The 113,781-nt window shown below is 67.8% G+C and carries 105 protein-coding genes, 4 tRNA genes and 1 pseudogene (2 of these 110 running past the window's edge); 58 read left to right on the forward strand and 52 right to left on the reverse strand.

The window, feature by feature from the left end; translation table 11 throughout:
• Window positions 1–334, reverse strand: partial view of an iron-dependent transcriptional repressor DtxR gene (locus ACOQFL_RS00485; RefSeq protein ID WP_435542085.1) — the 5' portion only. It extends 362 nt beyond the left edge of the window; only the first 334 of its 696 coding nucleotides appear in the window; the start codon lies at window positions 332–334; the stop codon falls past the left edge of the window.
• 344 nt (window positions 335–678) lie between these two features.
• Here ACOQFL_RS00485 and ACOQFL_RS00490 point away from each other — a divergent pair, with 344 nt between their 5' ends.
• From ACOQFL_RS00490 to ACOQFL_RS00510, 5 genes are all read left to right on the forward strand, one after another.
• Window positions 679–1,536, forward strand: coding sequence for a sulfurtransferase (locus ACOQFL_RS00490; RefSeq protein WP_435542086.1), 858 nt, complete (start codon window positions 679–681; stop codon window positions 1,534–1,536).
• Between the two features lie 44 nt (window positions 1,537–1,580).
• Window positions 1,581–2,756 carry an acetoin utilization protein AcuC gene (locus ACOQFL_RS00495; RefSeq protein ID WP_435542087.1) on the forward strand — a complete coding sequence of 392 codons (1,176 nt, stop codon included), beginning with the start codon at window positions 1,581–1,583 and terminating at the stop codon, window positions 2,754–2,756.
• Between the two features lie 132 nt (window positions 2,757–2,888).
• Entirely contained in the window at window positions 2,889–5,576 is a 2,688-nt protein-coding gene (locus ACOQFL_RS00500) for a bifunctional acetate--CoA ligase family protein/GNAT family N-acetyltransferase (RefSeq protein ID WP_435542088.1), read from the forward strand.
• Window positions 5,577–5,754: 178 nt separating this feature from the next.
• Entirely contained in the window at window positions 5,755–6,252 is a 498-nt protein-coding gene (locus ACOQFL_RS00505) for a hypothetical protein (RefSeq protein ID WP_435542089.1), read from the forward strand.
• A gap of 248 nt (window positions 6,253–6,500) precedes the next feature.
• Entirely contained in the window at window positions 6,501–7,229 is a 729-nt protein-coding gene (locus ACOQFL_RS00510; RefSeq protein ID WP_435542090.1) for a tyrosine-protein phosphatase, read from the forward strand.
• A gap of 139 nt (window positions 7,230–7,368) precedes the next feature.
• Here ACOQFL_RS00510 and ACOQFL_RS00515 read toward each other — a convergent pair whose 3' ends face one another.
• From ACOQFL_RS00515 to ACOQFL_RS00530, 4 genes are all read right to left on the reverse strand, one after another.
• Window positions 7,369–8,340: a sigma-70 family RNA polymerase sigma factor gene (locus ACOQFL_RS00515; protein WP_435542091.1), complete on the reverse strand. Its 972-nt coding sequence runs from the start codon at window positions 8,338–8,340 to the stop codon at window positions 7,369–7,371.
• Window positions 8,341–8,921: 581 nt separating this feature from the next.
• Entirely contained in the window at window positions 8,922–10,346 is a 1,425-nt protein-coding gene (rox, locus tag ACOQFL_RS00520) for a rifampin monooxygenase (RefSeq protein WP_435542092.1), read from the reverse strand.
• A gap of 346 nt (window positions 10,347–10,692) precedes the next feature.
• A complete protein-coding gene (gene dtd / locus ACOQFL_RS00525; protein ID WP_435542093.1) occupies window positions 10,693–11,118 on the reverse strand; it encodes a D-aminoacyl-tRNA deacylase in 426 nt (141 codons plus the stop codon).
• Entirely contained in the window at window positions 11,115–12,632 is a 1,518-nt protein-coding gene (locus tag ACOQFL_RS00530; RefSeq protein ID WP_435542094.1) for a DUF7782 domain-containing protein, read from the reverse strand. Before ACOQFL_RS00530 ends, dtd begins: the two co-directional genes overlap by 4 nt.
• Before the next feature lie 171 nt (window positions 12,633–12,803).
• Here ACOQFL_RS00530 and ACOQFL_RS00535 point away from each other — a divergent pair, with 171 nt between their 5' ends.
• Together ACOQFL_RS00535 and ACOQFL_RS00540 are read left to right on the forward strand one after the other, a co-directional pair.
• Complete coding sequence (locus ACOQFL_RS00535; protein WP_435542095.1) at window positions 12,804–13,130, forward strand: DUF3099 domain-containing protein; 327 nt, start codon at window positions 12,804–12,806, stop codon at window positions 13,128–13,130.
• An 85-nt stretch (window positions 13,131–13,215) separates the two neighbouring features.
• Window positions 13,216–13,470 carry a DUF3039 domain-containing protein gene (locus tag ACOQFL_RS00540; RefSeq protein ID WP_092628608.1) on the forward strand — a complete coding sequence of 85 codons (255 nt, stop codon included), beginning with the start codon at window positions 13,216–13,218 and terminating at the stop codon, window positions 13,468–13,470.
• A gap of 20 nt (window positions 13,471–13,490) precedes the next feature.
• Here the strand turns inward: ACOQFL_RS00540 and ACOQFL_RS00545 are convergent, their stop codons facing one another.
• Window positions 13,491–14,735, reverse strand: coding sequence for a YihY/virulence factor BrkB family protein (locus tag ACOQFL_RS00545; protein ID WP_435542096.1), 1,245 nt, complete (start codon window positions 14,733–14,735; stop codon window positions 13,491–13,493).
• Between the two features lie 221 nt (window positions 14,736–14,956).
• On the opposite strand from ACOQFL_RS00545, the gene ACOQFL_RS00550 reads away from it, so the two are divergent.
• Entirely contained in the window at window positions 14,957–16,771 is a 1,815-nt protein-coding gene (locus ACOQFL_RS00550; RefSeq protein WP_435542097.1) for a DEAD/DEAH box helicase, read from the forward strand.
• 281 nt (window positions 16,772–17,052) lie between these two features.
• Here ACOQFL_RS00550 and ACOQFL_RS00555 read toward each other — a convergent pair whose 3' ends face one another.
• The 3 genes from ACOQFL_RS00555 to ppgK all read right to left on the reverse strand — a co-directional run bounded on the left by ACOQFL_RS00555 (window position 17,053) and on the right by ppgK (window position 20,721).
• Window positions 17,053–17,247 (reverse strand): DUF7455 domain-containing protein, encoded by a 195-nt coding sequence (locus ACOQFL_RS00555; RefSeq protein WP_092628606.1) that lies wholly within the window; start codon window positions 17,245–17,247, stop codon window positions 17,053–17,055.
• Window positions 17,248–18,125: 878 nt separating this feature from the next.
• The gene (locus ACOQFL_RS00560) at window positions 18,126–19,634 is read right to left on the reverse strand and encodes an RNA polymerase sigma factor (protein ID WP_435542449.1); all 1,509 of its coding nucleotides are present in this window, start codon (window positions 19,632–19,634) and stop codon (window positions 18,126–18,128) included.
• 328 nt (window positions 19,635–19,962) lie between these two features.
• Window positions 19,963–20,721 carry a polyphosphate--glucose phosphotransferase gene (gene ppgK, locus ACOQFL_RS00565; RefSeq protein ID WP_435542098.1) on the reverse strand — a complete coding sequence of 253 codons (759 nt, stop codon included), beginning with the start codon at window positions 20,719–20,721 and terminating at the stop codon, window positions 19,963–19,965.
• Between the two features lie 63 nt (window positions 20,722–20,784).
• On the opposite strand from ppgK, the gene ACOQFL_RS00570 reads away from it, so the two are divergent.
• Window positions 20,785–21,615, forward strand: a complete 831-nt coding sequence (locus ACOQFL_RS00570; RefSeq protein ID WP_435542450.1) for an inositol monophosphatase family protein — start codon at window positions 20,785–20,787, stop codon at window positions 21,613–21,615.
• A gap of 118 nt (window positions 21,616–21,733) precedes the next feature.
• On the opposite strand, the gene cei is transcribed toward ACOQFL_RS00570, so the two are convergent.
• Window positions 21,734–22,447, reverse strand: coding sequence for an envelope integrity protein Cei (gene cei / locus ACOQFL_RS00575; protein ID WP_435542099.1), 714 nt, complete (start codon window positions 22,445–22,447; stop codon window positions 21,734–21,736).
• Between the two features lie 559 nt (window positions 22,448–23,006).
• On the opposite strand from cei, the gene ACOQFL_RS00580 reads away from it, so the two are divergent.
• On the forward strand, window positions 23,007–23,309 hold the full coding sequence (locus ACOQFL_RS00580) for a DUF4193 domain-containing protein (protein ID WP_092628599.1): 303 nt from the start codon (window positions 23,007–23,009) through the stop codon (window positions 23,307–23,309).
• 248 nt (window positions 23,310–23,557) lie between these two features.
• Here ACOQFL_RS00580 and ACOQFL_RS00585 read toward each other — a convergent pair whose 3' ends face one another.
• Window positions 23,558–24,097, reverse strand: a complete 540-nt coding sequence (locus ACOQFL_RS00585) for a DUF3093 domain-containing protein (protein ID WP_435542100.1) — start codon at window positions 24,095–24,097, stop codon at window positions 23,558–23,560.
• A 24-nt stretch (window positions 24,098–24,121) separates the two neighbouring features.
• Between ACOQFL_RS00585 and dut the strand changes: the two genes are divergently transcribed.
• The 4 genes from dut (at window position 24,122) to ACOQFL_RS00605 (ending at window position 26,620) form a co-directional block, all read left to right on the forward strand.
• The gene (gene dut / locus ACOQFL_RS00590) at window positions 24,122–24,628 is read left to right on the forward strand and encodes a dUTP diphosphatase (RefSeq protein ID WP_435542101.1); all 507 of its coding nucleotides are present in this window, start codon (window positions 24,122–24,124) and stop codon (window positions 24,626–24,628) included.
• 4 nt (window positions 24,629–24,632) lie between these two features.
• Window positions 24,633–25,268: a DUF3710 domain-containing protein gene (locus ACOQFL_RS00595; RefSeq protein WP_435542102.1), complete on the forward strand. Its 636-nt coding sequence runs from the start codon at window positions 24,633–24,635 to the stop codon at window positions 25,266–25,268.
• Window positions 25,269–25,418: 150 nt separating this feature from the next.
• A complete protein-coding gene (locus tag ACOQFL_RS00600) occupies window positions 25,419–25,796 on the forward strand; it encodes an OB-fold nucleic acid binding domain-containing protein (RefSeq protein ID WP_435542103.1) in 378 nt (125 codons plus the stop codon).
• A complete protein-coding gene (locus ACOQFL_RS00605) occupies window positions 25,793–26,620 on the forward strand; it encodes a DUF3159 domain-containing protein (RefSeq protein WP_435542104.1) in 828 nt (275 codons plus the stop codon). The genes ACOQFL_RS00600 and ACOQFL_RS00605 overlap by 4 nt, the downstream gene beginning before the upstream one ends.
• An 81-nt stretch (window positions 26,621–26,701) precedes the next feature.
• Here the strand turns inward: ACOQFL_RS00605 and ACOQFL_RS00610 are convergent, their stop codons facing one another.
• Window positions 26,702–27,373 carry a potassium channel family protein gene (locus tag ACOQFL_RS00610; protein ID WP_435542105.1) on the reverse strand — a complete coding sequence of 224 codons (672 nt, stop codon included), beginning with the start codon at window positions 27,371–27,373 and terminating at the stop codon, window positions 26,702–26,704.
• The gene (locus ACOQFL_RS00615) at window positions 27,373–28,038 is read right to left on the reverse strand and encodes a potassium channel family protein (RefSeq protein WP_435542106.1); all 666 of its coding nucleotides are present in this window, start codon (window positions 28,036–28,038) and stop codon (window positions 27,373–27,375) included. The genes ACOQFL_RS00610 and ACOQFL_RS00615 overlap by 1 nt, the downstream gene beginning before the upstream one ends.
• A 414-nt stretch (window positions 28,039–28,452) precedes the next feature.
• On the opposite strand from ACOQFL_RS00615, the gene ACOQFL_RS00620 reads away from it, so the two are divergent.
• From ACOQFL_RS00620 to ACOQFL_RS00640, 5 genes are all read left to right on the forward strand, one after another.
• Window positions 28,453–30,504 (forward strand): APC family permease, encoded by a 2,052-nt coding sequence (locus ACOQFL_RS00620; RefSeq protein ID WP_435542107.1) that lies wholly within the window; start codon window positions 28,453–28,455, stop codon window positions 30,502–30,504.
• A 170-nt stretch (window positions 30,505–30,674) separates the two neighbouring features.
• On the forward strand, window positions 30,675–31,934 hold the full coding sequence (locus ACOQFL_RS00625) for a class I SAM-dependent RNA methyltransferase (RefSeq protein ID WP_435542108.1): 1,260 nt from the start codon (window positions 30,675–30,677) through the stop codon (window positions 31,932–31,934).
• A 278-nt stretch (window positions 31,935–32,212) separates the two neighbouring features.
• Window positions 32,213–34,156: a 1-deoxy-D-xylulose-5-phosphate synthase gene (gene dxs / locus ACOQFL_RS00630; RefSeq protein WP_435542109.1), complete on the forward strand. Its 1,944-nt coding sequence runs from the start codon at window positions 32,213–32,215 to the stop codon at window positions 34,154–34,156.
• A gap of 51 nt (window positions 34,157–34,207) precedes the next feature.
• A complete protein-coding gene (locus ACOQFL_RS00635; RefSeq protein ID WP_435542110.1) occupies window positions 34,208–34,924 on the forward strand; it encodes a response regulator transcription factor in 717 nt (238 codons plus the stop codon).
• Window positions 34,924–36,096, forward strand: a complete 1,173-nt coding sequence (locus ACOQFL_RS00640; RefSeq protein ID WP_435542111.1) for a sensor histidine kinase — start codon at window positions 34,924–34,926, stop codon at window positions 36,094–36,096. Before ACOQFL_RS00635 ends, ACOQFL_RS00640 begins: the two co-directional genes overlap by 1 nt.
• Window positions 36,097–36,171: 75 nt before the next feature.
• On the opposite strand, the gene ACOQFL_RS00645 is transcribed toward ACOQFL_RS00640, so the two are convergent.
• The 6 genes from ACOQFL_RS00645 to ACOQFL_RS00670 all read right to left on the reverse strand — a co-directional run bounded on the left by ACOQFL_RS00645 (window position 36,172) and on the right by ACOQFL_RS00670 (window position 43,756).
• On the reverse strand, window positions 36,172–36,753 hold the full coding sequence (locus tag ACOQFL_RS00645; protein ID WP_435542112.1) for a Uma2 family endonuclease: 582 nt from the start codon (window positions 36,751–36,753) through the stop codon (window positions 36,172–36,174).
• A gap of 290 nt (window positions 36,754–37,043) precedes the next feature.
• Window positions 37,044–39,152: a 3-hydroxyacyl-CoA dehydrogenase NAD-binding domain-containing protein gene (locus ACOQFL_RS00650; protein WP_435542113.1), complete on the reverse strand. Its 2,109-nt coding sequence runs from the start codon at window positions 39,150–39,152 to the stop codon at window positions 37,044–37,046.
• Window positions 39,149–40,342 (reverse strand): thiolase family protein, encoded by a 1,194-nt coding sequence (locus tag ACOQFL_RS00655; protein ID WP_435542451.1) that lies wholly within the window; start codon window positions 40,340–40,342, stop codon window positions 39,149–39,151. Before ACOQFL_RS00655 ends, ACOQFL_RS00650 begins: the two co-directional genes overlap by 4 nt.
• A 298-nt stretch (window positions 40,343–40,640) precedes the next feature.
• Window positions 40,641–41,906, reverse strand: coding sequence for an HRDC domain-containing protein (locus ACOQFL_RS00660; RefSeq protein ID WP_435542114.1), 1,266 nt, complete (start codon window positions 41,904–41,906; stop codon window positions 40,641–40,643).
• A gap of 89 nt (window positions 41,907–41,995) precedes the next feature.
• Window positions 41,996–42,649: a response regulator gene (locus ACOQFL_RS00665; protein WP_017976119.1), complete on the reverse strand. Its 654-nt coding sequence runs from the start codon at window positions 42,647–42,649 to the stop codon at window positions 41,996–41,998.
• A gap of 528 nt (window positions 42,650–43,177) precedes the next feature.
• A complete protein-coding gene (locus ACOQFL_RS00670; RefSeq protein ID WP_435542115.1) occupies window positions 43,178–43,756 on the reverse strand; it encodes a DUF3000 domain-containing protein in 579 nt (192 codons plus the stop codon).
• A gap of 350 nt (window positions 43,757–44,106) precedes the next feature.
• Between ACOQFL_RS00670 and hemE the strand changes: the two genes are divergently transcribed.
• The 5 genes from hemE to ACOQFL_RS00695 are packed head-to-tail and all read left to right on the forward strand — an operon-like array spanning window position 44,107 to window position 48,055.
• Entirely contained in the window at window positions 44,107–45,186 is a 1,080-nt protein-coding gene (gene hemE / locus ACOQFL_RS00675; RefSeq protein WP_435542116.1) for a uroporphyrinogen decarboxylase, read from the forward strand.
• Between the two features lie 14 nt (window positions 45,187–45,200).
• Complete coding sequence (gene hemG, locus ACOQFL_RS00680) at window positions 45,201–46,610, forward strand: protoporphyrinogen oxidase (protein ID WP_435542117.1); 1,410 nt, start codon at window positions 45,201–45,203, stop codon at window positions 46,608–46,610.
• A gap of 59 nt (window positions 46,611–46,669) precedes the next feature.
• On the forward strand, window positions 46,670–47,368 hold the full coding sequence (gene hemQ / locus ACOQFL_RS00685; protein ID WP_435542118.1) for a hydrogen peroxide-dependent heme synthase: 699 nt from the start codon (window positions 46,670–46,672) through the stop codon (window positions 47,366–47,368).
• Between the two features lie 49 nt (window positions 47,369–47,417).
• Window positions 47,418–47,654: a FitA-like ribbon-helix-helix domain-containing protein gene (locus tag ACOQFL_RS00690; RefSeq protein ID WP_435542119.1), complete on the forward strand. Its 237-nt coding sequence runs from the start codon at window positions 47,418–47,420 to the stop codon at window positions 47,652–47,654.
• A complete protein-coding gene (locus tag ACOQFL_RS00695; RefSeq protein ID WP_435542120.1) occupies window positions 47,651–48,055 on the forward strand; it encodes a type II toxin-antitoxin system VapC family toxin in 405 nt (134 codons plus the stop codon). Before ACOQFL_RS00690 ends, ACOQFL_RS00695 begins: the two co-directional genes overlap by 4 nt.
• Window positions 48,056–48,215: 160 nt before the next feature.
• Here ACOQFL_RS00695 and msrB read toward each other — a convergent pair whose 3' ends face one another.
• The 3 genes from msrB to ACOQFL_RS00710 all read right to left on the reverse strand — a co-directional run bounded on the left by msrB (window position 48,216) and on the right by ACOQFL_RS00710 (window position 51,202).
• Entirely contained in the window at window positions 48,216–48,644 is a 429-nt protein-coding gene (gene msrB / locus ACOQFL_RS00700; RefSeq protein WP_435542121.1) for a peptide-methionine (R)-S-oxide reductase MsrB, read from the reverse strand.
• Window positions 48,645–48,759: 115 nt separating this feature from the next.
• On the reverse strand, window positions 48,760–49,068 hold the full coding sequence (locus tag ACOQFL_RS00705) for a hypothetical protein (RefSeq protein WP_092628576.1): 309 nt from the start codon (window positions 49,066–49,068) through the stop codon (window positions 48,760–48,762).
• A 586-nt stretch (window positions 49,069–49,654) separates the two neighbouring features.
• Window positions 49,655–51,202, reverse strand: coding sequence for an alpha/beta fold hydrolase (locus ACOQFL_RS00710; RefSeq protein ID WP_435542122.1), 1,548 nt, complete (start codon window positions 51,200–51,202; stop codon window positions 49,655–49,657).
• Between the two features lie 265 nt (window positions 51,203–51,467).
• On the opposite strand from ACOQFL_RS00710, the gene ACOQFL_RS00715 reads away from it, so the two are divergent.
• The gene (locus ACOQFL_RS00715; RefSeq protein WP_435542452.1) at window positions 51,468–52,364 is read left to right on the forward strand and encodes an EamA family transporter; all 897 of its coding nucleotides are present in this window, start codon (window positions 51,468–51,470) and stop codon (window positions 52,362–52,364) included.
• Window positions 52,365–52,377: 13 nt separating this feature from the next.
• Here the strand turns inward: ACOQFL_RS00715 and ACOQFL_RS00720 are convergent, their stop codons facing one another.
• From ACOQFL_RS00720 to ACOQFL_RS00760, 9 genes are all read right to left on the reverse strand, one after another.
• The gene (locus ACOQFL_RS00720; protein WP_435542123.1) at window positions 52,378–53,004 is read right to left on the reverse strand and encodes an alkaline shock response membrane anchor protein AmaP; all 627 of its coding nucleotides are present in this window, start codon (window positions 53,002–53,004) and stop codon (window positions 52,378–52,380) included.
• Window positions 53,005–53,028: 24 nt separating this feature from the next.
• On the reverse strand, window positions 53,029–53,562 hold the full coding sequence (locus ACOQFL_RS00725; protein ID WP_435542124.1) for a DUF6286 domain-containing protein: 534 nt from the start codon (window positions 53,560–53,562) through the stop codon (window positions 53,029–53,031).
• Between the two features lie 28 nt (window positions 53,563–53,590).
• A complete protein-coding gene (locus tag ACOQFL_RS00730; RefSeq protein WP_435542125.1) occupies window positions 53,591–54,001 on the reverse strand; it encodes an Asp23/Gls24 family envelope stress response protein in 411 nt (136 codons plus the stop codon).
• A complete protein-coding gene (locus ACOQFL_RS00735; RefSeq protein ID WP_092628570.1) occupies window positions 53,998–54,177 on the reverse strand; it encodes a DUF2273 domain-containing protein in 180 nt (59 codons plus the stop codon). Before ACOQFL_RS00735 ends, ACOQFL_RS00730 begins: the two co-directional genes overlap by 4 nt.
• Window positions 54,178–54,552: 375 nt before the next feature.
• Window positions 54,553–54,906 (reverse strand): hypothetical protein, encoded by a 354-nt coding sequence (locus tag ACOQFL_RS00740; protein WP_435542126.1) that lies wholly within the window; start codon window positions 54,904–54,906, stop codon window positions 54,553–54,555.
• 84 nt (window positions 54,907–54,990) lie between these two features.
• A complete protein-coding gene (locus ACOQFL_RS00745; protein ID WP_435542127.1) occupies window positions 54,991–55,527 on the reverse strand; it encodes an Asp23/Gls24 family envelope stress response protein in 537 nt (178 codons plus the stop codon).
• Between the two features lie 122 nt (window positions 55,528–55,649).
• Window positions 55,650–56,249, reverse strand: a complete 600-nt coding sequence (locus ACOQFL_RS00750; protein WP_435542128.1) for an anti-sigma factor family protein — start codon at window positions 56,247–56,249, stop codon at window positions 55,650–55,652.
• Window positions 56,246–56,764 carry an RNA polymerase sigma factor gene (locus tag ACOQFL_RS00755; protein WP_435542453.1) on the reverse strand — a complete coding sequence of 173 codons (519 nt, stop codon included), beginning with the start codon at window positions 56,762–56,764 and terminating at the stop codon, window positions 56,246–56,248. Before ACOQFL_RS00755 ends, ACOQFL_RS00750 begins: the two co-directional genes overlap by 4 nt.
• Before the next feature lie 62 nt (window positions 56,765–56,826).
• Window positions 56,827–57,597: a pyrimidine reductase family protein gene (locus ACOQFL_RS00760; protein ID WP_435542129.1), complete on the reverse strand. Its 771-nt coding sequence runs from the start codon at window positions 57,595–57,597 to the stop codon at window positions 56,827–56,829.
• Window positions 57,598–57,652: 55 nt separating this feature from the next.
• Between ACOQFL_RS00760 and zapE the strand changes: the two genes are divergently transcribed.
• A complete protein-coding gene (zapE, locus tag ACOQFL_RS00765) occupies window positions 57,653–58,690 on the forward strand; it encodes a cell division protein ZapE (RefSeq protein ID WP_435542130.1) in 1,038 nt (345 codons plus the stop codon).
• 48 nt (window positions 58,691–58,738) lie between these two features.
• On the opposite strand, the gene rocD is transcribed toward zapE, so the two are convergent.
• Window positions 58,739–59,980 (reverse strand): ornithine--oxo-acid transaminase, encoded by a 1,242-nt coding sequence (gene rocD / locus ACOQFL_RS00770; RefSeq protein ID WP_435542131.1) that lies wholly within the window; start codon window positions 59,978–59,980, stop codon window positions 58,739–58,741.
• A gap of 331 nt (window positions 59,981–60,311) precedes the next feature.
• On the opposite strand from rocD, the gene ACOQFL_RS00775 reads away from it, so the two are divergent.
• A complete protein-coding gene (locus ACOQFL_RS00775; RefSeq protein ID WP_435542132.1) occupies window positions 60,312–61,139 on the forward strand; it encodes an SGNH/GDSL hydrolase family protein in 828 nt (275 codons plus the stop codon).
• A gap of 44 nt (window positions 61,140–61,183) precedes the next feature.
• Here the strand turns inward: ACOQFL_RS00775 and ACOQFL_RS00780 are convergent, their stop codons facing one another.
• From ACOQFL_RS00780 to ACOQFL_RS00790, 3 genes are all read right to left on the reverse strand, one after another.
• Window positions 61,184–62,866, reverse strand: a complete 1,683-nt coding sequence (locus tag ACOQFL_RS00780) for a serine/threonine-protein kinase (RefSeq protein ID WP_435542133.1) — start codon at window positions 62,864–62,866, stop codon at window positions 61,184–61,186.
• A 156-nt stretch (window positions 62,867–63,022) separates the two neighbouring features.
• Window positions 63,023–64,219 carry an L-2-hydroxyglutarate dehydrogenase gene (lhgD, locus tag ACOQFL_RS00785; RefSeq protein WP_435542134.1) on the reverse strand — a complete coding sequence of 399 codons (1,197 nt, stop codon included), beginning with the start codon at window positions 64,217–64,219 and terminating at the stop codon, window positions 63,023–63,025.
• A 38-nt stretch (window positions 64,220–64,257) separates the two neighbouring features.
• Window positions 64,258–64,710: a peroxiredoxin gene (locus tag ACOQFL_RS00790; RefSeq protein WP_435542135.1), complete on the reverse strand. Its 453-nt coding sequence runs from the start codon at window positions 64,708–64,710 to the stop codon at window positions 64,258–64,260.
• A gap of 214 nt (window positions 64,711–64,924) precedes the next feature.
• Here ACOQFL_RS00790 and ACOQFL_RS00795 point away from each other — a divergent pair, with 214 nt between their 5' ends.
• Both ACOQFL_RS00795 and ACOQFL_RS00800 read left to right on the forward strand, forming a co-directional pair.
• Window positions 64,925–65,515, forward strand: coding sequence for a type 1 glutamine amidotransferase domain-containing protein (locus ACOQFL_RS00795; RefSeq protein ID WP_435542136.1), 591 nt, complete (start codon window positions 64,925–64,927; stop codon window positions 65,513–65,515).
• Window positions 65,516–65,735: 220 nt separating this feature from the next.
• Window positions 65,736–66,065: a DUF2795 domain-containing protein gene (locus ACOQFL_RS00800; protein ID WP_435542137.1), complete on the forward strand. Its 330-nt coding sequence runs from the start codon at window positions 65,736–65,738 to the stop codon at window positions 66,063–66,065.
• A 160-nt stretch (window positions 66,066–66,225) separates the two neighbouring features.
• Here the strand turns inward: ACOQFL_RS00800 and ACOQFL_RS00805 are convergent, their stop codons facing one another.
• Complete coding sequence (locus tag ACOQFL_RS00805; RefSeq protein WP_435542138.1) at window positions 66,226–67,458, reverse strand: serine hydrolase domain-containing protein; 1,233 nt, start codon at window positions 67,456–67,458, stop codon at window positions 66,226–66,228.
• Between the two features lie 278 nt (window positions 67,459–67,736).
• On the opposite strand from ACOQFL_RS00805, the gene ACOQFL_RS00810 reads away from it, so the two are divergent.
• From ACOQFL_RS00810 to ACOQFL_RS00820, 3 genes are all read left to right on the forward strand, one after another.
• On the forward strand, window positions 67,737–68,264 hold the full coding sequence (locus tag ACOQFL_RS00810) for a hypothetical protein (protein ID WP_435542139.1): 528 nt from the start codon (window positions 67,737–67,739) through the stop codon (window positions 68,262–68,264).
• Window positions 68,254–68,958 carry a dienelactone hydrolase family protein gene (locus tag ACOQFL_RS00815; RefSeq protein ID WP_435542140.1) on the forward strand — a complete coding sequence of 235 codons (705 nt, stop codon included), beginning with the start codon at window positions 68,254–68,256 and terminating at the stop codon, window positions 68,956–68,958. The genes ACOQFL_RS00810 and ACOQFL_RS00815 overlap by 11 nt, the downstream gene beginning before the upstream one ends.
• A 228-nt stretch (window positions 68,959–69,186) precedes the next feature.
• Window positions 69,187–70,044 (forward strand): 3-hydroxybutyryl-CoA dehydrogenase, encoded by an 858-nt coding sequence (locus ACOQFL_RS00820; protein WP_435542141.1) that lies wholly within the window; start codon window positions 69,187–69,189, stop codon window positions 70,042–70,044.
• Between the two features lie 42 nt (window positions 70,045–70,086).
• Here the strand turns inward: ACOQFL_RS00820 and ACOQFL_RS00825 are convergent, their stop codons facing one another.
• A complete protein-coding gene (locus tag ACOQFL_RS00825; RefSeq protein WP_435542142.1) occupies window positions 70,087–70,743 on the reverse strand; it encodes a GntR family transcriptional regulator in 657 nt (218 codons plus the stop codon).
• 311 nt (window positions 70,744–71,054) lie between these two features.
• Between ACOQFL_RS00825 and ACOQFL_RS00830 the strand changes: the two genes are divergently transcribed.
• The 3 genes from ACOQFL_RS00830 to ACOQFL_RS00840 all read left to right on the forward strand — a co-directional run bounded on the left by ACOQFL_RS00830 (window position 71,055) and on the right by ACOQFL_RS00840 (window position 75,072).
• Window positions 71,055–72,275 (forward strand): CaiB/BaiF CoA transferase family protein, encoded by a 1,221-nt coding sequence (locus ACOQFL_RS00830; RefSeq protein ID WP_435542143.1) that lies wholly within the window; start codon window positions 71,055–71,057, stop codon window positions 72,273–72,275.
• A 23-nt stretch (window positions 72,276–72,298) separates the two neighbouring features.
• Window positions 72,299–73,489 (forward strand): acyl-CoA dehydrogenase family protein, encoded by a 1,191-nt coding sequence (locus ACOQFL_RS00835; RefSeq protein WP_435542144.1) that lies wholly within the window; start codon window positions 72,299–72,301, stop codon window positions 73,487–73,489.
• Window positions 73,490–73,860: 371 nt separating this feature from the next.
• On the forward strand, window positions 73,861–75,072 hold the full coding sequence (locus ACOQFL_RS00840; RefSeq protein ID WP_435542145.1) for an MFS transporter: 1,212 nt from the start codon (window positions 73,861–73,863) through the stop codon (window positions 75,070–75,072).
• A 48-nt stretch (window positions 75,073–75,120) separates the two neighbouring features.
• On the opposite strand, the pseudogene ACOQFL_RS00845 reads toward ACOQFL_RS00840, so the two are convergent.
• Window positions 75,121–75,909, reverse strand: a pseudogene (locus tag ACOQFL_RS00845) (SAM-dependent methyltransferase); the annotation flags it as partial.
• Between the two features lie 303 nt (window positions 75,910–76,212).
• Between ACOQFL_RS00845 and ACOQFL_RS00850 the strand changes: the two are divergent.
• Window positions 76,213–77,298, forward strand: coding sequence for an S-(hydroxymethyl)mycothiol dehydrogenase (locus tag ACOQFL_RS00850; RefSeq protein WP_435542146.1), 1,086 nt, complete (start codon window positions 76,213–76,215; stop codon window positions 77,296–77,298).
• On the forward strand, window positions 77,295–77,927 hold the full coding sequence (locus ACOQFL_RS00855; RefSeq protein ID WP_435542147.1) for an MBL fold metallo-hydrolase: 633 nt from the start codon (window positions 77,295–77,297) through the stop codon (window positions 77,925–77,927). The genes ACOQFL_RS00850 and ACOQFL_RS00855 overlap by 4 nt, the downstream gene beginning before the upstream one ends.
• A 104-nt stretch (window positions 77,928–78,031) precedes the next feature.
• Here ACOQFL_RS00855 and ACOQFL_RS00860 read toward each other — a convergent pair whose 3' ends face one another.
• Complete coding sequence (locus tag ACOQFL_RS00860; protein ID WP_435542148.1) at window positions 78,032–79,144, reverse strand: ABC transporter substrate-binding protein; 1,113 nt, start codon at window positions 79,142–79,144, stop codon at window positions 78,032–78,034.
• A gap of 412 nt (window positions 79,145–79,556) precedes the next feature.
• Here ACOQFL_RS00860 and ACOQFL_RS00865 point away from each other — a divergent pair, with 412 nt between their 5' ends.
• From ACOQFL_RS00865 to ACOQFL_RS00875, 3 genes are read left to right on the forward strand one after another with little or no spacing between them, the layout of a single operon-like run.
• Window positions 79,557–80,900 (forward strand): sensor histidine kinase, encoded by a 1,344-nt coding sequence (locus ACOQFL_RS00865; RefSeq protein WP_435542149.1) that lies wholly within the window; start codon window positions 79,557–79,559, stop codon window positions 80,898–80,900.
• Complete coding sequence (locus ACOQFL_RS00870) at window positions 80,897–81,664, forward strand: response regulator (protein ID WP_435542150.1); 768 nt, start codon at window positions 80,897–80,899, stop codon at window positions 81,662–81,664. Before ACOQFL_RS00865 ends, ACOQFL_RS00870 begins: the two co-directional genes overlap by 4 nt.
• Before the next feature lie 12 nt (window positions 81,665–81,676).
• Window positions 81,677–82,747: a Gfo/Idh/MocA family oxidoreductase gene (locus ACOQFL_RS00875; protein ID WP_435542151.1), complete on the forward strand. Its 1,071-nt coding sequence runs from the start codon at window positions 81,677–81,679 to the stop codon at window positions 82,745–82,747.
• A gap of 68 nt (window positions 82,748–82,815) precedes the next feature.
• Here ACOQFL_RS00875 and ACOQFL_RS00880 read toward each other — a convergent pair whose 3' ends face one another.
• Together ACOQFL_RS00880 and ACOQFL_RS00885 are read right to left on the reverse strand one after the other, a co-directional pair.
• Window positions 82,816–83,073, reverse strand: coding sequence for a hypothetical protein (locus ACOQFL_RS00880; RefSeq protein ID WP_435542152.1), 258 nt, complete (start codon window positions 83,071–83,073; stop codon window positions 82,816–82,818).
• Window positions 83,074–83,731: 658 nt separating this feature from the next.
• Complete coding sequence (locus ACOQFL_RS00885; protein WP_435542153.1) at window positions 83,732–84,520, reverse strand: cupin domain-containing protein; 789 nt, start codon at window positions 84,518–84,520, stop codon at window positions 83,732–83,734.
• Window positions 84,521–84,711: 191 nt separating this feature from the next.
• On the opposite strand from ACOQFL_RS00885, the gene ACOQFL_RS00890 reads away from it, so the two are divergent.
• Window positions 84,712–85,764 carry a D-2-hydroxyacid dehydrogenase family protein gene (locus ACOQFL_RS00890; RefSeq protein ID WP_435542154.1) on the forward strand — a complete coding sequence of 351 codons (1,053 nt, stop codon included), beginning with the start codon at window positions 84,712–84,714 and terminating at the stop codon, window positions 85,762–85,764.
• Window positions 85,765–85,809: 45 nt separating this feature from the next.
• On the opposite strand, the gene ACOQFL_RS00895 is transcribed toward ACOQFL_RS00890, so the two are convergent.
• Window positions 85,810–86,856, reverse strand: a complete 1,047-nt coding sequence (locus ACOQFL_RS00895; protein ID WP_435542155.1) for an LLM class F420-dependent oxidoreductase — start codon at window positions 86,854–86,856, stop codon at window positions 85,810–85,812.
• A 359-nt stretch (window positions 86,857–87,215) separates the two neighbouring features.
• Here ACOQFL_RS00895 and ACOQFL_RS00900 point away from each other — a divergent pair, with 359 nt between their 5' ends.
• Window positions 87,216–87,614: a phage holin family protein gene (locus tag ACOQFL_RS00900; protein ID WP_435542156.1), complete on the forward strand. Its 399-nt coding sequence runs from the start codon at window positions 87,216–87,218 to the stop codon at window positions 87,612–87,614.
• Between the two features lie 794 nt (window positions 87,615–88,408).
• Here ACOQFL_RS00900 and ACOQFL_RS00905 read toward each other — a convergent pair.
• Together ACOQFL_RS00905 and ACOQFL_RS00910 are read right to left on the reverse strand one after the other, a co-directional pair.
• A tRNA-Val gene (locus ACOQFL_RS00905) sits at window positions 88,409–88,480 on the reverse strand.
• Window positions 88,481–88,526: 46 nt separating this feature from the next.
• Complete coding sequence (locus ACOQFL_RS00910; RefSeq protein WP_435542157.1) at window positions 88,527–88,937, reverse strand: TIGR02611 family protein; 411 nt, start codon at window positions 88,935–88,937, stop codon at window positions 88,527–88,529.
• Between the two features lie 863 nt (window positions 88,938–89,800).
• On the opposite strand from ACOQFL_RS00910, the gene ACOQFL_RS00915 reads away from it, so the two are divergent.
• The 4 genes from ACOQFL_RS00915 (at window position 89,801) to ACOQFL_RS00930 (ending at window position 90,667) form a co-directional block, all read left to right on the forward strand.
• Window positions 89,801–90,226 (forward strand): SsgA family sporulation/cell division regulator, encoded by a 426-nt coding sequence (locus ACOQFL_RS00915; RefSeq protein WP_092628535.1) that lies wholly within the window; start codon window positions 89,801–89,803, stop codon window positions 90,224–90,226.
• A 183-nt stretch (window positions 90,227–90,409) separates the two neighbouring features.
• A tRNA-Gly gene (locus ACOQFL_RS00920) sits at window positions 90,410–90,481 on the forward strand.
• A 41-nt stretch (window positions 90,482–90,522) separates the two neighbouring features.
• A tRNA-Cys gene (locus tag ACOQFL_RS00925) sits at window positions 90,523–90,594 on the forward strand.
• 1 nt (window position 90,595) lies between these two features.
• A tRNA-Val gene (locus ACOQFL_RS00930) sits at window positions 90,596–90,667 on the forward strand.
• A 208-nt stretch (window positions 90,668–90,875) separates the two neighbouring features.
• On the opposite strand, the gene ACOQFL_RS00935 is transcribed toward ACOQFL_RS00930, so the two are convergent.
• Window positions 90,876–91,589 (reverse strand): SDR family NAD(P)-dependent oxidoreductase, encoded by a 714-nt coding sequence (locus tag ACOQFL_RS00935; protein ID WP_435542158.1) that lies wholly within the window; start codon window positions 91,587–91,589, stop codon window positions 90,876–90,878.
• An 88-nt stretch (window positions 91,590–91,677) separates the two neighbouring features.
• Between ACOQFL_RS00935 and ACOQFL_RS00940 the strand changes: the two genes are divergently transcribed.
• The gene (locus ACOQFL_RS00940; protein ID WP_435542159.1) at window positions 91,678–92,472 is read left to right on the forward strand and encodes a helix-turn-helix transcriptional regulator; all 795 of its coding nucleotides are present in this window, start codon (window positions 91,678–91,680) and stop codon (window positions 92,470–92,472) included.
• Between the two features lie 88 nt (window positions 92,473–92,560).
• On the opposite strand, the gene ACOQFL_RS00945 is transcribed toward ACOQFL_RS00940, so the two are convergent.
• On the reverse strand, window positions 92,561–93,487 hold the full coding sequence (locus ACOQFL_RS00945; RefSeq protein ID WP_435542160.1) for a proline dehydrogenase family protein: 927 nt from the start codon (window positions 93,485–93,487) through the stop codon (window positions 92,561–92,563).
• A gap of 29 nt (window positions 93,488–93,516) precedes the next feature.
• A complete protein-coding gene (pruA, locus tag ACOQFL_RS00950; RefSeq protein WP_435542161.1) occupies window positions 93,517–95,145 on the reverse strand; it encodes an L-glutamate gamma-semialdehyde dehydrogenase in 1,629 nt (542 codons plus the stop codon).
• Between the two features lie 217 nt (window positions 95,146–95,362).
• On the opposite strand from pruA, the gene ACOQFL_RS00955 reads away from it, so the two are divergent.
• From ACOQFL_RS00955 to ACOQFL_RS00975, 5 genes are all read left to right on the forward strand, one after another.
• Window positions 95,363–96,985 (forward strand): PucR family transcriptional regulator, encoded by a 1,623-nt coding sequence (locus ACOQFL_RS00955; protein WP_435542454.1) that lies wholly within the window; start codon window positions 95,363–95,365, stop codon window positions 96,983–96,985.
• A gap of 277 nt (window positions 96,986–97,262) precedes the next feature.
• Complete coding sequence (locus ACOQFL_RS00960; RefSeq protein WP_435542162.1) at window positions 97,263–97,712, forward strand: universal stress protein; 450 nt, start codon at window positions 97,263–97,265, stop codon at window positions 97,710–97,712.
• A 4-nt stretch (window positions 97,713–97,716) separates the two neighbouring features.
• Window positions 97,717–98,670 (forward strand): adenylate/guanylate cyclase domain-containing protein, encoded by a 954-nt coding sequence (locus ACOQFL_RS00965; RefSeq protein ID WP_435542163.1) that lies wholly within the window; start codon window positions 97,717–97,719, stop codon window positions 98,668–98,670.
• 115 nt (window positions 98,671–98,785) lie between these two features.
• The gene (locus ACOQFL_RS00970; RefSeq protein WP_435542164.1) at window positions 98,786–100,168 is read left to right on the forward strand and encodes an FAD-binding oxidoreductase; all 1,383 of its coding nucleotides are present in this window, start codon (window positions 98,786–98,788) and stop codon (window positions 100,166–100,168) included.
• Window positions 100,169–100,228: 60 nt separating this feature from the next.
• Entirely contained in the window at window positions 100,229–101,476 is a 1,248-nt protein-coding gene (locus tag ACOQFL_RS00975; RefSeq protein ID WP_435542165.1) for a class I SAM-dependent methyltransferase, read from the forward strand.
• Between the two features lie 195 nt (window positions 101,477–101,671).
• On the opposite strand, the gene ACOQFL_RS00980 is transcribed toward ACOQFL_RS00975, so the two are convergent.
• Window positions 101,672–103,114 (reverse strand): lipase maturation factor family protein, encoded by a 1,443-nt coding sequence (locus tag ACOQFL_RS00980; protein WP_435542166.1) that lies wholly within the window; start codon window positions 103,112–103,114, stop codon window positions 101,672–101,674.
• A gap of 147 nt (window positions 103,115–103,261) precedes the next feature.
• The gene (locus ACOQFL_RS00985; RefSeq protein WP_435542167.1) at window positions 103,262–104,608 is read right to left on the reverse strand and encodes an FAD-dependent oxidoreductase; all 1,347 of its coding nucleotides are present in this window, start codon (window positions 104,606–104,608) and stop codon (window positions 103,262–103,264) included.
• A gap of 408 nt (window positions 104,609–105,016) precedes the next feature.
• On the opposite strand from ACOQFL_RS00985, the gene ACOQFL_RS00990 reads away from it, so the two are divergent.
• From ACOQFL_RS00990 to ACOQFL_RS01005, 4 genes are all read left to right on the forward strand, one after another.
• Window positions 105,017–105,823 (forward strand): SAM-dependent methyltransferase, encoded by an 807-nt coding sequence (locus ACOQFL_RS00990; protein WP_435542168.1) that lies wholly within the window; start codon window positions 105,017–105,019, stop codon window positions 105,821–105,823.
• Between the two features lie 4 nt (window positions 105,824–105,827).
• Complete coding sequence (locus ACOQFL_RS00995; protein ID WP_435542169.1) at window positions 105,828–108,017, forward strand: putative bifunctional diguanylate cyclase/phosphodiesterase; 2,190 nt, start codon at window positions 105,828–105,830, stop codon at window positions 108,015–108,017.
• 233 nt (window positions 108,018–108,250) lie between these two features.
• Complete coding sequence (gene thrS / locus ACOQFL_RS01000; protein WP_435542170.1) at window positions 108,251–110,314, forward strand: threonine--tRNA ligase; 2,064 nt, start codon at window positions 108,251–108,253, stop codon at window positions 110,312–110,314.
• 86 nt (window positions 110,315–110,400) lie between these two features.
• On the forward strand, window positions 110,401–110,964 hold the full coding sequence (locus tag ACOQFL_RS01005; RefSeq protein WP_435542455.1) for an HIT family protein: 564 nt from the start codon (window positions 110,401–110,403) through the stop codon (window positions 110,962–110,964).
• A gap of 57 nt (window positions 110,965–111,021) precedes the next feature.
• On the opposite strand, the gene ACOQFL_RS01010 is transcribed toward ACOQFL_RS01005, so the two are convergent.
• A complete protein-coding gene (locus tag ACOQFL_RS01010; protein WP_435542171.1) occupies window positions 111,022–111,561 on the reverse strand; it encodes a YceI family protein in 540 nt (179 codons plus the stop codon).
• A 201-nt stretch (window positions 111,562–111,762) separates the two neighbouring features.
• Here ACOQFL_RS01010 and pgsA point away from each other — a divergent pair, with 201 nt between their 5' ends.
• Window positions 111,763–112,368, forward strand: a complete 606-nt coding sequence (gene pgsA, locus ACOQFL_RS01015) for a phosphatidylinositol phosphate synthase (RefSeq protein ID WP_435542172.1) — start codon at window positions 111,763–111,765, stop codon at window positions 112,366–112,368.
• Window positions 112,369–112,672: 304 nt separating this feature from the next.
• Here the strand turns inward: pgsA and ACOQFL_RS01020 are convergent, their stop codons facing one another.
• Complete coding sequence (locus tag ACOQFL_RS01020; RefSeq protein WP_435542173.1) at window positions 112,673–112,996, reverse strand: hypothetical protein; 324 nt, start codon at window positions 112,994–112,996, stop codon at window positions 112,673–112,675.
• Window positions 112,986–113,291 (reverse strand): hypothetical protein, encoded by a 306-nt coding sequence (locus ACOQFL_RS01025; RefSeq protein WP_435542174.1) that lies wholly within the window; start codon window positions 113,289–113,291, stop codon window positions 112,986–112,988. Before ACOQFL_RS01025 ends, ACOQFL_RS01020 begins: the two co-directional genes overlap by 11 nt.
• Window positions 113,292–113,691: 400 nt before the next feature.
• Here ACOQFL_RS01025 and ACOQFL_RS01030 point away from each other — a divergent pair, with 400 nt between their 5' ends.
• Window positions 113,692–113,781 carry the 5' end (the start) of a helix-turn-helix domain-containing protein gene (locus tag ACOQFL_RS01030; RefSeq protein ID WP_435542175.1) on the forward strand. The gene runs 759 nt beyond the window's last position, so only the first 90 of its 849 coding nucleotides appear in the window; its start codon is at window positions 113,692–113,694; its stop codon lies beyond the right edge, outside the window.

Genomic DNA, 113,781 nt, shown 5'->3' on the forward strand with positions numbered 1-113,781 from the left:
CGGCCTCGCTCATCACGTGTTCCCACCGGCACGCCTCGCTGTGCACGTGCTCCCATTCCAGACCGATGACGTCGACCAGCAGTCGCTCGGCCAAGCGGTGTTTGCGCATCACACCGATCGCCCGTTCCCGGCCGGCTTTGGTCAGTTCCAGATGCCGATCCTCGGCGACCGACAGCAGCCCGTCCCGTTCCATCCGGGCGACGGTCTGACTGACGGTCGGCCCGCTCTGTTCCAACCGTTCCGCGATGCGGGCTCGGAGCGGGACGAGCCCTTCTTCCTCAAGCTCGTAAATCGTCTTGAGATACATCTCGGTGGTATCGATGAGATCGTTCACGCCAGCTCCCCATTCGGTCCACCATCAATGCTAGCCGGAACGGGAGTCGATGACCGGTGCCCGGGCGGAGTCTCGCGTCACCTCCCCTTCCAGCCCGGGAGGACTGGTGCTCGTGCGGGACCCCACGACCGTGGGATCGGGGGAGACGGGTCGGTGTCGATGCCGATACGGTGCCTCGACCGCCACTGCCGAAGTGACCGCGCCGCCGGTGGCTCGGCGTTCGAACGGAGCGCGCCTCGCTCCTGCCGGATCGCGGTGGCCGCGGGGACGGTTCGACGGGCACGCGAGCGGACATCGGAACGTTCACCGGGATGAAGTCAGCCGCATCCAGACCGGAGGTCGCGATGAGTCCACTGATCACACCTCGACAACTGAAGTCCGCGCTCGACGGTACCGAGCCGCCCGTGGTGCTGGACGTTCGTTGGAATCTGCTCGGTCCTCCCGGAGAGCGGGAGTACGCCGAGGGGCACCTGCCGGGCGCGGTGTTCGTCGATACCGAGACCGAGTTGGCCGCCCCACCCGCCGGGACGGTCGGTGGCAGACATCCGCTGCCGCACACCGACGTGTTGCGGCGAGCGCTTCGTCGTGCCGGGGTGAACTCCGATCGGCGAGTGGTCGTCTACGACTCCGGGGACGGTTCGGTGGCCGCGCGCGCCTGGTGGTTGTTGCGCTGGGCGGGGCATTCCGCGGTTCACGTGCTCGACGGCGGATTCGCCGCGTGGACCGCGGCCGGGTTGCCCGTCACCACGGAGGTGCCGCACCCGGAACCGGGGGAGTTCGTGGTCACTCCCGGAAACATGCCGGTCACCGACGCGGAGGGGGCGCGGCGACTGGCTCGCACCGGGATTCTGCTGGATGCCAGGGCAGGGCAGCGGTACCGGGGTGAGACCGAACCCGTGGATCCGCGTGCCGGGCACATTCCGGGTGCCTACAACGCTCCCGCCGGGGACCACGTCACCGCCGCGGGCAACTGGCGTTCCCCGACCGAACTGTCGACACGGTTCACCGAGTTCGGCCTCACCGAGACGGTGGATGCCGGAGCCTACTGCGGCTCCGGGATCAACGCCTGTTCGGTGATTCTCGCGTTGGAACACGCCGGACTGCGCACACCGGAGAACCCGGCGGCGCTCTACCCGGGGTCCTGGTCCGAGTGGTCCGCCGATCCGCACCGACCCGCCGCCACCGGTGCCTGGCCGGGATGAGTCAACGGGTGTGCCATGTCCCCTCCGACGGGTAGCTTCCCACCATGAGCAACGAGTGCGCCGTTGTCTGGGACGAGTCACTGCTCTCCTACGACCTGGGCGGCAACCATCCGCTGCACCCCGTCCGGCTGGACCTGACGATGCGACTGGCGCGCTCGTTGGGGGTGCTCGACGGGGTGGTTCCACTGGTCCCGGAACAGGCGGGCGATGCCGAACTCGAACGGGTTCACACTCCCGGGTACCTGGCGGCCGTGCGGTCCGCTCCGACGGAGGGGCCCGACGTGGGGCACGGGCTGGGCACCGACGACAACCCGATATTCGATCGAATGCACGAGTCGGCCGCGCTCGTCGCGGGGGGCTCCCTGACGGCGGCCGAACAGATCGTGTCCGGCCGTGCCAATCGTGCCGTCAACCTGGCAGGTGGACTGCACCACGCGATGGCGGACAACGCGGCCGGATTCTGCGTTTACAACGACTGCGCGGTCGCCATCGCCTGGATGCTGGCCAACGGGATCGAACGGATCGCCTACCTGGACATCGATGTGCATCATGGCGACGGGGTGCAGTCGGCTTTCCGGGAGGATCCCCGGGTGATGACGATCTCGCTGCACCAGCATCCCCGCACACTGTGGCCGGGGACCGGTTTTCCCACCGAGGTGGGCGAGGGCGCCGCGAAGGGCGAGTCGGTGAACGTGGCGCTGCCCCCGGGGACGAAGGACGCGGGATGGCTCCGTGCGTTGCACGCCGTGGTTCCCTCGCTGCTGGAGGCGTTCGCCCCACAGGTGCTGGTCACCCAGTGCGGTGCGGATCCGCACCGGGAGGACCCGTTGGCCGATCTCGCGTTGTCCGTGGACGGGCAACGCGCCGCCTACCGCGCGTTGCGGGGATTCGCCGATCGCTACGCGACGGGTAACTGGTTGATCCTCGGCGGGGGTGGTTACGCGCTGCACCGGGTCGTTCCCCGCGCCTGGACCCATCTGCTGGCCACGGCGCTCGATCGGGACGTGGCGGCGGAGCGCAACGTTCCCGCCGACTGGATCGCCCACACGAGCAGGATCGCGGGCAACGTCGCGCTGCCCACGTCGATGACCGACGGAGGTGAGACCGCATTCACTCCCTGGGACGGTACGGCCGAGTACGAGGTCGATCCGGCGATTCGGGACACCAGGAACGCGGTTTTCCCGCTGCACGGTCTGGAACCACTGGACAGCCGCGACTGATCGAAGTCATCCGACCGCGAGGCCGCGCGGGGAACACCACCACTCGCGGGTGGCGACACGACCGGGAAAGCTCCGCGGGTCCCTTCGGTCGACAGTTCGGACGAGTGCACGACAGTCGCTGAGAGGTTCACGGTGGACGATTCCGCGAGCGAACAGCAGCAGTGGGAACCGGAAGCCCACTACCCGCACCACTGGGAGGCCGATGTCGTCCTCTCGGACGGCGGCACGGTTCATCTGCGGCCGATCGTGCCCGCCGACGCCGATCAACTCGTGGCATTCCACGGCAGGCTCAGCGACCGCACCCGCTACTACCGCTACTTCTCGCCCTACCCGCGGATGCCGCAGCGCGACGTCGACCGCTTCAGCCGTGTCGACTACGTCAATCGCGTGGCGCTGGTGGCGCTGCTCGGCGACGACATACTCGCGGTGGGGCGTTTCGACCGCCTGCGTGAACCGGAGGAGTCGGCCGAGGTGGCGTTCGTGGTGCAGGACGGGCATCAGGGCAGAGGGCTCGGATCGATCCTGCTCGAGCATCTCGCTGCCGCCGCGCGGGAGTGCGGCCTCAGCCGGTTCGTCGCCGAGGTCCTCGCCGAGAACGCCCAGATGGTCCGGGTTTTCCGGGACGCCGGTTACGAGGTCAAACGGGCCATGGAGGAGGGCCTGGTCCACCTGGAGTTCCCGCTCGACCCCACCGAGGAATCCCTGGCGGTCGCACGCGCCAGGGAACAGGCCGCCGAAGCCCGCAGCGTGCACAATCTGCTGCACCCGCGTTCGGTGGCGGTGATCGGCGCCTCCATCGACCCGGACAAGATCGGCCACACCGTGCTGGCCAATCTGCTCGGGGCCGATTCCGCCGCCCCGATATACCCGGTCAATCCGGAGCACCGGGCGGTGCGGGGAGTGCGTTCCTACGCCTCCGTGCTCGACATTCCCGACGACATAGACCTGGCCGTGATCGCCATCCCGGCGGGCGGTGTCGCCGAGGTGTTGGACGCCTGCCGGGCCAAGGGAGTCAAAGCGCTGCTGATCGTCAGCTCGGGGTTCAGCGAGGTCGGTCCCAGCGGCCGGGAGGCCGAGAGCAGCATGGTGCACCAGGCACGGGTCCACGGCATGCGCGTGGTCGGCCCCAACGCGTTGGGGGTGGTCAACACCGACCCGGCCCAGCGGCTGAACGCCAGCCTGGCCCCCCACCTGCCGGGACGTGGCAGGACGGGGTTCTTCTGCCAGTCCGGGGCACTGGGGGTGGCGATCCTGGCCGCGGCCACCGAGCGCGGTCTCGGGGTCTCCACCTTCGTCTCCGCGGGAAACCGTGCCGACCTGTCCGGCAACGACCTGCTGCAGTACTGGCAGACCGATACCGCGACCGACGTCGTGCTGCTGTACCTGGAGTCGTTCGGCAACCCTCGCAAATTCGCTCGCCTGGCGAGACGACTGGGGCGCAGCAAACCGATAATCGCGGTCAAGTCGGGACGCCACGCCGTGCGTGCGGGACTGGCCGCTACCTCGGTACGGATCGACGAGACCAGTGTGCAGGCGCTGTTCGATCAGGCGGGTGTGATTCGGGTCGAGTCCGTGGCGCAGATGTTCGACGCCGCGCTGTTGTTGGCACACCAGCCGCTGCCCGGCGGGGAGCGGGTGGCGATCGTGGGTAATTCGAGCGCCCTGGGGATGCTGGCCGCCGACGCCGCACTGGAGCAGGGGCTGCGTCCGGTGGTGGATCCCGTGGACGTCGGGGCCGCCGCCGGTCCCGAGGAGTTCGCCGCGGCGGTACGTTCCGCTGCCGAGAACAGCGAGGTGGACGCGCTGGTCACGGTGTTCGCCCCACCCGTGGCCGTGCCGGGCACGGCCTACGCCAGGCAGCTTCGGACCGCGCTGCACGAGGCGGGAACGCTGCGAACCAAACCGGTGGTGAGTACCTTCCTCGCGGCCGAAGGGGTGCCCGACGAACTGGCGGTTCCGGGGCCGGACGGAACTCCCGGCCCCGGCTCGGTGCCCTCCTATCCAAGCCCGGAGCGGGCGGTGCTGGCGTTGGCCCGGGCGGTGCGCTACGCGAACTGGCGCGCCGCGCCGCAGGGTGAGTTCGTCCGCCCCGAGGGAGTCGATGTCGAACGGGCGCGCCGGTTGGTCGAGGAATGGACCGAGTCGGGGATCGGCAGGCTCTCCGACGAGCAGGTGGTGCTGCTGCTGGAGTGCTACGGGATCGAGGTGGTGGCGTTCCGGCTGGTCACCGATGTCGAATCGGCGGTGGCGGCCGCCGAGGAGGTCGGGTTTCCCGTGGCGTTGAAGTCGGCCAGTGAACGACTTCGGCACCGTACGGACCTGGCCGGAGTGCGGCTCGATCTCGGTGGTCCCGAGGCGGTACGAACCGCCTACCGGGACCTGTGCGACCTTTCCGGAACGACCGATCTCTACGTACAGCGGATGGCCCCCAAGGGAACCTCGTGCGTGTTACGTCTGATGGACGATCCTTCCTTCGGTACCCTCGTCTCCTTCGGTCTGGCCGGTCCCGCCAACGACCTCATCGGTGATCGTGCCTATCGGGCGGTGCCGCTGACCGATACCGACGTGGCGGAGTTGATCAGGGCGCCACGCGCCGCGCCGATGCTCACCGGCTATCGCGGGGCACAGGCGGCGGATCTCGACGCCATGGCGGATCTCGTGCTGCGGGTGGCCAGTCTGGCCGAGGATCTGCCCGAGGTGCGTGAGCTGGTGCTCGAGCCGGTGTTGGCCGCCCCGTCGGGGGCCTGGGTCACGGGGGCGGTGCTCGGGTTGGGGCCGACACCGGCCTCCCCCGACTCCGGGCCGCGCAGGCTCCGGTGAACCGCCATCCACGTCGCCGTTGCGGAGTTCCTTTCGTGGCAAGCGCCGAGCTCGGGAGCGAACTACCGGACAGCGCTCGTGGGACTGGGTGAGCTGCTCACGGCGATCCGCCGTGTCGCCTTGTCGCCAATCCGACACGCGGCGCAACCGGCAGCGGGGGTGGCCCCGTCCAGATGACATGAGACGACTGCCAACCCTGCTGGGTGCCGGTGTGATGCTGTTCGCGTTGACCGCCTGTGGCGAAGGGCGGTCCGATGTCGGATTCGGCGCCCAGCCACCACCGCCGCCCTCCGAGGAACAGCGATCCAAGATCTCGACCGAAGACGGCGCCGATGGACCCCCCGGGCGGGAGCCGAAGGGTACCGAGGTTCCCGCCGAACAGGTCGATGCCTCGGCGTTGCCCGAAGGTTACCCCCGTGAGGTCTGGACCAGGAATTCCGGCAGGAAGCTCGTCGCGATCGGTCAGGAGGGAGGCTGCGGCAACGTGCGTGCCGAGGTGATCGGTCAGAGTGCCGAACGGGTGGAGCTGGCTCTCGTCGAGGAGAACCCGAAACCGTCCGGTCCGTGCACCATGGATCTGCGCTATCCACCCTTGGTCGCTCCGATCGACGAGCCCCTCGGGGACCGGACCGTGGTTCTCACCGAGCGGGAGGTCGACGTCCCGAGCGACCGGTAGCGCCTCCGCGAACCTCACCGAAGACCAGGAGCCCCACCGAAGACCAGGAACCGCGCCGCACGAGGGGACCGCGCTCCGCCCCGCCGGAATTCGTTCCAAGGAGGGACACGGGTATCGCCGGGGCGGGCCTTCGTGTCCTGCCGCGAGGGCCGAAGCCTTCAGGCAGGCCGGAAAACCTGCGATCCTGTCCGGGATTACGTGCGTGGAAGGCTTCCGCGGCACGGCTTGGAGGGAAAGGGCGCATTCCAATGGCAGAGCGGAGCGACGGTGTTCCGAACGGACTGGTCAACTTTCGGGATCTGGGGGGACTGCCCGTCGAGGACGGGGTGACCACCAGCCCCGGTGTGCTGTTACGCAGTGATGCGCCGTACCACGGGGACCACGATCCCCCGGGAGCTGCCCACTGGCCGCCCCGAGCGGTGATAGACCTTCGCGATATCGGTACGGAATCCGACGTGGTGCACCCGTTGGAAAACGTCAGCACGGTCCACCGGATCCCGTTGCTCGAAGGGCTGCGCGGCGAGTCGGGGCGGGATCCTTGGCTGACGCTGTCGGAACTGTACGGCTACATCCTGGACTTCGCAGCGAAACCGCTGCTGGAGGTCTTCCGGATCGCGGTGGAAACCGAGGGACCGGTGCTGGTGCACTGTGCCGCGGGCAAGGATCGCACCGGGGTGGCCTGCGCGCTGTTGTTGCGTACGGCGGGAGTTCGTTACGACGCGGTGGTGGCCGACTACGTGCACACCGACCGCAACATGCGCCAGGTGCTGCGGCGGCTCCGGATAGAACCCGAACTACCGCCGGGAGTCGACGAGTCCGACGTCGACGAGTTCGTTTCCGCCCCGGCGCACGCCATCGAACACGCGCTCGAACGTGTGGAGTCGCACGAGGAGGGAGTGGCCGGGTGGCTGGTGCGGCACGGTGCCTCTCCCGAGGACATCCGACGCTGGCGAGAGCGGCTGCTGGGCCCGGGGTGATCCGCTCCACGGAAAGGCCCCGCGCCATGTGAAGCGCTTCCCGGGACGCACTCGGCCCCGGAAGTACTCGGCCCCGGTACGCGTTCGGGTTGCCGGGGTGAACGGGTTCACCTCGGCAACCCGGTGCGGGAGTGCCGGCTCAGCTCGCGTAGGAGCGCAGCTTGTTCGCCCGGTCACCCTGCCGTAGCTTCGACATGACCTCACGCTCGATCTGGCGAACACGTTCCCGAGAGAGGCTGAACGCCTTGCCGATTTGGTCCAGCGTGCGCGGCTGGCCGTCGTCCAGGCCGTAACGCATGCGGATCACCTGCTGCTCCCGACCTTCCAGCGTGTCCAGCACGCGACGCAGATCGTCCTGCAGGAACCCGGAGATCACGGCGTTCTCGGCATCGGCGCTCTCGGAGTCCTCGATGAAGTCCCCGAGCGGGGCGTCCTCCTCCGAACCGACCGGCATGTCCAGGCTGACCGGATCCTTGGAGTGATCCATGAGGTCGATCACCTTTTCCACCGACATGTCCGCCTCGCCGGCGATCTCCTCCTCGGTGGCCTCCCTGCCGAGCTTCTGGTGCAGGTCCCGCTTGATCCGGGCGAGTTTGTTGACCTGCTCCACCAAGTGGACGGGGAGGCGAATCGTGCGGCTCTGGTCGGCCATTCCCCGCGTGATCGCCTGGCGGATCCACCAGGTGGCGTAGGTGGAGAACTTGTAGCCCTTGGTGTAGTCGAACTTCTCGACCGCACGGATCAGGCCCAGGTTGCCCTCCTGGATCAGGTCCAACAGCGGCATTCCCCGCCCGGTGTAGCGCTTGGCCAGGCTCACCACCAGCCGCAGGTTGGCTTCCATCAGATGGTTCTTCGCGTCACGGCCGTCGCGCACGACCGTTTTGAGGTCGGCACGACGCTCCCGGGTCATGTCCTCCGAAGTGTCCAGCAGGTGTTTGGCGAACACTCCCGCTTCGATTCGCTTGGCGAGGTCCACCTCGTCCTGAGCGCTGAGCAGTGCGGTACGCCCGATACCATTGAGGTAGACCCGCACCAGATCGGCCGATGGCCCCTGGTTGTCGAGGTCGGCCTCGTTGGTGACGTCCGGGGCTGTGGTCTGCGGGACGGTCATAGAGCTACCTCCCTGACGGGCTGGTTGTCGGATGCCGGAGTACCGGCACGCCACCGCGCCACACGAAGGACGGGTACGCTCGGTGTGGTGGTAATGGTTCGTCCTTCTTGGGTATCGTCGATGGCCGATGGTGCCGGTGGTTGAGTCGGTTCGGTTCTGGTCCCTCGTCGAGTCGACCGTGGGGTCGGATCGGCGGTGCGAGACGTTGGCCTTCTCGGTGGGCTGATCGGAAGCGGCTGTTTCACGGCCTGTGCATCTCGGTCGGCTGGTTCGCCGCCCTCCCGGCGGTTCCCACCTCCACCGGGCGGTGGTTCGAGGGGCGGCCGGTGACCGGCTGTGGAACCGGTCTTCGGGCGTTGTGTTGTGGTTTGGTTACCCGGAAAACGCACACGTCACCGAAATCGTTCCCGAAATCGCCGGATGAGCGACGTCAGCGTCGTCACACTCGACGCGACCGGTGCCCGTGTGGGAGAAGACGCCCCCCGTGTGGCATGAAGACCCCCGTGTGGGAGAAGACGCCGCGAGGGAGAGGCGGCGGCCGCGAGCGCGCTACCTTTGGGGCTTCCGAACGAACAGTGCGCTCAGCACGCGGTGCCGAACCAGGTGGGCAGCTGATCGAGCAGCTCCAGCTGATCGTCACCGACCCAGGCGACGTGGCCGTCCGGCCGCAGCAGCATCGCGGGTACGTCCGGTTGGTCGAAGTCGTCCACCACGTGCTCCACCCGGTCGGCCCAGCCCGCCACCGAGAGCCGACCGGTTCGGTCGAGCAGCAGCCCGCGGCCGTGGTGCATCCGCTCGTAGAGCCGTCCCCGTCCCAACTCCACATCCCGCATCCGACGACCGAGCAGCTCGTGGCCCCCGCCGAACTCGTAGCGGATTCCGGTCGCGGTGATCTTCTCGATCAGGTACCGGTTGACCTCCTCGAAGTCCATCAGTTCCGACACGAGCTCGCGTACCGAGCGGGCTCCCGGCTCGGTGGACAGCAGCTCCATCTGCGCGCGAGTGTTGTTCAGCACGTCCGCGGCCACGGGGTGTCGTTCGGCGTGGTAGCTGTCGAGCAGTCCTCCCGGCGCCCAGCCGTTGATCTCGGCGGCGAGTTTCCAGCCGAGGTTGAACGCGTCCTGGATGCCGAGGTTGAGTCCCTGTCCGCCGGTGGGCGGATGCACGTGCGCCGCGTCCCCCGCCAGCAGCGCCCTGCCGACCCGGTAGTGCTCGGCGAGCCGGGTGGCGTCGCCGAAGCGGGAGAGCCAGCGCGGTGAGTGCGCGCCGAAGTCGGTGCCCGCGAAGGTCCGCAACCGCTGTTTGAACTCCTCGAGGGTCGGCGGGACCGTGCGGTCCTCGGACACCCCCGCCGCGGGGACGACAACGCGGTACACCCCCTCCTCGAGGGGTCCGAGGCCGAACCGCGGTTGGGTCTTGCGGACTTCCGCGACGGTTGCGGCAACCGTTGTCGCGTGCTCGGTCACCTCCATCTCGCCCAGCAGCGTCTCGGTCCGGGCGGGTTCACCGGGGAAACCGACGCCGAGCAGGTTGCGCACCGTGCTTCGCCCGCCGTCGCAGCCGACGAGGTAGCGCGAACGCAGCAGCGTGCCGTCCGCCAGCTCGGCGGTCACCCCCACTTCGTCCTGTTCCAGCCCCACCAGTTCGCGACCGCGCGCGAGTTCGGCACCCACCTCGGTGGCGTGCTCGGTGAGTAGGCGGTCGGTGATCGGCTGCGGGATGCCGAGAACGTATGGATGTGCGGTGTCCAACTGCTCCGGCGACGGTTTGCTGATGCCCGCGAAGAAACCGCCGACCGGGTACTGCCTGCCGTGCGCCAGGAACCGTTCCAGCAGACCGCGCTGGTCCAGCACCTCGACGCTGCGTGCGTGCAGACCGAGTGCGCGGACCACCGGGGTCGGCTCCGCCTCCCGTTCCAGCACGAGCACGCGCAGGCCGTGCAGCCGCAGCTCGCCAGCCAGCATCAGGCCGGTCGGTCCGCCACCCGCGATAATCACGTCGATCATCGAAATCCCCCGTCTCCGTAGGCTCGGCGGACAAGCCTGCGCCGCACCCCGGGTCTTGCCGCAAGTCCCCGGGTGCGCTATACGTTGAGAACGGCGGGGTGGACGCTCGCCACGGGCCTCACCAATGCTTTCCTGTCGTGTTGTCGCCAGGAAGGGGTTTTCCGCTGTTACGACTCGTCGGAAGCCACGTCACCAACGCGACCACCCGCGGGTTCTCCCGTGCGGCTCTCGCGAGGACGCCGGAGACGTGGCGTAGTACCTACTCGATGTCGCCGGCCCCGCAGCGAGAGCCGTGCGAGAGGTTCCGCCGAGCGAGCGACCCACCAACCCGACCGGAAAACTTCAATCAGGTCTCCACGAGCAGCGTGAACGGACCGTCGTTGGTGCTTTCCACCGCCATTTCCGCCCCGAACACCCCTGTCGAGACGCGGGCACCGCGCTCGCGTAGCTGTTCGACCACCTTCTCGACCAGTGGTTCGGCCTGTTCGGGTGCCGCCGCGGCGCTCCAGGACGGTCGCCGGCCCTTCCGAGTGCTCCCGTAGAGGGTGAACTGGCTGATCACCAACAGCGGTGCGTCAGCGGTGGCGCAGGACTGCTCGTCCCGCAGCGCCCGCAGCTCGTGAAGCTTGCGTGCCATGACCTCCGCCTGCTCGGACGTGTCCGAGTGGGTCGCCGCCACCAGCACCAGCAGCCCCGGCTCGGTGATGCTTCCCACCACCTCGCCGTCCACCCGAACCGCCGCTGCCGTGACTCGTGTCACCACCGCCCTCATCGCTGTTGGCTCCATTTCGCGGGCAGCAGCATGCCGTGCCGGATCAACTCGCGCAGTACCGGTTCGGCCGAACGGGCCAGTTCCGCCGAATCGGCCCCGTGGCCGACGGCGAGCAGTTCCAGCAGTTCGTCGGTGGCGAGCGCGCCCTGGCAACCCGCGATCAGGTTGGCGCCGATCTCGTCGACCTCGTGCTGCCAGCCGGGCCCGTCGGTTCGGTGCAGCCGGTGTACGAAGGTGCTCCAGCCGTCCTGCTCGTGGGAGCTGACCTGCTCCAGCACCAGCCCCGGTGCGGTCACCAACGGACTCCGCAGCAGTTCCTCCCGAGTCGGGCGTTGTCGCAGCCACTCGATCCTGCGCAGCCACTCGTCGGCCTCGGCGCCGAGGGGGTCGTCGAAGGCCTGCCTGAGGTCCTCGCAGACCACCTCACCGGGCTGTTGTCCCGGAGTGCGGCGCAGTGTGACGAAGCCGAAACCGACGGCCGTGACACCGTTGGTCTCGAACCACTCCAGCCATTCGGCCGATTTGCTCCTGCCGGTTTCCGACTTCGGATCGATCCCGGCGTCGCGCAGCCACGTGCCGACGTACAACTCCGGCTCGGCCACGTCGCGCTGCACGAACCAGGCGTCCACGTCGGTGTGCCGCAACCAGCCGGCGACCCGCTCCCGCCAGTCCTCGTCCTCCCGGTGCAGCCACGATGCGAGCACGTGTGCGGTCCCACCCTCGTTGAGCAGTTCCGGGGCCCTGCCCACCACGAGGGCGCTCGCGTCGTCGCCGGACAGGCCGGAGTCGCGATAGACGAAATCGGTTCGTGCGGGACCGACCACGAACGGCGGGTTGCACACCACCTGGTCGAAGCGTCGTCCTGCCACGGGGTCGAACCAGTCGCCGTGGAGCGATTCCACCTCGACGCGGTTCAGGCGGAACGTCGCCCGCGCGAGTGCCAGTGCCCGCTCGGAGACGTCGGTGACCGTCACCCGCTCCGCGTGCGTGCCCGCGTGCAGCGCCTGCACCCCGCATCCCGTTCCCAGGTCGAGCAACGAGCCGACCCGCCTGGTCGGGGTGGCGCGCACCAGGCTCAGCGAGGCCTGGCCGACTCCGAGCACGTGCTCGCGGGAAACCGGCAGGTTCGAGGGCCGCGTGTCCGCGTCCAGGTCGGATATGATCCACCACGAGTTGCCGGTGGCGGCGTGCGGTCGGATGTCCAGTCCCGCACGCACCGAGTCACCGTCGTGCACGAGGACACCCGCCGCGACGGCCTCCTCCGTGGAAAGCGGGTGCAGCGCCTGTTCCGCCGCCGCCCGCTCGACCGGGTGTCCCAGCAGGAAGACGCGGATGAGCGTGTTGCGCGCGCCGGCCTCGGAGGTGGCCCGAATCGCCGGTTCGGGTTCCCCCCTGCCCAGGGCGGCGTGGGCCGGTGGCCCCAAGGCGTCGACCACCCCGTCGGCCGTGTAGTTCGCCGCGAGCAACGCCTCGCGCAGCCGGTCGATGCGATCGTGCGATAGTTCGGAAGTCACGTCCTCGATCCTCACACGGCGATGTCCTCGGAATTCGGGCACACCCGTGCCTCGGCGGAGTCGGCCGAGGTCGCCGGGCCTCGTATGTTCGGCCGCGTTCTCCGGAACGAATCACGCCGGGGTGGGCAGCGGGACGGGCGAGTGGGACGATGTGAGTGTGGAGGTGGTGTCGTGAGTGGCTCCCAGCGTAGTGACGACACCCCGGTGCTGATCACCGAGGCAGAGCCGTCGTACGACGATCAGCAAGCGGCTAGGCGCAAGAAGTACGCGCTGATGATGTCCTTGCGCATCCCTTGTCTGGTGGCGGCCGTCATGGTTTACCCGATCTGGTGGCTGTCGCTGATCATCATCGCTGTCTCCATCCCGTTGCCCTGGATAGCGGTGTTGGTGGCCAATGACCGGCCGCCCCGCAAGAGCGAGCACGTGAACCGGTACCACCGCGAGTCCCGGAAGCGTGAGCTGGAGGACGCGGAGCACCGGGTGATCGACGGCGGGTGAGGCTCCTGCCCCTTCCGTGGTGGTTTCTCGACCCGGCGGCCACCGGACAGCGTTGCTGCCCCACCTCGTGGGGCATCATGGTGTTATGACTACGACTACTCTTCCGGAGACCGACACCCGGCCGGAGAACACCGAGCAGACCAGTGACGACCGGCCCGAGGTTTTTCACTACGTCCAGAAGGACAAGATCGCCGAGAGTGCCGTGATGGGCAGTCACGTGGTGGCCCTGTGCGGCGAGGTGTTCCCGGTCACCAAATCGGCCAAGCCCGGCTCCCCGGTGTGCCCGGAGTGCAAGGAGATCTTCGAGGGACTTCCGCCCGGTGGTGGCGACGACGAGTAGAGCCGAGTTCGTTCCGTGCCTCATTCCGAATTCGGTTCGGACGGCGGTCGTCCGCGGTGCGGAGATTCGGCACCCGACCCCGCGCCGGGTGAATCCGCTCCGCGGGCGCCGTCGGAGTCCCCGGCCGTGGCGGCGGAGTCTCCATCCGGGGCTTGGGCGTGCCCGGACTTGGGGCCGCGCTCCCGCTCCGGCCCGGTCCTGTCGTGCCCGGTCCTCTCGTGCCCTGTCCTCTCGTGCGCTGTCCGCTCGTACTCCGTCCCGTCGTGCCCCCTCGCGCCACGCCAGGCTTCGTAGCCCCGTTCGGTGCGCAACCGCTGGGCGGCACGCTGCATCTCCAGGCGCCTCCAGCGCCGCCGTTCCCGTCGCGTCATCCCGGCGGGCCAGGTGCGTTGAATCGCGTTGTTGAACTGCGCACCGCCCACCACCGCGAAGCCGATGAAGAAGGCGAAGAGCAGGAAGGCTATCGGGGTGGCCAACGCCCCGTAGGTGTATCCGGTGCTGGTCACCCAGGTGATGTAGAGGCGCAGTCCCACACTGGAGCACAGGAACACCACCATCGCCAGCAGCGCCCCGGGCAACCCGCGATGCCAGGGAAGCTTGCGGGGTAGCGCGAGTTTGTACAGCGTCGCCAGCGCCAGCACCAGCAGCACTCCGGTCACCGGGAAGTACAACAGCCGGATGAGCCCGCTCACGTCCGCACGTAGCCATTCGGGCAGTACGTCGAGCAGCCAGCGCGGCCCCAGCGCGGTCAGCGGCAGGATGAGCATCGCGGCGACCAGGCTGACCAGGTACAGCAGCAGTGCCAGCACCCGTTGCCAGATCGCGTTACGCACCATGTACTGGTCGTAGGCCAGCGTGATCGACTCGATCAGCGAGGCCAGAGCCGAGGAACCGGCCCACAGCGACAGCAGGAACGCCACCGAGACAACCCGCGTCCGTCCACTGGTCAGGATGTCGGCGACCGTAGGACGGATGATCTGGTCGACGACGCTCTCGCTGAAGATCGTTCCGGCGAATTCCACGATTCTGCGTCGCATGGTCTCGACCACTTCGGGGCCCAGCCACTCGCCCACGAACCCCAGGCTGCCCAGCAGCCCCAGCAGCAGCGGCGGGAGGGAGAGCGTTTGCCAGAACGCGGCGGCCGCCGACTCCGAGAAGATGTCGTCGTTCCACGACTTGCGCAGCGTTTGGATCACCAGGCGTCTCGGTCCGCTCGCTCGGCTGCGGGAGCTTTCCCGTGCGTCGCGGTTCGAACTCGGATTCATGCCACTTCCAGGATCTCGTCGCCGGTGTCGGTCGTGCGGCCGGTACTCGTCGTGGGGTTTCATTCTCCGCTGTCCCCGCCCCTGCGGGCTCGCCGACGAGTGGTCGAGCGGTAGGCTCCCGGGGGTTCTTTATGCCGCGCGGAAGTATCGTCGCCGAGGATCTCGGCCGATCGGGGCGGATCCGGCCGCGGGTGTTGATCGGAAAGGAGTGGCAGACGAGCGTGTCCGAGACGCAAGTTGACCAATCCGTTCGTTCGGTGCTCAGCGACCCGTCACAGGCCAACGAGAAGCCGCTGCGTGCGTGGCAGCGCAGAGCGCTGACGAGGTACCTGGCCAGCAAACCACGGGACTTCATGGCGGTGGCGACGCCGGGAGCGGGTAAGACCACGTTCGGGCTGCGGATCGCCGCCGAGTTGTTGGCCGACCGGACGGTGGAGGCGGTGACGGTGGTTACCCCCACCGAACACCTCAAGCATCAGTGGGCGCTCGCCGCGGGCGGGGCCGGGATCCCGATCGACCCCGAGTTCAGCAACTCCGACGGCACGACCTCCCGCGACTATCGTGGTGTCGCGCTGACTTACGCGCAGGTCGCCTCGCACCCCAATCTGCACCGGGTGCGAACCGAACGCAGAAAAACACTGGTGATCCTGGACGAGGTCCACCACGCGGGCGACGCCAAATCCTGGGGCGACGCGGTCCGGGAGGCCTTCACCCCCGCCGAGCGCAGACTCAGCCTCACCGGTACACCGTTCCGTTCCGACGACAACCCCATCCCGTTCATCACCTACGAGCCGGACTCCGACGGGGCCCAGCGCAGCAAGGCCGATCATCTGTACGGCTATGCCGACGCGTTACAGGACGGTGTGGTCCGGCCGGTCATTTTCCTCGCCTACTCGGGCGAGGCCCGTTGGCGCACCAGCGCCGGTGACGAGTTCACCGCCAGGTTGGGCGAGCCCATGACCGCCGAGCAGACCGCGCGTGCCTGGCGTACCGCGCTCGATCCCGGTGGGGAGTGGATTCCCTCGGTACTGCAGGCTGCCGACACCAGACTCACCCACCTCCGCCGCGACGGGATGCCGGACGCGGGCGGGCTGGTGATCGCCTCTGATCAGAAGAGCGCTCGTTCCTACGCCAAGACGCTGCAACGCATCAGTGGCACGGAACCGGTCGTGGTGGTTTCCGACGACCCGCAGGCCTCCGAACGAATCGCCGCTTTCGCCGAGTCCGACGACCGCTGGATGGTGGCGGTGCGCATGGTCAGCGAGGGAGTGGACGTGCCACGGCTCGCCGTGGGTGTCTACGCCACGAGTGCCTCCACTCCGCTGTTCTTCGCACAGGTCATCGGCAGGTTCGTACGTGCCCGTCGTTCAGGTGAGACCGCCAGCATTTTCCTGCCCAGCGTGCCCGTGCTGCTCGAACTCGCCAGCCAGCTGGAGGCCGATCGCGACCACGTGCTCGGCAAACCGCACCGGGAGAAGGAGGGCTGGAACGACGAGGAACTGGTGGAGGCCAACCGGCAGCGCGACGAGCCGGGGGAGAACGAACAGCCCTACACCTCGCTGGGAGCCGAGGCCGAGCTCGACCAGGTGATCTACGACGGCTCCTCGTTCGGTACCGCCGCCTTCGCCACCACCGAGGAGGAGCAGGACTACATCGGGTTGCCCGGTCTGCTGGAGCCGGACCAGGTGCGCGCGCTGTTGCAGCAGCGCCAGCAGGAGCAGCTGCGCGAGGTGGACAAGCGCGAGAAGCAGCACAAGGCGGAGCAGACCGCCACACCGGGACACGATCCGCAACGGGGTGGAGCTTCCGGGGGCGGGCAGTCCGTCACCGAGGAACAGCGCCCGCAGAGCGTCCAGGAGCGTCTCAAGGCGCTGCGCAAGGAACTCAACAAGGTGGTTTCCCTGCATCACCAGCGAACTGGCAAGCCCTACGGAGCGATTCACAAGGAGTTGCGCCGGGTCTGTGGTGGGCCTGCCACCGCCAGCGCCACCATCGAGCAGCTGGAGGAGCGCATCGCCACGCTCCGTTCCTGGTGATGTGCTCGGACCTCTGGTGACGTGCTCGGTTTTCCCGGGCATGCCCGGAAGCCGAACGCTATCGGTGTGTCGTGCCCGCGCCCCCGCGTTCCCGGTTCGGGCCCGGGAACGCTCGTTGCCGGTGGGGCGGAGGAAGGCGAAACACGAGATGCCCGGCCGGAGAAATCCGACCGGGCACTCGTTGTGGTTCCGAATTCGGAACCGGTTCCGGGGTTCGTGGGGTGGCCGGTTCACCGACTCCTCGGCTCTTCCGGCCCCCGGACACTCCGGTAACCGTGATCTCAGAGTTCGATCTGTTCGTCTTCCTGCAGATCCGCCTCGATCTCGCTGAGTCCCGACTTGAACTCACGGGCGTGGTGTCCGCAGAACAGCAGCTCTCCGCCGGACTGGAGAACTGCCCTGAGCTTTGCGGCGGCCCCGCAGCGGTCACAGCGGTCGGCGGCGGTCAACTCGGGGCGGGTGAGTGTGTCAGGCATCGGAATCTCCCTCCGTCCCGGCGTCGGGGGTACCCGACGCCTCGATCCTGCTGCAACCACCGGTAGCCCGCTGGCGACGGGGCCGGTGTCGCAAGTTCCACTCTTACAGACACTTGGCCTCGCGTCACTGTTCCAACCTCGATCAGCGACTTGCGTCACCCGGAAATGCCCGAATGGTGGAGTGATCGGGAGCACACTGTAACCCCAATCGTCACTGGCCTGCTGACCAGGAAAAACAATGCTCTCGACTGGCCACGGGCTGTGACTTGAATCAAAAAGCAATGGCTGTTCAGGGTGTTTTTCGGCACATTTGCGCTTATGGCGGCGCCAAGGGTTCCGCTGTGGGCGAACGGGCGCGGTCGCCCTGTTCCCGGCGTGTGGCACGAAAAATGTGTCCCCGGTCACTTTTCATGACGGGGGGCGTACTGCTCGGGACCGTCTCCGGCTCGGGTGAATGGCCCGAACGACCCGGCTGAGCCGTTCGCGTTCGGGTTCCCGGACTCGTGGCCGCGGTGTGGCAGCAGTGAGCGGCCACCTGCCGTCCGCCACTCAGCGGGTCCAGTCAGCGGATCCGGTGAGCGGGCTCCAGCGACGCAACTCTGCTCCGGCCGAGCCCGGATCCGGCACGAAAAAGCGCCCGTCCCCGTTCGGGGCGGGCGCGTTGGAGGGCCGGTCGGGGCGAGTGCGATGCGGGAGTCCGAATACGTTACCGGGCCGCACGGTCCCGTGGGTCCGTCCCGGCGATGGACAGGATCCCGGACCGGGAGGCTGGGCTGCGGGGCACACGGTGTGGTTCGCACGAAGTGTGCCCCGCCCTGCCTGCCGGAAACCGCCCCACTCGGGTGAGCCCCGAGCGGACACGGGCCCATACAGCTCGGTCAGTCCAGGTAGTCGCGCAGTACCTGGGACCGTGAGGGATGCCGCAGCTTCGACATCGTCTTGGACTCGATCTGGCGAATGCGCTCCCTCGTGACGCCGTAAACCTGTCCGATCTCGTCCAGCGTGCGCGGCTGCCCGTCGGTAAGCCCGAACCGGAGGCGGACCACACCGGCCTCCCGCTCCGAGAGGGTTTGCAGCACCGACTGCAGCTGATCCTGCAGCAGGGTGAACGAGACTGCGTCCACGGCCACCACGGCTTCGGAGTCCTCGATGAAGTCACCGAGCTGGCTGTCGCCCTCGTCGCCGATGGTCTGGTCGAGCGAGATGGGTTCCCTGGCGTACTGCTGGATCTCCAGTACTTTCTCGGGGGAGATGTCCATCTCCTTGGCGAGCTCTTCCGGAGTGGGCTCGCGCCCCAGGTCCTGCAGCAGCTCACGCTGGATACGGCCGAGTTTGTTGATGACCTCGACCATGTGGACCGGGATACGGATCGTGCGGGCCTGGTCCGCCATGGCGCGTGTGATCGCCTGGCGGATCCACCAGGTGGCGTAGGTGGAGAACTTGTAGCCCTTGGTGTAGTCGAACTTCTCGACCGCACGGATCAGGCCCAAGTTGCCCTCCTGGATCAGGTCCAGAAAAGCCATTCCCCGCCCGGTGTAGCGCTTGGCCAGGCTCACCACCAGCCGCAGGTTGGCCTCCAGCAGGTGGCTCTTCGCACGCTCACCGTCGCGCACGATCCAGCGCAGATCCCGGCGAAGTTGCAAGGGGGGCATCTCGCCCGCTTCCTCCGCCTGCCGCAGTCGCTCGGCGGAGTAGAGGCCCGCCTCGATTCGCTTGGCGAGTTCGACCTCCTCCTCCGCGTTGAGCAGCGCGACCTTGCCGATCTGCTTGAGATAGGCACGTACGGAATCGGCCGAAGCGGTCAGCTCGGCATCCTTGCGGGCCTGCCGGAGAGCTTCGGACTCCTCCTCGTCCCAGACGAAGTCCGGGTCGGTCTTGCCTTCCTCGTCCTCGACGACCTCCGGCTCCTCGGGGATGTCGACCTCGATGTCGTCGAGTTCGTTGTCTCCGATGTTGGCCGAACTCAGGTCGGTCTCGATCGGTTCGTCGATCTCCAGGTTCTCGCCGTTGGCCTGGTCCGGAGTCGACTCACCCGTCGATTGGGACGCGGTGTTGTTCCCGGCCGACTTGGTCGTCTTCTTCGTCGTCGACTTCGCCGACGACTTGGAATTGCTCTTGCGGCCGGTCGATTTCGTCCCGCTCGACTTGGTTCCGTCGGACTTGGTTCCGCTCGACTTTGTCGTGGTCGAGCCCTTCGAGTTCTTCTTGCCGGTGGACGAGGATTTCGGTGCTTCGTCGGTTTCGGCCTCGGGAGCCGTGTCCGCGTTCGAAGCGGTCTTCGTCTTGTTGGGCTCGGACCGGGCCCCGCCTGATGCTGCAGCGGAGCCGGAGCGTCGGGTTGCGGTTTCTGCGGCTGCCACGTACGCCCTTTCGCGACGGTCTGTCAGGGCTGGCCGGGGGCGCGAAACCTCGGCCGCCAGGGGGTCGGGGACAACCCACCGTTCGAGCCCTACGAGGCGTGCCGGAAGGCCGTGAATTCGGTGGGACGTGTTCCATTGTAACTGCGTCAGGTGAGTGTGGTTCCGCTGCAAGGCTGATCAGAACACCGTGTCGTGTGCACAGGTCTCCGATGCCCGAGTTCGTCGCGCTCGGAAGCCACATTCCCAGTGGGGCGCACCGAACTCCCGGGCCCGCGCCGCACGCTCCCGTCGCGGGAACGCCCGGTGCACGGCTCGGGAAGTCTCGGTGCGATTGTTTTCGCACTGCAGCCGGACCCTACGCGCGTTGCGCGGCGGCTGATGCCGCACCGACTATACCCGCGTCGTTCTTCAGTGCCGCCGCCACGATGGGGGTTCGGTTCTGCAGCAGCGGCAGCCATTTGTGCGACTTCTTGCTGACACCGCCCCCCGCGATGATCAGATCCGGCCACAGGAACCTCTCCAGACTCTGGATGTACCTGCTCACCCTGGGAGCCCACTCCTCGTAGCTGAGTCCGAGGTTGTCCTTGACCGAGGCCGCTGCCTCCGCTTCGGCGTCCTGCCCGGCGACTTCGATGTGCCCGAGTTCGGTGTTCGGCAACAGACGCCCGTCCAGGAACGCCGAGCTGCCTATACCGGTGCCGAAGGTGAGGACGACCACGAGGCCGGATTCGCGCTCCACTCCGGCGCCGAAGCGCATCTCGGCAAGCCCCGCGGCGTCGGCATCGTTGAGCATTACGATTTGCTCACGAGCTCGCCCGAGCCGTTTGGCGAACAGTCCTTGAGCGTCTGTATCGATCCAGTCTTCGTCGATATTGGCGGCCGTCAACGCCGTGCCATTCTTGATCACGCACGGTAGTGTGATGCCCACCGGGCCGTCCCAGCCGAACTTGCCGACGATCTCGGCGACCACATCGGCCACGGCTTCCGGAGTGGAGGGATGGGGAGTCGAGATGCGCAGCCGTTCGTCGGCCAGGACTCCACCCTCGACATCGACCGGGCATCCCTTGATGCCGGAGCCGCCGATGTCAATGCCGAATCCGCGGGCAGTGCCCATGCCTGATCCTTCCTATTCGATTCAGGACGAGGTGTGCAGACTTTAACCGCGCTGTGTTGCGATGTGAACGTGGGTTTGACACATCAGTATGACGCGGTGGGGCTGCGGGACACTTCGGTGCTCGTCGCACGGGAGGCCGCCGAGCTGGCGATGACCATGCGGAACGAGATCGTCACCACGGGGGCGGTGGACACGAAGAGTACCGAGACGGACGTGGTGACGGCCGCGGACCGGGCGGTGGAGAAGCTGATCAGGCAGCGACTGGCCGAACTTCGGCCGGGCGAGTCGGTACTCGGCGAGGAGGAAGGGGGTGCGGCCGAACAGGCGGGATTGCGTTGGGTGGTCGATCCCATCGACGGAACCGTCAACTATCTCTACGGTTACCCCGCGTACGCCGTTTCGATCGCAGCGCAGCTGGACGGCGTGTCGTTGGCCGGTGCTGTGGTGGAGCCCCCATCGGGGCGTGTCTGGAGCGCCGCCGTGGGCCACGGTGCCGATCTCGACGGTGAACCCCTGCGGGTCGCGGACTCACGGCGTCTCGACCTGGCACTGCTCGGCACCGGATTCAGCTATCTCCGGCAACGTCGTGTCCGGCAGGCTTCGTTGTTGCTGGAGTTGCTCGGTGAGATACGCGACATCAGACGCGGTGGTGCGGCCGCTCTCGAACTGTGTGCCGTTGCCGCCGGATGGCTGGACGGTTACTACGAACACGGTCTGTCGCGATGGGACTGGGCCGCGGGTTCGCTGATCGCCGCCGAGGCGGGTGCGCGGTTACGGCTGCCCGCGACGGGAACCACCGACGGTCTGGGGGACGAGGCCATCGTCTGCGTCGCTCCCGGAATCGCCGATGGGCTCACTGACAAGCTGCTCGAGCACGGGGCCGCCGACATCTGAGAACTTTTCGTGACCCGGAGCTCGCCCGGTTCCCGGATGTGAATCCAGTTCGAGGCCGCACGCGCTCCGAGGCCGGGAATTCTCCGGTCCCGGAGCGGGGCGCGGGAGGAGTCAACGGTCAGCAGTGCACGTCACGGGCGGCGTCGAGCAGCTCCTCGGAGACGTTCGGTTGGCCCACTCGCTGCTGGTCGGCTCCGCTGCGGCGGTTCTCCTTGGCCCAGTTCTTGAGTTGCTGCAGTACCTGGTGGGCCTGCTGGGTGGCGCGCACCCCGTCGAACTCCGAGCCCAGCGCCAGATCCACCGTCGTGCCGGGGCGCTGGTCACGGACCAACTGCGCGCAGGGAGCGATCAGGCTCAGCGTGCGGGCGGCTCCGGCACCTGCCCGGCCGTAACGTATCTGGCCGTGGCATTTCAGGTTCGAATCCGGATAGATCGGATCGTTGGCCGGGTCGCCACCTTTGGCGAATCCGAGATTGTTCAGCTCCTCGGTGACCAGGGTGGCCTGATTGACTTCGCCGTTGGCGTTGAACACGTGCACCGAGACGTCCTGTGGGGGGATCGGTGTGGTGCCGTCCAACGCTTCGCGGGACAGCATCGTGCCCGCCGGTGTCTTGGTGGGGGGTTCGCCGGGCTTCGCCGCCGAGGTGCCCGCTTCGGCCTCCGGCAAGTTGCAGCGAGTCGCCATTTCCACCGATTCGGTCGATTCGAACACTCTGGTCCAGACGAAACCCGACAACAGGGCGAGTACGGCGAGCAGGATCAACGCGGGCAATGGGCGCCGGCGCCGATACCGCGGACCCCGCAGCCCTTTTCCTGTGCTCGCGGTGGACACGTTCTGCCAGCCTCCCCTGATCGAGCCGTCATTCGTCCCGGTGAGTTCCGTCGAAACGGTTTCACGCCGAATCGACTGTCCGCCCAATCAGCTTAGGTGTTGCTGCGCGACTACGCGGCATCGTGCGAACAGTCGTGTCGAAGTTGTTGCCCATGGGTCTTCGTCGTTGCCAGGTGTGCCGTTACGTTGCTGGAGCGGTTCGTGGAAATGGTGGAGCACCCCCACCGCCCCGGCGGCTGTCCGATGTCGTTCTTCGCGTCCGTTCGTCCGTCCGTGTCCACCCTGCCATGCTGTTGCTCGTATCACAGGATTCACCGGCGGCGGGGTGAAGCACATACCACACCTACGGGTGACCCGGTGCGTATCCCGCGCCGGGATGAGCTACCCTTCCCGCGCTCCACGCTGTGAGGCTGAGGTCGGTCGCTCGTTTCGGGGGAACTTGGAGCGCAGGACAAACGGAGACCTCCGCCACTCTCGCGTGCGGGCACAAATTGGAGCCCTGGAACGTTGACCAGCGGCACACCATTGCAAATCTCCACAAATGCAGGGGTGAAACGAGATGGCCACCGACTACGACGCTCCGCGGCGCAACGAGTCCGAGGATCTTCCCGAGGACTCGCTGGAAGAGCTCAAGGCCAAACGCAACGATGCTCAGTCCGGTTCCGTGGACACGGACGAGGGTGAGATCGCGGACAATTTCGAGCTTCCGGGAGCCGACCTCTCCGGTGAGGAGATGACGGTCAAGGTGCTCCCGAAGCAGGCCGACGAGTTCACCTGCTCCAGCTGTTTCCTGGTGCACCACCGCAATCGGTTGGCGGGGGAGCGGAACGGGAAATACGTCTGCCGCGACTGCGCGGCCTGAAACGCGTGGGTCGAGGACCCGAGAGCGGGCTGGATGTGAGAAACAGCACGTCCAGTCCGCTGTTCGTTGCCAACGCGTACTCCCAACACGTGCTGCCAACGCGTGCTTTGAGCGACGCACCGCTCTGACCGGCGACGCGTCGCTGCCACCGGGGCACGCTCTCACCGGCCCCGTTCGGTACCGAGTCGATCCGCCACCGCTCCCGGCATGTCCGGGTGCGGCGCGCACAGCCCGGAGACGTATCCCCGCTACTCCTCTCGGCGGTCTCCACCGACCTGCCGTCGGTCTTGCCGCAGCACCTCGGCCAGTCGTTCCGGATGCCGCGTACTGACCACCCAGTAGGGGGTCGGATCGTCGGGATCGTCCAACCAGATTCGTGCGGCGGTTGGTGCCCAGGGGCTGTGCAGCATGAAAGCCGCCGGATCCAGTTCCGGGCCGAGCGCTCTTCGTTTCCGTTCCCGCGGGATCACCTCGACGTCGGAGACGAACCGCAGCGGCAGCCGCGCGTTGCCCGCCCGTAGTTCCCGCTCGGTGACCACGAGGCGCGTTCGGCTCAGCCAGGCGGGCAGGGCTACCGACAGCGGCAACAGCACCACGTAGGGCAGCCACGCGCGAATGCCCGGATAACCCATGTGCACCTCGGCGGCCAGCAGGGCGGCCGCTACGAGCGGCAATGGCCAGCTCCACCAGGAGACGTGCAGCCGTTCCCGGTAGCGGATTTCTCCGGTCGTGTCATTCAACCCGGTCGTGGGACCGCTTTCGGGGGCCGCTTCTGAACTGTCCGACACGTCCTCAGGGTAGTCTTGCGCCCCGTGCCAAGCGTGAAGGTCCTGCTTACTCGTGTGGATCCCGAAATACAGCCCCCGTCCTACGCCCGGAGCGGTGATGCCGGTGCGGATCTCGTCACCGCGGAGGACCTGGTGCTCCGCCCCGGACGTCGTGCCGTGGTCGGTACCGGGATCGCCATAGCTCTCCCGGAGGGTTTCGCCGGTTTCGTGCACCCGCGTTCCGGGATGGCTGCCCGGTCGGGACTCAGCGTGGTCAACGCCCCGGGAACCGTTGACGCGGGCTACCGGGGTGAGATCAAAGTGTGCTTGATCAATCATGATCCGGAACGGGAGATCGTACTGCGGCGCGGGGACCGAATAGCCCAGTTGGTGGTGCAGCGTGTCGAACACGCCGTTTTCGAGGAGGTCGTCCAACTGCCGGAGTCGGTACGCGGTTCCGACGGTTATGGTTCGACCGGAGTTCACAGTGCGTTGACGGGTTCGGCCGAGGTTGGCGACACAGGTAATACGACCGGTAGTACGGAGGTCTGACGGGATGTTCGGATGGCGCCGTCGCGACGGACGCGAGGATGACACGGATGGTTCCGATGTCAGCGAGGACTATCACGACGGGGCGGATTCCGCGCCCGAGGGCGGACCCTATGACACGCACGAGGCTCCGCACGACGAAGTCGAACGGCTCGATCTCGGATCGGTGCGGTTGCCCGTGCCGGAGAACAGCCAGTTGCAGGTGGAGGTCGATCCCGAGGGGCCGGTGCGGGCCGTGCACCTGCTCACTCCCTCCGGGCGGCTCACCGTCAGCGCGTTCGCCGCTCCGCGAACCGGTGACCTCTGGCAGGAGGTACGCCAGGAGCTGATCGAGCAGTTGCGTTCCGACGGGGCACAAGTGCGTCACGAGCAGGGAATCTGGGACACCGAACTCGTGGCCGACACGGACAGGACCTCGTTGCGCTTCGTCGGTGTGGACGGCCCTCGTTGGTTGTTGCGCGGGGTGGCGGCCAGCCCTTCCGAGGATCTCGAGGCGTGCACGAAGCTGCTGTACGCGGTCATCGACGAGACGATCGTCGATCGCGGTTCGGATCCCATGCCGGTCCGCACCCCGCTGCCGATCGAGCTCCCCGACGAGATCGCACAGCACATTCAGCAGCAGCAGGAGCAGACGGGAGCCTGAGATCGCTCGTGCTCCGGGTGTGGTTCGAACTCGGAAGTCGTTCGCTCGAACCGTCGTTACCCACACGAGGCTGGACTACGAGACTAGGCTGAACTCGCACGGGTTGGAACCCGCGCGGGCACACTGGCCCACTGCGCACAGGAGCGCGAGATGAGCAACACCGGAGACGGCTACCTCCGCCGCCTCGTACGCCGCCTCACCAGCGACGTCGCCGAACTCGACGCCGACGACCTCTCCGAGAGGTCGCGGGCGAGCGGGGCCAGGCGGGCGTGCGACTGCAAGTGCGGTGAACAAGCGGAGGTGTTGGGCCGAGTCCGCTGTGTCGGTATGGCGCCCAGAGCTTCGGTCCCCACGTTGGAAGCCGAGCTATACGACGGCACCGACGGGGTGACATTGGTTTGGCTCGGCAGGCGTCAGATCACCGGTATCGAACCCGGCAGAACTATAAAGGCCCGCGGTCGGATTGCCGATCGTGATGGTCACAAGGTTCTTTACAATCCCTACTACGAGTTGCAGAACACCGCATGACTGAATCCGGTTCATCCACTCCGGACGGGGCGGACCCCGTCCGGAGTCACGACGAGGCGTCCGACGGTGGGTCCGAGGGGAGCACCGGGGCGCCCAAGGCGCCGTTCGGGGTGCGTGTCCCCGCCGAGGGGGCCGAGCAGACACTGCTGCAGCAGATGGGCGGTGTCAGCGGTCTCGCCTATTCCGCGGTTCCCATCGTCGTATTCGTTGTCGCCAACTCGCTGGTCGGGATGGTTCCGGCCATCTGGATCGCCATCACGAGCTCGCTCGTGCTCGCCCTGGTGCGGCTCGTCCGCAGGGAACCCCTGCAGCCGGCTGTCTCGGGTGTGCTCGGGGTGGCGGTCTGTTCCTTCATCGCCTACCGCACGGGGGATGCCAAGGGATTCTTTCTGCTCGGGATCTGGACCAGCCTGATCTACGGTGGCGTGTTCCTGGTTTCGATGCTCGTGCGGTGGCCGCTGATCGGCGTCGCCTGGTCCGTGCTCAACGGGCACGGATTCCGGTGGCGAGAGCAGCGGCGGGCCCTGACGGGTTACGACCTGGCGACGCTTGCCTGGACGATCGTTTTCGTCGCCAAGTTCGTGGTGCAGCAGTGGCTTTACGCCGCTGACGAGACGGGCTGGCTGGCTGTGGCGCGTATCGCCATGGGGTATCCGCTCACCGCCCTGGCACTGCTGGTGACGGTGTGGGCCATTCGACGCGCGGGCAAAGTCGCCGAACAGGAGCGCGAGGCCCAGGAGTGCGAGGACGAGTCCGCGGGCTCCGACGGCGGTGACGGGACCGGCGAGGCGACCCCGTCACGCCCTCGGCAGGAAATGGGATGACTCCGGCTGCCGGGAGGTGCGCCGCGTGTTCCTCCCGGCTGTTCGGACGAGCCGTGAACGCCGTTTCGCGGCCGGTGCTTCTCAGTCCGGGTCGGGCGGGTCGTGCACCAGTTCGCTGAGCCGCCGTTCCACGTCGCCCGAGGCGACGAAGAGCATCTCGTCACCCACCTCCAGCGGGTCGTCGGGCTGCGGAACGATGACCCGTCCGCCGCGAAGGATCGTGACCAGCGCGGCGTCCGCGGGAAGTGTCAGATCGCGGACCCTGCGGCCTGCCAGCGGAGCACCTTCGGGCAGGGTCATCTCCACCAGGTTGGCCTGTCCCTGCCGCAGCGTCATGAGTCGGACGATGTCGCCGACGCTGACCGCTTCCTCCACCATCGCGGCCAGCATGCGCGGGGTCGACACCGCGACATCGACTCCCCATGCCTCGTTGAACAACCACTCGTTGTGCGGATCGTTCACCCGCGCCGCGACTCGCCTCACCGCGAACTCAGTCTTGGTCAGCAGTGAGACCACCAGGTTGACCTTGTCGTCACCGGTGGCGGCTATCACTACGTCGCAGGTCTCGACGCCGGTCTCCTCCAGCGAGGAGAGTTCACAGGCGTCCGCGTGCACCCACTGGGCTCCCGGGATGGCCCTGGGCTGGTAGTTCTGAGCCGAGCGCTCGATAAGCATGACCTGGTGTCCGCCCTCGAGGAGTTCGCCCGCTATGGACTGCCCGACCGCGCCTGCTCCTGCTATGGCGATGCGCATTACTGGGTCTCCTCGGGTGGGCGCTGCGCCGTGGCGGTTATCTCGGTGATCGTTCCCGACAGGGCCGCCACGTAAACGGTGTCGTCGGCCTGCACCACCGTGTCCGATTTCGGTAGCACACCGTTGCCGAACCGCATGATGAACGCGACCCGGCATCCGGTCGCGGTTTCCAGGTCGCGGGTGCGCCTACCCACCCAGCTCTCGTGCAACGGCAGGCGCAGCACGGCCACGCTTCCGGAGGGGTCCCGCCATTCCGTCGCCACCCCTTCGGGGAGCAGCATCCGGAGGAACCGGTCGGTGGTCCACGGCACCGTGGCCACCGTCGGGATTCCCAACCGCTGGTACACCTCGGCCCGTTTCGGGTCGTAGATCCGTGCCACCACGTGATCCACCCCGAAGGTCTCCCGGGCCACCCGTGCCGAGACGATGTTGGAGTTGTCCCCGTTGGACACGGCGGCGAAGGAGCCCGCCCGTTCTATCCCGGCTTCGATCAGTACGTCCCGGTCGAAACCGTTCCCCGTCACACACTGGCCGTGGAACTGTTTGCTCAACCGGTGGAAGGACTCACCGTTCTTGTCCACGACTGCCACGGTGTGATCGAGCCGTTGCAGCGCGGCCGCGAGAGAAGCCCCCACTCGGCCACAGCCCATGATCACGACATGCACGACCGGTTTCCTCGCTCTCGGCTGGTTGCCGGACCCACTGTGTCGGGATCCGTGACCCTTCCCACAGCTCTGACAGTACCCGTCGATGTACCGAGTCTCCGTGTCTCGAAACGGCCCGGTCCGGTGACGGACGACGGCTCGGATCGACACGACGCGCTGAGTCGGCGCGGGCCGGTGCACCGTATCGAGTGAAGCGGGTGTCCCTCACCCAGGGGGCCTATCCGGAACCCGGTGTTCGGTTTCCGGTGCGCAACGAGCTCGTGGCCACCGATTTCGGCCCGTTGAGCCCGGGCCCCCGCCGTTGGCGGGGGCGGGCACCGGGGTAGGCCGCGAGGACTCCTCCCGCCGCGACAGACGGAACGAGTGGGCGATCCCGCGGGAGCGGTTCGCGGACCGCCTCCTACGCTCTTGGCCGTGTCCAAGCTCGCGACCGTGACCAAGCGTCTGCTGGTGGGCCGACCGTTCCGCAGTGACCGGTTGTCGCACACGCTGCTGCCCAAACGCATCGCCCTACCGGTGTTCGCGTCGGACCCGATGTCCAGCGTGGCCTACGCGCCGCAGGAGATCCTGCTCACGCTGTCCGTGGCCGGTATATCGGCGTACGCGATCAGCCCGTGGATCGGCCTCGTCGTCGTCGCGGTGATGCTGGTGGTGGTGGCCTCCTACCGCCAGAACGTGCGTGCCTACACCTCCGGTGGCGGTGACTACGAGGTGGCCACCACCAACCACGGCCGCCGCTGGGGGCTCGTGGTCGCCAGCGCGCTGCTGGTCGACTACGTGCTCACCGTCGCCGTCTCCATCTCCTCGGCCGCCGCCAACATAGGCTCGGTCGTGCCGTTCGTGGCCACGCACAAGGTCGCTTTCGCGGTGGGTGCCATCGCCCTGCTCACAGCCGTGAACCTGCGGGGCGCCCGCGAATCCGGCACCACCTTCGCCGTGCCCACCTACGCGTTCGTGCTGGGTATTCTGGGAATGATCGGCTTCGGCCTCTACCGCACCTACGTGCGCGGTGAGGAGTTGCGGGCCGAGAGCGCGGGCTTCGAACTGGCCCAGGAACCTTCCCAAATCGCCGGGCTCGGCTTCGTTTTCCTCGTGCTGCGCGCCTTCTCCTCCGGCAGCGCCGCGTTGACCGGGGTGGAGGCCATCAGCAACGGTGTGCCCGCCTTTCGAAAGCCCAAACCGCGCAATGCCGCCACGACCCTGTTGTGGATGGGGCTGCTCGCCGTCACCATGTTCATGGGTCTGCTCATGCTGGCCCGTGTCACCGGCGTGGTCATCGCGGAGGATCCGCGACACCAGCTCATCGGGGCACCCCAGGGGTACGAGCAGAAGACGCTGATCGCGCAGCTGGCTCACGCGGTGTTCGGCGGGTTCACCCCCGCTGTCTACTATCTGATCTTCTTCACCGGGTTGATCCTGGTGCTGGCTGCCAACACCGCGTTCAACGGTTTTCCGTTGCTGGGGTCCGTCCTGGCCCAGGACCGGTACCTGCCGCGGCAGTTGCACACCCGGGGCGACAGACTCGCCTTCTCCAACGGCATTCTGTTCCTGGCCGGGTTCGCCACCGTGCTGGTCCTCGTGTTCGAGGCCGATGTGACCAAGCTGATCCAGCTCTACATCGTCGGTGTGTTCGTCTCGTTCGTGCTGAGTCAAAGCGGCATGATCAGACACTGGAATCGGCGGTTACGTATCGAGGAGGATCCGTCCGCCCGGGCCAGCATGCGCAGGGCCCGCGTGATCAACTCGATCGGGCTCGCGATGACCGCCACGGTGCTCGTCATCGTGCTGATCACGAAGTTCCTGCACGGTGCCTGGATCGCGATCGCCGCGATGGTCGCCGGCTACCTGTTGATGCGCGGTATACGCAAGCACTACGACCGGGTCAGTGCGGAGCTGAGTCGCACCGACGGGCCGACTGTACTGCCCTCCCGCAACTACGGCCTGGTGCTGGTTTCGCAGTTGCACCTGCCGAGCATGCGGGCTTTGGCCTACGCACGCGCCACCAGGCCCGACGAGCTGGAGGCCATCACCGTCAACGTCGACGACTCGGACACCAGGCGGCTCGTGGCCGCTTGGGAGGAACGTGACGTCACGGTCCCGCTCAAGGTGCTCGAATCCCCTTATCGTGAGATCACTCGGCCGATCGTGGACTATGTGAAGCGGATCCGGCGGGACAGTCCGCGCGATGTGGTGACCGTTTTCATTCCGGAGTACGTGGTCGGACGTTGGTGGGAGCAGTTGCTGCACAATCAGAGCGCGCTTCGCCTCAAGAGCAGGTTGTTGTTCGAGCCGGGGGTGATGGTCACCAGTGTTCCGTGGCAGCTGGAGTCCTCCACCAGGGTCGATCTGCGCGCGCCCACGCCCCGCCGTTCGGTGCGCTGGGGAGCCGGAAACGGGAACAAGGGCAACGGGAACAAGGGCAATGGGGAGAAGAGCAATGGTGGGAGCGGTAACGGGCAGCGTTGATCCTCTTCCGAGGCATGTCCGTACCGGTCCGGTGCCCCACCGATGTTCTTCGCTGTCCGGCGCTCCCGCGCTCCCGCCGCCGGGCCTGCCACGAGGTACGGGAACCGGTCCTACTGCCTCGTCGTCGGTTCCCGCGCCTACCCGGGAAGCCACCATCGATTGGAGAACTGGTGAATGACAAACCGGACTGGACGGGACGACGGCTTCGTCTCGAGATCGGTGCGGTGGCCCACGGCGGGCACTGTGTCGCCCGACACGAGGGTCGAGTCGTGTTCGTGCGGCACACCCTGCCCGGAGAGACCGTGGACGCGCTGGTGACCGAGGACCGTGGCGGTGGGTTCTGCCGTGCCGATGCCGTGGCGGTGCTCGAAGCCGCTCCCGGCCGGGTGGAACCGCCCTGTCCGTTGGCCGACATCTCACGCGGAACCGATCGCTGCGGTGGCTGTGACTGGCAGCACGTCGACCCCGCCGTTCAGCGGGAACTGAAGGCCGCCGTGGTGGCCGAGCAACTCACCAGACTGGCAGGGGTCGAGTACCCGGTCGAGGTGTTGCCGCTGCCCGGTGGTCCCCTGCGGTGGCGCAGCCGTGTCCGGTTGGCGGTGGACGACAACGGCGCGGTGGGTTTTCGGGCGCACCGCAGTCACCGCGTGATACCTGTTCGGGACTGCCCGATCACGGTGGAGGGCGCGCTCGACGAGGTCGCTTCCCGCTCCTGGAAGCCAGGTGCCGAGGTTGCCGTCACCAGGGACGATTCGGGAGAGGTGCACGTCACCGAGCACTCGGTTCGACCCCGGCGCTCCGGTCGTGGCGGCGGCCGTCCCCCTCGGGCCGCTCGGAAGGTACGTGGCACGGGTATCGCACACGAGACCGCGAGGGGGCGGGAGTGGCTTGTCCGTTCCGAGGGGTTCTGGCAGGTGCACCCCGAGGCCGCCGATCGGTTCGCCGAAGTCGTCGCTCGAATGGCCGATGTTCCTCCCGGTGGTCGGGCATGGGACCTCTACGGCGGTGTCGGACTGTTCGCGGCCGTGCTCGGGCAGCAGGCCGGAGCGAACGGTGACGTGCTGCTCGTCGAGTCCGGTGAGTCGGCGGTACGCGACGCCGAGGCCAACCTGGCCGATCTGCCGCAGGTACGGGTGCGATCCGGCCGTGTGGAGCGCGTGGTTACCGAGCCGACCGTGCCCTCGCCCCACGTGGTGGTGCTCGATCCGCCCCGCAAGGGAGCGGGCAGTGGGGTGGTGGACGCGATCACCCGTGCACGGCCGAGCCGGGTCGTCCACGTCGCCTGCGATCCCGCCTCCCTGGCACGCGACATCGGGCTCTTCCAGGAGCGGGGCTACCGGTTGAGCCGGCTGGAGGCCTTCGACGCCTTCCCGATGACACAGCACGTGGAATGCATCGCGCTGTTGGAGGACACTGAACGGAACTCGTGAGTCAGTGCGTCACTACGCCTTGTGGAACCGCATTGTTCGTGGCTCCGTAGACTGGCGAAGTCATGTGGTGACCCTGTATTACATGACCCCGTAGTGCATGATCCCGAAACACACGACGATGTAATACATCACGACAGGCACGTGATGTGAGAAGTGAAAGTCCGAAGCGCGGTACCCGGAACGGGAGCCGCGTGCCCTGGGCGACGGGCCACTCCGCGAACGGGAGAGGTGTCCGTACCCCAAGACCTGTAGTCGGTCACGACGAGCGAGGTGGAGCGGTGACGCTGCTGGAGTCCGTGCACAGCCCGGCCGATGTCCAGCGCCTGGAGCACGGTGAGTTGGTCGAGCTCGCCGCCGAGATCAGATCCTTCTTGATCGAGAAGGTATCGCGTACCGGTGGTCACCTCGGGCCGAATCTCGGTGCGGTCGAGCTGACCCTGGCGTTGCACCGTGCGTTCGACTCACCGCGCGATCCCATCGTGTTTGACACGGGACACCAGTCCTATGTGCACAAGATGCTCACCGGCAGGCAGCGGGGTTTCGACTGGCTGCGAAAACGCGACGGCCTGTCGGGTTACCCCTCGAGGGCGGAGAGTGAGCACGACCTGGTCGAGAACAGCCACGCCTCCACCTCGTTGTCCTATGCCGACGGCCTGGCGCGGGCGATCCAGCTGAGCGAGTCCGGCCGCCACGTCGTCGCCGTCGTCGGCGACGGGGCGTTGACCGGAGGCATGTGCTGGGAGGCCCTCAACAACATCGCGGCCGATCAGGAACGCCCGCTGGTGATCGTGGTCAACGACAACGGGCGTTCCTACGCCCCCACGATCGGCGGGCTGGCCGAGCACCTGGCCTCGTTGCGGTTGCGGCCCGGCTACGAGCGGGCGTTGGAGAACGGTCGTCGTACCGTGCGCAGTCTCCCAGTGGTCGGCCGCCCGCTCTACACCGGTCTGCACGCGGCCAAACGGGGCATCAAGGACGCGCTGAGCCCACAGGTGATGTTCTCCGATCTCGGGATCAAGTACCTGGGTCCGGTGGACGGGCACGACCTCAAGGCGCTGGACTACGCGTTGGGGATGGCCAAGACGTTCGGTGGCCCGGTGATCGTGCACGCCGTCACGCAGAAGGGCAACGGCTTCGCTCCCGCCGAGAACCACGAGGCCGACCAGATGCACCAGGTCAAGGTCATGGACCCGGCCACGGGGGCCCCCACCGGCCCCAGCGCGACCAGCTGGACCAACGTGTTCTCGGACGAGCTCGTCCGTATCGGTGGGGAACGCGACGACATCGTCGCGATCACCGGCGCCATGCTCGGCCCCACCGGTCTGGACAAGTTCGCCCGGAACTACCCCGAGCGCTGCGTGGACGTGGGCATCGCCGAGCAGCACGCCATGACCTCGGCCGCGGGTATGGCGATGGGCGGGCTGCACCCGGTGTTCGCGGTTTACTCGACGTTTCTCAACCGCGCGTTCGACCAGTTGCTCATGGATGTGGCGCTGCATCGGCAGCCGGTGACCGTGACCCTGGACCGCTCCGGGGTCACCGGTGACGACGGGCCGAGCCACAACGGCATGTGGGACCTGTCCGTGCTGGGGGTGATCCCCGGGATCCGGGTCGCCGCCCCGCGCGATGCGGCGACGCTGCGCGAGGAGCTGCGGGAGGCGGTCGCGGTGGAGGACGGCCCCACCGTGGTGCGGTTCTCGAAGGGAACGGTCATCGACGAGGTGACCGCACTCGAACGGGTCGACGGTGTCGACGTGCTGCGTCGCCCGGGGGAGCACGAGGAGCGGGACGTGCTGTTGAGCGCGGTCGGCGCGTTCGGCGAACTCGCCGTCGCCGCCGCGGAGCGACTCTCCGCACAGGGGATCGGTGTGACCGTGGTGGACCCGCGCTGGGTGGTGCCCGTTCCGGGGGCCGTGCTCGACATGGCCCGGCACCACCGGCTCGTCGTCACGCTCGAGGACTGCGGTCGGCACGGTGGTTTCGGGTGGTCGTTGGCGGCCGCCATGCGTGACGCGGACATCGACGTCCCACTGCGGGACCTCGCGATTCCGAATCGTTTTCTGGAACACGCCTCGCGGGGTGAGGTACTCGCCGAACTCGGACTCACCGAGCAGGACGTGGCCCGCCGGATCACCGAATGGGTGGCCGACCGGCTCGAAGGGCAGCTGGACGAGCACGAGACCGGTATCACCACCGATCTGGACACGCCGAGAGCCGAGTGATCCCGAGCTCCCTGATCGTCCGGGACGGCTGTGCTGTGGCACGGTGAACACGTGCGGATCCTTGTGGTGGAGGACGAACAGCCGCTCGCCGACGCGATCGCGCGTGGGCTGAGACGGGAAGGGCTTGCCGTGGACGTGACCTACGACGGTCTCGACGCTCAGGAGAAGGTCGCGGTAACTCGCTACGACGTGGTGGTGCTGGATCGCGACCTGCCCTCGTTGTCCGGCGACCGGCTGTGTGCCGAGTTGGTCGCCTCCGAGGAGCTCACCAGGGTTCTGATGCTTACCGCGAGCGGCACGGTGGCCGACCGCGTCGAGGGGCTCTCGCTCGGTGCCGACGACTACCTCGCGAAGCCGTTCGCGTTCGACGAGCTCGTGGCCAGGGTTCGTGCGCTGGGCAGACGTTCCACACCCGCCACACCGCCGTTGCTGACCGCGCACGACCTCGAGCTGGACTCCGCCAGGATGCGGGTAAGCAGGAGTGGTGGCGAGGTGGAGCTGACCCGCAAGGAGTTCGGGGTGCTGCAGGTGCTGCTGTCCGCGCGCGGCGCCGTGGTCAGCTCCGAGGAACTGCTGGAACGGGTGTGGGACGAGTACGCCGATCCGTTCACCACCACCGTGCGCGTGACCGTTATGACGTTGCGAAAGAAACTCGGTGAGCCGAGCGTTATCGACACCGTGGTCGGTGCCGGCTACCGCGTGCCCTCCGCCGGATCGGGGGTCTCGTCCGAGACGGACACCGAAGTCTCCGGTGCCGGCGAGAAGTGATGCTGTTCCGGGATCGTTCGGGGAAACGTCCCGTACGCGTCGATTCACCCGCGCGGCGCGGCCCCGGACTGCGGCTACGGTTGACGCTCCTGTCGACCGTGCTGGTCGCCCTGGTAAGCGGTCTGCTGTTGTGGCTCGGCTGGTTGCTGGTCGGTGACGTGGTGGCCGCCGTGCCGCGTATGCCACCCGGAACGACGGTGCGGGTGGACGGCGTGCCGGTCTCCGCGAGTGAACTCGCCGAGGCGCTGCGCACTCGGGCACGGGCTCGGGTGCTGCTGATCGGTGGGCTCGCCTTCGTGGCCGTCGTGCTGGCTGCCGCGGTGTCGGCGTGGACCGTGTGCGGCAGGGTGTTGCGTCCGTTGCACTCGGTGACCGGTACCGCTCGGAGGCTTTCCGCGCGCTCGTTGGGGGAACGGATCGGATTGGACGGTCCCAGGGACGAGGTCGCGGAGCTGGCCGACACCTTCGACGGGATGCTCGACCGGCTGCAGAGCGCGTTCGAGTCCCAGCACCGTTTCGTGGCCAATGCCAGTCACGAGCTGCGCACTCCGCTTTCGGTGATCCGCACCGAGCTCGACGTGACGCTGTCCGATCCGGACGCCGATGTGACCGAGCTGCGCCGGATGTCCGGGGTGGTGCGCGAGGCGACGGCCAAATCGCAGCGACTCGTCGAATCGTTGCTGCTGCTCGCCCGTACCGAAGGTGCCGAGCTGCCGAGTCGCGAGCCGGTCGATCTCACCGAGTTGGCACGCGGCGCGTTGCGGCCGCTGGAGGAGCAGACCCGCGGAGCGGGATTGCGAACGGACGTGAGTCCCGCGCCCGCTTTCGCCCTGGGGGATCCGGCACTGCTGGAACGGGTGGCGGGCAACCTGCTCGAGAATGCGGTGCGCTACAACGCCGAGGGCGGCTGGATCGACGTCGCTACCGCTGTTTCGGGGGAGTGGACCTCGTTGACGGTTTCCTCATCCGGGGCCGAGGTCTCCTCGGAGCAGGTGGAAGGGTTGTTCGAACCGTTCCGCCGGGCGGGCACGGAACGCACCGCGCGCACCGGTGCGGGGCTCGGCCTGTCCATCGTCCGGGCCGCGGCGAGCGCGCACGGTGGCACAGTCTCGGCGTGTCCGGTTCCCGGTGGCGGGCTGTCGGTGACCGTGTGGCTGCCCGCCGCGCGGTGAGCTCCGGGGAATTCGGTTAACCACCACCCCGGCGAGCACCGCTGTACTGAGTTCTCGGAGTCGTGGGTTGGGTTCTCAGAGTCGGAGAGTCGCGATGTCCAGTTCCAGCGGTGCTGGGGATTCCTCGACGCGTACCGGTCCGTCACCCAGCCGCACCGTGGTGGCCGGGGTGTACCTGCCCTCGTCCAGCCGGTAGGCCACCAGTTCGGTCGGCCCGCGACCGTCCTGGGCCACGCTCCAGAAGAACGGGATGCCGGCCTCGGCGCAGGCGTCCAGCTTGTCGCGCTGTTCCCGTGCGGTGTTGCCGGGTGACCAGATCTCCCCGGCGAGCCGTACGTGCTCGGCACCGAACGAGTTGCCGATGGGAGCGGTGTCCAGCACCACGAAGTCCGGAATCAGCGCCGTCCGCCGCGCGGTGCTGATCTCCACGCCGATGCCGCCCACCGCGAACAGATCCCTTCGTTCCGCGGTCCGGAGCGCGGTTTTGAGCAGGATGAGAAATTCGTTCTCGGCCCATTGGTGCGGGCCGCTCGGTGGTGGCGTCACCAGCCAGTACCCTTCGAGCAGTTCCAGGCGCGACCCGTCGGCGCGGGCGGGCAACGCGTGCCAGTCGTCGATCGTGAACGGGCCGATCTCGTGCTGTACAAGCGCGGTCACCGAGCATCACCTCACCTCGTTCGTGATCCATCATGCCACGACCGCCGAGCCGCCGTGCGTGCGATTCGCCGTGCTCTGGGGCAGCTGTGCTCCGAGGATACCCACGCGAGCGGCCGTCACCGGGAGCGAATCGGCACGGGCTCCCCCCCCCTGGGGGGGGAATGCCTTTTCGTGCGCCGAGGGCGTCGCGGACCACTCCACACCAAAAGGGCCGGGACGGTGGGTACCGCCCCGGCCTCGAAACAACCGGCCACTCCGTGACTCCCGGCCGGAGTCTCCGGAGCGATCGCTCAGCTGCTGGGCAGGCTGGCCACTCCGGGTTGGTGGAAGCGCTTGCCGTTGACCCGCTCGGAGTAGCCCGAGCGGTCCAGGTAGGGGGTGATGCCGCCCAGCCAAAACGGCCATCCCGCTCCGAGGAGCATGCACAGATCGAGATCCGCGGCCTCGACGACGACGTCCTCGTCCAACATGATCCGCGCTTCTTCCGCCAACGCGCGCAGCGCGCGGTCACGGACCTGTTCCTCGGAGAGCGGCTCGTCGCCCTGTTGCCACAGCTCGGCGACCTCGGGGTCGACGATCTGGTTGCCCGCCTCGTCGGTGGTCCACACGCCCGTCTTGCCCGCGTCGACGAACCGCCGGAGGTTGTCGCTGAGACCGAACCGGTCCGGGTAGGCGGCGTGCATGGTCTCGTTGACGTGCTGGGCGATAGCGGGACCGACCAGCTGCAGCAGCACCATCGGACTCATCGGCAGTCCCAGCGGGTTCAGCGCCCGGTCGGCCACCTCGAAGGGGGTCCCCTCGTCGACCGAGGCGATGACCTCGCCGAGGAAACGGGTCAGCAGCCGGTTGACCACGAAAGCAGGCGTGTCGGCGGTCAGCACGCAGGACTTCTTGAGCTTCTTGCCGACCGCGAAGGCCGTGGCCAGCGTGGTGTCGTCGGTCCGCTCGCCCCGCACGATCTCCAGCAGCGGCAGTACCGCGACGGGGTTGAAGAAGTGGAAACCGACCACCCGTTCCGGATGGGCGAGTTTCGCCCCCATCTCGCCGACCGAGAGCGAGGAGGTGTTGGTGGCCAGCACCGTCTCCGGCGAGACGTGCTGCTCCAGCTCGCCGAACACCTGCTGCTTGACCGATATCTCCTCGAACACGGCCTCGATGACGAAGTCGGCGTCGGCGAAGGCGCTCTTGTCCAGCGAACCGGTGACCAGGGCCTTGATCCGGTTCACCCCGTCGGAGGAGAGCCGCCCCTTCGCGCCGAGTTTGTCGATCTCGCCGTGTACGTAGGCCACACCCTTGTCGATGCGCTCCTGGTCGATGTCGGTGAGCACCACCGGCACCTCCAGCCGGCGTGCGAACAGCAGCGCCAGCTGCCCGGCCATCAGCCCGGCGCCGACGACGCCCACCTTGTTGACGTCGTTCGCCAGGGACTTGTCCGGCGCTCCGGCCGGTTTCTTCGCCCGCTTCTGCGTGAGGTCGAAGGCGTACAGCCCGGCGCGCAGCTCGTCGGTCATCAGCGCGTCGGCCAGTGCTTCGGTCTCGGCCGCGTAACCGGCGTCGAGATCGTTGTTCCTGGCGAGTTCGAGCAGTTCGACGGCCTTGTCCACGCCCGGGGAGGCACCGTGCGTCTTGCTCGCCGCGATCTCCTTCGCGCGGGTGATCGCGTCGTCCCAGCCCTGACCGCGGTCGATCTCCGCGCGCTGTACGGTGCTGGATCCGTTGATCACCCGCACGGCCCAGCGCAGCGACTCCTCCAGGAAGTCGGGGGACTCGAGCTGGATGTCGAAGATGCCCATGCCGGTGGCCTTGCCGGGGTTGAGCATCTTGTTCTGGTTGAGCGAGTTCTCCAGGATCACGGTCACCGCCTGGTCGGCGCCGACCAGGTTGGGCAGCAGTTGGGTGCCGCCCCAGCCCGGGAACAGCCCCAGGAAGCACTCGGGGAACGCGATCGCGCCCGCGTTGTCGGCCACGGTGCGGTAGTGGCACGACAGGGCCAGTTCGAGCCCGCCGCCGAGGGCCGCCCCGTTGACGAAGGCGAAGGTGGGGATCTCGGACTCGGTCAGCCGCCGGAACACGTCGTGTCCCGCCTTGGCGATCCGGTGCGCGTACTCCCGTTCGCCGAGCTGGCCCATTCCGGAGAGGTCGGCCCCGACGGCGAACACGAACGGTTTACCGGTCACCGCGATGGCGGCCGGTTCCGCCGCGAACGCCTCGTCCAGTGCGGAGTCCAGCGAGGCGAGACCGGCCGGACCGAAGGTGGACGGCTTGGTGTGGTCGTGACCGTTGTCGATGGTGACGAGCGCGACCCTGCCGTCCAGTCCCGGGACCTCGACGAGCCGGGTGTGGGCTCGGGTCACGACCTCGTCGGGGAACAGGGCTGTGGTTTCGCTGTCGATGCTCACTTGGCGCCCCCGGCGGTCTTGTCGTGGTTCGGGTTCTCCCAGATCACCGTGCCGCCCATGCCGAAGCCGACGCACATGGTGGTGATGCCGTAGCGAACCTCCGGATGCTCGGTGAACTGCCTGGAAAGCTGGGTCATCAGCCGCACGCCCGAAGAGGCGAGCGGGTGTCCGCAGGCGATGGCCCCGCCCCACTTGTTGACCCTGGGGTCGTCGTCGGCGATTCCGAAGTGTTCCAGGAAGGCCAGTACCTGGACCGCGAACGCCTCGTTGATCTCGAAGAGTCCGATGTCGTCGATGGACAGTCCCGCCCGGTGGAGAGCCTTCTCGGTGGCCGGTACCGGGCCCACTCCCATGACCTCGGGCTCCACCCCGGCGAAGGAGTAGCCGACCATGCGCATCCCGACGGGAAGCCCCAGTTCGCGGGCGGTGTCCTCGTCGGCGACCACACATCCGGTCGCACCGTCGTTGAGTCCGGCGGAGTTGCCCGGAGTCACCCGGCCGTGCGGCCGGAACGGAGTCTTGAGTCCCGCCAGGGACTCCACGGTGGTCCCGGGGCGGGGAGGTTCGTCGGCGGTGGCCAGCCCCCAGCCGGACTCGCTGGAGCGGGTGGCCACCGGGACCAGGTCCGCGCCGATCCTGCCCGCTTCCGCTGCCGCTTCGTAGCGCTGCTGGCTGAGCGCTGCGTAGGCGTCGGTGCGTTCCTTGGTCAGGTTCGGGTACCGGTCGTGCAGGTTCTCGGCGGTGGAGCCCATCACCAGTGCGGAGGAGTCGACCAGGTTGTCGGAGACGAATCGCGGATTGGGGTCCACCCCCTCCCCCATGGGGTGGTTGCCCATGTGCTCGACCCCGCCCGCCACGGCGATGTCGTAGCCGCCGAATCCGATGCCCCCCGCGACGTTGGTGACCGCCGTCATCGCGCCGGCGCACATCCGGTCGATCGCGAAGCCGGGTACGGATTTGGGCAGTCCGGCGAGCAGGGCCGCGTTCCTGCCGATCGTCAGTCCCTGATCGCCGATCTGGGTGGTGGCCGCGATGGCGACCTCGTCGATTCGCTCCGGGGGGAGGTCGGGCTGTCGCCGCAACAGTTCCCGAATGACCTTGACGATGAGATCGTCCGCCCGGGTCTCGGCGTAGATGCCCTTGGTGCCTGCCTTGCCGAACGGCGTGCGGACGCCGTCGACGAAGACCACGTTCCTGAGGGCACGCGGCGCTCCCGCCGATGCGGGGCCGCTGCTCGTGTCGGCTGCTGCCGACGCAGGTGCTGCCACGGCGTGCTCCTTGTCGATGTGGGTACGCGTCGATGTGGGTACGCGCCAGGCCGGACGGCTCCGCTGCCCGACGGCGGGCCATGCCGCTACCGGCCGGTAACGTGCACTCTAGCGCTCATTACCGAACGGTAACCAGTGGGATCGATGTCTGCTGGACCACATCCGGGAGACCACCGTCGGAACAGTGGGATCCGAAGCCGCGGACCGGGAATCGAACGGATTATTTCACCTGGTCGGAAGCTTTGTCGTCGGACTCGCCCATCGCCTCGGCGATCGGCTCCGCCGTCAGTTCCACCTGCCAGGGCCGGGCGCCGCGTTCACGCAGCTGTGCCGCTATCGCGGCCACGCTTCCGTCCGAGGGAGGTTGCCAGCAGAGCCTGCGCACCAGATCCGGCAGCAGCAGGTTCTCCGCCGGCAGATTGTTCCGCTCGGCGATACCGGAGAGCACGTTCCGAACCGCGCTCAGCCGGGAGGCCGCGGCCGAGTCCCGCTCCGCCCACCTGTTCGTTGGCGGTGGTCCGTCGTTCGGTGGGGCGGTGGTGGGTAGTTCCTCGTGATCCAGCTCGCGTGCGCCGCGCAGCGCCTCGAACCACTGCTCGGATCTTCTGCGCTGCTGTTTGCCGCCGAACACCGGCAGTGCGACGAGGTCCTCCCTGGTGGCCGGGTTCTCCCGCGCCGCCCGGATGATCGAGCTGTCCGGCAGAATCCGTCCCGGCGCGATGTCCCGGCGGCGGGCGATGTCGTCCCGCAGTTGCCACAGTGCGCGCACGATCGCCAGCTGGACCGGAGTGCGCAGCCGGTGGATTCCCGACGTCCGACGCCACGGTTCCGGTCGTGCGGGTGGCGGCGGAGCCGTGCGGACCGCTTCGAACTCCTGCATGGCCCAGTCGAGCTTGCCCTGCTTGTCGAGTTCCGCCCGCAGCGCGGCACGTAGTTCGACCAACAGCTCCACGTCCAGCGCCGCGTACACCAGCCACTCGTGGGGCAGTGGTCTGCGCGACCAGTCGGCCGCACCGTGTCCCTTCTCCAGCCGGTACGACAGCAGTCGCTCCGCGAGAGCGCCGAGTGACACCCGTTCGTAGCCGGCCAGTCGGCCCGCCAGTTCCGTGTCGAAGAGCCGGTCCGGACGCAGGCCGAGTTCGGCCAGGCACGGCAGGTCCTGCGAGGCCGCGTGTAGTACCCATTCCGTGTCACCGAGTGCGGCGACGAGCGGCCCCGGATCCCCGTTGAGCGCGATCGGGTCGATCAGTACCGTGCCCGTGCCCTCCCGGCGTAACTGCAGCAGATACGCCCGCTGCGAGTAACGGTACCCGGAGGCACGCTCGGTATCGATCGCGATCGGCCCACTCCCCGCCGCCAGTGCCGCGGCGGCGAGACGCAGGGATCGGGGCTGCTCGACCACCGGTGGGACACCACCGGAGGGACGTGTCAGCAACACTGGTTCGGAATGGTCCGGTTCGGCGGATTCGGGGTGAACAGCATCCACGGCTCACAGACGATACGTCCCTCTATCGGCTGAGGGGACCGAACGGTCCGATTCACCGTCCGCCGACCGGTTCGATGGGGGGTGTCAGGTCATCGAATCACTCCGGCTCGCATTGCCAACGCGACCATCTGGGCCCGGTCTCCGGTGCCCAATTTGCGTCCGATCCTCGACAGGTGACTCTTCACCGTCAGAGCGGACAAATTGAGCGTTTCGCCGATCTCTTTGTTGGATCGGCCGTCCGCCACCAGTTGCAACACTTCGATCTCACGAGCGGAGAGCTCGCGCGGAGTGTTGTCGGTGCCCGGAACCCGGGTACCGGCGGCCAACACCGGAGCCACGTTCGGATCGGCGTACACACCGCCGTCCAGCACGCGGCGCACGCCGTCCGTGACCACGGTCGGTGATGCCGATTTCAGCAGGTATGCCTGTGCTCCCGCCTGAAACGCGGCCCGAACCGCATAGGGGTCGTCGGACGAGGCGAGCACCACGATCCGTGGCCAGCCCTGGGTACGTAATTCCGTAACCAGGTCTACACCTGTCCCATCGGGCAGTCCCAGATCGAGGACTGCCAGGTCGCACGGACCGGTGGCCAAGGCACGCGCCTTGGCCTCGGCCATCGATGCGGCTTCGTGCACCGTGCCGGCCCCCATCTGCAGCAGCCGAGAGGATATGGCCTCCCGGAGCAGCGGATGATCGTCCACCACGAGCACCGTGAACAGCTCTTCCCGCGGGTGCGGAACCATGTTAGCCGGCAATGCACCGGCTGGCGTGGTACGAGCGGCCTGACCTAAGCCGACGGCAGCCACGTCACTACCTCCCTGGAGTCGGTCGTGCCCCCCGACCGGCACCGGGACTCTCGGCCGATCAGCCGCGCCACTGATCGACCGAAAGTGGTGTCGTTCAGGTTGTAGCGTAACCGTCCGAGCGGATTATTGGGACGATCAAACGGGTATGTATCCCGATCGAGTTGTCCTCGATGTGACTCTGCCTACTTCTTTCGGGTGACACTAGAAAACAGTGTTAACGCCGAAGCGTGGTGATTCGATACAGATCTTTCGATCTTCGTGTCTCCGGCGGTATCGGAACGATGCGGGACGGTCGTCCCCTCGCGCCGCTCCTGCGGCCGCCCCGACGGCTCCGTGGGCCGCGGGAGGTGCCTCAGCGGTATCCGGTGAGCCCGTCCCGCCGCTGAGTGACCGTTCGACGGGGCGGGCGTATTCGCCTGCATCCACCCGGGCAGCGCTCGACAGCGAGCCACCCGCCGGAGGTGTTCAGCCGTGCCTGCGGCGTTCCGTTGTCCGGTTGCCCAACACGCTCACGCCGACCGGCGGCAGCCCGGCCGCGGCGCCGATCACTTCCTGGAACGCACGTGCGTGCGCGGTCAGTTCGCTGTCCGAAGGAGTCCAGGAACCCCGCAGCTCCAGTTCGTGCTCGCGCGCCGGTTCCGCTATCTCACCGAACCTGGCCGAACAGGTCGCGGTAACCGTGCCACCCAGCGCCGTGTGGCCCGCGCGGCACGAGTGCAGCGCTTCCGTCAGCCACGACCAACCGAGCTCGGCCAGCCCGGGGTCGCCCGCCAGCTCGCTTCCCACATCGGCCCGCAGGTAGAGGACCAGTCGCAGCACACCTTCCCAGGAGGGCTGCCCCTCCGGATCGTGCAGCAGTACGAGGCGGGCCGTGACGGCCGTGCCCTCGGGGCCACTCGTCTCGGCCGCCAGCGCATAGGTCCACGGAGCGAGCCGTTTCGGTGGGCGTATCTCGCTGAGCTCTATCTCCCTGCGGGGAGGTGGGGCCTGCAGTGTTGCCACCGCGTCCCGAAAAACCATGGGAACAGCCGACATCTCGGTCACAGCAGGTGACTGTAAGACCTGTTCGCAATCACGTGGCGACGCCACGCCGGAGATCACGAACAGTGGACCGGACGCTCGGCTTACTCGCACGGCGTGCGAACATGAGGTCGGATCCGTCCCGCACGGATCCGACCACCCGGGTGGAGGGGCTCCGGCGAGCCCGCGACGTCGGTTGGCGTGCCGTTACCCGGCCACCCGCGCAAGCCGTCCCGCAAGGACTTCCGAGGAGCCCCGTTGCGCTTGTCCGGACGTGGTCCTTCCGGCTCCGCGACATTTCGTCACGTTGGCGGCCGGGGCCCGGAGTCGGCCCTACGGCGCCCCTGATCCCTTCGAATCGGCGGAGGATTCCGATGACCCATCCCACGCACGTCTCCAACCGACGCGGGCTCGACGATGCTCCGTTGCTGGTGGCCGCGAACGGCGGAACTCCTGAACACACCCCCGTGTGGTTCATGCGTCAGGCGGGGCGCTCGTTGCCGGAGTACCGCCGGGTGCGGGAAGGCGTGCCCATGCTGCGGGCCTGTCTCACGCCGGAACTGGTCTGTGAGATCACGATGCAACCGGTACGAAGGCACGGCGTGGACGCCGCGATCCTGTTCAGTGACATCGTGCTTCCGCTCTACGCCGCCGGTGTGGGGCTGGACATCGTCTCCGGCACCGGCCCGGTGGTCAACCAGCCCGTGCGGGGTGCCGCCGACGTGGCAGCCCTGCCCGAGTTGGAGGCCGAACACGTCGAAGGGGTGGCCGAGGCGATCCGGTTGCTGCTCGGCGAGCTGGGTCGGACACCGCTCATCGGGTTCGCAGGGGCCCCGTTCACACTGGCGTCCTACCTCGTCGAGGGTGGTCCGAGTCGCAACCACGAGCGCACCAAGGCGCTCATGCACTCCGACCCGGAAACCTGGCACGCGCTGCTCGGCAAGCTCGCCGAGACCACGCTGAAATTCCTGCGGGTTCAGGTCGACGCCGGAGTCGACGCGATTCAGCTGTTCGACTCCTGGGCCGGCGCGCTCTCCCCCCGTGACTACGTCACCTACGTGCAGCCGCACACCAGCCGGATCCTGCGGGGCGTAGCGGAGTACACCGGCGGCGAGGTGCCGCGGATCCACTTCGGGGTGGGGACGGGTGAACTGCTCGGAGCGATGCACGAGGCCGGCGCCAGCGTGACGGGGGTCGACTGGCGGGTCCCGTTGGACACGGCCGCGGCGCGGATCGAGCCGTCGCACCCCTCGCGCCCCGTGCTGCAGGGAAATCTCGACCCGGCGGTGCTGTTCTCGGACTGGGATTCCGTGCGCGGCGAGACGGAGCGGATCCTCGCGGAGGGCGAGTCGGCCGGTGGGCACATTTTCAACCTCGGGCACGGCGTGCTGCCCGACACCGACCCCGAAGTGCTGACCAGGCTCGTCGAGTTCGTGCACTCCCGCCGAGACTGACCGGAGCGGGGACCATGTCCAGAGTCGCTGTGATCGGCGGCGGCATCGCCGGGATGACCGCCGCGCACCGGTTGCGGAAGTTGTTGGGCGAGCATGCCGAGATCGTCGTGTTCGACCAGGCCGAGCGAACCGGCGGCAAGCTGTACACCGCTCGGCTCGCCGATCGTGGCTACGATCTCGGGGCCGAGGCGTTCCTGGCGCGACGTCCGGAAGTCCCTCGACTGGCCGCTGAGCTCGGGTTGGACGAGGAGCTGGTGCACCCCGGTTCCGCCTCGGCGACGGTGCGTGCGGGCGGGGGAAGCCGTTCACTGCCCGCGGGGATGCTCATGGGGGTCCCCGCCTCCGGACGGGCCGTCAACGGGGTTCTCTCGGAGAGCGGGGTCCGTGCCGTCGAGCGGGAGGAGTCGCTCGAACCGCTGCGGTTGTCCGGAGGTGACGCCTCGGTCGGTGCCCTGCTGCGGGAGCGGCTCGGATCCGAGGCCGTCGAACGCCTCGTGGAGCCGTTGCTCGGCGGGGTCTACGGCGGTTCGGCCGACGCCCTGGGCCTGCGCGCCACCATGCCCGCGCTGGCGAACGCCCTGGACGCGGGCGCCGAGTCGCTGACGGCCGCCGTCAACGCGGCCATGCCCGAACCGCCCCCGCCCGGCACGGAAAGGCCTCCCGTGTTCGGGGCGTTCCGGCAGGGCTACGACACGTTGCTCGACGAACTGCGGAAGCACTCGCGGGCGAGTTTCGAACTCGGCAGGCCGGTTCGCGCCCTGCGTCCGCTGGCCCGGGGCTGGAGCCTGTCGATCGGTTCCGCTCCGAATCCTCGGACGCTCGAGGTGGACGCGGTCGTGCTCGCGGTGCCCGCCCCCGCGGCCCGCAAGCTGCTCGCCGAACCCGTCCCGGATGCCGCCGACCGCTTCGGTCGTCTCCAACTCGCCTCCATGGCCGTGATTGGACTGGCCCTGCCGTCCCACGTCGAGCTGCCCACGGCCTCCGGAGTGCTCATCGCCCGCGGCGAGCGGCACGCGGACGGGACTCCGTTCGCCGCGAAGGCGTTCACCTTCTCCAGCCGCAAGTGGCCGCATCTGCGCGGCGGCGAGAAGGAGCTGCTGGTCCGGGCCTCGGTGGGCAGGGGAGACCCCGCCGAACTCCGGCCGGACGACGACGAACTGCTGCGCCGGGTACGCGCCGATCTGGCCGAACTCACCGGAGTGACCGCCACGCCCACGCAGCACCGCGTCGTTCGTTGGGGCGGTGGGCTGCCGCAGTACGGCGTGGGGCACTCCGAGATCGTCGCCGGGATCGAGGACGCGGTCTCGCGGACACCGCGGCTGGCGGTGGCGGGCGCCGCGCTGCACGGCGTGGGGGTACCCGCTTGCGTCGGCACCGGCGAGTCGGCGGCGGCCGCGATCGCGGAACAGCTGGCAGCGAGCTGAGGCACATCCCCGCGCACCTGTCCTCCGCGGTGGAGGGGAGCGGTGGCAGACTGGTCGGTATGGCCCGCCTGAACTACGCCGAATTGAACGATACGATCCGCTACACCATGTGGTCGGTGTTCCGCGTCCGGCCGGGGGAACTCCCCGAGGACAGGGAGAAGGCCGGGGTGAGCACCAGGCGGTTCCTGGAAGGACTCGAGGAGTCCTCGGACCTCGTGGTGCGTGGTGTCTACGACGTCTCCGGTATGCGTGCCGACGCCGACTTCCTGATCTGGTGGCACGCCTCCCGGATCGAGGACCTGCAGACGGCCTACTCGGACTTCCGGCGCGAGACCCCGCTCGGGCGGGCCAGCGAGCCGGTGTGGAGCAATGTGGCCGTGCATCGGCCGGCCGAGTTCAACAAGAGCCACGTTCCGGCCTTCATCGCCGGTGAGGAGCCGCGTGCCTACGTGTGCGTCTACCCGTTCGTGCGCTCCTACGAGTGGTACCTGCTTCCGGACGAGGAACGGCGGGACATGCTCGTCGAGCACGGCAAGGAGGCCAGGGACTATCCGGACGTGCGGGCGAACACCGTTCCCGCCTTCGCGCTGGGCGATTACGAGTGGATCCTGTCCTTCGAGGCCGACGAACTCCACAGGCTCGTCGACCTGATGCGCCACCTGCGCGCCACCCAGGCTCGGCTGCACGTGCGCGAGGAGACCCCGTTCTACACCGGGCCGCGTGTGGAGGCGGAGGACTTGGTCGCGCGGCTGCCGTGAGGTTCGGCGCCGAATTGATTTTGCGCTGATTCAGCGCTAATGTTGTGCTATGGCGACCATACAAGTTCGCGATCTCTCCGAACGCGCTTACGAGGTTCACCGCACCCGGGCTCGTGCATCGGGTCAGTCGCTGCAGGCGTATCTACGTGGTGTGTTGGAAGAGGAGGCGTCGAGAACCCCGAAGGCGGAGGTTCTGGCGACGATGGAGCGAGTGCTGGAGACGAACACCGGGACTGGCGTGACAGTGGACAGCATCGTCGAGGACCGGGAAGCCGAGCGTCGATGACGTCACTGGTCGTCATCGACGCTTCAGCGGCGCTTCTCGCTCTCACGAGCTCCGAATCCGCCGCGCGCTCCTTCCGAACGCGCCTTCCCGAACTCGAGTGCCATGTCCCGCATCAGTTCGACGCCGAAGTGGGCAACGTCCTGCGACGTAAGGAGTTGCGGGGGGAACTGGACCAGGAGTCCGCTCACGCAGCGCTGCGTGCGAGCAGACATGTAGCTGATCAACGTTACCCTCACGTCGGGCCACTCGCCGAGATGGCCTGGTCACTGCGCGGTGCGGTTACCTTCTACGATGCTCTTTACGTCGCGTTGGCCACCACCCTGGACGTGCCCCTGCTGACCGCCGACGCTCGGCTTGCCAGAGCCCCCGGACTGTCCTCGACTGTCGAGCTCGTCGCGTGAGCACTGTCGATCGGTCGGAGGGCGGCATGGGCTCTCACCACGTTCTCCTTCGGTCCCGGCCGAGACCGTGCTCACCGGCGGTGAGGGCAGCACGTACTGCTTCGTCACCGGATGAGCCGGCCCCGGCCGGAGTCCCGTCGTCTGCCGCTTTCTTCGCCGGTCAGGCGTTCTCGTCCGGCTCCAGTCGCAGCGCGACGGAGTTGATGCAGTAGCGCTGGTCGGTGGGGGTGGGGTAGCCCTCTCCCTCGAACACGTGGCCGAGGTGGCTGTGGCAGGACGCGCAGAGCACCTCCACGCGCACCATGCCGTGCGAACGGTCCTCTCGGAGCAGGACCGCTTCCGAGTCACTGGGGTCCCAGAAGGACGGCCAGCCGCAGTGCGACTCGAACTTGGTGCCGCTGCGGAACAGTTCGGCGCCACAGGCGCGGCATTCGTAAACGCCCTGGGTCTTTTCCTCCACGTAGGCACCGCTGTACGGCGCTTCGGTGGCTCCCTGCCGCAACACGGCGTACTCGTCCTGGTCGAGTCGTTCCCGCCACTGCTGTTCCGACTTGACGACCTTGGGGGTGGTTCCCACTACCGGATCCATACCTCCACGATAATTCCGTGCGAGTACGGCGGCACCGCAGGAGGCGCGGTCCCTCGAAAAGCGGGACTCCCCGGGGACGGGATTCCACGGGAGGCGGCACTCATCCTCAGGCGGGTCACCCCGAGAACGCCGCCACCATGAAGACCAGGGCGTTCCATATCGTGAAGGCCACCCCAAGCAGGATCAGTGTGACCACGACGACGGCGAGCAGTCTGCGCTCGCCCCGCAGCCGGTTCGCGCTCTGCGCGAAGTCGCCGACCCCCTGCAACATGCCCTCGACGGTCGCTCGGGAGCCACAGTGCTGCATCCGATCCAGATGCGCGGCGAACGCCTGTGCCTCCGGGTCGTGCGGGTCCAGCCCGATCAGGTCGTCGGCGAAACGGCCGGCCGGCTCGTCCGGTTCGCCGTGCTCGGCGCGTGACATGCTCCCACGGTAACCCTCAGTGCCCCTCAGTGCGCCCGTGTCGAACGTTCTCCGAAACCACCTGATCGGTTCGGAAAGCCGCTGCCGGGACTCCCGTCCGAGCGGTTTTCCCGTGCCGTTTCGGACGGAACCCACGCGGCTGGTCGGGTGGGGGCGCGGCCGAGCGGTCGAGGAAGAGCCCGACGAAGCACCACCGAGACCGAACCGAGAACGGTGTTCGATCGCGGCTGTCGCCCGTCCAGCGGTATCCGTGACGCGGACGGCGGGGCAGCATCGACGTGTCGATGTTCCTGCGATCAGGAGGCTGTCATGGAGCAAGCCGTGGCACAGACCGCGACGGAAACACAGTTCGGTGGGTGCAGCTGCTGCGCCAGTTGCAGTGGACCCTCCTGCGGGTGCTGCAGCAGCTGCTGACGAGATCCCGCGGCCCCCGGGTCCGCGATGTCGTTCGCTGGGCGGAACCTCCCGTCTGCTCCGGCCGTGGTGAGGCCCGACGTCGAGTAGCCGACTACGGCCACGTCGGGCCTTGTTCGCGAGAGCGCAGGCGGGAGAGCCCGTCGGGAAATCCCGCTGGTCGGGACGGACATCACGCCGGACAGGCCGCGTCGCGGGGCGGAACCTTGCCCGCGACGAGGAATTCACCGACGAGTTCCGTGACGCAGTCGGACCGTCCCAGCGCACCGTGACCGCTTCCCAACCAGTTGATCTTGCTGCCGTCGGGCAGCGTGGCTGCCGTGTTCTCACTACCGGTCGCGGGGGTCAGGGGATCGTGCTCGGTGGTTATCACCGGTATACGCGGCAGTCGGCCGTTACCGGGCGAAGGCAAGGCCTGTTGTGGCCTGGGCCAGGTGGAGCACCTGATCAGCCGCTGTGCGAACACGCCGCCGAACAGTGGCCTGCTGTCGACCCATTCCTCGGCGATGTTGCGCGCACGTTCCGGCGGGAGCCGCAACATCGTGTCGTTGCAGCGCGTGACCATTCGCTGTCCCAGCCGGTCGGCCCCGACCTCGGAGTTCCGGACGAAGCCCGCCAACGCGCTGCCGTCGCCGTTCTCGGCCGCCGCGATGGCCCGGATCAACCGGGGCCAGTCCTCCCGGCTCCCCAGACCGTGCAGCACCGCTCTGGCCAGTTCTCCCGAGGTGAGTGGTGCTCCGTCCGCCGGTAGGGGTTGCCCGCGGGTGCGTTCGATGAGCGAGTCCAACCGTTGCCTCGGCGAGTCACCCAGCGCGCATTCCCCGGACTCGCCGCACGTCGCGGCGAACACGTCGAAGGTCCGCTCCGCGCTGTCGGCACGCCGTTTCAGCTGCGCCAGGGTTTTCAGCGTCGGGTCCGGCGCGCCGTCGAAGACCATTCGGCCCACGTTGTTCGGATGGTCACGCGCGTAGACGCTCAACACGCGTGAGCCCTCGCCACGTCCGATGGCGTGCAGTCGAGGTACCTCGAGTTGCAGCCGCAGTTCCTCCAGGTCGGCCGCCGCGTGGCGTGTGTCGTAGGTCTGGGCTCGTCGCTCCAGCTCCAGCAGGCATTCCTGGCTGGCCGTGCGCACCGATTCCAACAACCTGGCCAGCGTCGCCTCGTCGGTCGCTCGCGAGTCGAACCGAGTGATGGCCTCGCGTTCCTGCTCGGGTACGCAGTTCGTCGGATCGGACTCCCCGGTACCCCGGCGGTCCATTCCGATGATCCTGAACTCGCGCAGCATCCGATCGGGCAGCCGCGTGGCGAGACGCGCGGCGAAGGTGGTTCCCGGAGCGCCACGGATGTCGTTGACCACCACCAACGGGACGTCGCCGGAGCCCGCGGCCAGCAGTGCGATTTGTGTGGTGCCACCGCGTACTGCCCCGGGAGGATCGGTACTGGTCAGCAGGTTCGTGCACGAGAACCGCATGTCGCCGGGGGAGTGGCTCGCCCCCAGTTCACTCCTGGTCGCACCGGTACAGTCCGACCAGTTCAGCGCGTTCTGGGTCGACGGCCCCAGCGGTGGCACGGTTCGTGGCTCGGAGTTCCGAGGGGTTCGCGCACCGGAGTTCCCGTCGTCCCGATAGGCCACGGCCGGACGATCCGACGGTCCCGCGGAACATGCCGTGAGCACCAGAAGCAGCAGGATGACACCGACTCTGCCGATGACGCGCGGCACGTGAACTCCTTCTCGGCGCGGTGTGCTGACTCGGACGGGCGCCTTACCCCGCTGTGCACCCCCCTGTGCACTCCGGGAATCATCGCACGACCGGTGTGAGAAGTGGGTGAACGGTTACGGCGGTGACGGGGTCACGGCGGTGGTCCCGCTCGTGTGCGGTTGCAGTAGTCTGCCGACCGGCAGGGCCTCCGGTAGCGGTGGTGACGAACGTCGCCGCCCCGGACAGCATCGATTCGGACAGGAGCGGAACGCGACCGTGGCACAACTGGACGAGGCATCGTCCGCCGGAGGGCAGCCCGACGGGCGGTTCGGCGCGCTGGCCACCCGTGCTTTCGGGGCCGTGCCCCCGCCTGTGCTCGTGGTTACCGGCATGATCAGTTTGCAGGTCGGCGCCGCCTTCGCCAAGCAGCTGTTCGCCATGGCCGGCGCGTTCGGCGTGAGCGCGATCCGACTCACCTTCGCGGCGCTGGTGCTGCTGTTGGTGTGGCGTCCCGCGCTGCGGATGGACCGCAAAACTTTTCCGGTCGTCGCAGGCTACGGCGCGATGCTCGCCGGGATGAACACCAGCATTTACCACGCTTTCGAGCGAATTCCGCTGGGTGTGGCGGTCACCATCGAGTTCCTGGGGCCGTTGTCGGTCGCCGTTTTCGGTTCCCGTCGCAAGCTCGACGTGGTTTGGGCGCTGCTCGCCGCCACCGGCGTGCTGCTGCTCTCCCGCGTCGAGGGCGGACTCGATCCACTGGGGATCGCCTTCGCGCTGCTGGCGGCGGTGTTCTGGGCGGGCTACATCCTGATGGGGGCCAAGCTCGGCGACCGCACCACGGGCGGGGGTGGGCTCGCCGTCGGGATGGCCGTCGGCGCGGTGCTGGTGCTCCCGTTCGGGGTGGTCGAGTCGAACACCGCGCTGCTCGATCCGCACGTGCTGCTCGTGGGTCTGGTGGTTGCCCTGATGTCCTCCGTCGTGCCCTACTCACTGGAACTGGAGGCGCTGCGCCGCATCCCGCCGCGGGTCTTCGGGGTGCTGATGAGTCTGGAGCCCGCCGTGGCCGCCCTGGCCGGGCTGGTGGTGCTGCGGGAGGCGCTCGGCGTGGGGCAGTGGCTCGCGGTGCTGTGCGTGGTGCTCGCCTCGATCGGAGCGACTCGCGACAGTGGGCGAGCTTGAGAGACGGGCCTTCTCACCGCACGCGTTGCGCCGGGGAGCTGTCCAGGTCCAGTCGGACCACGGTCGGCAACGTCTCGACGCGGAGCGCCTCGCGGGCTCGGGAGAGCACCTTCTCGTCCAGTTCCTCCCAGACCTGCCGGACATCGGTGCCGTGCTGCAACGACAGCACCATCCGCAGTCCTGGGTTCTCGGGACTGCCGGTGGTACGCACCCGCACCCGGGTAACACCGCTGATCTCGCGCGCGTCGGTCCGCACCGCGTCCGTGAAAGCCGCCCCCGTGAGCGAAGTGGTCCCCGTGGCACCGTCGCCGATGTGGATGTCCGGGCGGTTCTCCGGGCGCAACGCGTGGATCAGCCACCAGAGTCCCAGCAGTATCAGCAGCACGCCCAGCGCGGCCACCGCCGCGAGACTCAACCGCGGATTGTCCCGGATCCACTGCTCCAGCAACGGGTCCAGTACCGGGCGGCCCGCCCGGTACATCCCGAGGGCTCCCGAGCCCACCAGCAGTGTCAGCGCACCCGCCAGTACCGCCAGCGTCCCGACCACGTGAACGATCGTCCGCTCGAAGGTCAGCGAGCGTCCCAGTCGGTTCGCCGTACGCTCGGGTTGCCGCGGTGTGCTCGACTGCTCAACCGCCATGATCGCTCCTCGACAGCCTTGTGGTCATCGCTGCTTCGCCGGTTTGACCGCGACCGAGACCTTGGGGGGTGTGACCAGTGGCAGTTCCTCCGTCGCGGTCCGCGCGGTCTCCCGCAGTCTGGGTTCGAGGTCACCGACATCGGTGAATTGGCCGACCGCGTTGACCCGCACCGCTTTACGGTGCGCGACCACGGATGCGCGTGCCACTCCGTCCTGCTCCCGAACCCGGTGGCCGACCAGCCGCGCGAGTGACCGAGGACGGGTGACCACCACCACCCCCGGAGCGGGGTTGTGCAGTCTGATCTCCCCCCTCCCCGCCCGTGCGGCCACGAGAATCAGCAACAGGCCGAGCACGGCGGTGACGGCCGCCCCCGTTCGCACCAGGGTGTCCCGCCAGGAGACCCCGGCCAGTTCGTCTCGCAGGGTGGCACGTGCCACCAGCAGCGGGTCAGCTCCCGTGGAGACCGCGGCTCGTACCACTTCGACCACCAGCAGCAGACCAGCGGCCAGGAACAGCAGTCCCAACAGCGTGGTGAGGAATCGAACGAACGCGCGCATCGGTCGGCAGTCCTTCCAGTGTGAGCGGCTACTCCACCCGCGGGGCTGTGGGGCGTGGCACCAACGCGGTGACCGTGACGTCCACCGCGGAGACACGGCAGTCCGCCAGGCGTTCCAGCTCGGTGCGTACCCGTTCGCGAACGGCGCTCACGGTCTCGGCGATCGGTGCCGGGTAGCGCAGTGCGAGGTCCAGACGTATCCGCAGTTGTCGCTCCGGTCCGGTCAACCGGGCCGTCGTGCCGTGTTCGCCCGTACCGACTCCCGCCACGCGCCGCCGCATCCGAACACAGTTCGGTACGGAGTCCGCCGCGTGTTCGGCGATGCTGCGCAGTACGCCGCGGTCGATACGCAGTTCACCGCGCTCCGACGGCTCGGTGAACCCGCCGCGCTCGGAACGTGTCGTCGCGGCGTCCTCGGTGGTACCCACTGTCCCGGTCACCGGTCCTTGCCCCGTCCGAACAGGTCACCGAGCTCCATGTCGCCGTCCACGAACCGGCCCACAACGAAGCCGATCAGACCGACCGCCAACGTGATCAGAAAGGCGGTGAAACCACCAATGGCTACCGCTACGCCGAGAATCAGCCCGGCGATCAAGCCGGTCTGTGTCGCGTTCATGGCACAACCTTCCTATTCGTCCCGCGAGCCGGTGTGTGTTCGGTCGGGTACGTGACCGCCGCGGTCATACGACTCGCGGCCCGCGCCCGCGGCGTGCTCGCCATTTCCGTAGCCGGGCGAGCAGCCCCCGGAGACCGTGCCGACGCACGAGCACCACCGGTCCCTCTCCCCGTTCGTCGGGCAAGGGGTTCGGTGTTTCGTCCGGCGAGCGCATTCCGTCCCGTATCGACTGTAGTTCCGCGACACCGGCGGCGAAGACTTCGGAATCACCACCGACGTCGGGATGGTTCGCACGTACGAACTCCCGCAGCCGGATCCGCGCTTCCCTGGCGTCATCCGAATCCCGGCGTGAGTCCGCACTCCGGCACGAACCGGTCACCTCGTCTCACCCGCCCCGTGGTTCGACTCCGGTTCCTGTTCCGGTGTGAGCACGTCCGCGACGGTCACGTCGATCCTCGTTTCGCCGGTCACTTCGCGTATCCTTTCCCGGAGCTCGGCCGCCAGTTCGGGAACGGGACGCCGCAGCAGCAGTACTACACACACCTCGGTCGTGTCGCCGGTGTCGGCGGTGGTTCGGACACCGGTCACTCGCCGCCCGGGCAGGTGGGTGGCGACGGTTCCGTATTCCCCGCCGTCCAGCCGGACCACACAGGGGTGCTCCAGAGCCGCGGCCGCTATCCGCTCGGCGACGTGCTCGTGCTCCCGCCCGTTCTCGTGTTCCGTGGTCATTCCGTGCTCCCGTGCTGTCATGGCGTGGTTCGGGACGCACAACGTCCTCGGACGGGGGTGGGGCAGCAGCCGTTGCTCAGCCGGTCACTGCACTCGTGAGCCCGTCCCGTTCTGCTGGGTTTCCTCCTCGTCCTCGGAGGGGAGGTGGATGTCGTTGACCGAGATGTTGACCTCGGTCACCTCCAAGCCGCACATGCGTTCCACGCTGTGGATCACATTGCGGCGTACCGCACGGGCGAGATCCACGATCGCGGCACCGTACTCCACGACGATGTCCAGGTCGATCGCGGCCTGGCGTTCTCCGACCTCCACCTGTACGCCCGAGACGTTCGAACTCCCGCTGCTGCCGGGGATGCGTTCCCGCAGGGCGCCGAAAGCGCGTGACACGCCGCCCCCCATCGAGTACACCCCGGAGATCTCCCGCGCGGCGATTCCGGAGATCTTCTGCACCACGGAGGAGGAGATGCTGGTCCTACCCTCCGAGGTGTCGTCCGCCAGGCGCGCGGGTGAGCCTCCCGAACGCGACTCCGGGATACTGGTCGCGTCCGTGCTACCCGTCTGTTCCGACTGCGTGGATTCCGACTTGCCCGAACGGGTGGAGCTGCTGCCCGACTGCGTCATGCCTACTCCTTTCGAGGACACCGGTCGCCCTGCCCTCCGCGCTGCTGCCGGGGCTCCCGGCGTGAACTGGTACCCGATCAGATGCTAATTCCTGTCGCGGCCTTCCGGCCCGCCATGCGTTATCACCCGATTGGGGGATGCTCGGGTTCTTCCGTGGTGCCGTCCCACGGGGGGAGGACATTGGCCAGCCGCACGGAGACCTCCGGGGTGCCCGCGTCGAGATGCCCGTGCAGCGCGTCCAGCAGTCTTCGCCGGATCTCGGGAAGCAACTCTTGAGCGGCCGTCCGGTGGGTGGCCACCAGATCGACCCGCACCGTCTCCTTCGTCATCAGGCACGAGCGCACCGCCATGCCGGAGAAGTCCTCCAGGACCTCCGTGCTCAACCGCCGCGTCAGACTCAGCGTCGCCGCCGGCTGGATGAGCAGTGTGCCGTGTTCCTGCGACAGTTCCATTGGTTGGCCACCGTGCCTGTCGCGCAGTCCGCGCAGGGTGGCCAGCGTTCGATCCACCAGGTCGTTCGAGGGAGCCGTGTGACTCCGTGCCAGTCGTCGCACCGGTTGCCAGCGCCGGGAGGTCTCCGCGAGCTCCGCGCGACAGTGCGGACACTCCCACAGGTGCTCCTCGAACTCCGAGGGGAGACCCTCCAGGTGATATCCGATCAGTTCGCCGAGGCGGTGACCGCAGGGCAGGCGCCGGTCCGAAGCGAAGCTCTCTTCGTTCAAGGCACCTCCTTCAACTCGGCCAACAGCGCCAGCCGCGCTCGGTGGAGTCGGGACCGCAGCGCGGTTACGTTCACCTCCAGCACCTCGGCGACCTCCTCGTAGTTCATGCCCTCGAGCTCACGCAGCACCAGTGGCAGTCGCTGGGAGGGTTCGAGGCGGGATATCGCCGCGTGCACTCGTCTGGTCTCCTCCTCGCGTAACGCCGCCCCCTCCGGATTTCCCGTCTCGCCCACCGGGGTCATGGCTTCGTCGGTCGGATCCAGTGGAACCGTGGGACGCCGTTTGCGGACCTGGCTCAGTGCCGCGTTGGTGACCACTCGGTAGAGCCACGTCGACGCGGCGGAGTCACCCCGAAACGTGGTCAGCGAGCGCCAGGCAGAGACCCAGGCGTCCTGCACGGCGTCCTCCGCCTCCGCCTGATTTCCCACTATTCGCAGAGCCACGCGGTAGAGCTTGTCGGTGTGCGTGCGCACGAGGGAGTCGAACGCCGAGGTGTCGCCGTTCCCGGCCGCCATGAGCAGTGCGCTGTCGTCGCGGACGCGCTCGTCGAGCTGTTGGTCGGAATCGACCCCGTCGGTCACTCGGCCAGTCTCCCGTAGCGGAGCAGAAGCATCGATTCGTCGGCGTACAGCGCCGAGAGCAGCCGCATGCCACGCGGTGTTCCGGCCGCTGGGCCTGTGGCGATCCTACTGGTGTCCCCGCTGGTCAGCAGTGGTGAGACGGTTAGGCAGAGTTCGTCGACCACATCAGCGGCGATCAGTGATCCGAACAGGCCGGGGCCACCCTCGCAACCGATGCGGTACAGCCCGCGCCGTGCCAGTTCCCGCAGGGCCGTCGGGAGATCGACCTCGTCCCGCCCCGCGATCACCACTTCGGCACCCGCCTCGGTCAGCGCGGTGACGCGCTCCGCGGGAGCCGCCTCGCTGGTGAGCACGATCGGGGTGGCGACCGTGTCGGTGAGCAACGGTGATGCGGGGTCGACCGAACCGCTGCCGGTGACCACCGCTATCGGGGGCACTTCGCCCATCCCGCGTTCGGCGCGGCGTCGGGTGCGTGCCTCGGTGCGCCTTACCCCCCGGTACCCCTCGGCCATCGCGGTCCCGGCTCCGACCAGTACGACATCCGAGAGATCCCGGATCAGCGAGAGCACGCGTCGGTCCGCGGCGCTGGACAACCCGCGCGAGCCGCCGTTCACCGCCACGGCGCCGTCCAGGCTGGAGACGAAGTTCACCCTCACCCACGGGCGGCTCAGTTCCGGTGGGTACTCGTAGAAACCCTCCAGCTCGTCGGCCGTTTCCGGCTCGCTGCCCACCTGTTTCGGCTCTGGAACGGGCCACAGCTGCTGCATGGTTCCATCTCAGCACGGCCACGGGCAGCCACCAGCCTCCGGTTACAGTTCCAGCATGAGCATGCCGCGCCTGGTCGACCGCCACCCCGAGCTCGGTTCCGACGAACTGGTCGCCGCGCTGACCCCTCCGCCGCGCTTCGACGAAGTACGGTTCGACAACTATCTGCCCAACCCCGCCGAGCCGAGTCAGGCCGCGGCGGTCGACGCCTGCAGAGAGTTCGCCGCCGGTATCGGCCGCCCCGCTTCCGGTGGAGCCTCCTGGTTGCGTTCGTTGTTCGGCAGGGGCGGCAGGAACGGCAACTCCGACGGGCTGCCCGGGCTCTACCTGGACGGGGGCTTCGGGGTGGGCAAGACGCATCTGCTCGCCTCGCTCTGGCACGAGGTCGAGCGGCCGAAGGCCTATGCCACCTTCGTCGAGCTGACCAATCTCGTGGGCGTGCTCGGTTTCAACGATGCCGTGCGCAGGCTCTCCGACCATCGATTGCTGGCCATCGACGAGTTCGAACTCGACGACCCCGGTGACACGATGCTGGTCACCCAGCTGTTGAGCAGACTCACCGACGCCGGAGTGCGGGTGGCCGCGACCTCGAACACCCTGCCCGACAAGCTGGGCGAGGGCAGGTTCGCCGCCGTGGACTTCCTGCGGGAGATCCACGCGATGGCCGAGCGGTTCCGCGTCGTGCGTGTCGACGGCCCCGACTATCGGCACCGCGATCAGCCCGAACCTCCCGAACCACTCGACGAGAACGAACTCGCCGAGCGGGCCAGTGCCACCCCCGCTGCCACGTTCGACGACTTCGAACAGCTGTGCGCCCACCTGCAGCGAGTGCATCCCTCCAAGTACGGCCGAATGGTCGACGATGTCACCGCGGTTCACCTGAGCGGGTTGCACACCGTACCGAACCAGGGGGTGGCGCTGCGGGTGGTGGCGCTGGCCGACCGGCTCTACGACCGCGCGGTACCGGTGCGCGTCTCCGGCGAGCCGTTGTCCGCCCTGTTCAATGAGGAGATGCTGGCAGGCGGCTACCGCAAGAAGTATCTGCGTGCGCTGAGCAGGCTCACCGCGCTCTCCAGGGAGTTGGCCATCTCCTGAACGAGTGGGGCGGCTTAGGTCCACCGGTAGCCTGCCGCCTTGGTTCGGTCAGTGTTCGCCGGTGAGCACGTGTGCCACGGCGTCCAGTCCGGAGTCCAACTCCTCCGGAGTGATCACCAGCGGCGGGGCTATCCGCAGCGTGTTCTCCTGGGTCTGCTTGCAGAGCACACCGCGCCGCATCAGTTCCGTGGCCGCGTTACGTCCCTCGGGACCGCCGGGGGAGATGTCGACGCCCGCCCACAGACCGCGGCCGCGGACCTCGGAAACACCGTTCCCGACCAGCTGGTTCAGGCGTGCGTGCAGCTGGTCACCGAGCTCGCGCGCCCGCTCCTGGAAGTATCCGGTGGAGAGCAGGTTCACCACCGCTCGGCCCACCGCACAGGCCAGTGGATTGCCGCCGAACGTCGAGCCGTGTTCGCCGGGACGCAGCACACCGAGCACCGCGCGGCTCCCCACCACCGCGGAAACGGGGAGGATTCCCCCGCCGAGCGCCTTGCCCAGGGTGTAGAGGTCGGCGTGGACCCCGTCGTGCGAGGTCGCCAGCAGCTCGCCGGTTCTCGCCAGCCCCGACTGGATCTCGTCCGCGATCAGCAGCACGTTGTTGTCGTCGCACAGCCTCCGCAGTTCGCGCAGGTAGCCCTGTTCGGGAACGATCACCCCCGCCTCGCCCTGGATCGGTTCGACGAGCACGGCGGCCGTCCGGGGAGTGATCACCGACTCGACCGCGGCGGCGTCGCCGTAATCGGTGACGACGAAGCCAGGGGTGTAGGGGCCGTAGTCCGCGCGCGCCTCGGGGTCGGTGGAGAACGAGACGATCGTGGTGGTCCGGCCGTGGAAGTTGGATCCCGCCACGACGATCTCCGCGCGGTCCTCGGCGACCCCCTTGACGCGGTAGGCCCACTTGCGGGCGACCTTGATCGCCGACTCCACGGCCTCGGCCCCGGAGTTCATGGGCAGCACCATTTCCGTGCCGGTCAGTTCGGCCAGCTCCCGGCAGAACGGGCCGAACTGGTCGTGGTGGAACGCTCTGCTGGTCAACGTCACACGTTCGAGTTGTTCCGTCGCGGCAGCGATCAGGTCGGGGTGGCGGTGCCCGAAGTTCAGCGCCGAATATCCGGCCAGAAAGTCGAGATAGTCGTTACCGTCCACGTCCGTCACCCACGCTCCGGTGCCTTTCGAGAGCACCACCGGAAGCGGGTGGTAGTTGTGCGCGGAGTAGGTCTCGTCCAGTCCCAGGAACTCGGATGTCTCGGTAGGCGTGCCACGCACGCTCGGTACGGCCGCGGTCATGGCAACAGGCTATGTCGTCACGGCAACACTTTCAGCCGCGACACATTGCTTCCTTCGGTTGTTCGTTGCGTCGTCGTCCCGGTGTGCACGTCTTCGTTGTGCGCTTTCCTCGCTTGACGGGCATGTCTCTCCCCACCCTCCGCACGCCCTTCCCGCACCGCGCCTTCCGAACCGCTGGGCTGCTCCGTACGGCCTCCCGCCCGTTCCGGCTTTCCGGTGAGGGGGTCTCACACGATCGCAGCCAATTCCGGCGGATTCCTCGTGTGCGTCTTCCGTGACCTTCGGTGTGTTGATAATCACGGACGGTCGATCAAGGCCACCGGAGGTATCCGTGCGCAAATCCGTGCTGTCGAACCGTTGTTCCGCCGTCCTGGCTGCCGCCCTGCTCCCAGTGCTGGCCCCCGCCGCGAGCGCCGCGACCGACCGCGCCGATCCGGTCGAGTACGTGGCTCTCGGAGACTCCTACGCCTCCGGCGTGGGAATCGGAAACTACACCCCCGAGAGCGGTGACTGCCTGCGGAGTCCGCAGGCCTATCCGCGACTGCTGGCGGACCGGGGAACGGTCGATTCCCTCGACTTCGTCGCGTGCGCGGGGGCAGAGACCCCGGACGTGCTGAACGGGCAGGTCACCGCGCTGAGCTCGAGTACCGATATGGTCACCGTCTCGATCGGCGGCAACGACGCCGGATTCGTCGATGTGATCACCACTTGCAACACAGGCGGCGACCAGACCTGTGACGACGCGGTCACCGAGGCGGAGAACTACGCGACCCAACAGCTTCCCGCCGAGTTGGCCGAGACCTACGACGCGATCGCCGCGGCGGCCCCGCGAGCCCAGGTGGCCGCCGTGGGCTATCCGAGGTTGTTCGAACTCGGTTCCTGTCTGTCCCTGCTGAGCGAGTTCGAGCGGGGCAGGCTCAACGACGCCGCCGACACCCTCGACAGCGTGATCGCCGAGCAGGCGGCGGCCGCCGGTTTCTCGTTCCTCGACGTGCGCGACAACTTCTCCGGACACGGCGTGTGCGGTGCGCAACCCTGGATCAACGGACTCTCCTACCCGGTGGAGGAGTCTTTCCACCCCGACGCCGCTGGTCACGAGCAGGGCTTTCTGCCCGACGTCTCCGGATTCCTCTCCACGCAGCGCCTGTCGGCGAGCTGAGTGCCCGGAGCTCGTCCGGAGCGGCGTTCCCGGTTCGGACGAGCTCAGAGCAGTCTGGCGTCGTAACTTCGCGGTGCGTACTGCTGCAGGGCGGTGCGGAGTCTGCGGGCCTCGCGCCGCCTGGCCCACCATCCTCCGGTGGCCCCGACGAGGAAGATCTTGTTGCCGCCGTAGTACTCACGGGTGCGGTGCCACCACTTGGAGTGCGGAGTGAACCCCTGGTGCACCCACACTGTCAGGGCCTGCTTCTTGCCGTTGCCCACCAGGCCCACTCTGCCCACCCGGTTCCAGGGAATCTCGCGGTGCAACCCCATGCGGGATATCCGCAGGCCGTCGCTGTTGATCTTCAGGCTGATTTCCGGGGTCAGTGCCTGCGCCATACACAGCACGCAGCTGAGCACGAGCAGGAACACCCCGAGCGCCAGCAGGGCCCGGCTGGGGCCGTGGGTTATGGCATTCGCGCCGAGCGTCACCGTGCCGTAGGCCAGCGCTCCCGAGAACGCAGCCCACAGCAGCGCGTTGATCCGCCTGCCGCTCCGGAACACCGGTCCCGCGAGGTCGGGCCGCACCAGCGGTCGCCCCGGCAGGTCCCGTTCCGGGGTGCCGCTCGCGACTCCGGGGCGCTCGTTCGCGGTGGCAGCACGCGATCCCCCGAGCGCACCGGAACCGTCCGGTGGAGTGTTCGAGGGCTGGGGCGGGGCAGCCGGTTGGGGAGGGGCAGGCGGTTGGGGAGGGGCAGCGGCCGTGCCGCCCGGAGCGACGGCTGCGGGGGTCGCCCCGGCCGCGACCGAGCCACGCCGCTCTTCCACTCGGGTACCGTCGTTGCCCGCCGCGAGCGGTTCGCCCCGGAACACCCGGTCCAGCTCCGCGGTGTGCGCCGAGATCAGCGTCGTCACACCTCGTGGGAGCCACTCGCCGGTGGGTGACCCCGAATGGCCGAGATGATCGAGCAGCTCGCCGGTGCTCGGACGGGCATTGGGGTCCTTGGCCAGGCAGGACGCGATCAGCGGACGCAACGCGGCCGGGACCGACTCCAGGCCGGGTTCGGCGTGCACGACCCGGTAGAGCATCGCGGCACTGTTCTCGTTGCCGAACGGCGCGTCTCCCGTCGCGGCGAACACCAGCACCGCTCCCAGTGAGAACACGTCGCTGGGAGGTGCCACCTCGCCACCGGTGGTCTGTTCCGGGGAGAAGAAGCCCGGGGTGCCGAAGAACATCCCGGTAGCCGTCATGCCGGTGGCGGCCATCGCCCGGGAGATACCGAAGTCGATCACCCGAGGGCCGTCCGGGCCGAGCAGCACGTTGGCGGGTTTGAGGTCGCGGTGGACCAGCCCCGCCCGGTGCACCGCTTGCAGTGCTTCGGCAAGACCGGCTCCGAGCCTGCGCACGGTGTGTTCCGGGAACGGTCCGTGCTCCTTCACCGCCTGGTGCAACGTGGGACCGGGCACGTACTCGGTGGCCAACCAGGGATGCTCCGCCTCGGGATCCGCGTCCACCACGGTCGCGGTCCAGAACCCCCCGACGGACGCCGACATGCTGGCCTCGCGGCGGAACCGTTCCCGGAAGTCGGCGTCCTCCGCCAGTTCCGGCTTGGCCACCTTCACCGCCACCGGACGTCCCCCTCGGGAACATCCGAGGTATACCGCGCCCATCGCCCCCTTGCCGATTCTGGCGAAAAGCCGATAGTCGCCGACCTTGCTCGGCTCGCTGGTCAGCAGCGGCTGCACTGAGTTCCCCCTTCACCGTCTCGGTCACCAAGCTTAATGGGTTCGGGACGGGCGCATGCTCCGAACCGGGGGACGTGCGGTCTCGTACCGAGGTTGCCCTTCGGCGTCGGTCAGGTGGATCGGCTCTGCCGCGGCCCCGATCGTCCGAGCTGGTACTCAGTCCCGTTCCATGCGGTCGACGACGTGCTCGGCTATCGCCAGGCTGGAGGTGGCAGCAGGAGACGGCGCGTTGCGCACCGTGGTGATGCCGTCCTCGTGGTTGATCCGGAAATCGTCCACCAGCGAACCGTCCCGGTCCACGGCCTGTGCCCGGATTCCGGCGCCGGCGCGTCGTACATCGGTGGCTTTCACCTCGGGGACGTAGCGACGCGCCGTGCGCATGTAGGCCCGCACCGAGAGGCTGCCCAACATCTCCAGCGCACCGGCACGCCAGTGTTCGCGGGCCATCCGCCGGAATCCCGGCCAGCCGGCCAAGCCGCGCAGCTCCGCCAAGGACACGTCGCGACGACGGTAGCCCTCCCGGTGCAGTGCCAGGACCGCGTTCGGCCCCACCTCGACCTCCCCGGAAAGGCGGCGGGTGAAGTGCACCCCCAGAAACGGATAACGCGGGTCCGGGACGGGATAGATCATGCCGCGAACCAGGTCGCGCACCGAGGGAGCGAGCCGCATGTACTCGCCTCGGAACGGCACGATTCGCGGTCCGTCAGCACCGTCGGCCCAGCGGGCCACCCGGTCGGTCCGCAGGCCGGCGCACACCACGAGCCGGTCCACCGAGTGGACCTCGGCCGCGGTCTCGACCTCCACACCCCCTACCCGCCGCCGTACTCCGGTCACGGCCGTGGACAGCAGGAGGCTGCCACCTGCCCGCTCGATGTCCTCGCCCAAGGCCCGGGCCACCGCCGCGTAGTCGGTGATCGCGGTTTCGGGAGAGTGCAGCGCGGCCACTCCGGCGGCATGGGGCTCGATCTCGGTGATCCCCGAACCGGTCACACGTCGCAGTCCCGGAACACCGTTGCGCCGCGCGTTCGCCTCGAGCGCGTCGAAGCGGGCGAGCTCGGAATCGTCGACAGCCACCACGAGCTTGCCGCACTCCACATAGGATAGTTCCCGCTCGGAGCAGTACTCGCGCAGCATCGACCGACCGCGAGCGCACAACTCCGCCTTGAGGCTGTCGGGCTTGTAGTACAGGCCCGCGTGCACCACACCGGAGTTGTGCCCGGTCTGGTGCGCACCGAGCCGGTTCTCCTTCTCGAACACGACCACTCGGGTGTTCTCGTGACGTCGGTTGAGCTCACGGCCCACAGCCAGGCCCACGATGCCGCCCCCGACGATGCCGACGGTTCGTTCGGCCACGTGCTTCCCGTCCTTTCCAGCGCTGCCGAGAGCGGTCGTCACCCGCGTTGCCGCAGGAACTCGATCGCCCTGTCCGCGTGGACCGCCATGCGTAACTCGCTGCGGATCACCCGCAGGATCCGGCTGTCGCGGTCGATCAGGAAGGTGTGCCGTTTGATCGGCAGCGGGCCGAAACCGCGGCGCACGCCGAAGGAACGTGCCACCGTCCCGTCCTCGTCGGAGAGCAGCGGGAATCCCAGTGAGTTCATGTCTGCGAACCGGGCCTGCTTGTCCACCGGGTCCGGGCTGATACCGACCGGCTGGGCGTCCAGTACGGCGAATTCGGTCGCCAGGTCCCGGAAGTGGCAGCTCTCCGCAGTGCAACCGGATGTCATGGCGGCCGGGTAGAAGAACAGCACCACGATCCCACCGGTCAGCAGCTCGGACAGCGTGCGGTGTGCGCCGTGCTGATCGGCCAGTTCGAAATCCGGTACGAGTTCGCCAGACTGCACCAGGAACTCCTTTCAGGATGCCGTTTCGGCTCGCGTGCCCGGGCCGATCCGTGGGGGCGTTCCGCGACGAACTCCCCTCCGATGATCGGCTTCGGTCCCTGTCGAACCTACCCGTCCGGACGGTCCCGGTGGTCGGGTGAGGTTTGAGCCGTCCTGCCCCCGGGTAACGCGAGACCGCACGGATCGCCCGATGTCGAGTGGAGGTGTTGGCGGAATGGCCGGGAGTCTGAGCGAACTGCGCGTGGCTTTCCTGGTCGCCGGTGAGGGGGTCGAGCAGGTGGAATTGACACGTCCCTGGCAGGCGGTCGAGCAGGCCGGTGGGCAACCGGAGCTGGTTTCGGTTTCCTCCGGTTCCGTCCGAGCGTTCCACCATCTCGACAAGGCGGACACCTTCTCGGTGGACCGGATAGTCACCGACGCCGATGTGGCCGACTACGGGGGGCTGGTCCTACCCGGCGGTGTGGCGAACCCGGACGCCCTGCGCAGGGTGCCGGAAGCCGTTCGTTTCGTCGCCGAGTTCTTCGCCGCCCAGAAGCCGGTCGCCGCGATCTGTCATGCCCCGTGGATGCTCATCGAGGCGGACGTGGTGCGCGGTCGACGGCTGACCTCGTATCCGAGCCTGGCCACGGACCTGCGCAACGCCGGAGCGGAGTGGACCGACGAGCGGGTCGTCGTCGATTCCGGCCTGGTCACCAGCCGTAGTCCCGATGATCTCGACGCTTTCTGCGACAAGGCGGTCGAGGAGTTGGCCGAGGGTAGGCATCGTGCCCAAGCCCGCAGCGCGCCCAGCTCGGGCACGGGCTGACCGGGCTCGGGCACGGGCTGACCGGGTTCCGGGGCCGGATGACCGGCGGGTTCGGGACTCCGCGCGGGAGTCTCGGGCCACTGACCGGTTCGCGCTCCACCGGCCCCCATCGCCAACAGCGACGTGGGAGGTGGCGACCGAATCGTTTTCAGGCCCCTCACCCGAACGACGACCCATTACCCGAAAACGAGCCAATCATCCGAACGAGAAGGAGCCCACCGTGGCTGTGGACCGAGCCGATCTGAAAACGAGTTTGTCCGGACTGGACTTCCCGGCGGGCAAGAACCGGATCGTCGAGTACGCCGAGAACAACGGTGCCGACGAGGAGCTGCTCGCCGCCTTGCGGGCCATGCCGCGTGCCGACGAGTACGAGAACCTCACCGAGGTGGGGCGTTCGCTCCAGCTCGACCCCGCTTCCCAGCAGGGACAGACCGAGGCCGACAAGGCCGACCAGAACACCCGACGCACCGCGGACGGGCTGGCCGAGCACGAGACCGAGACCGCGAGCAATCCCATCGTGGAGGAGCTGGGAGAGAACCGCGGCAGCTGATCGCGTTTTCGCGGTAGCCGAGTGAGCGCTCTCGCGGCCAGGGAGAGATGTCCGACGTCCGGCTTCGGCTCTCCCCTGGGGCGACGGGCCCGCGGGGTCGACGGGTGGCCGTTCCCCGCGCCACCCACGCCCACCCGGGTGTGTGGCGCGGGTGGCGGAGTCAGTCGACCAGTGCCTGATACACCAGCGCCTGCAGTCGTGTCCTGATCGGGTGGACGCTGGAGGGCATCAGCTGGGTCAGGAAAAGTACGGTCAGATCCTCGCCGGGATCCACCCAGAACGCGGTGCTGGCCATCCCGCCCCAGGCGTACTGTCCCTGCGAGGACAGCACCTTCGAGGCCTGCGGGCGGTCGGTTACCGAAAAGCCCAGTCCGAACCCCTTCCCCGCGTTGGTGGACTCGGAGAACGACCCCACGGCCGTCTCTGCCAGGTCAGCTCCACCCGGCAGATGGTTGCGGGTCATGAACCCCACGGTGCGGTTGCTCAGCAGCCGGTTGCCGTCGAGCACTCCGCCGTCGAGCAGCATCCGCGTGAAACGGTGGTAGTCGCGTGCGGACGAGACCAGTCCGCCCCCTCCGGAAAGCACTCGGGGGCGGCGGGTGCTCACCCGGTTCAACCGCTCGTTGCGTACGGCGTGGCGCGCGCGGTCCACACTGTAGAGTGCGGCCAGCCGATCCAGCTCCGACTCCGCCACCGCGAAGTCGGTGTCGCGCATGTCCAGTGGCTCGAAGACGTTCGCCCGGAGGAACTCGTCGAGCGGGCTGCCGGAGATCACCTCGATCACTCGCCCGAGCACGTCGGTCGCGACCGAGTAGTTCCAGGCCGTGCCGGGGTCGAACAGCAACGGCAGTTGTGCCCATTCGGCACACACCCCCGCCAGATCCAGTTCGGCCGGATAGCCGTTCTCGAACCCCCGCTCGCGATAGATCTGGTCCACCGGGTGGATCCGGTGGAAGCCGTAGGTGAGCCCGGCGGTGTGGGTGAGCAGGTGCCAGATCCTGATCGGTTCGGTGGCGGGGCGGGTCTGTGCGGCGGCAGCCGAGCCCCCGGTGTAGACGCGGGGCTGTTCGAACTCCGGAAGGTACTCGGCCACCGGGTCGGTGAGTTCCAGCAACCCCCGTTCGTAGAGCATCATCGCGGCCACCGAGGTGACCGGTTTGCTCATCGAGTAGATCCGAAAGATCGTGTCCGTCTCCACCGGGAGCCCGGCTTCCAGGTCACGCATTCCGTGGGTGCGCAGATAAGCGATCTTGCCGTGCCGCGCGATCAGCACCAGCCAGCCGGGCAGCCTGCCGTCGGTGACGTAGTCGGCGAAATGCTGTTCGATTCGTTCCAGCCGCGTCGGGCAGAGCCCCACATCGGTGGGCTCGACCTCGGTTTGCAGTTGCCCCACGCCGAACTCCTCTCCGCGTCCGCCGAGGATTCACGCTGTCGAGGAGTCACGGTGAAACGCTGTCGTCCCCGAAGAAGCACCGGAAACCCCTGGTCTCATCGCATTCTGATACATCCCGCCCGTCCGCGACAGCCACGATTCGAGTGTGTCGCTCCCGCTCAGCCGCTCGAGGGTGGAGTCCCGCGTGGTTTGCGTGAAACGCGCTCGCGGGTAGCCGTGCTGGCAACCGTTCCCGCCGGTGGCGGGGCGAAACCAGTGGAAGCGAGACGGAGGCGACCATGTCGGATCCGTTCGAGGGGGAGACACCTTCGGCAGACGAGACGGTCTCCGAGGGAGACGGGACCAGAGACCCGGCCCAGTTGCAGTCGGCCGCCGATCTGGACGAGGACGAGCTCGCCGCGGACCCGTTGGAGGAAGGGATCGAACCGCCCGATGACTGGTCCCGGGTGAGCAGAGAGCGCCCGACACCGAATGAGCAGTCGGAGGGGACCGGCTTGGACAGCAAGCTGACGGAGCAACGCCCGGATTTCGACGCGGGTGGTGCGGACGTGCTCGACTCCTCGCCGGTGAGCGACTCGACGGAGTCCGGGGGTGAGCCCAACGAGAGCGGTGGTCCCGGCGGTGAAGCGGCTGCCGAGGAGGAGCGGCCGATACGGACCTTCCACGCCGACGTACTGGAAGCGGAACAGGTGGAGAGTACCGGGCGCAGCGCCTCGTCCACCGAGGGCATCGAGGCCACCGACTCCGGAGTGGTGCAACGGGCTCCGGAGGAGGACGCCGAACGGGTGGAGGACGATGGACGCTGAACGAAACACCACAGCCGCGACCTCGGTGGGACGAGAGGTGTCGCTGCCCGCGAGGGAAGCGAGCGGCCCCGAGGAGTTGACCGGTGATCTGGCCGGGCTGGAGAACCAGGGTGGTCTCGTGGTGTTCGTGCACGGTAGTGGTTCCTCGCGGCACAGCCCACGCAACATCGCCGTGGCCGAACGGCTGAACGAGATGGGGCTGGCCACGTTGTTGCTGGACCTGTTGACGCCGCGGGAACGGCTCCAGGACGAGCGCGACGGCAGGCTCCGATTCGACATCGAGCTGCTGACCACCAGGATTCTGGGGGTGCTCGACTGGATCTCCGAACGGACCGAACTGCGGGAACGCCCGTTGGGGCTGTTCGGTGCCAGCACCGGTGCGGCCGCCGCCCTGGGGGCGGCCGTCCGCAGGCCGAACGAGGTGCGGGCGGTGGTCTCACGCGGCGGACGTCCCGATCTGACCACCGAGCGGGTAGCCGCGCTGCGGGCGCCGACCCTGTTGATCGTGGGAGAGCGCGACAGCGAGGTGCTGCGGCTCAACGAGAACGTGGCCCGACATCTCCCGAGCGAGCACGAGGTGCACCGGGTGCCCGACGCCACCCACCTGTTCGAGGAGAGCGGTGCGCTGCGGCAGGTTGCCGAGGCCGCCGGTGCCTGGTTCTCCCGTTATCTGTCCACCACGGCCACCGCTTGACTCCGGAGGGGGCATTCGGGGTATGGGTGGCACTCGGGCGATGGCCGTGCGACGCCTCGAAGTCCTCACTTCGCGGGCGGGTCCGTTCCCACGCGGTGCGGGCTGTTTTCGTGCCTTGGTGGAGCTACTAGGGTAATCGGGGTTACTGTTCGGTAATTCTCGGTCGAGTACTTCCCGAACGCCGAGCGTGGGCTCGGTGTTCGGTCGTCGCGCGAAAGGACTTCAGTGGTGGGGCAGATCCAACGTGTCGGTGTCGTGGGTGGCGGCCTGATGGGCTCGGGTATCGCCGAGGTCAGTGTTCGGGCAGGTCTCGACGTGGTGCTTTCCGAGATCGACGAGAGCGCGGCGGAGGCTGCCCGGGCACGGATCCGGAAGTCCATGGACCGCGCGGTCGGCAACGGCAAACTCGCCGAGGAGGACCGGGACGCGGCACTGGCCCGGCTGCGCATCACCAACGAACTGGCCGAGCAGGCCGACCGGCAGCTGGTGGTCGAGGCCGTGGCCGAGAACCCGGACATCAAGACCGGCGTGTTCGCCGAGCTCGACAGGGTGGTCACCGACCGGGACGCGGTGCTGGCCTCCAACACTTCCTCCATCCCGATCGCCAAGCTGGCGGGCGCCACCGAGCGGCCCGGCAGCGTCATCGGTGTCCACTTCTTCAATCCGGTACCGGTGCTCAAACTCGTCGAACTGGTGCCCGCACTGGTCACCTCGGAGGAAACCGTCCGGGTGGCCGCCGCGTTCGCCACCGAACAGCTCGGTAAGCAACCCATCAGGGCGCAGGACCGGGCCGGTTTCGTGGTCAACGCGCTGCTGGTGCCGTACCTGCTCTCCGCGGTGCGGATGTACGAGGGCGGTTTCGCCTCGGCCGAGGACATCGACAACGGGATGGTGCTCGGCTGTGCTCACCCGATGGGGCCGTTGACACTGGCCGACATGGTCGGGCTGGACACGATCGTCGCCATCGCCGACTCGATGCACGCCGAGTACGGTGATCCCAATTACGCGGCCCCGCCGTTGCTGCGGCGCATGGTCGACGCCGGACTGAACGGCAAGAAGTCGGGGCGAGGGTTCTACGACTACTGAAGTCCGGCCACGCGAGGTGGGCTCCCGAACGGCGGCGCCCACTCAGCCGTTCGCCGCGTCGCTCAGTGTCGCCCGCAGCGCCGCCACGGCGTGTTCCCGGTGTTGCCGCAGCAGCTCGGCCAGTTCCGCACCGTCGCGAGCCTCGAAGGCACGCACGATCGCCTCGTGCTCGGCGAGCACGCGACTCCGGTTGTCGGGGGCGTTGTAGTACACCGCGCGGTAGGCGTCGGTGGTGTCCCACAGCGTGCGCACCATGCGCATCAGCCACGGCATGTCCGCCGGTTCCAGTATCGCGAAGTGGAACCGGCGGTTGGCCGCGATCATCTCCACCAGGTCGTCGTTCGTCGCCGCCTCGGCGACGGCACGCAGTTCCGCCCGCACCGTCGCCGAGTCCGCCTCGTCGGCCTTGGTGGCCGAAACCAGTGAGGCCTCGGTCTCCAGCAGTTCGCGTAACCGGTAGACCTCGAGCAGATCCGCCAGTGACAGCTCGGCGACCGTGTAGCCGCGGTGCGGGCGGTAGACCACCTGCCCCTCCGCCTCCAGCGTTTTGAGTGCCTCCCGGAGCGGTACCCGGCTCACCCCCAGCTCGTGGGCCACACTGTCCTGCCGTATCGGCTGGTTCGGTGCCAGTTCACGGGACAGGATCGCCCTGCGCAGCTCGTCGAGCACGAACTGCTGGGTTGTCGGCGGTCGTGGCATATGGCTCCCGTGATCCGCTGTCGGAGTCGAGGGGCCCGGCACCTCTTCGGCGCGCCCGCCGAGCCCCGTTTCCGGGAAAGCCGTTACTGGACCGATGCGGTCGGACGGGTAGTTCCTCTCACATTCGGTTCGGCTTGACCGGTGCTCGCTCGACTGTATATTGGATCCAACCTTACGCCGCGCGAGCCTTCCGTACCACCGAAGCCGTGGAGGTGAGCACACTCGGCCGTCCGAAAGGCCGCCGTACGGCGGTGGCGGAGGACACCGACAGGACGCGACACGCGCCGCGAGTGCGAGAAAGTGGGAGCCGAATGGCGCGGACTCTGCCGTTGGAGGGGGTGCTCGTCGCGGACTTCAGCCGGGTGCTCGCGGGCCCCTACGCGACGATGCTGCTCGCCGATCTCGGTGCCACCGTCGTCAAGGTCGAACGCCCCGACACCGGGGACGACACCCGGGCCTGGGGTCCGCCGTGGACCGAATCGGGCTCTGCCTACTTCGAATCGCTGAACCGGGGGAAACACAGCGTTACCCTCGATCTGACCGCGGAGCGCGACCGTGCTGCCGCGATCGAGCTCGCCCGTCGCGCCGACGTGCTGGTGGAGAACCACAAGCCGGGCGCACTGGAGCGGTTCGGACTCGACTTCGAAAGCCTCCACGCGGAGAACCCGGGCCTGCTCTACGTCTCCGTCTCCGGTTTCGGCAGTGCGGAAGGGGCGGAGCTGGCCGGGTACGACTTCGTGGTGCAGGCCGTCGGCGGGCTGATGAGCATCACCGGGGAGCCGGACGGGCCGCCCAACAAGGTGGGTGTGGCCGTCGTCGACGTGCTCACCGGCAAGGACGCGGCGCTCGGTGTTCTGGCCGCGCTGCGGCAGCGCGAGTCCACCGGACGCGGGCAGCACATCGAGGTCAACCTGCTCTCCAGCCTGCTTTCCGGGCTGGTCAACCAGGTCGGTGGTTTCCTCGCCACCGGTGAGAGTCCGGAACGTATGGGAAACCGGCATCCCAGTATCGCCCCCTACGAGACACTGCGTTGTGAGGACGCGTCGCTCGCCGTCGCGGTGGGCAACGACGAGCAGTTCCGCAGGTTCACCGAAACCCTCGGGCTCGTCGGAATGGCCGACGACCCGCGATTCGCCACCAACGCGGCTCGGGTACACCACCGCGAGGAACTCGTGGTCGAGCTGGAGAACGTGCTCGGGGCGCGCCCGGCCGCCGCCTGGCAACACCGGCTGCAACGGGTGGGAATCGCCTGCGGGCAGGTCAACGATCTGGCCGGTGCGGTGCGCTACGCGGAGTCCCTGGGCCTGGACCCCACCATTGCCCCCGGCAGCGGGGACTCCCCGTCGGTACGCAACCCGATAGGACTGTCCGAGTCCGGCCACGCCCATCCCTCCCCGCCACCGCGGTTGGGCGAACACAACACCGAGATCCTCGACTGGCTGCTCGGCCGCGGGGTGCCCCCGGCCGCGCCCGAACCGGATTCGCGCGCTCGCGATCTCACCGGTTCGGGGATGGACAATCACCCGATCTGACGCGTCCTTGGAGGCATGAGCAGATGAACGCCGGAACCCGCCCGGACTTCGATCCCCGCGACCCGCTGGGCATCGACGACGAGCTCAGCACCGAACAACTGGCCATCAGGGACAGCGTCCGTGCGCTGTGTCGCGACCGGGTACAGCCCTACGTGGGGGAGTGGTTCGAGAACGGTGAGCTGCCCGCGGCCCGCGAGCTGGCGCGTGAGCTCGGTGGGCTCGGCGTGCTCGGTATGCATCTGGACGGCTATGGCTGTGCCGGGATGTCGGCTGTGGACTACGGCGTGGCCTGCGAGGAGCTGGAGGCGTGTGACTCCGGTCTCCGCTCGCTGGTGTCGGTGCAGGGGTCGCTGGCGATGTTCGCCCTGTGGCGTTGGGGCTCCGAGGAGCAGAAGCAGCACTGGTTGCCGAGCATGGCGGCCGGTGAGGCCATCGGCTGTTTCGGCCTGACCGAACCCGACCACGGCTCGGATCCGGCCTCGATGCGCACCTCGGCACGCCGGGACGGGACGGATTGGGTCCTCAACGGTCGCAAGATGTGGATCACCAACGGTACGATCGCCGATGTCGCGGTCGTTTGGGCGAGCACCGATGAGGGCATCCGTGGTTTCGTCGTGCCCACCGACACACCGGGATTCGCCGCGCCGGAGATGCGTCACAAGCTCTCGCTGCGCGCCTCCGTCACCAGTGAGCTCGTCCTCGACGACGTCCGGTTGCCGCAGGACGCCGTGTTGCCGGAAGCGACCGGACTGCGTGGTCCGCTGAGCTGTTTGAACGAGGCCAGGTACGGCATCGTCTGGGGAGCCACCGGTGCCGCGCACAGCTGTCTGCGCACGGCGCTGGACTACTCCACCACGCGCGAGCAGTTCGGCAAACCCCTGGCCGGCCACCAGCTCACCCAGTCCAAGCTCGCCGACATGGCGGTGCGGGTGCACAACGGCCGGCTGCTCGCGCTGCACCTCGGCAGGCGCAAGGACGAGGGAAGGCTGCTGCCGCAGCAGGTCAGTTTCGGAAAGCTGGACAACGTGCGCGGCGCGTTGGAGGTCGCGCGCACCGCGCGGACCGTGTTGGGCGCCAACGGCATCTCGCTGGAGTACCCGGTGATGCGGCACATGACCAATCTCGAGTCGGTGCTGACCTACGAGGGAACCTCCGAGATGCACGCGCTGACGATCGGTGCCGCGATGACGGGGATGCAGGCCTTCCGGGACTGATTGAAGTTTTCCGGTCGGGTTGGTGGGTCGCTCGCTCGGCGGAACCTCTCGCACGGCTCTCGCTGCGGGGCCGGTGACATCGAGTAGGTACTACGCCACGTCTCCGGCGTCCTCGCGAGAGCCGCACGGGAGAACCTGCGGGTGGTCGCGTTGGTGAGGTGGCTTTCGGTGTTTTCGGAACCGTAAAAGACCGATCCCGCCCGACAACACGGCAGGGAAGCGTCGGTGAGGCAGGGCGGTGTCGATTTCCCGCGAAATGTGCACCGGGGTGTGGGCGAGCGAACCGGAGCCTCGGGCGAGGGATCGGTCACTAGTCCGTTCGGTGTAACGGTACGGGGTGCTAGGACATGGGGTGCCCGTTACCGGAGCCGATGAGGACTGGTGCCGTGATGCCGGAAGCGATGCCGCTGACACGTGACCCCGTGGTCCGATTGCCCAAACGGGTGATGTCCTCGGTCGCGGTGGTGGTGACAGTGGGAATCCTGCCCGCGTTTCTCGTCGGTGGTCTCGGGGTCCAACTGCAACAGGACTTCGGTTTCGGCCCCGCCGTGCTCGGTGCGGGGGCCGCCGGGTTCTTCGCGGTGGCGGCGCTTTCCTCCCGGCTGATGGGTTGGCTCTCCGAGCGGATCGGGCCCGTTCCGGCGATGCGGCTGGCCGCGGTGGGCAGCGCGGTTTGCGCCGGGGGGATCGCGGCTTCTCGGAATCTGGGTTGGCTGCTGGTGATGTTGTGGTTGGCCGGGCTTCCCAACGCCCTGGGGCAGCCCGCCTCCAATCTGCTGATCGCGCGGTGTGTGCCCGCGAACCGTCGCGCCACCGCTTTCGGCATCAAGCAGTCCGCCATTCCGGCGTCCACTCTGCTGGCGGGGTTGGCCGTGCCGGCGGTGGCACTGACGTTCAGCTGGCGCTGGGCCTTCGCGGGGGCGGCGTTGGTCGGACTGGGTGCCGCGTTGTCCGTGCCGAGGAGCGTGACCGGACACGGCGGTTCCGCCGCAGGTACGAAACGGGACTCGGCCGAGCCGGGCAGGAGCGTGCTGCTGCTGATAACCCTGGCAGCGGGGCTCGCCTCGGCGGCGGCGAATTCGCTGGGTTCCTTCGTGACCACCACCGGAGTGCAGGTCGGTTTCGACCCCGGCGCCGCCGGGCTGGTGCTGGCCGTGGGCTCGGTCGCCGGACTGTGCATGCGGTTGACGATGGGGGTGCTGGCGGACCGCAGGAACCCGAATCCCATAGCGGTGATCACGCTGCTGCTGTTGATCGGCTCCGCGGGATTCGTGCTGATGGCGCTGCCGCTGCCGGTGGCATTCCTGATCGGAGCCGTTGTCGGTTTCGGTGCGGGTTGGTCGTGGCCGGGGCTGCTCAACTTCGCGGTGGCCGGGTTGTACCCCGGACGGGTCGCGGGCGCGACCTCGGTCAGCCAGACCGGCGTCTACATCGGCGGTAGCGCCGGGCCGCTGCTATTCGGGGTGGTGGCCTCGCACGCCGGACTGGCCGAGGCGTGGTCCGCCGCTGGATTGGTGGCTCTGCTCGCCGCCGTTTCGCTGTGGATCGTGTGGCGCCGCACAACGGTGCGGCGTGCCCACTGAACCGGCTGTCGCCGAAACGACTTCCGCCGGGTCATGTTTGCGGCCGATTCCGCCGTAGAGCATCCGACAGCGTTCGGTCTTCCCGGTTTCCCGGGGATCGGGGCGCCAGGCCGTGAGCGGTCCCGTCCCGGGGGCCAGTATCTCGAAGTCCCCGAAGAGCGTGTCGATCCAACCGGTACCGCGGGCGAACACCGGATCCGAGCTCTCCGCGTACAGTCGTTGCAGGGTTCGGGCCCACTCCGGTTGGAAGCTGTCGGTCAAGTGGGCGAGCACCAGGTGGCTGCCGGTCGCCAGCTTCCGGCGGTAGGAATTCACCAGTGAACGCGGGTCCGAGCTCTCCGGCAGGGAGTGCACCACACCGGTCAGGACCAGCACCACCGGCTCGCTCAGGTCGATCAGCCGTCGTAGTTCCGGCGCGGCGAGCACCGAGTCGATCTCGCGGCAGTCCTCGTGCAGCAGCCCCGTGTTCGGTTCGTCCGCCAGCAGCCGAGCACCGTACGTCGCGGTCAACGGTTCGTTGTCCACGTAGACGACCCGGTATTCGGAAGTGAGCCTGCCCGCTATCTCGTGGATGTGGCCCACGGTCGGCAGGCCCGAACCGAGGTCGATGAACTGCCTGATCCCCGAGGCGAGGGAGTGGTCGACCGCGCGACGCAGGAACGCCCGGCTTTCCCGCATCGTGGCGGTGATGCCGGGAATCCTCCGCTCGGCACGTTCCACGAACTCCCGCTCGACACCGAAGTTGTGGCAGCCCCCGAGGAAGGCGTCGGTGATTCGCGCGCCGCAGGGACGCGTCAGGTCCAGTTGCCGCCGGTGTCGGGAATCGTCCCAGCTCATGCCCACATCCTGTTTGTCTCCTCCGGGGGCGCGGCGTTACAGAGCACTACCTGTGGTGGAGATGTTCACCATGAGTCCGGGGTGCACCGACTACGGCAGCGGTGAACGCCACAATCGCAGTGTGATCCAACGATGACTCAGCGTGCTCACCGATGTGATCGGCCGCTGCCGGCGTCGGCAGTATGCCTGGCGGTCCTCGACAATTCGATCGAGCGACGGTTCCGGCGTCGTGGTTGTGCTCGTGGCCCCGCCGTACGACGATGATCGGATCGCGAGGTTTCGCTTGATTACCGGAGGTTGTTGGTGGCGACTGAGGTTCGTGGGGTGGTCGCGACCGGCGCGGAACGGCCGGTGGAGGTCACCACTGTCCGGGTTCCCGAGCCCGGGCCCGGAGAAGCGCTGGTGCGTGTGCAGGCGTGCGGGGTGTGCCACACCGATATGCAGTACCGCGACGGCGGAGTGAGTGACGAGTTCCCCTTCCTGCTGGGGCACGAGGCCGCCGGTGTGGTGGAGGAAGTGGGGCCCGACGTCACCGATTCGGTGGTCGGTGATTTCGTGGTGCTCAACTGGCGTGCCGTCTGCGGCCGGTGTCGGGCGTGTCGACGGGGACGCCCGCAGTACTGCTTCGACACCCACAACGCGACCCAGCCGATGACGCTGCGCGACGGCACCCCACTGTCACCCGCGTTGGGCATCGGTGCGTTCGCGGAGAAGACCCTGGTGGCCGCGGGACAGTGCACCAAGGTCGACCCGTCCGCGAGTCCCACGGTGGCCGGTCTGCTCGGTTGCGGTGTGATGGCCGGTATCGGCGCTGCCGTCAATACCGGGGCGGCGGGGCCCGGGGACTCGGTGGCCGTGATCGGTTGTGGCGGTGTGGGCGACGGTGCGGTGACCGGTGCCGTCATGGCCGGGGCGCGTCGAGTGATCGCCGTCGACACCGACCCCCGCAAGTTGGAGTGGGCCCGTGAATTCGGCGCCACCCACACAGTGGACGCGGGCCGAACCGATCCGATCGAGGCGATCCGCGAAGTCACCGACGGATTCGGTGCGGACCTGGTGGTTGAGGCCGTTGGCAGCCCGCGTACCTACGAACAGGCGTTCTACGCCCGTGACCTGGCGGGTACGGTCGTGCTGGTCGGGGTCCCCACGCCCGAGATGCGGCTGGATCTACCACTGCTGGACGTGTTCGCCAGAGGTGGCGCGTTGAAATCGAGCTGGTACGGCGACTGCTTGCCCACCAGGGATTTTCCCGCGTTGATCGAGATGTCGCTGCAGGGGAGACTGCCGTTGGAGAAGTTCGTCACCGAGCGGATCGAGCTGGGTGAGGTGGAAGCCGCGTTCGGCAGGATGCGCAGCGGCGACGTTCTCCGTTCGGTGGTGGTGTTGTGAACGCGCGTATCGACCACACGACCACTTCCGGCACGTTCTCGCTGGACGGGCAGACCCACGAGGTCGACAACAACGTCTGGGTGATCGGTGACGATCACGAGTGCGTGGTCGTGGACGCCCCGCACGACGTGAACGCGATCCTGGAACTCGTCGGGGAGCGTGACGTGTCGGCGATCATCGCCACCCACGGACACGACGACCACGTCCGGTTCGCTCCCGAACTGGCCGACACCGTGGGAGCGCCGATTCTGCTGCACCCCGACGACTCGGTGCTCTGGCGGATGACGCATCCGAACCGGGAACCGGACCGGATGCTGGTCGATGACGAGGTGATCGGCGTAGCGGCCGGGGCCGGGCTGCGGGTGTTGCACACCCCGGGGCACGCACCCGGCGCGGTGAGTCTGTACTCGGCGGAACTGAACACGGTGTTCACCGGCGACACCCTCTTCGCCGGAGGACCGGGCGCCACGGGTCGTTCCTATTCGGATTTCGACGTGATCATCGAGTCGATCGCGAACCGGTTGTTCACGCTGCCGGACGACACCATCGTCCGTCCCGGCCACGGCCCCAGTACCACGATCGCCACCGAGCGGCCGCGGCTGAGCGAGTGGAAGAACCGGGGGTACTAACGGGACTTCGTGGCCTCGGTTTTTGTAGCCGTTTCCGTAGTGCTGGTCACGACGGCTCGTCGTCGCCGATGACCAGCACGGTCGCTTCGTTGCGCACAGTGGGTTCAGCCGGTGTGGCGAATCCGGAGCCGAGCGAGCTTCGCCGGGTCCCGGTCAACGACTCGGACCGGTGGCCGAGCCCATTGCCGAACACTGCCGCCCGGCGCGCGGGTGAACCGAATCGACCCGCGGGTGCCCTCGACCGTGACCAGCGGCCATGCCCCGGACACAGCCGCCCGGTCCGTGCCGTATGCACGAAGCACCTCGGTCAGGACGGCGACGGTGTCCCATCCTTCGAAGGCGACGAAGGAGGGCGCTTTGCCCAGCAGCTCGCCGAGTTCCTTTTCGACGCGCTCGCCGAGCGGGCCGAGTTGCTCGGGCAGGTAACTCAGGAACGGGATCCCGGCACCTGCCGTGCCCAGCGCCGCACTCCATTCGGTGAACTCCGGTTGCCCGGCCGGAGCACCGATCAGGATTTCCGCGAGTCGTCGGTCGCCCCGAACGGCCCGGACGATCGGCATCGCGGGCTCCGGATGGCCGACCAGTAGGAGGAGTGCCGTAGCGCTGCTCTCGACGAGCGCGTCGCACAGTTCCTCGGGAGCGAGAGTGTTCGTGTCGAGCTCGACGACGGTGCCGCCCCGGGGGGCGAGGTGCTCCCGCAGGATGCTGGTGCCGGAGGCCCAGTAAACGCTCGGCTGGGTCGCCACCGCGACCCGAGCCCGGCCCGCTGCCAGCAGGAAGTCCGCGTAGACCCGCCAGCTGTGGGACTGGGCCGGGGCCAGTCGCGCGACCCACTCCGTCGGTTCGTCGGTGAGCGCGTCAAGCACGGCGGAGGAGCACAGGAACGGCACGCCGATGGCATCGGCCCGAACGGCGGCGGAACGCGCGACGACGCTGTGGTATTCGCCCATCACGGCGGCCACGTCCAGACCGGCCAGTTCGTCCACTGCCGCCGCGGCTCGCTCCGGATCGGCAGCCGTGTCCCGGATCACCAGTTCCAGCGGTCTGCCACCGATCCCGCCGGAGTCGTTGACCTCGCGAACCGCCAGCTCCAGTCCTGCGAGCAGGTGTCGACCGGCCTCGACCCAGCCGGGCCGTGTCAGCGGGACGAGGGCACCCAGGCGCAGGGGCAACTGGCTCGTGAAATCCACATAGGATGGTGATGTTGGCGTACTCATCGGTTGGATTCTCTTCCGAAGCGGTGCGATAGTGGCCCGCCCGGACAGTGCGCGGCCCCGGGGCGGCGGTTCGCGTTCATCGGAGCCGACGGCGGCTGGCACATTCGAACGTTCATGCCGTTCATTGGATCCGAGATCAACTCCGAACGGCAACCCGAGCAGTCCTGCCGAGTTACCGAGCTTCGTCGTCCTACACTCCGCCGAAAGCCCGAACCTCGGAGGGGCGCTTCCGGGACCGGTCCGAACAGGACTTTCTCGGCCGGAGTCGTCCGAGCTCGCCCGACGGTTCCGAGCCCGCCGATCCCGACCCTGCCGGGAGTGCGGTGAGGAAGTCGTTTCGCCCGGGTGATCGGAACCGCGCGGGCAAGTACTGTTGTGCATCCCCACGCCGGTACTCCGAAAGGGCTCCCTGTTGCGCAACGGGAATTCCGAGGCGGTCTCCTTACCGGTCCCGATTCCGAAGCGGTGGTACAGAGCACTGCTGGAGATCGGGCTGGTCGCCGTCTTCGTCTGCTGTCACCTGCTCGTGGTCTTCCTGCCCTCCCATCAGGGAGAGGCGTTTCGCTGGTCGTTGTCACTCGGTCTGCCCGCCTTGGCCGTGTTGCTGTTACGCCGGTTCCTGCCGTGGGTGAGCCTGGTGGTGCTGGTGACGGTCGCCATCGTGCTCACCCGCGTCGAGGAGCCGGTGGGGCCGCTGAATCTGGCCATCCTGATCAGCGTCTACTCGGTGTGCGTACGTGGTGAACTCCCCACCACGGTCTCCGCTGGGGCGGTGGCGATGATCTGGCCCCTCAGCAGGCTGTCCTCGATGTCGCCGTACGCCGCTACGGTGATGCTGCTCGGCGCACTGGTCAACGTGGTCATGGTGCTCGGTTGGGGGAGGGCCATGCGGATCAAACGCAGGCAGGCCGCACAGCTCGAACAGGCGGTGAATCTGCTCGACCGGGCGCGGGACCAGCTCGCCAGGGAAGCGGCGGCCGTGGAGCGAGCCCGCATCGCCCGCGAGTTCCACGACATCGTCTCGCACAATCTCTCGGTGGTGGCGCTGCGGGCCGGAGTGGCCCGCTCGTTGGTGGATCGCGATCCCGACCACGCCAGGGACACGCTCCGGGAGCTCGAGAAGACCTCGCGTTCCTCCCTGGAGCAGATGCGCCAGTTGGTCAGCGCGTTGCGCGCGGTTCCCGGGGAAGACAGCGACGAGGGGGCCGTTCCCGACGGCAGGGGCGATTCCAGGGACGGCTCCGACTCCGTTGAGGGAGCTCCTTCCGGGGGCGGCGATGATCGCACCCCGGCGCCTCGTCTGGCGCAATTGGACGAGTTGATCGATTCGGTGCGTGGAACCGGGGTTACCTGGCGACTGCAGCGCATCGGCCGGGTGCGCGAACTGGACGCGGGGGTGGAGATGACGGCTTATCGGGTGATCCAGGAGGCGGTGACCAATGTGCTCAAGCACGCCGGGCGAGGGTACGCGCGCGTGTCATTGAGCTACCGGGCCTCCGGACTGGACATCGAAGTGAACAATCACACCGCCGATTTCCTCGGCCGGGTCCGTTCGACGGACCACGACGCGAGACAGGTGGCGCAGGGCGATCCCGGTTCCACCGGGCATGGTTTGATCGGACTTCGGGAGCGGGTGTCGTTGCTCGGGGGCACCTTGACGGCGCATCCTGTTTCGAACGGTTTTCACTTGTCTGCCGTGCTACCGTGCCCGGAAATTTCGGACCCGGGGTGTTCCGAGGAGGTCCGTAGGTGGTGACGCAGTCGGTCACGGACGTGCTGGTCGCCGATGACCAGGCGATGATTCGTGGTGGGTTGGTGGCCCTGCTCTCGGCCGAGCCGGATCTTCGGGTGACCGCCGAGGCGGATGACGGCCGCAGTGCCGTGGCCGCCGTTCGGCGGCGAATGCCGGACGTGGTGCTGATGGACATACGGATGCCCGGTACCGACGGCATCGTCGCGGCACGCGAGATCATTCGAGCCACGCACGGACGCACAGCCGTGATCATGCTTACGGTCCACGACCTGGACGAGTACGTCTACTCCGCGCTGCGGGCCGGAGTCAGCGGTTTCCTGCTCAAGGACGCACCGCCGGAGGAACTGCTCCGCGCCGTTCGCACCGTGGCGTCGGGCGACGCCCTGCTCTCCCCGAGCGTCACGCGTAGGCTGTTGCACCGGTTCGCCGCGCTGGAGATGCGCGACGCCTCGCTCGAACTGGCGCCGCTGACCGATCGGGAGCGGGACGTGCTGCTCCAGGTGGCGCGCGGGGGCTCCAACGCCGAGATCGCCGAGAACCTCGGACTCGCCGAGTTGACCGTCAAGTCGCACGTCTACCACGTGATGCAGAAACTCAACCTGAGTTCGCGCACCCAGCTCGTCATCCTGGCCTACGAAACCGGGCTGGTCCGCCCCGGACGCGGCCCGTCCGTGCCGGGATCCGCGCCCGACCCCGAGATCCCCGTCCGCCGTAAGAGCGGCGACTCCGTCCGAGACGGGCACATCGGGGGCCGATGGCCCGCTTGATGTAATGGGGGCATGGATTCGGAGGGACGTTTTCGGGTCGGTCTGTTCGGTTACGGTCTGGCGGGTTCCGCCTTTCACGCCCCGCTCATCGCGGCGCAGCCGCGGTTGCGGCTGGATGCCGTGGTCACCTCCAGCGGGCAGCGTGCGGAGCAGGTGGTGTCCCGGTATCCGGAGGCCCGTGTCCACTCCGATGCCACGGAGTTGTTCCGGCGGGCGGACGAAATGGATCTCCTCGTGATCGCCACTCCGAACAGCAGTCACGCGGAGCTGACCGCGCGTGCGCTCGACGCCGGAGTTCCGGTGGTGGTCGACAAGCCGTTCACCCCCACGGCGGAGGAGGCCAGGGAACTGATCTCGCGTGCCGAGGATCGCGGTGTCCCCTTGACCGTCTTCCAGAACCGCCGCTGGGACAACGACATGCTCACCGTTCGGGAACTCCTCGACTCCGACTCGCTGGGGCGGGTGCACCGGTTCGAGTCCCGGTTCGAGCGTTGGGTTCCCGTGGCGAAGGACTCCTGGCGCGACCAGGGCGGTCCGGGAGAGGCCGGGGGTGTGCTCTACGATCTGGGCAGCCATCTGATCGATCAGGCACTGTGTCTGTTCGGCGACGTCGAATCGGTCTACGCGGAGATGGACACCATTCGTCCCGACGTGGCCGCCGATGACGACACCTTCCTGGCGCTGCGGCACACCGGGGGTCAGTACAGCCACCTCTGGGTGAGCAAACTCGCCGCGCAGCAGGGACCGCGGTTTCGGGTCCTGGGAGATCGCGCGGCGTTCACCAAGTACGGACTGGATCCGCAGGAAGCGGCACTGCGGCAGGGGAGCCTTCCCGGGGAGCCGGGGTGGGGCGAGGAGCCGAGGGAGAACTGGGGCTCCCTCGGTGTCGAGCCCGAGACCCGTCCCTGGCCCAGCAGGCCCGGCCGTTATCAGGATTTCTACGCCGGAGTCGTGCGAACACTGGAGTCGGGGGTCGCCCCGCCGGTCGATCCGGCCGACGCCCTGCGGGGACTCGAAGTGATCGAGGCGGCACGCCGTTCGGTCGCTGACGGTTCGGTGGTCACACTTCCTCGGACACGGTGAGATCCGCACCGCTTCGGAGTGTTGGGGTGTCGGTTCCTGTCACGGGGTGACGCCGGACGAACGGTTTCTCAGCGTGTCCCCGGTTCCGGCAGGGTGCGGCGTCCGTGTGGGTGGCGTGGGGCGCGCGGTTCGGGGAACGCGCGTTCGCGCCGTAGGTAGCCCGTCTGCAGTGCCAACACTCCCAGCGCCACTAGCAGCGCCAGGAGTGCCAACCATCCCGCGGCGGCGTTGCTGTCGAACAACCAGAGCCCGGCCGCGATCCCGCCGACGAGCCCGGCGGACACGACGAGCAGATGGCAGATGAGGTGGACCGCGTAGTTCCGCACCGTGTCGCCCCTCTCCGGCGAGGTGTTCGGCGGTGGCGAACGATTCCGGGAGCTCACTCGCGATTCGCCGGGCAGATGTTACCGCCACGGTTCCCGGCACGCTCGTTGTCGAGCCGCCGTGAGCTCGTGCCGGCGCCCGGGCCGGAGGGTGGGTTCCCCGTGCCGGCGCCCGGGCCGGAGGGCGGGTTCGTCCGCGGGCGGGAAAATCGCCGATCCCGGCGAGGTGAACGACACGAGGCCGGTGTTCACGCTCCGCAGTGAGATGATCAGTTAGTCACCTGATCGAGGGAGTCCCGTTTCTCGGTCAGCGAGGTTCCCGGTGAGCCGTTACCGTTGTCGATGGAGTCGACACGCTCGAAACGGTCAATTCTTCCGACCGGAATTCCCGCGTCAGTCCTCGCGGGAGTCGCTGCGCGAGCGCCGGACACACGAGCCGAAGCATCCTCGGGGGTGGTTGCTGGTGAATTCTCTTGCGGTCTTCGCGGTCACGGCCACCACGGGCATCGGAACGATCGTGATCGCCCTGCTGGCGATGAACTGGGTCGAGCAGCGGTTCGTCGGCACCGAACCCTTCAGACCCACTCGACTCGGCACCGCGCGAGCACATCGGACACCGAACCGATCGTTGCCGGAACCCCGGACTCCACCGGCGGCCGAGTCAGATCATTCGGAAGTCCGCGAAGTCGAATCCGGGGGAGACCACACAACTGACCAGGACGTCGGCGTCACCGGTGTTCTCGGCACACTGCCAGTGGCCGGCGGGAACAAGTGACTGGGGCAGTTGGCCCGCCGCCAGGTCAGCACCCAGCGTGATCGTCTCCGTCCGCTCCGCCGGTTCAGCGCCGTTGCCCGCGCCGTGCATCAGTAGTGCCGGTCCCGAGTGCCACATCCACAACTCGTCCGACTCGACCCGGTGCCACCGCGAACGTTCCCCGGCGGGCAACAGGTAGTGGATCGCCGTCGCACTGGGGCGCGGACCACGATCCGGCGGATGAGAAGTCGTGGCGCAGGTCCAGGTACGCCGGTACCAGCCGCCCTCCGGGTGCGGCAGCAGATCCAGCAGTTCGGCGGTGGTACCTCTGGTTTCGAACGAGACGAAACGGCCGTGGGTGTCCCGCCGCGCGTAGCGCACCCCGCGGACCGCCGCCCGGTCCAGTGGACCGTAGACGTGGGGGAACAGGGTTTCCGCGGCCACGCCTTCCGGCGGGCTCGGAGCGGGAGGTTCCCAGCGTACGGGGGCGGACAACGCCGTGGCGTCGAGTTCGAGCAGTACCAGCTGCTCCTCGGCGGAACGGTAGAGCGTGTTGGCCACGGCCAACGTCGTCTCCGGATCCGGTGAGCAGTGCACGAACCCCTCCCGCCGCAGGGAGTCCGCGCCGATGGTCTCCCCCGGGGTCGAGTGGTAGGACTCCGACGGAAGCAGGTGGAACAAGGTCGAGGTATTCACAGGGGTCAGTTTCCCGGGGGCCGCCGTGGCGTTGTCAGGTGGCCCCGCCGCGGCGGTACCGGCTCGGAGTTCGTTTCGTACCGGTGATGTTTCCTGGCGAACCGCGCCCGGCGAGCAGGCGGGTAGTGTGGCCGATCGAGCGAATGAGCGACACGGACACCGCAGCACTCCGATCACGAACCGGGAGCCCCATGCGAGCCGACAGCACCCCCGCCCACGACGGTTCCGCCGCCGAGGACGCCACCGCGAGCGCGGACAGCACTGTCAGGATCGCCGTCCTCGACGACTACCAGAACGTGGCCCGCGAGTTCGGGGACTGGCACACCCTGCCCGCGAACACCGAGGTGACCGTGTTCGACGAGCACATCGCGGACCAGTCGGAACTGGTACGCGAGCTCGAACCGTTCCGGGTGGTCGCGGCGATGCGGGAACGGACAGCCTTCCCCGCGGAAGTGCTGCGCGCGTTGCCGAACCTGAAGCTGCTGGTCACCACCGGCATGGGAAATGCTGCCATCGACACGGCGGCAGCGGCCGAACTGGGGGTGACGGTGTGCGGCACCGGTAACGGGATGCGGGCCGGAGCCGACTGGAGCACCACCTCGGAACTCACGTGGGGTCTGATCCTCGCGGTGGCCAGAGCGATTCCGCGGGAGGATCGGGCCGTGCGCACCGGGGGCTGGCAGCACACCGTCGGCAAGGACCTCGCGGGCGGCACGCTCGGAGTCCTCGGGCTCGGCCGTATCGGTGCGCAGATCGCCACGGTGGGCCGTGCGTTCGGCATGGAGGTGCTCGCCTTCAGCGAGAACCTCACGGCGGAACGCGCACGGGAGGCGGGCGCCACAGCGGTGGACAAGCGTGAGCTGTTCGCCGCCTCCGACGTGGTCACCGTACACACCAAACTCGGCGAGCGAACCCGCGGACTCGTGGGTCGCGCCGAGCTCGACCTGCTGGGGCCGGACTCCATACTGGTCAACACCTCCCGCGGCCCGATCGTCGACGAGCGGGAGCTGCTTTCCGCGTTGCACGAGGGCCGTATTGGTGGTGCCGGGATCGATGTCTTCGAGCGCGAGCCGCTCCCCGAGGACGATCCGTGGCGCCACGCGCCCCGAACGGTGTTGACTCCGCACATCGGTTACGTCTCGGAGAACACCTACCGGGCGTTCTTCACCGAAACGGTGGAGGACATCCGGCAGTTTCTGGCGGGCACGCCGGTGCGGGTGCTCAACGCGGACCGAGCGAAATGATCCGCCTCCCGCGCCTGTCGCCTCCGACAGGCGCGGGAGAGGGACTCAGGCCTCGTCCGCGAGGTGGCGCACCCGCTCGATCAGCGCGGTGCGCTCGGCGGCGCTGCCCGCCAGCGGCGTCACGTTCAGGGTGGTAACACCCGACTCGCGGAACGCGGCGATGCGCTCGCGCACGTGGCTCTCCGGTCCGATCAGCGAGGTCTTGGTCAGCAGCTCGCGGGGAACCGCCGCTGCCGCCTCGTCCTTCTTGCCGTCCAGGTAGAGGTCCTGGATTCGCTCCGCCTCGGCCTCGTAGCCGTAGCGTCGGGCCAGGTTGTTGTAGAAATTCTGGCCCTTGGCGCCCATGCCGCCGATGTAGAGCGCCAGCATCGGACGCATCGAGTCGAGCAGCTCGTCCAGGTCCTCACCGATGGCCAGCGGTGCCTGCACCACCGTGTCCAGCTCCGGCAGTGTGGCGTCCCGCTTCGCGCGGCCCTCGGCCAGCGAGTCGCCCCATACCTCGGCGGCCTTCTCCGGAACGTAGAAGATCGGTTCCCACGCCTCGGCGATCTCCGCCGTCATCGCCACGTTTTTGGGCCCGATCGCCGCGATCATGATCGGTATCCGCTCCCGAACCGGGTGGTTGACCAGCTTGAGCGGTTTGCCGAGACCGGTGCCCTCTTCGGCAGGCAGCGGAATGTTGTAGTGCTTGCCCTCGTGGGCGAGCTTCTCCCGGCGCCACACCTTGCGGCAGATCTCGACCAGTTCCCGGGTGCGGCCCAGTGGTGCCTTGTAGGGCAGCCCGTGGAAGCCCTCGATCACCTGGGGTCCCGAGGCGCCGATACCCAGCGTGAACCGTCCGTCCGAGACGAAGTCCACTCCGGCCGCCGTCATGGCGGTCAGCGTCGGTGTCCTGGTGTAGACCTGCAGAATGCCGGAAGCGATCTCCAGACGTTCGGTGCGCGCCGCGATGAACCCCAACTGGCTGACCGCGTCGAACGAGTACGCCTCCGGGACATAGACGATGTCCAGCCCGGCCTTTTCGTAGTCGACCAGCTCGTCGACCGTCTCCTTGAATCCCCCGCTGTAGTTCAGCGGCATCCCGATCCGCATACTGCTCGCTTCCTGCCGGTTGTGTTGCCCGTGGGGTTCGCCCACCCGCGCTCGACGCTCGGAACGGATGTGCCGGACCACCGAATCGCACACAGGTTACCGACGAGTACGGCGGTTCGGCAGTCCCCGCGCCCGGAACATCCCGTCGCGGTGCCATGCGCTCCGCGCATCGGGGCCCCTCGCCCTACGCTGTGAGCCCTCCCTGAGCGATAAGGCGGCCCTCTCGCCACGGGACTCCGCTCTCCTGCCGGGAACTCCGCTAGCACGACCGAGGGAAACACGGCGGGGAGTCGGGAGAGGGTGATCTTCCCGCGTAGCGTGTGCGGTGCGAACGGCAGGCAACCACGAGGAGGAACATCGTGGCGCTCGTAGTGCACATACTGATCACAGCCGTGGCGGTCTGGGTGACCACCGCACTGCCCGGGATCACGCTCGGCGACCAAGGGGCCGGAACCGATGGGGTGGCCACCCAGGCGTTGACACTGCTCGTCGTGGCCGTGGTGTTCGGCATCGTCAACGTGGTGCTCAAGCCGGTCGCCAAGACGCTGGGGTGCCTGCTCTATATCCTCACCCTCGGGTTGTTCGGCCTGGTGGTCAACGCGCTGTTGTTCTGGTTGACCAGCTGGATAGCCGGGAACCTCGATCTTCCGTTCCACGTCGAGGGTTTCTGGCCCGCCTTCTGGGGAGCGATCATCGTCACCGTTGTCAGCAGTGCGTTGCACGGGCTGGTACGCCGGGCCACCTCGCTCGGCGACTGATCGGAAGCGTCCGGCCGGGTCGCTCGACGTGCTGGGACCGAAGCGGGTCCGAGAACGACTTTCGATGTCGTCTCCCGCGGGTGTGACCGTGAACGAGGGCGGTGGGTGCCGAAAGCCTGCTACCGGCGGTGGGCGAAGCCCCTGCTGGGGGGAGGGGCGGCCACGCGAGCGAGTTCCGTCCCTTTCCTCGTCGGTAATGCCTCGTGGCTTCGTGCGGCACGGTGAAACTCGTCCTGTTCTCGGATTGGTGTCGGAATGCTCGTCGGCGCCGCGGTCATTAATCGACTCGTTACCGGCGCGGTCGTCTACACCGGCATCGGTGGAACCGATCCGTTCTCCTCGGGGAACAGTTGATCCCGCGCCACCTTAAAGTCACTTTCGGTTTTCGGCTGAACACGAAGAGTCATGAAATAATGATTCGAAGCACGATATCGAACGCGAGGTGGTGGAGATGATCCGAAGTCCCGTCGATCGGGTCCGTGACTATGTCGAAAATCCTCATCCGAAACGGCTTGTGTGAAAATTGGGAACAACGGCGGTCTCGGAGGAATCATGAGTCGGTGGTCACTCGTGGCGAAGTTCGTTGAAGATTGACTTCACGGATGCGTGGTCACGTTCCGTCCGATATCACTCACGGAACCGGTACGGAGTGAGTTGTCAACACTCGTCCGAGTCATGGAAGACGAATAAAACCCGCGCATTACGGTGCGGCGTCTCACGCTACCCGAAAGAAGGAGAAAAAATCTCCGGGAAAGAGAGCGGCCCGGGATCATGTCATCCCGGGCCGACTTCGGTGGGCGATGCTGGGTTCGAACCAGCGACCTCTTCGGTGTGAACGAAGCGCTCTCCCGCTGAGCTAATCGCCCGTTGCCGCCCTGTCGCAGCGACAACAAGAAGCTTACACGATCCTTTTCACGCCTGGAACAGGGGGGAGGCCAGCCAGCTCCACCGCAGACCGAGGAAGTCTCCGACCAGGTCAAAAGCGCCGATGAGCCAGAGAGTGGCCACCACTACGACGCCGGTGGCCGTCATCACCGCCAGTCGGGTCGCCGGATGTTGCCGGGACAGCCAGTGGATCCAGCGCTGGTAGTGGCGTTTGGCGAACATGTTCACGTGGTGTGCCCAGGCGAATTCGGTGGCGAGCAGCCCGAGGCCCGCGAACACGCACAGCCAACCGGGACCCGGATAGGGAATGAGTACCAGGCCCAGCAGGAGTACCATCCCGCCGAGCAGTCCGAGACCGAAGCGATAAAGGGTGTTCAGCGCCGGTCTGGCGCGTATCCGCTCCCGGCGCGCGCGGAATCGCTCTCGTAAGCGGTGCACGCGTGCGCGCCAGCCCGAGAGGTGTGCGTTCGGCGGTTCGTTCTCGTGATGTCGCGAACCGGGCTCTGCTGTCTTACTCAGAACACACCTGCCTGCCGACCGATCCTGCTTTCCGGGTGCTCTCTCGGTCCCATGTCGTTCCCGTCGGTACTACAGGGACTCCCCGTCAGTGTCTCAGCCTACGTGCTGCGGCAGTGCCTGTAGAGTGGCTCGTGCGGCGCATATTTCGTTCCGGGTGTTCGTCATGGGCGCGGCGATGATGTGATCGTGTATATCACATTGTGACGCCGGTCTCGCTTTTGGGTTTCGGGTTCAGGCGTGAAAACCCGAGAGTGGAGTATTTGATATTAGCCCGTTTCGGTGAACATTTGTGGTGTGCCTCTCCCGGGGCTCTTGTGTGAAACGGCTTGTCGTACAACTATCGACTATCCTGAAAACCAGCGTCCCGTGGTGGCCGCGAGGCATCGACCGGTTCGGTCCTTGAGCGTTGTGGTGGTCCTCCGGGGGCGTCGTCGACGGGTTCGTACATGTGCCCGACCGGGGGTGGTGCGGGTGGGTCGCACGAGAAGGTCCGGAAGCATTGTTTCGGCTCGCCGCGGAACCGACCGGGGCGCCGATTGCGGATCGGTGAGATCGGTGGTTTTCTTCGAGGCGGTGAGGCTCGTGTTGATGAATCGCGGAATTTGTCCGCCCCCGGAGTTGTTGGCTACGCTACGGAGTTCTGTAGTAGCTCAGCGAATTAGTTTTCCCCCGTACGGGTGATCTATTCGCTGTTTGCGAGCGAACGGACCCGGATAACCGTCACAACTGTGTAGCTCGGTCGGCTTCGCTGCGACCGGGAGGGAGTTAGGAAGGCGAGGACGATGCGTAACGATCATGTGACCCTTCGTTCGACAGCGGTGTTCGATCTGCTGGCCCCGCAGACGCCCGCCGTTCCGGTTCAGGTGGAACTGCGGTACGACACTCGCGACCCCTACGCCGTCGTCGCGGCGTTCCGCACCGGTCGTGCGGGCTGGGTCGAATGGGTGTTCGCGCGTGATCTGCTGGCCGACGGGTTGATCGCGCACGCGGGTGAGGGCGACGTGGCGATCAGGCCCGCCGCCGACGACCCCGAGGTCGTGGTGATCGAGCTGAGCTCACCCTCGGGACACGCCGTGTTCGAGGCGTCCGCCCAGGAACTGGCGGACTTCCTGGATCGCACCTACGACGTGGTGGTGCCGGGCAACGAGGGACTCTGGGTCAGTATCGACGAGGCGATCACGAGGTTGCTGCCGCACGATCTCTCGTGACCGTGCGTCGCCTGGGAAACCGCGTTGGGGCCGCCCGCGGGTGGTGACGGCGGGCTCCGGCCCGCTGTCGTGCTGATTGTCCGCACGGGACCCCCCGCTTCGATCGCCGTTCACGGCGTGGTCTAGAGTTTTGACCGAACACGGCGGAGGCGCCGAGCGAAGGATCTCGGCTCCGTCGTGAGTGCGGATGTAGCGCAGCGGTAGCGCATCACCTTGCCAAGGTGAGGGTCGCGGGTTCGAATCCCGTCATCCGCTCTGCGACCGGCTCGTCCGAGTGACGTTGAGCCGGTGGCTTCGGCGGAGTGGCCGAGTGGCTCAGGCAAGGGCCTGCAAAGCCCTGTACGCGGGTTCGATTCCCGCCTCCGCCTCGCGCGATTAGCTCAGCGGGAGAGCGCTACCTTGACACGGTAGAGGTCACTGGTTCGATCCCAGTATCGCGCACCGAACCAGCAATCCGGCTGCTGCGGGGCGTACCCGGGCAGTGGCTCGGACGGCCACCACCGGTCGAGCCGTGGGTTGTTCCGGCTCATTCCGGTCACCCGATTTGGAGGATCCCGGGCGGCCTGAGCCGGTGACCGGGACCTTCTCGCCGTTTGTTCCGCGGGAACAGGTTGTTTACCCCGCTTGCCTCACCAGGAACCAGACTGCCTCACCAGGGAACCAGGCTGCCGTCCCAGGAGTGGAACAGGCCGGTCGGTCCGTCGTCAGCTAGCATGGCCAGCTGGACCGCTGTCTCGGCCGCCTCTGCCGGATCCTTGCCGTCCCTGGTGGCACGCTCGTTGAGATCCGTCCCCCGCAGTCCGGGGGCCAACGAGTTCACCCTGAATCCCTCTTCGGCGAGCTCGTGGGAGTAGAACACCGTCAGCGCGTTCAGCGCCGTTTTCGAGGAACGGTAGGCGGCGTCCGTTCCGGTGGTGGAAAACCACCGGTTCGCCCCGGTGCTCAGGTCGAGCGAGCCGGTGCCGCTGGAGATGTTCACGATCCTGGGACGCCGGGAACGGCGCAGCGCGGGCAGGAAGGCGTTCGTGACGGCCACGACCCCGAACAGGTTCGTCTCGTAGGTTCGCCGGAAGTCGTCGCGACCGGTCTCCGTTACCGGTACCTCGTCGGTGCTGATTCCCGCGTTGTTGACCAGGATGTCCAACTCGTCGATTTCCCGCGCGGCACGAGCGATACTCGTGTCATCGGTGACGTCGATCGGCAGTACAGTGACGTCGCCACCGATCTCCGCTGCGGCCGCACGTCCCCGTTCGGGGTCCCGCGAACCCAGGTGGACTCGCAACCCGGCCGCGGCCAAGAGGCGTGCGATCTCCTTGCCGATGCCCTTGTTGGCACCGGTCACCAGTGCTGTGGAATCGTTCATGGCATCGAGCGTGCGGCTCGCCGGAACTCGGATCCAGGTACAACCCGTCCCAGTCACGAGGAGAGCCAGTAACGAGGTGAGGTAGCGTATGGCGAGACAGGAACTGGCCCGGTTGTTGCGCGACTACCGGAAACGGCTCGAACCCGCCGAGGTCGGTCGGGGGAGGGGGCGGCGCAGGCGCACCCCCGGCCTCCGGCGTGAGGAGGTCGCGGAACAGGCGGCCGTGTCCGTGGACTACGTCGTCAGACTCGAACAGGGCAGGGGACCGAATCCCTCGGCACGGGTTCTGGAGTCCCTGGCAGGGGTGCTGCGGCTCGACGCGGCCGAACGCGTTCATCTGTTCCGGACCGCCGGGGTGAGTCCGGAGCCGCCGCTCCGTCCTCCCCACCGGGTTGGTCAGCAGGTGGAGTACATGCTGCACCGGATGCCGGACGTGGCTGCGGTGGTGACCGACGCTCGTTACGACGTCGTCGCGTTCTCCCCGCTCGCGGACGTGTTGCTCGGTGACCTCCGGCGGGAGCCGAATCTGGCCCGCAGGCACTTCCTGAATTGCGAGCCCCGGGAAATCTCCGGTGGGGAGGAATTCGAGCTGATCGCGGTGTCGCGCCTGCGCGGTTCCCTCGCGCGTTATCCGCTGGACGAGTCGCTCGCCGCGCTGGTGTCGGAGTTGCGCACCGAGAGCCGGAATTTCGAACGTGTGTGGCGCACGGCTCCGGTACGTGTGCCGAGTCACCGCCGGAAGACGATCACTCATCCGCGAGTGGGCCCGTTGCGGCTCAACTGCGACGTGGTGCCGCTGCCCGAGGACGACCAGCAGATGGTGTTCGTGACCGCGGACCGGGGGAGTTCCGAGGAACAAGCGCTGCACCGGCTGCGGAGGTAGCGCGCATCGAAGCCGTCCCGCGCACGAACTCCGCCCGCTTGTCCCCCGGTCGGCGGTGACAGCGGGACGAGCGGGCGGAAGCGCGTACTCAGCGTGTCAGCAGTGAGCGCAGGAAGAACCCGATGTTGGCCGGGCGTTCGGCCAGCCTGCGCATGAAGTAGCCATACCACTCCTCGCCGTAGGGCACATAGACCCGCAGGTTGTGCCCCGCGGCGGCGAGGCGGCGCTGTTCGGCGGGCCGGATGCCGTAGAGCATCTGGAACTCGTAACTGTCGGCACCGCGCCCGTGACGTTCGGCCAGCTCGGCGGCGATGGCGATCATGCGGGGATCGTGGGTGGCGATCATCGGGTGGCCCTCACCCGCCATGAGTGCCCGCGTGCAGCGTACGTAGGACCGGTCCACTTCTCGCTTGTCCTGGAAGGCCACCGAGGCGGGCTCGGAGTAGGCCCCCTTGCACAGTCGGACCCTGGAGCCCGCCGTGGCCAGGTCCCGGCAGTCCTGCTCGGTGCGGTGCAGATAGGCCTGCAGGACCGCCCCCACCCAGGGGAAGTCCACACGCAGGTCGGACAGCGTCCGCAACGTCATGTCCGTGGTCGTGTGGTCCTCCATGTCCAGGGTGACCGTGGTGCCCACGGCGGCCGCCGACTCGCAGATCCGGCGGGCGTTGTCTAGCGCGATCTTCTCCCCGTCCGGGGAGAGCTGTTGTCCCACCGCCGAGAGCTTGACCGAGACCTCCGCGCGGTCGGCCAACCCGGCGTGGTGCAGTTCCGAGAGCAGCCCCTGGTAAGCCCGCACCGTGTCGTCGGCCTGCGCGGCGTCGGTGGTGTCCTCACCGAGATGGTCCAGGGTGACGTGCAACCCTTCCTCGGTCAGCCGAGCGGTCACCCCGATCGCCTCGCGGGAGTCCGAGCCGGCCACGAACCGGTCCACCACCGTGCGGGTGAGTGGATTGGCCTCCACGAGCCCACGTATCGCATCGGACCGGGCCGCGGTCAGCATCACACTGCGCAGCATCTTTCATCTCCTAGCGGATCGTGCCGGACTCAGCCCTGGTGTGGGTAGGTGTGCTCGGTGGGAGCGTCGAACGTCTCCTTGACGGCGCGGGGGTTGACCCAGCGCTGCAGGTTGAACATCGACCCCGCCTTGTCGTTGGTCCCGGAGGCACGCCCGCCGCCGAACGGCTGCCTGCCCACGATCGAGCCGGTGGGCTTGTCGTTGACGTAGAAGTTGCCCGCCGCGTGGCGCAGCTGTTCGTGGGCCCGCCCGATCGCGCTCCGGTCGTCGGCGAAGACCGCTCCGGTCAGGGCGTAGGGGCTGGTCTCGTCCACGATTCCCAGGATCCGCTCGTAGTCGTTGTCCTCGTAGACGTGCACCGCCATGATCGGTCCGAAGTACTCGGTCGTGAACGCCTCGTCGTAGGGGTCGGTTCCCACCATGATGGTCGGCTGCACGAAGTAGCCCACCGAGTCGTCGTACTCGCCGCCCGCGAGGATCTCCAGCGACGGCTCGTCCGCCACCCGGTCGATCGCGGCCTTGTGCTTGGCGAAGGCGCGATGATCGATGACCGCCGCACCGAAGTGCGAGAAGTCGCTCGGATCACCGTAAGTGACGCGCCGGGTGGCTTCGACCAGGTTCTCCCGCATGCCGGATTCCCAGAGCGAGCGCGGGACGTAGGCACGCGAGGCCGCCGAGCACTTCTGCCCCTGGTACTCGAAGGCGCCGCGGACCAGGGCCGTCACCACCTTGTCGGAGTCGGCCGAGGGGTGTGCCACGACGAAGTCCTTGCCGCCCGTCTCACCGACGATGCGCGGGTAGCTCCGGTAGTTGTCCAGGTTCTCACCGATGGTCTTCCAGAGCTTCTTGAACGTGGCGGTGGAACCGGTGAAGTGCAGTCCCGCCAGGTCCGGGTCGGTGAGCGCGACCTCGCCGACGGCCTGCCCGTCGCCGGTGACCATGTTGATCACTCCCGGCGGCAGCCCGGCGGCCTCCAGCATGCGCATGGTGTGGTGCGCGGCGAACTGCTGGGTCGGCGTCGGCTTCCACACCACCGTGTTGCCCATCAGCGCGGGCGCCGTGGGGAGGTTCGCCGCGATCGCGGTGAAGTTGAAGGGGGTGATCGCCGTGACGAACCCGTCCAGCGGACGGTACTCCATCCGGTTCCACTCGCCGGGTACCGAGTTGGGCTGTTCGGCGAGGATGCGGCGCGCGAAGTGCACGTTGAACCGCAGGAAGTCCGCCATTTCACAGACCGCCTCGATCTCGGCCTGGTGCACCGACTTGGACTGCCCCAGCATGGTGGCGGCGTTGATGGTGTCCCGCCACGGGCCCGAGAGCAGGTCCGCCGCGCGCAGCATCACGGCGGCGCGTTCGTCGAAGGGCATCGCCGCCCAGTCCGCGGCCGCGTCCTTGGCCGCCTGCACCGCCTCGGCCACGTCGGCGTTGGTCGCTTGCGCGCAAACGCCCAGCACGCGGGAATGATTGTGCGGTTGGACAACGTTGAACCGTTCGCCGCTCGCCATTCGCTGTTTGCCCGCGATGGTCGTGGTCAGTTCGATCGGCTCGGCCTGCAGCTCGGCGAGACGCCGCTGCAGCGACTCCCGTTCGGCGCTTCCCCTGGCGTAGGACTTGACCGGCTCATTGGCCGGCACCGGGACCGAAGTGATGGCATCCATGACCTTACGCCTCCTCGCGCGACGTCGGTGTCGGTCGTGGGCCGGAGGTGTCGCTACCGGCCCTTCCAACTGCCGAGGATAGAAGTTCGAGCGCCCGGTCGGCTTGTACGAGCGGCTATCGTTGACGGTGATGGATTGGTCGATCGAACAACCGGTTGCCGATGAGTGGTACTCGGCGAGCGCGGGTGGCAACGAGGAACAGCCGGGTACCACCGGGGTGGCACTGCGGCAGCTGTTGATCGCGGTGGGTGAGCCGCTGGTCGACGTGCTGGCGGCCCCCGGTGGGTTCGACGTCGCCGTCCACGACGTGGTCATCCTCGACCCGGAGGAGGCCCCCGGAACGGGCGCCGGGGATCTCGTGCTGGTGATCGGTACCCGTGGCCGCTCGGCGGTGCCACTGGTGCGGCGGGTGGCCCGTTCCGGCGCCGCGGCCGTGGCGGTCAAGGTCGACGCGGATCAGGACGCCCGGGCGCTGCGGGAGGCGGCCATCGGCGGCGGCATCGCGCTGCTCGGAGTGCGTCCCGACGTGCGGTGGGAGCAGCTGGAGTCGTTCGCCCGGTCGGCCGTGGAGAACGCCCGGCTGACCGGTGAGGCCGACGTAGGGGAGGCGCTGGGGGACCTGTTCTCGCTGGCCCAGACCGTGGCGGCGCTGACCGAGGGCATCGTCAGCATCGAGGACACCGCCAACCGCGTGCTCGCCTATTCGCGCTCCGACGACGAGGTCGACGAACTGCGCAGGCTGTCCATTCTCGGCAGACGCGGTCCGGAGTCCTACCTGGCCATGCTGCGGGAGTGGGGGATCTACCAACGACTGCGCGCGGGGGAGGAGGTCGTCCGGATCGAGCCGCGCCCCGACCTGGGGATCCGGCGGCGGATGGCCGTGGGCATCCACGCCGGTGCGCAACCGCTGGGCACCATCTGGGTGCAGGAGGGCGCGCGCGGCCTCAGCGAGCACAGTGACCGGTCGCTGATCGGGGCGGCGCGGGTGGCCGCGCTGCAGTTGATCCGCCAGCGCAGCGAGTCGACCATGGCGCCCCGGTTCCGGGAGAACCTGCTGACCGGTTTGCTGGAGAGCCGCATCGACGGGTACTCGGCCGCGGCCAACATCGGTGCGGATCCCCGAAAATCCGCCGTGGTGGTGGTGCTGACCCTGCGTCCCAGGGAGCACACCGGTGTTTCCAACCGTTCCGAGATCGAGCTGGAACGCGCCGAGATGACCAGCCTGATCTCGGTGCACGCCGCTTCCTACCGGCGCAGCGCGCTGGTGACCACGATCGGTTCCCGGGTGTACGTGCTGTTGCCCGATCTGCCGGACCGACACGCCGAATCGGCGGTTTCCGGACTGGCCCAGGAGATCGTCACCGCGGCGCGGGGCCAGCTTCGCTCCGGCGTCCAGGCCGGGATCGGTTCGGTTGTCGCCACACTGGACGATGTTCCGGTATCCCGCATCGAGGCCGACCGTATCCTCGACGCGCTCGGGCACGACCACACCGCCGAGGTCGCCACCATCGATGACGTCCGGTCCCGGGTGCTGCTCAGCGAGGTGCTGACGATGCTCCGGGACAACGAGCGGGTGCGCGATCCCAGGCTGGCGACCCTGCGCGCCCACGACGCCGCCAACGGTACCGAGTTCGCCCGCTCGCTGTTGTGCTACCTGGAGTTCTTCGGCGATGTCCGGAGTGCCAGCCTGTCGCTGCACGTGCACCCCAACACCCTGCGCCACCGTGTCCGGCGTGCCGCCGAGATCAGCGGTATCGATCTCGACGATCCCGCGGAACGGTTGAGTGTTCAGCTGCAACTGTTGCTGTTCCGGCAAACCGAGCTCCGGCCGCGGAGCTGAACGGGCCGTTCCCCAACCGCTCGGCGTTCCGGAGCTCCGGCGGTGGTGGGCGGGACGAACGCGGTGCGAAACCACCGTGACGATTCCACCGCGCGCTCGTTGAGCTATTGACGTTTCCCGATCGCGAACGTTGACCGGGCGTGTGCTCGCCGGGCGCCTTCGGTGTCGTACCGCGCGCTCGTGCGGTCGTCCCCGCGGTGCGACCGGTCCGGCGAGTCGATCGGTGAAGCTCGTCGAACGTCCGAGCAGTCCTGATGGGGCGGAGAGTGAGAGATCGATGGCTGGTTACCGCAAGGTGGTCGTCGGGACCGACGGATCGTCCCCCTCGATGCACGCTGTCCGGCGCGCCGCGCAGTTGGCGGGTGACTCGGCCGAACTGGTGATCGTCTGCGCGTACTATCCCAACAGCAGGCGTGAGGTGGAGCGCGCGCAGGACGAGATGGGGCAGGAGGCCTTCCAGGTGGTCGGTTCCGCGCCCGCCGAGGACAGTCTGCGTGACGCCACCGATCACGCCCGTTCCGCCGGAGCGGGCAGTGTCGATACCGTGTCCGTGTTGGGTCCGCCTATCGACTCGCTGATCGAGACCGCCGAGCGTCATTCGGCCGATCTGTTGGTGGTCGGCAGCCGCGGCCTGAACACACTGAAAGGACGAATCCTGGGATCGGTGCCCTCGGAGGTATCCCGACGTTCGGAGTGCGATGTGCTCGTCGTTCGAACCACACGATGATTTCGTGGCGCCGGACAATCCGGTGGAGCGGGCGTTGCTCGGCGGCGAGCCCCGCTACCGTAAGGCCGACGTGGCTCGGTTGGCCGGCGTCGAACTCTCCAGGGCCGAGCGGCTCTGGCAGGCGATGGGCTTCGCGCACGTCGCTCCCGAAGCCGTGGTGTTCACCGATTTCGACGTCGATGCCATGCGAACGGTGGACAAGCTCGTATCGGCCGAGGTGATTCCGCCGGAGCTGGAGACCGCGGTCGCCCGTTCACTGGCGCAGACGATGTCGCGGTTGGCCGAGTGGCAGCTGGGGATCTTCAAGGCCGTGCTCGGTGACACCTTCGCCACCGACATCGAAACCACCGCCGAGGTCGCCGAGGCGATCCTGCCGGTGATGGAGAACCTGCAGGGCTACGTCTGGCGCAGGCACCTCTCCGCCATCGCCGCACGGGAATTGGGCGAGGCCGACACCGGGCCGGAAGAACCGACCGTGGTGGTGGGGTTCGCCGACATCGTGGGCTACACCAGGTTGGTGCGCGACTACAGCGAACGCGAACTGGCGCGGCTGATCGACGACTTCGAGGACCTGGTCACCAGGGTGATCGCCGAGAATCACGGGCGAATCGTCAAGACCGTGGGGGACGAGGTGCTGTTCGTGGCGGACACGGTCCGCGACGGGGCGGAGATAGCGCTCTCGCTCAACGAGAACGTCGCCCGGGAACCCGACCTGCCGCCGTTGCGGATCGGCCTGGCTCACGGCACGGTGCTGGCCAGGTTCGGTGACGTATACGGCTCCACCGTCAACATCGCGAGCAGGCTGACCACGTTGGCCAGGCCCTCCTCGGTGCTGGTGGACCGCGAGTGCGCGGCGGGATTGCGCTCCGAGTCGGGTTTCGTGCTGACCTCGCTCGGGCCGAACAAGGTCTCCGGTTTCCGCGGCCTACGGGCTTGGGCGCTGCGTCGCTCCGAGTGATGTCCGACAGGACTGATGCCCCCGGAGTAGTATCGAGTGGACGTCCGGCGTACTCCGGCACGATTCTCGCGAACCGGGATGCCCGCGACGCCGCTGCGGCTTAGAGTCGTAGATCATGGAGAGCGATCCGCCTGCCGCACCCGATCGTGGCGAACACTCCGACGAAGTGGCCGCGCTGGCCGCCCGTTACGGTCGCATCCCCACCTCCGAACGGGTCCGACTGGCCAAGTCCACCTCGAACCTGTTCCGGTTCCGTGCTCCGGTCAGCGGCGGGCTCGACGTAACCGGCCTCGACAGGGTTCTTCGAGTGGATCCGCGACAGCGGGTCGCCGACGTCCAGGGCATGACCACCTTCGAGGACCTGGTCGCCGCTACGCTGCCGTACGGGCTGATGCCACTGGTGGTTCCGCAGCTGAAGACGATCACCATTGGCGGGGCCGTGGCGGGGCTGGGAATCGAGGCGTCGTCGTTCCGCAACGGGCTGCCGCACGAATCCGTGCTGGAGATGGAGATCCTCACCGGTGACGGCAGCGTCGTGCTGGCGCGGCCCGACAACGAGCACGCCGAACTGTTCCGCGGCTTCCCGAATTCCTACGGCTCGCTCGGCTACGCACTGCGAGTGCTGATCGAACTCCAGCCGGTGCGGGACTACGTGCGGCTGCGGCACGTGCCGTTCGACTCGACAGCGGCCTGTGCCGGGGTGATCGAGCACATCGGCCGTTCGGGGAGCTGGAACGAACAGCGGGTGGACTTTCTGGACGGCACCGTGTTCGGTGCGAACGAGCTGTATCTGACGCTGGGCACCTTCACCTCACGAGCGCCGTACACCAACGACTACACCGGTAACCGGATCTACTACCGCTCGATCCGCGGCCGCGAGGTGGACCACCTGCGTACGCACGACTACCTGTGGCGTTGGGACACCGACTGGTTCTGGTGTTCCCGCGCTTTCGGCGCGCAACACCCCGCGATCCGCCCGTTCTGGCCACGTCGGTTGCTGCGGTCGGACGTCTACCGCAGGCTCGTGTCCCTCGATCAGCGCCACGGCCTGTCCGAACGGTTCTACCGGTTGCGCGGGCGCCCCAGCCGTGAGCCGGTGATTCAGGACGTCGAGATTCCGCTCGACCGGTTGGCCGAGTTCCTGGAGTTCTTCCACAGCGAGATCGGCATCAGTCCGGTGTGGCTGTGTCCGGTGCGGCTGCGCGACGGCCAGGGCTGGCCGCTCTACCCCATGGACCCGGCGACGCTCTACGTCAACGTCGGGTTCTGGGCCACGGTGCCGCTGGGGGAGGGGCAGTCCGTCGGTACGCACAACCGGGCCATCGAGGCCAAGGTGAGCGAGCTCGACGGGCACAAGTCGCTGTACTCGACCGCGTACTACGAGCCCGAGGAGTTCTGGCGCCGCTATGACGGAACCACGTACCGGCGGTTGAAACAGCGCTACGACGAAGCGGGCAAGCTGCCCGACCTCTACGAGAAGTGTGTGCTGGGTACCTGAGCACGCTCGGTTTCTCCCACGACTACCGGCCCGAGCACCGGTCGTCGCCGTCAGGTCGATATGGAGGGTTCGACAATGGCATTGGCAGCCGTGTTCGCACGTCTGTTCGGTGATGATCCGCCGATCGAGTTCCGCGCCTACGACGGTAGCCGGAGCGGGCCTTCCGGCTGCTCATCGGCCATAGTGGTCAACTCTCCGCTGGCACTGGCACACCTGGCCGCGGCTCCGGGGGAACTGGGGCTGGCGCGGGCCTACATCAACGGCCACCTCGAAGTGCGGGGCGACATGTACACCGCCCTGGCCGCGTTTCCGTCCGTCGTGATGTCCGAGGTTTCCTGGAAGCTGCGTGCCGAGCTGGCGGTGAGGCTCGCGGGGTACCGCTTCTGGTGGCCCGTTCGGCCGCCGAAGCAGGAGAACCGCCTCCACAACGGCAGGAGACATTCCAAACACAGGGACAGCGAAAGCGTCTCGTACCACTACGACGTGTCGAACCTGTTCTACGAATGGGTGCTCGGCTCCTCGATGACCTACACCTGTGCGGTGTTCGAGCGAGCCGACGCGAGTCTGGAGCAGGCGCAGTACACCAAGCACGATCTCGTCGCCCGCAAGCTGGGACTCGAACCGGGCATGCGGCTGTTGGACATCGGCGCCGGGTGGGGCGGCATGGTGCTGCACGCGGCCGAGCACTACGGTGTGCGCGCCATCGGGGTCACGCTTTCGCGGTCCCAGGCGGAGTGGGCGCAGCGGCTCATCGCCGACCGGGGACTGAGCGAGTTGGCCGAGGTGCGCTATCAGGATTACCGTGACGTTCCGGAGTCCGGCTTCGACGCGGTGAGCTCGATCGGGCTCACCGAACACATCGGGCGGAAGCGGCTGTCGGAGTACTTCGACTTTCTGCGGGGCAAACTGCGTCCCGGCGGGAGACTGCTCAACCACTGCATCACACGTCCCGATGGTTCTTACCCGGCCAGGGCGGGCAAGTTCATCAGCCGCTACGTCTTCCCCGACGGTGAGCTGGAACCGCCCGGCGAGCTCATGTCCCGGATGCACGACCACGGCCTGGAGGTGCGGCACGAGGAGAACCTGCGTGAGCACTACGCGCTGACACTGGCGGGTTGGTGCGCGAACCTGGAGCGCAACTGGCGTAAGGCCGTTGCCGAGGTGGGACCTGCCCGAGCCAGGGTGTGGCGGCTGTACATGGCGGCATCCCGGCTGGCCTTCGAGAGCAACGAGATCCAGCTGCACCAGATGTTGGGGGTGCGTTCGGCGGGCGGAATCAGCCCCATGCCGCTGCGTCCGGACTGGTGAGTCGAACCCGGTCCCGTACCGGGGCTCCCCTTCCACCGCACCGGTTCCCCGTGCCGATTGAAACTCGCTCGCGGTGTCCTTCCCGGACACCGAGCGAACAACGAGGCCCGGTCCGGTGATGGACCGGAGCTCGTTGCCGCGAGAACGTGCTTCAGGTGAACGTACTACGGGTGCGGGGTCTCTTGAACGCGTCGATCAGTCGTTCGGCGCCACCTCGTCCAGGGACACCGCTGGGATCAGTTCGGACACCGGCTCGCGTACCCACCAGGCGCCGGACCGGCGTTTTTCGGTCGCGGTGCTGAACCGGTAGCGGAACAGCCGGGCACGCACGTAGCGCGGGGCGTTCTCCCGGAACGGGTTGTGCCGCAGCAGCGACAGGATTCGCCGTTCGTCGCGCAGCATCGCCACCAACAGCCGTTCCAGCCATCCCCTTCCGTAGGACGGTGAGATCGCCACGAACCACATCAGCCAGTCCAGCCGCAGGTGATACGGCGCCACCTGCGGGGAACGCCGCGTCGGGTCCCCAGGTTTGCCCCGGAAGCCGTACTCCCGCCATTGGCCGTCCGCGCCGTAACCCTCCAGCACCACCTCGAACCGAACCCTGGTCACGCTGCCGAAGGCGCCGTAGGTGTTGGCCAGGTGCAACTTGTTGAAGCTGCGGTTCATCACCTGACCGCGCCCGATCATGTTGCGGATCGGCCAGTAGCTGAGCACGAGGATCAGCACGGTCAGGGCCGCCACCGTCGCCCGGTACCACATCGGACCGGTGGTGCCGGGCACCGAACCCGGGGTGAGCGCGTCCACCGGTATCCAACCGAGCAGCGTGGTGTCCATCGCCGCGAACGCCAGCGTGATGGTGATCAGGTTCAGCCAGGCGAAGTTGCCGCTGAGCATCAGCCAGACCTGCGTCACGATCATGATCAGCGCGGCGATCGTGGCCACCGGCTGCGGTGCCAGCAGCCCGAACGGAACCACCAGCTGGGTGAAGTGGTTGGTCAGCACCTCCACCTTGTGCAGCCCGCCGGGCAGCCGGTGGAAAACCCGGCTCAACGGGCCGGGCATCGGCTGTGTCTCGTGATGGTGGTGCAGCGCGCTCAGGTCGCGCCAGGAGGGGTCACCCCGCATCTTGATCAGCCCCGCACCGAACTCGACCCGGAACAGCAACCAGCACAGCAGCCAGATCACCAACACGGGTGGTTCGATGTGAGCCGGTCCGAGGAACACCGCGAGAAAGCCGGTTTCCAGCAGCAGCGACTCCCAGCCGAAGGCGTACCAGATCCGGCCGATGTTGACCACGGACAGGTACAGCGCCCACAGTACGAACCACACCGCCATCGAGCCCCAGAGCGGGAGCAGGTCTGCCAGCCCGCAGAACGCGGCCACGCTCAGCAGCAGCCCGAACCAGCCGCAACACAGCACGAACCGGTCAGAGTAGTACAGGTGGAACAGGCTGGGGGCGCGACGGAAGCTCACGGCGCGCAGAAAGCGCGGTGTCGGGGTGAGTCCGTGCGAACCGAGCAGGGCGGGAAACTGGTTGATCACACACAGGAAGCCCATGGCGTAGCACAGCGCGAGCAACCGCCGCACCACGAACCGCGCCGGGCCGTACTCCGGTGCCCAGAACCAGTCCCAACCCATCGCCGCTCCGCTCCACGACCCGACCGGCCCGCGCGGGTGTGGATACGGCGCGGGCCTCCTCCGGTGGGACGGTAGGAGCGTTACCGACTCCGGTCGAACTTTCGGCACGCGGTGGCGCGCCGCGTCACCGCCTCAGGCGGTGTTTCGTCAGCTGTCGCCGTCGCGGCTGACGCGGACCATCTCGTCGCGTTCGACGACCTTCATCCGCTCCCGGCCGCGCTGCTCCCCGAGGGAGCGTTCGTGCTCGTCCAGCAGGTTCCAGCCCTGCCAGGTCGTGTAAGCGACCCCGCGCTCCGAAAGCATGCGCGGGACGGCCTCCCCGTCGTGGCCCGCTGCCTCGGTGATGTCGGCCAGCATGTTGTTCACCGTTTCCAGCGCGTCGCCCTTGGTGTGGCCGATGAGTCCCACCGGGCCGCGTTTGATCCAACCGGTCGTGTAGACGCCGGGTATGTGCGCGCCGTCCATGTCCAGCACCCGACCCCCCTCGTGCGGGATCGTGCCGGAACGGTTGTCGAACGGGATGTCCGGCAGTGCCGAGCTGAGGTAGCCGACCGCGCGGTAGACCGACTGCACCTCGATGGTCTCGAACTCGCCGGTACCGTTCACCGAGCCGTTGCCGTCCAGTTCCATGATCTCGGTGCGCAGCCCCTCGACCCGGTCCGTTCCGAGTACCTCGACCGGTCGCCGCAGGAAGTGGAAGTGCAACCGCCGCCGCGTGTCGTTCTTCGGATCCCGCAGTGCCCAGTCCTGCAGCGTCTTGACCACGGACTTGACCTGGTTGTTGGTCCTGATGGCCTCTTCGCTGGCCTCGTCGAGCTCGAATCCCTCCGGGTGCACGACCAGTTCCATCTCCGACTGGTGGTCGAGCTCGCGCAGTTCCAGCGGAGTGAACTTGGTCTGGGCGGGACCGCGCCGTGCGAACAGGTGCACGTCGGTCACCGAGGAGTCGCACAGCGCCCGATACACGTTGTCCGGGATCTCCGTGCTCAGCAGGTCGTCGGCCTGCTTGGCGAGCACGCGTGCGATGTCCAGGGCCACGTTGCCCGCGCCGAGCACGGCCACGCTGCTCGCGTCGAGGTTCCAGTCGCGAGGTGCCTCCGGGTGCCCGTCGTAGAACGAGATGAACTCGGAAGCGCCGTGGCTGTGCGGCAGGTCGATCCCAGGGATGTCGAGCTCGCGGTCGTCGGCGGCTCCGGTGGAGAACACGACAGCGTCGTAGTGCTGTCGCAGATCCGCCAGCTTGCAGTCCACGCCGTACTCCACGTTGCCGAAGAACCGGATCTCCGGTTTGTCCATCACCTTGTGCAGGGCGCTGACGATGCCCTTGATGCGGGGATGGTCGGGTGCGACTCCGTACCTGACCAGTCCGTACGGCGCGGGCATTCTGTCGAACAGGTCGATCTCGACCGGTGTTTCGGATTTGGTCAGGATGTCCGAGGCGTACACGCCGGCGGGGCCGGCTCCGATCACTGCTACTCGAAGCGGATGGCTCACGGCGGTCCTCCTGGGCGCGGTGCCCTCGCGTTGCTGACTGAGATCGGTTCATGGGCGGGGCCTGACCGGCGCCCGTTCCGCACTGCCGAGAACCTCGGCTCGCGGTCGGTCGCCCGGCGAATACGACCCTCCCCGAACAGCTTAGGCATACCTAAATGCCTGACCCGCGATGTGGACGGGTGACGCTGGTTACACCCCCGATCGGAGTAGTGGCTTATCGAAAGGGGGTAGGTACCGACCGTGTGTGATCAGGAGCGTGCGGTGAGGGATAGGATTCGTGTTGATCTCTCGGTGGTGTTCCCGGTGAAGCCGGGACGGGGTGGGCGCACCGTGGACCGAACGAACCAAACACAAGCGGGCCGAGGTATCGGGGGGTGCCGTTGGTGGCCCACGACCAAAGGAGCTTCCATGACCGACCCGAATCGGTTGCCCCCGGACGTGGATCTCGAGACAGCCAGCGCGGCGCGGTGCTACGACTACTATCTGGGCGGCTCGCACAACTTCGAGGTCGACCGTGAGCTCGGCCGCAAGGCCGAGGAGCGGGTGCCGCACATCAAATCACTGGCGCAGGACAACCGGGCCTTCCTGCGCAGGGTGGTCCGGTACTGCCTCCAACGGGGAATCCGGCAGTTCCTCGACATCGGCTCCGGCATCCCCACCGTCGGCAACGTGCACGAGATCGCCCAGGAGATCGACCCGGAGTCGCGGGTGCTCTACGTCGACAACGAGCCGGTGGCCGTCGCGCACAGTCGTACGATCCTGCGGGGCAACGAGCGCGCCGATGTCGTGCAAGCGGACCTGACCGAGATCGACGGAATCCTCGGGTCGGAACAGGCCGCGCGGTTGTTGGACCCGGAAGAGCCGATAGCCGTGATGATGGTCGCGCTGTTCCACTTCGTGCCGGACTCGGCGCGCCCCGCCGAGATCATCCGGAGTTACCACGAGCAAATGGCGCCGGGAAGCTTTCTCGGCTTCTCGCATGTCACCAGCGAGGACTATCCCGAGTTCACCCAGAGCCTGGTCGACCTCTACCTCAACAGCAGTAATCCGGCTACCGCCCGTGACCGCGCCGAGATAACGAAGTTACTGGCGGACTTCGAGCTGGTCGAGCCGGGAGTGGTCCACGTGCCGGACTGGCGCCCGGAAACCGAGGAGGACCGTTGGCAGGATCCGGCGCGCTCGCTGCTCTACGGCGCGCTCGGCCAAAAGGTGTAGTCCGATGAACGACACTTCTTCGGAACCGGGTGGTTCCGACCCCGAAGAACCCGCGGCCGCGTCCGAGCGGGAGCCGCGCGTGGCGGAGTTCGCCCGCCAGTGGGCACGTGTGGTGATCGGCACGAGTTACGTGCCGATGGGACGTCCCGAGCTGTGGGAGTTCCTGGAAGAGCGCGCCGAACGGTTGCTGCGAGCGCTGACAGCGGACTCGTTCGACCCCGGAAACGTGACCGAGGTGGCCGCCGATCTGGTCCGGATCCACCTCGTCGACCCTCTCGCGCTGCGCCGCACGCTCGAACTGCTCGGTTCGCGGCTGCCGGAGCTGGCTCGGGAGCTGGGAGCCGTTCGTGGCGACACCACCGAGCGGATGAACGAACTGCTGGCTTCGTTCGGCGAGGGATTCGCCGCCGCGGCCAAGCGGCGTGTGCTCGCCGATCAGGAGCTCGTGCAGCGGGCGGTGCGTGACGCCCGGGACGTGGCCGAGGAAGCGCTGCGGGCCAGTGAGGCACGTTTCCGGGCGGTGTTCAACACCTCCGCGTTGGGCATCGCCATCGTGGACCTGGACGGTGGGGTGCAGGACGTCAACGAATCGATGGGGACGATCTTCCGCACCGATCCCTCGGAACTGCTCGGGTGTCGGATCCTGGACCTGTGCGACCCCGAATATCGGGAGGACGTCCAGCACAACCAGGACGCGCTCGTGGCCGAGGTGTACGAGCGGTTCATGGTGGAGGTCCCGTTCACCACCGACGACGAGTCGGTGGTGTGGACCCAGGTCTCCGGTGCGCTGGTGCGAGACGCCGATGGTGAACCGGAGTACCAGGTGGTGCTCTACGCCGACATCACCGACCTGCGGCTGCTCAACGAGCGACTCAACACGCAGGCCACCACCGACCCGTTGACCGGGCTGGCCAACCGCACCCGACTGACCACGGAAATGGACAAGGCCCTGGCTCCCGGAACGGGCGGACGGCGCGTCGGGATCTGCTACTTCGATCTGGACGGTTTCAAGACGATCAACGACAGTCTCGGGCATCCGATCGGCGATGAGCTGCTGCGCACCGTGGCGCTGCGCATGAAGGAGGTCGCCGAACAACGCGGTGCGCTGGCGGCCCGGATGGGCGGCGACGAGTTCGTGCTGCTCGTTCCGGACACCGACGGGCCGGGTGGGATGGTGCCGCTCGTCGAGCGGACGTTGGAGGTGATCCGGCAGCCCGTGCGGATCGGCAGCCACGAGTTGAAGGCCTCCGCCAGTGCCGGGGTGGTGGAGCGACCGGTCGCGGGTACCGACGCGCAACTGCTGCTACGTGAGGCCGACATCACGCTGTACCGCGCCAAGGACGAGGGCAAGGCGCAGTGGGTGCTCTACGACGAGGAACGCAACAGCGAAGCGCGTCGCAGGTTCGAGCTCTCGGCCACCATGCCCGCCGCGTTGGACAACAACGAGTTCTTCGTGGAGTACCACCCGGTACGCAGCCTCGACGACGAGCGCATCGTGGCGGTGCACGCCGAGCTGCGCTGGGATCACCCCGAGCTCGGCGAGCTTGCCCCGGCGCGCTTCGTCGAGCTGGCGGAGAACACCGGGATGATCACTCGTTTGAGCGACTGGTTGTTGCGGCAGGTCTGTGAGCACGCCCGTGGCTGGCTGCGCCGGTTGGGCGATCGCGCACCGGTCGCGAGCGTCGATCTGTCCGGGAGGTATTTCCGAGATCCGGACCTGGTGAACGATTTCCGGGGTATCCTCGCCGACAGCGGAGTAACCGCGGATCGGCTGCGGCTGGGAGTGCCGGAGGACGCGTTGTTCGACGAGGTCGGCGATCCGGTGGACACCATCGGCATCGTTCGCGAGTTCGGCGCGGGGCTGGCGATCCGCGATTTCGGTACCCGCTACACCGACACGCGCGGATTGCGGGACCTGCCGGTGACATCGGTGCACATCTCGGGCCAGTACCTCGCCCGGCTCACCGATCGGCCGGAGTCCGACCCCCTGGACGAACACCTGGCCGACAGCGTGATCACCGCGGCCCGGTTGTTGGGGATGTCGGTGGTGGCCAGTGGAGTGGACACCCGCGGGCAGGCCGCACGGTTGCGCGAGAAGGGTGTCCAAGCGGTGCGGGGCCGCCACGCGGGTGAACCGTTCTCGGCCGGTGAGGTGGAGCAGGTGCTCGCCGACTCGTTGGAGGGGGCGGGGTGAACCCGCCCCACCGGTTCGCGGCCGGTCCGGTGCGGGCCGGTCCGGAGTAGGGCCGGTCCGGAGTAGGGTCGGTCCCGTGTGGGGAGGCCCACGAGCCGGATGACGGTGACCGTGGCGGCGGCCGATAGCATCGACAGGAGAGTTTCCCGGTTCGGCGGTGGGCTTCTCCCCGAGACCCCGCCGAACCGGGTCCCGGCACACGTTCGTTCGAGCAGCAAACCGTAGGAGTAACCGTGTCAGTCTCGCCGTCCCAAGCCCAGCAGGAATCCCGGGTGAAGGTACCGGCGGGCACTACGGCCGGCGACGCCGTGCAACAGGCGGGGTTGCCTTCCAAGGGCCCCGAGGCGATCGTCGTCGTGCGCGACGACGAGGGACAACTGCGTGACCTGGCCTGGGTGCCCGAAACCGACACCGAGGTGGCGGCCGTGGCGGCCGATACCGAGGAGGGGCGCAGCGTCATCCGCCACTCCACAGCGCACGTGCTGGCGCAGGCCGTGCAGCAGCTGTTCCCCGAGGCCAAACTGGGCGTCGGACCGCCGGTCAAGGACGGTTTCTACTACGACTTCGACGTCGATCGGCCGTTCACCCCGGAGGACCTGCAGGCGCTGGAGAAGCGCATGAAGCAGCTCGTCAAGTCCGGGCAGAAGTTCAGTCGCCGCGAGTACGCCTCGCTGGACGACGCGCGTGCCGAACTGGCCTCGGAGCCCTACAAACTCGAACTCGTCGATCTCAAGTCAGGCTCAGACGAGGTCGACACCAGCGAGGTCATGGAGGTCGGCGACGGTGAGCTGACGGTCTACGACAACATCGACCGCCACGGGGAGACCGTGTGGGGCGACCTCTGCAGGGGGCCGCACGTGCCGCACACCCGTTTCCTGCCCGCCTTCAAACTGACCCGGGTCGCGGCCGCCTACTGGCGCGGCGACCAGAGCAACCGGCAGTTGCAGCGGATCTACGGCACCGCCTGGGAGTCCAAGGAGGCGCTCGAAGCGCACCTGGAGTGGTTGGCCGAGGCCGAACGCCGGGATCACCGCAGGATCGGGGCGGAGCTGGACCTGTTCTCCTTCCCCGAGGAGGTCGGCTCCGGGCTGCCCGTGTTCCACCCCAAGGGCGGCATCATCCGCCGCGAGCTGGAGGACTACTCCCGGCGCAGGCACGAACAGGCCGGGTACCAGTTCGTCAACTCGCCGCACATCACCAAGAGCGCGCTGTTCGAGACCTCCGGGCACCTCGGCTGGTACGCCGACGGCATGTTCCCCCCGATGCACCTCGACGAGGAGTACGACGAGAACGGGGAGCTGCGCAAACCCGGGCAGGACTACTACCTCAAGCCGATGAACTGCCCGTTCCACAACCTCATCTACCGCTCGCGCGGGCGCTCCTACCGTGAGCTGCCGCTGCGGTTGTTCGAGTTCGGGTCGGTGTACCGCTACGAGAAGTCCGGGGTGGTGCACGGCCTCACTCGCGTGCGCGGCATGACCCAGGACGACGCGCACATCTACTGCAGCCCGGACCAGTTGCAGGCCGAGCTGAAGTCGCTGCTCGGCTTCGTGCTGGACCTGCTGCGGGACTACGGGCTGGAGGACTTCTACCTGGAGCTTTCCACCCGCAACGAGGAGAAGTACTCGGGCACCGACGAGCAGTGGCAGCGCGCCACCGACTCGCTGCGCGAGGCCGCCGAGAGCTCGGGGCTGGAACTGGTTCCGGATCCGGGTGGCGCGGCCTTCTACGGCCCGAAGATCTCCGTGCAGGCCAAAGACGCCCTCGGCAGGAGCTGGCAGATGTCGACCATCCAGGTCGACTACGACCTGCCGGAACGGTTCGACCTGGAGTACACCGCCGCCGACGGTTCCAAGCAGCGCCCGATCAAGATCCACCGAGCGCTGTTCGGCTCCATCGAGCGTTTCTTCGGTGTGCTCACCGAGCACTACGCCGGGGCGTTCCCCGCCTGGCTCTCGCCCGTGCAGGCCGTGGGGATCCCCATCGCCGACGAGCACCTGCCGCACCTGGAGCGCGTCTTCGACACGCTGCGGTCCAACGGACTGCGGGTCGAGCTGGACAGCGGGGACGACCGGATGCAGAAGAAGATCCGCAACCACACCACCCAGAAAGTGCCCTTCATGGTGTTGGCGGGCGGCAAGGACGTCGAAGCCGACGCGGTCTCGTTCCGCTTCCGCGACGGGAGTCAGCTCAACGAGGTACCGGTCGAGCAGGCAGCGGCGGCGCTGACCCGTTGGGTGGAGCGTCGCGAGAACGCTTCGCCGAGCGCGGAGAACTTCGGAGCGGAGCTGGCGTGACACGACTGCCCCACAACGGCGCCGACGACGAGCCGGAGGAGCCCGAGACCGGTGCGGGAACCTCCGGCCTCGGGGAATCAAGCCCGGTGGACGATTCGGACCCGGAGACGAGCACGCAGCGCGGTATCGGGGTCCCCGACGCGTTGCAGCGGTTGTGGACCCCGCACCGGTTGACCTACATCCAGGGTGAGAACAAACCCAGCGGGGAGAACAGCGACGGTTGCCCGTTCTGCCACCTGCTCGGCGACGATCGTTCCGACGAGGACTCGCTGATCGTGGCCAGGGACGAGCTCGTGTTCGCGGTGCTGAATCTCTACCCCTACAACCCCGGTCACCTGATGGTGCTGCCGTACCGGCACGTCGCCGACTACACCGAGCTCACACCGGGGGAGACGGTGGCCGTCGCCGAGTTCACCCAGCGTGCCATGCGGGTGATTCGCAGCGTATCCGCGCCGCACGGCTTCAACATCGGACTGAACCAGGGGCCGGTGGCCGGGGCCGGGATCGCCGCGCACCTGCATCAGCACATCGTCCCGCGCTGGGGTGGCGACTCCAACTTCATGCCGGTGATCGGCCACACCAGGGTGCTGCCCCAGTTGCTTGGTGACACCCGCGAGCTGCTGTCCGAGGCCTGGCAGCGGGTGGAATGAGTTTTCGGGGCCGCGCGATCGTCCGCGCGGCCCCGATGATCTCTCGGCCCCGTGGGATCAGTTCCGCAGGGTGGCCTCGATCTCCAGCGTGATCTTGACCTTCTCACCGAGCATGGCCCCGCCGTCAGGGCCGACCTTGAAGTCGGTGCGGTTCAGCGTGGTGCTCGCCGAAAGCCCCAGCAGCTTGCCGCCGTCCGAGGTGTCGGTGAAGCCGCCGGGTTCGGTTTCCAGCGACACCGGCACGGTGACGCCGTGGAGGGTGAAGTCACCGTCGATGATCCAGTCCTCGCCGTCCTGGCGGATGCCGGTGGACCGGAAGGTCGCGGTCGGGTAGTTGTCCGTGTCCAGGAAGTCTTCGTTGCGGACGTGGGCGTCCCGGTCGGCGTTGCCGGTGTTGATCGAGGCGGCGTCGATGGTGGCGGTCACACTCGACTCCAGCGGGTCCGCCGCGGTGACGATCTGTCCCTCGAACTTGTCGAAACGCCCGCGCGAGCGCCCCACCCCCATGTGGCGCAGGGTGAACTCGATGTCGGAGTGCACCGCGTCGATGTCCCAGGTGCCCACGGTGTAGCCGGGGATGGAAGTGGTTTCGGTCATGTCGGGACCTCCGGAGGGAGTCGGGAATAGTTTCCGAGCAAGACAACGCCTTGCCGGGTCCTGGCAATCCCTGGTGTGGCGGAACTCATTCCGGATGAGTCGTTGGTGCGTGGTGCGTGGTGCGCTGCATTGCGCTGATCGCCGCCGGTTAAGCTGCGCTGTGCGGGTGACTGCCCGTACGGCGGCGGATGAAACGAAGCGATGTTGAACGTTTTCGCGCGACCCTCGATTTCCCGGATCACCGACCCGGTCGGTGCATGGTTGGTACGGCACCGGGTATCACCCAACGTAGTGACGGTGGTGGGTACCGTGTGCAGCGTCGCCGCTGCCGTGACGCTGTTCCCGCGCGGCTGGCTGTTCACCGGAACCCTGGTCGTCACGGTCTTCCTGCTGTTCGACCTGCTCGACGGCGCGGTCGCTCGCGCCTCGGGGCACGGCGGTGACTTCGGGGCCGTGTTGGACGCGGGCTGCGACCGCATCGCCGACGGCGCGGTGTTCGGCTCGCTGCTGTGGTGGGCGCTGGTCACGAGCGGGAACGAGACACGTGGGCTCGCGCTGCTGCTCTCGTTGGTGGCGGCCCAGGTCATCTCCTACGTCAAGGCGAGGGCGGAGGCGCAGGGCCTCTCCGCCACGGCGGGGGTGGCCGAACGGGCCGAACGGTTGGTCGTGCTGCTGGTCGGAACGGGGCTGCACGGCTTGGGAGTGCCGTACGTGCTCGACGTCGCGCTGTGGTTGCTGGCCGCGGCTTCGGTGTTCACCGTCGGACAGCGGCTGGCAGGCGCTTACCTGTCGCGGCAGGGGAGTTGAACCGGCCTCCGAACACCGTCGATTTCTCGCGAAATCGCCGCTCCGCTGGGGCGGCACGGCAGAGGTGGGCGTCAATTTCTCGCGAAATCGCCGCGCCACCAACGCCGACGAATAGCCGCACTCCCACCACCCTCGCAGGTCGCACTCCCACCACCCCCGCAATCGGCACCGCCGCGGGTTCTCGCGTGCGGCTCTCGCGAGGACGGTCCCGGCGTTGTGTAGTACCTACCCGATGTCGGGGCACCCGCAGCGAGAGCCGTGCGCGAGGTTCCGCCAAGCAACCACCCCGGTAAGCCGGGCGCGTTCACCGCTCCCCGGCGGGGACGAGTTCGGAGCACCCGGACCAGCAGAGGTAGTCCTCGATGACCTCGGTGTCCTCGGCGACCAGGTCGTGGAAGGCGTTCTCGTCGGGATTGCCGCGCGGGTTCAGCGGCATGATCGCGATCTGGTACATCCCGAACCGTTCTTCGGTGCGGTAGAGCACGGCCAGCGCCCATTCACGCAGCCTGGGCAAGGCCTGGGCGTCGTCCACGCGGTCCTCGGTGGGCTGGTGGCACAGCAGTTCGGTGTAGGAACCCAGCGAGTCGGGATTGACCACCCGGTACAAGGTCATGGTGTTACGGCACATGGTTGTCTCCTGATTCGTGGCGTTCGGATCGTTCGGGTCGGTGGTAGGGGCAGTCGGGGGGGCCGAGCGGGTCGAGGTGCAGGTACAGCTCCCCGCTGCTGGTGAGGATCAGCGCGTCGAGGGGATAGCCCAGCGACAGCAGGTGGTGGTCGCCGCAGCTGTCCCGCGACTCCGAGTCGGACGGGGCAGGGCCGGTGGCGGGGTTGTACCGCACCGCAACCGCCTCGCTGCGGTAACGCTCGACCGTCCCGGCCAACCATGCCGCCGCGGCCTGCGGCGTGAACAACACCGCCACCGGCCGCCGCCCACGGCGAGACCTGGAACAGCTGGCCCGCAGACCCACATGGGCATGCCAATGCAACGCCAGGTCGTACCAAGCACTCGGCGGCGGAGTCACGAGAGCTTCCCGTCAACCGCTGGGCGAGGCGCTCTCCGCCCGACGCGCTCGCCCGGACTCACCACTGTCCAACCATCACCGCGTGACGCGAGGCGAGCAGGCGCACGACTCGCACCCACCACAACGGACACTTCCCGAGACTGGAAGCACGAGGATCTGCCTCTCGTGAACATGGGGTTGCCTCCGAGATACCCAAAGACTTGTTGATTACCAGGCAAGTATTGGTTATCTGGTAAATATCCAACAATCCTTCGATTGGGTGTTTGTCCGGTAAGCAACCGATATCTACGCTAATTTCATGGCTGGTAACAACGAGCATCCTCCGAAAGCACGTGTGCTCGGCGCGGAACTGCGACAATGCCGCGTTTCCGCAGGCATGAAGCAACGT

This window comes from Actinopolyspora sabaoui, from assembly GCF_051225635.1.
GTDB lineage: Bacteria > Actinomycetota > Actinomycetes > Mycobacteriales > Pseudonocardiaceae > Actinopolyspora.

Bases quoted from the DNA above. Each gene is read 5' to 3' on its own strand.
- hemQ (WP_435542118.1), top strand. From the start codon at position 46,670: ATGGCCCGCCTGAACTACGCCGAATTGAACGATACGATCCGCTACACC.
- rox (WP_435542092.1), bottom strand. From the start codon at position 10,346: ATGATCGACGTGATTATCGCGGGTGGCGGACCGACCGGCCTGATGCTG.
- ACOQFL_RS00555 (WP_092628606.1), bottom strand. From the start codon at position 17,247: ATGCCTGACACACTCACCCGCCCCGAGTTGACCGCCGCCGACCGCTGT.
- ACOQFL_RS00795 (WP_435542136.1), top strand. From the start codon at position 64,925: ATGGCCGGGAGTCTGAGCGAACTGCGCGTGGCTTTCCTGGTCGCCGGT.
- ACOQFL_RS00665 (WP_017976119.1), bottom strand. From the start codon at position 42,649: ATGGTTCCGCACCCGCGGGAAGAGCTGTTCACGGTGCTCGTGGTGGAC.
- ACOQFL_RS00690 (WP_435542119.1), top strand. From the start codon at position 47,418: ATGGCGACCATACAAGTTCGCGATCTCTCCGAACGCGCTTACGAGGTT.
- ACOQFL_RS00860 (WP_435542148.1), bottom strand. From the start codon at position 79,144: ATGAGTACGCCAACATCACCATCCTATGTGGATTTCACGAGCCAGTTG.
- ACOQFL_RS00810 (WP_435542139.1), top strand. From the start codon at position 67,737: ATGTCGGATCCGTTCGAGGGGGAGACACCTTCGGCAGACGAGACGGTC.
- hemG (WP_435542117.1), top strand. From the start codon at position 45,201: ATGTCCAGAGTCGCTGTGATCGGCGGCGGCATCGCCGGGATGACCGCC.
- ACOQFL_RS00725 (WP_435542124.1), bottom strand. From the start codon at position 53,562: ATGCGCGCGTTCGTTCGATTCCTCACCACGCTGTTGGGACTGCTGTTC.
- ACOQFL_RS00605 (WP_435542104.1), top strand. From the start codon at position 25,793: ATGACTGAATCCGGTTCATCCACTCCGGACGGGGCGGACCCCGTCCGG.
- ACOQFL_RS00515 (WP_435542091.1), bottom strand. From the start codon at position 8,340: ATGACCGTCCCGCAGACCACAGCCCCGGACGTCACCAACGAGGCCGAC.
- ACOQFL_RS00505 (WP_435542089.1), top strand. From the start codon at position 5,755: ATGAGACGACTGCCAACCCTGCTGGGTGCCGGTGTGATGCTGTTCGCG.
- ACOQFL_RS00895 (WP_435542155.1), bottom strand. From the start codon at position 86,856: ATGCGGATCGGGATGCCGCTGAACTACAGCGGGGGATTCAAGGAGACG.
- ACOQFL_RS00935 (WP_435542158.1), bottom strand. From the start codon at position 91,589: ATGAACGATTCCACAGCACTGGTGACCGGTGCCAACAAGGGCATCGGC.
- ACOQFL_RS00600 (WP_435542103.1), top strand. From the start codon at position 25,419: ATGAGCAACACCGGAGACGGCTACCTCCGCCGCCTCGTACGCCGCCTC.
- ACOQFL_RS00970 (WP_435542164.1), top strand. From the start codon at position 98,786: ATGGAGAGCGATCCGCCTGCCGCACCCGATCGTGGCGAACACTCCGAC.
- ACOQFL_RS00980 (WP_435542166.1), bottom strand. From the start codon at position 103,114: ATGGGTTGGGACTGGTTCTGGGCACCGGAGTACGGCCCGGCGCGGTTC.
- rocD (WP_435542131.1), bottom strand. From the start codon at position 59,980: ATGACCGCGGCCGTACCGAGCGTGCGTGGCACGCCTACCGAGACATCC.
- ACOQFL_RS00610 (WP_435542105.1), bottom strand. From the start codon at position 27,373: ATGCGCATCGCCATAGCAGGAGCAGGCGCGGTCGGGCAGTCCATAGCG.
- ACOQFL_RS00580 (WP_092628599.1), top strand. From the start codon at position 23,007: ATGGCCACCGACTACGACGCTCCGCGGCGCAACGAGTCCGAGGATCTT.
- ACOQFL_RS01020 (WP_435542173.1), bottom strand. From the start codon at position 112,996: ATGTGCCGTAACACCATGACCTTGTACCGGGTGGTCAATCCCGACTCG.
- ACOQFL_RS00995 (WP_435542169.1), top strand. From the start codon at position 105,828: ATGAACGACACTTCTTCGGAACCGGGTGGTTCCGACCCCGAAGAACCC.
- ACOQFL_RS00875 (WP_435542151.1), top strand. From the start codon at position 81,677: ATGGATTCGGAGGGACGTTTTCGGGTCGGTCTGTTCGGTTACGGTCTG.
- ACOQFL_RS00960 (WP_435542162.1), top strand. From the start codon at position 97,263: ATGGCTGGTTACCGCAAGGTGGTCGTCGGGACCGACGGATCGTCCCCC.
- ACOQFL_RS00975 (WP_435542165.1), top strand. From the start codon at position 100,229: ATGGAGGGTTCGACAATGGCATTGGCAGCCGTGTTCGCACGTCTGTTC.
- ACOQFL_RS00720 (WP_435542123.1), bottom strand. From the start codon at position 53,004: ATGGCGGTTGAGCAGTCGAGCACACCGCGGCAACCCGAGCGTACGGCG.
- ACOQFL_RS00940 (WP_435542159.1), top strand. From the start codon at position 91,678: ATGGCGAGACAGGAACTGGCCCGGTTGTTGCGCGACTACCGGAAACGG.
- ACOQFL_RS00640 (WP_435542111.1), top strand. From the start codon at position 34,924: ATGCTGTTCCGGGATCGTTCGGGGAAACGTCCCGTACGCGTCGATTCA.
- ACOQFL_RS00705 (WP_092628576.1), bottom strand. From the start codon at position 49,068: ATGTCACGCGCCGAGCACGGCGAACCGGACGAGCCGGCCGGCCGTTTC.
- ACOQFL_RS00735 (WP_092628570.1), bottom strand. From the start codon at position 54,177: ATGAACGCGACACAGACCGGCTTGATCGCCGGGCTGATTCTCGGCGTA.
- ACOQFL_RS00745 (WP_435542127.1), bottom strand. From the start codon at position 55,527: ATGACGCAGTCGGGCAGCAGCTCCACCCGTTCGGGCAAGTCGGAATCC.
- zapE (WP_435542130.1), top strand. From the start codon at position 57,653: ATGAGCATGCCGCGCCTGGTCGACCGCCACCCCGAGCTCGGTTCCGAC.
- ACOQFL_RS00945 (WP_435542160.1), bottom strand. From the start codon at position 93,487: ATGCTGCGCAGTGTGATGCTGACCGCGGCCCGGTCCGATGCGATACGT.
- ACOQFL_RS00760 (WP_435542129.1), bottom strand. From the start codon at position 57,597: ATGCAGCAGCTGTGGCCCGTTCCAGAGCCGAAACAGGTGGGCAGCGAG.
- ACOQFL_RS00840 (WP_435542145.1), top strand. From the start codon at position 73,861: ATGAGGACTGGTGCCGTGATGCCGGAAGCGATGCCGCTGACACGTGAC.
- ACOQFL_RS00545 (WP_435542096.1), bottom strand. From the start codon at position 14,735: ATGAATCCGAGTTCGAACCGCGACGCACGGGAAAGCTCCCGCAGCCGA.
- ACOQFL_RS00990 (WP_435542168.1), top strand. From the start codon at position 105,017: ATGACCGACCCGAATCGGTTGCCCCCGGACGTGGATCTCGAGACAGCC.
- ACOQFL_RS00695 (WP_435542120.1), top strand. From the start codon at position 47,651: ATGACGTCACTGGTCGTCATCGACGCTTCAGCGGCGCTTCTCGCTCTC.
- ACOQFL_RS00890 (WP_435542154.1), top strand. From the start codon at position 84,712: ATGCGAGCCGACAGCACCCCCGCCCACGACGGTTCCGCCGCCGAGGAC.
- ACOQFL_RS00490 (WP_435542086.1), top strand. From the start codon at position 679: ATGAGTCCACTGATCACACCTCGACAACTGAAGTCCGCGCTCGACGGT.
- pgsA (WP_435542172.1), top strand. From the start codon at position 111,763: ATGTTGAACGTTTTCGCGCGACCCTCGATTTCCCGGATCACCGACCCG.
- hemE (WP_435542116.1), top strand. From the start codon at position 44,107: ATGACCCATCCCACGCACGTCTCCAACCGACGCGGGCTCGACGATGCT.
- ACOQFL_RS00510 (WP_435542090.1), top strand. From the start codon at position 6,501: ATGGCAGAGCGGAGCGACGGTGTTCCGAACGGACTGGTCAACTTTCGG.
- ACOQFL_RS01010 (WP_435542171.1), bottom strand. From the start codon at position 111,561: ATGACCGAAACCACTTCCATCCCCGGCTACACCGTGGGCACCTGGGAC.
- ppgK (WP_435542098.1), bottom strand. From the start codon at position 20,721: ATGGGCACTGCCCGCGGATTCGGCATTGACATCGGCGGCTCCGGCATC.
- ACOQFL_RS00755 (WP_435542453.1), bottom strand. From the start codon at position 56,764: ATGGCGGCCGGGAACGGCGACACCTCGGCGTTCGACTCCCTCGTGCGC.
- dtd (WP_435542093.1), bottom strand. From the start codon at position 11,118: ATGAGGGCGGTGGTGACACGAGTCACGGCAGCGGCGGTTCGGGTGGAC.
- ACOQFL_RS00915 (WP_092628535.1), top strand. From the start codon at position 89,801: ATGCGTAACGATCATGTGACCCTTCGTTCGACAGCGGTGTTCGATCTG.
- ACOQFL_RS00830 (WP_435542143.1), top strand. From the start codon at position 71,055: ATGGCGCGGACTCTGCCGTTGGAGGGGGTGCTCGTCGCGGACTTCAGC.
- ACOQFL_RS00815 (WP_435542140.1), top strand. From the start codon at position 68,254: ATGGACGCTGAACGAAACACCACAGCCGCGACCTCGGTGGGACGAGAG.
- ACOQFL_RS00740 (WP_435542126.1), bottom strand. From the start codon at position 54,906: ATGACCACGGAACACGAGAACGGGCGGGAGCACGAGCACGTCGCCGAG.
- msrB (WP_435542121.1), bottom strand. From the start codon at position 48,644: ATGGATCCGGTAGTGGGAACCACCCCCAAGGTCGTCAAGTCGGAACAG.
- ACOQFL_RS00540 (WP_092628608.1), top strand. From the start codon at position 13,216: ATGACTACGACTACTCTTCCGGAGACCGACACCCGGCCGGAGAACACC.
- ACOQFL_RS00825 (WP_435542142.1), bottom strand. From the start codon at position 70,743: ATGCCACGACCGCCGACAACCCAGCAGTTCGTGCTCGACGAGCTGCGC.
- pruA (WP_435542161.1), bottom strand. From the start codon at position 95,145: ATGGATGCCATCACTTCGGTCCCGGTGCCGGCCAATGAGCCGGTCAAG.
- ACOQFL_RS00835 (WP_435542144.1), top strand. From the start codon at position 72,299: ATGAACGCCGGAACCCGCCCGGACTTCGATCCCCGCGACCCGCTGGGC.
- ACOQFL_RS00595 (WP_435542102.1), top strand. From the start codon at position 24,633: ATGTTCGGATGGCGCCGTCGCGACGGACGCGAGGATGACACGGATGGT.
- ACOQFL_RS00495 (WP_435542087.1), top strand. From the start codon at position 1,581: ATGAGCAACGAGTGCGCCGTTGTCTGGGACGAGTCACTGCTCTCCTAC.